General features: G+C 44.6%; 110 protein-coding genes and 3 pseudogenes (2 of these 113 cut by a window edge). 82 read left to right on the forward strand and 31 right to left on the reverse strand.

Annotated elements, in window-relative coordinates:
* Nucleotides 1-776 carry the 3' portion of a site-specific DNA-methyltransferase gene (locus ABH09_RS05275; RefSeq protein ID WP_253715487.1) on the forward strand. 973 nt of this gene lie to the left of the window's left edge, so only the last 776 of its 1,749 coding nucleotides appear in the window; the start codon falls outside the window, past its left edge; the stop codon is at nucleotides 774-776.
* A complete protein-coding gene (locus ABH09_RS05280; RefSeq protein WP_253715488.1) occupies nucleotides 776-3,568 on the forward strand; it encodes a DEAD/DEAH box helicase family protein in 2,793 nt (930 codons plus the stop codon). Before ABH09_RS05275 ends, ABH09_RS05280 begins: the two co-directional genes overlap by 1 nt.
* Nucleotides 3,569-3,578: 10 nt before the next feature.
* On the opposite strand, the gene ABH09_RS05285 is transcribed toward ABH09_RS05280, so the two are convergent.
* The 8 genes from ABH09_RS05285 to ABH09_RS05320 form a co-directional block, all read right to left on the reverse strand.
* Nucleotides 3,579-4,631, reverse strand: coding sequence for a KamA family radical SAM protein (locus ABH09_RS05285; RefSeq protein ID WP_253715490.1), 1,053 nt, complete (start codon nucleotides 4,629-4,631; stop codon nucleotides 3,579-3,581).
* 13 nt (nucleotides 4,632-4,644) lie between these two features.
* Nucleotides 4,645-5,880 carry a M20 family metallo-hydrolase gene (locus tag ABH09_RS05290; protein ID WP_253715491.1) on the reverse strand — a complete coding sequence of 412 codons (1,236 nt, stop codon included), beginning with the start codon at nucleotides 5,878-5,880 and terminating at the stop codon, nucleotides 4,645-4,647.
* Nucleotides 5,881-5,996: 116 nt separating this feature from the next.
* Complete coding sequence (locus tag ABH09_RS05295; protein WP_253715492.1) at nucleotides 5,997-7,811, reverse strand: DNA topoisomerase IV subunit B; 1,815 nt, start codon at nucleotides 7,809-7,811, stop codon at nucleotides 5,997-5,999.
* Nucleotides 7,812-7,996: 185 nt separating this feature from the next.
* Nucleotides 7,997-11,038, reverse strand: coding sequence for an insulinase family protein (locus ABH09_RS05300; RefSeq protein WP_253715493.1), 3,042 nt, complete (start codon nucleotides 11,036-11,038; stop codon nucleotides 7,997-7,999).
* Complete coding sequence (locus ABH09_RS05305) at nucleotides 11,026-12,087, reverse strand: flagellar motor switch protein FliG (RefSeq protein ID WP_253715494.1); 1,062 nt, start codon at nucleotides 12,085-12,087, stop codon at nucleotides 11,026-11,028. The genes ABH09_RS05300 and ABH09_RS05305 overlap by 13 nt, the downstream gene beginning before the upstream one ends.
* A gap of 168 nt (nucleotides 12,088-12,255) precedes the next feature.
* On the reverse strand, nucleotides 12,256-14,394 hold the full coding sequence (locus ABH09_RS05310) for a methyl-accepting chemotaxis protein (RefSeq protein ID WP_162663337.1): 2,139 nt from the start codon (nucleotides 14,392-14,394) through the stop codon (nucleotides 12,256-12,258).
* Nucleotides 14,395-14,436: 42 nt separating this feature from the next.
* Nucleotides 14,437-14,586, reverse strand: coding sequence for a hypothetical protein (locus ABH09_RS05315; protein WP_162663338.1), 150 nt, complete (start codon nucleotides 14,584-14,586; stop codon nucleotides 14,437-14,439).
* A gap of 316 nt (nucleotides 14,587-14,902) precedes the next feature.
* Nucleotides 14,903-15,256 (reverse strand): ISAs1 family transposase, encoded by a 354-nt coding sequence (locus ABH09_RS05320; protein WP_162663339.1) that lies wholly within the window; start codon nucleotides 15,254-15,256, stop codon nucleotides 14,903-14,905.
* Nucleotides 15,257-15,444: 188 nt separating this feature from the next.
* Here ABH09_RS05320 and ABH09_RS05325 point away from each other — a divergent pair, with 188 nt between their 5' ends.
* From ABH09_RS05325 to ABH09_RS05340, 4 genes are read left to right on the forward strand one after another with little or no spacing between them, the layout of a single operon-like run.
* Nucleotides 15,445-15,699, forward strand: coding sequence for a hypothetical protein (locus ABH09_RS05325; protein WP_253715495.1), 255 nt, complete (start codon nucleotides 15,445-15,447; stop codon nucleotides 15,697-15,699).
* A 24-nt stretch (nucleotides 15,700-15,723) separates the two neighbouring features.
* Nucleotides 15,724-16,695, forward strand: coding sequence for a TRAP transporter TatT component family protein (locus ABH09_RS05330; RefSeq protein ID WP_253715496.1), 972 nt, complete (start codon nucleotides 15,724-15,726; stop codon nucleotides 16,693-16,695).
* A gap of 46 nt (nucleotides 16,696-16,741) precedes the next feature.
* Complete coding sequence (gene dctP, locus ABH09_RS05335) at nucleotides 16,742-17,773, forward strand: TRAP transporter substrate-binding protein DctP (RefSeq protein ID WP_253715497.1); 1,032 nt, start codon at nucleotides 16,742-16,744, stop codon at nucleotides 17,771-17,773.
* Between the two features lie 15 nt (nucleotides 17,774-17,788).
* Nucleotides 17,789-19,615, forward strand: a complete 1,827-nt coding sequence (locus ABH09_RS05340; protein WP_253715498.1) for a TRAP transporter large permease subunit — start codon at nucleotides 17,789-17,791, stop codon at nucleotides 19,613-19,615.
* Nucleotides 19,616-19,636: 21 nt separating this feature from the next.
* Here the strand turns inward: ABH09_RS05340 and pcnB are convergent, their stop codons facing one another.
* Nucleotides 19,637-20,824, reverse strand: a complete 1,188-nt coding sequence (pcnB, locus tag ABH09_RS05345) for a polynucleotide adenylyltransferase PcnB (protein ID WP_253715499.1) — start codon at nucleotides 20,822-20,824, stop codon at nucleotides 19,637-19,639.
* Nucleotides 20,825-21,084: 260 nt separating this feature from the next.
* On the opposite strand from pcnB, the gene ABH09_RS05350 reads away from it, so the two are divergent.
* The 7 genes from ABH09_RS05350 (at nucleotide 21,085) to ABH09_RS05380 (ending at nucleotide 29,702) form a co-directional block, all read left to right on the forward strand.
* Complete coding sequence (locus ABH09_RS05350) at nucleotides 21,085-21,603, forward strand: bacteriohemerythrin (RefSeq protein ID WP_253715500.1); 519 nt, start codon at nucleotides 21,085-21,087, stop codon at nucleotides 21,601-21,603.
* A 130-nt stretch (nucleotides 21,604-21,733) separates the two neighbouring features.
* The gene (locus tag ABH09_RS05355) at nucleotides 21,734-23,791 is read left to right on the forward strand and encodes an alpha-amylase family glycosyl hydrolase (RefSeq protein WP_253715501.1); all 2,058 of its coding nucleotides are present in this window, start codon (nucleotides 21,734-21,736) and stop codon (nucleotides 23,789-23,791) included.
* A gap of 155 nt (nucleotides 23,792-23,946) precedes the next feature.
* Nucleotides 23,947-25,176: a sugar ABC transporter substrate-binding protein gene (locus ABH09_RS05360; protein WP_253715502.1), complete on the forward strand. Its 1,230-nt coding sequence runs from the start codon at nucleotides 23,947-23,949 to the stop codon at nucleotides 25,174-25,176.
* A gap of 125 nt (nucleotides 25,177-25,301) precedes the next feature.
* Nucleotides 25,302-27,209, forward strand: coding sequence for a glycoside hydrolase family 13 protein (locus ABH09_RS05365; protein WP_253715503.1), 1,908 nt, complete (start codon nucleotides 25,302-25,304; stop codon nucleotides 27,207-27,209).
* The gene (locus tag ABH09_RS05370; RefSeq protein WP_253715504.1) at nucleotides 27,187-27,381 is read left to right on the forward strand and encodes a hypothetical protein; all 195 of its coding nucleotides are present in this window, start codon (nucleotides 27,187-27,189) and stop codon (nucleotides 27,379-27,381) included. Before ABH09_RS05365 ends, ABH09_RS05370 begins: the two co-directional genes overlap by 23 nt.
* Before the next feature lie 54 nt (nucleotides 27,382-27,435).
* Complete coding sequence (locus ABH09_RS05375; protein WP_253715505.1) at nucleotides 27,436-28,818, forward strand: carbohydrate ABC transporter permease; 1,383 nt, start codon at nucleotides 27,436-27,438, stop codon at nucleotides 28,816-28,818.
* The gene (locus tag ABH09_RS05380) at nucleotides 28,818-29,702 is read left to right on the forward strand and encodes a sugar ABC transporter permease (protein ID WP_016524050.1); all 885 of its coding nucleotides are present in this window, start codon (nucleotides 28,818-28,820) and stop codon (nucleotides 29,700-29,702) included. The genes ABH09_RS05375 and ABH09_RS05380 overlap by 1 nt, the downstream gene beginning before the upstream one ends.
* Before the next feature lie 97 nt (nucleotides 29,703-29,799).
* Here ABH09_RS05380 and ABH09_RS05385 read toward each other — a convergent pair whose 3' ends face one another.
* A complete protein-coding gene (locus ABH09_RS05385) occupies nucleotides 29,800-31,134 on the reverse strand; it encodes an ATP-binding protein (RefSeq protein ID WP_253715506.1) in 1,335 nt (444 codons plus the stop codon).
* A gap of 827 nt (nucleotides 31,135-31,961) precedes the next feature.
* Between ABH09_RS05385 and ABH09_RS05390 the strand changes: the two genes are divergently transcribed.
* From ABH09_RS05390 to ABH09_RS05430, 9 genes and pseudogenes are all read left to right on the forward strand, one after another.
* A complete protein-coding gene (locus ABH09_RS05390; RefSeq protein WP_253715507.1) occupies nucleotides 31,962-33,764 on the forward strand; it encodes a leucine-rich repeat protein in 1,803 nt (600 codons plus the stop codon).
* 142 nt (nucleotides 33,765-33,906) lie between these two features.
* Nucleotides 33,907-34,509 carry a hypothetical protein gene (locus ABH09_RS05395; RefSeq protein ID WP_253715508.1) on the forward strand — a complete coding sequence of 201 codons (603 nt, stop codon included), beginning with the start codon at nucleotides 33,907-33,909 and terminating at the stop codon, nucleotides 34,507-34,509.
* A gap of 93 nt (nucleotides 34,510-34,602) precedes the next feature.
* On the forward strand, nucleotides 34,603-35,556 hold the full coding sequence (gene trxB / locus ABH09_RS05400) for a thioredoxin-disulfide reductase (protein WP_253674160.1): 954 nt from the start codon (nucleotides 34,603-34,605) through the stop codon (nucleotides 35,554-35,556).
* Between the two features lie 56 nt (nucleotides 35,557-35,612).
* Nucleotides 35,613-35,930: a thioredoxin TrxA gene (locus ABH09_RS05405; RefSeq protein ID WP_016524044.1), complete on the forward strand. Its 318-nt coding sequence runs from the start codon at nucleotides 35,613-35,615 to the stop codon at nucleotides 35,928-35,930.
* A gap of 113 nt (nucleotides 35,931-36,043) precedes the next feature.
* Nucleotides 36,044-36,517 (forward strand): glycine/sarcosine/betaine reductase complex selenoprotein A, encoded by a 474-nt coding sequence (gene grdA, locus ABH09_RS05410; protein ID WP_162663353.1) that lies wholly within the window; start codon nucleotides 36,044-36,046, stop codon nucleotides 36,515-36,517.
* Nucleotides 36,518-36,653: 136 nt separating this feature from the next.
* Nucleotides 36,654-39,077: a chemotaxis protein CheA gene (locus ABH09_RS05415; RefSeq protein WP_162663354.1), complete on the forward strand. Its 2,424-nt coding sequence runs from the start codon at nucleotides 36,654-36,656 to the stop codon at nucleotides 39,075-39,077.
* 17 nt (nucleotides 39,078-39,094) lie between these two features.
* Complete coding sequence (locus ABH09_RS05420; RefSeq protein WP_253715742.1) at nucleotides 39,095-40,432, forward strand: CheR family methyltransferase; 1,338 nt, start codon at nucleotides 39,095-39,097, stop codon at nucleotides 40,430-40,432.
* 169 nt (nucleotides 40,433-40,601) lie between these two features.
* Nucleotides 40,602-41,066 carry a chemotaxis protein CheX gene (locus ABH09_RS05425; RefSeq protein ID WP_162663355.1) on the forward strand — a complete coding sequence of 155 codons (465 nt, stop codon included), beginning with the start codon at nucleotides 40,602-40,604 and terminating at the stop codon, nucleotides 41,064-41,066.
* A gap of 12 nt (nucleotides 41,067-41,078) precedes the next feature.
* Nucleotides 41,079-41,517, forward strand: a pseudogene (locus ABH09_RS05430) (response regulator).
* Between the two features lie 97 nt (nucleotides 41,518-41,614).
* On the opposite strand, the gene ABH09_RS05435 reads toward ABH09_RS05430, so the two are convergent.
* Nucleotides 41,615-42,334 carry a helix-turn-helix domain-containing protein gene (locus tag ABH09_RS05435; RefSeq protein ID WP_230978090.1) on the reverse strand — a complete coding sequence of 240 codons (720 nt, stop codon included), beginning with the start codon at nucleotides 42,332-42,334 and terminating at the stop codon, nucleotides 41,615-41,617.
* 160 nt (nucleotides 42,335-42,494) lie between these two features.
* Between ABH09_RS05435 and ABH09_RS05440 the strand changes: the two genes are divergently transcribed.
* From ABH09_RS05440 to ABH09_RS05520, 17 genes and pseudogenes are all read left to right on the forward strand, one after another.
* Nucleotides 42,495-43,517, forward strand: coding sequence for a GerMN domain-containing protein (locus tag ABH09_RS05440; RefSeq protein WP_253715509.1), 1,023 nt, complete (start codon nucleotides 42,495-42,497; stop codon nucleotides 43,515-43,517).
* Between the two features lie 89 nt (nucleotides 43,518-43,606).
* On the forward strand, nucleotides 43,607-45,175 hold the full coding sequence (locus tag ABH09_RS05445; RefSeq protein ID WP_253715510.1) for a spiro-SPASM protein: 1,569 nt from the start codon (nucleotides 43,607-43,609) through the stop codon (nucleotides 45,173-45,175).
* Nucleotides 45,147-46,112 carry a glycosyltransferase family protein gene (locus tag ABH09_RS05450; RefSeq protein ID WP_253715511.1) on the forward strand — a complete coding sequence of 322 codons (966 nt, stop codon included), beginning with the start codon at nucleotides 45,147-45,149 and terminating at the stop codon, nucleotides 46,110-46,112. Before ABH09_RS05445 ends, ABH09_RS05450 begins: the two co-directional genes overlap by 29 nt.
* Nucleotides 46,109-48,844, forward strand: coding sequence for a cytidylyltransferase domain-containing protein (locus ABH09_RS05455; RefSeq protein ID WP_253715512.1), 2,736 nt, complete (start codon nucleotides 46,109-46,111; stop codon nucleotides 48,842-48,844). The genes ABH09_RS05450 and ABH09_RS05455 overlap by 4 nt, the downstream gene beginning before the upstream one ends.
* A complete protein-coding gene (locus ABH09_RS05460) occupies nucleotides 48,837-50,687 on the forward strand; it encodes an ATP-grasp domain-containing protein (RefSeq protein ID WP_253715514.1) in 1,851 nt (616 codons plus the stop codon). The genes ABH09_RS05455 and ABH09_RS05460 overlap by 8 nt, the downstream gene beginning before the upstream one ends.
* Entirely contained in the window at nucleotides 50,668-51,702 is a 1,035-nt protein-coding gene (locus tag ABH09_RS05465) for an N-acetylmuramoyl-L-alanine amidase (protein ID WP_253715515.1), read from the forward strand. The genes ABH09_RS05460 and ABH09_RS05465 overlap by 20 nt, the downstream gene beginning before the upstream one ends.
* A gap of 259 nt (nucleotides 51,703-51,961) precedes the next feature.
* The gene (locus ABH09_RS05470) at nucleotides 51,962-52,516 is read left to right on the forward strand and encodes a GerMN domain-containing protein (RefSeq protein WP_162663361.1); all 555 of its coding nucleotides are present in this window, start codon (nucleotides 51,962-51,964) and stop codon (nucleotides 52,514-52,516) included.
* A complete protein-coding gene (locus ABH09_RS05475; protein WP_162663362.1) occupies nucleotides 52,513-53,577 on the forward strand; it encodes a flagellar filament outer layer protein FlaA in 1,065 nt (354 codons plus the stop codon). Before ABH09_RS05470 ends, ABH09_RS05475 begins: the two co-directional genes overlap by 4 nt.
* 79 nt (nucleotides 53,578-53,656) lie before the next feature.
* Nucleotides 53,657-54,886, forward strand: coding sequence for a RelA/SpoT domain-containing protein (locus ABH09_RS05480; protein WP_162663363.1), 1,230 nt, complete (start codon nucleotides 53,657-53,659; stop codon nucleotides 54,884-54,886).
* A 48-nt stretch (nucleotides 54,887-54,934) separates the two neighbouring features.
* Nucleotides 54,935-55,207 (forward strand): 30S ribosomal protein S20, encoded by a 273-nt coding sequence (rpsT, locus tag ABH09_RS05485; protein ID WP_253715517.1) that lies wholly within the window; start codon nucleotides 54,935-54,937, stop codon nucleotides 55,205-55,207.
* Between the two features lie 278 nt (nucleotides 55,208-55,485).
* Nucleotides 55,486-55,824: an HU family DNA-binding protein gene (locus ABH09_RS05490; protein ID WP_162663366.1), complete on the forward strand. Its 339-nt coding sequence runs from the start codon at nucleotides 55,486-55,488 to the stop codon at nucleotides 55,822-55,824.
* On the forward strand, nucleotides 55,811-57,448 hold the full coding sequence (gene lnt, locus ABH09_RS05495) for an apolipoprotein N-acyltransferase (protein WP_253715518.1): 1,638 nt from the start codon (nucleotides 55,811-55,813) through the stop codon (nucleotides 57,446-57,448). The genes ABH09_RS05490 and lnt overlap by 14 nt, the downstream gene beginning before the upstream one ends.
* A complete protein-coding gene (locus ABH09_RS05500) occupies nucleotides 57,445-57,852 on the forward strand; it encodes a bactofilin family protein (protein ID WP_162663368.1) in 408 nt (135 codons plus the stop codon). Before lnt ends, ABH09_RS05500 begins: the two co-directional genes overlap by 4 nt.
* Entirely contained in the window at nucleotides 57,852-58,364 is a 513-nt protein-coding gene (locus ABH09_RS05505) for a CinA family protein (protein ID WP_253715519.1), read from the forward strand. The genes ABH09_RS05500 and ABH09_RS05505 overlap by 1 nt, the downstream gene beginning before the upstream one ends.
* A gap of 746 nt (nucleotides 58,365-59,110) precedes the next feature.
* Nucleotides 59,111-60,376: pseudogene (rho, locus tag ABH09_RS05510) on the forward strand (transcription termination factor Rho); the annotation flags it as partial.
* A 116-nt stretch (nucleotides 60,377-60,492) separates the two neighbouring features.
* Entirely contained in the window at nucleotides 60,493-60,696 is a 204-nt protein-coding gene (gene rpmE, locus ABH09_RS05515; protein WP_162663371.1) for a 50S ribosomal protein L31, read from the forward strand.
* A 73-nt stretch (nucleotides 60,697-60,769) separates the two neighbouring features.
* Nucleotides 60,770-61,420, forward strand: coding sequence for a PAQR family membrane homeostasis protein TrhA (locus ABH09_RS05520; protein WP_162664758.1), 651 nt, complete (start codon nucleotides 60,770-60,772; stop codon nucleotides 61,418-61,420).
* Between the two features lie 160 nt (nucleotides 61,421-61,580).
* Here the strand turns inward: ABH09_RS05520 and ABH09_RS05525 are convergent, their stop codons facing one another.
* The 5 genes from ABH09_RS05525 to ABH09_RS05545 all read right to left on the reverse strand — a co-directional run bounded on the left by ABH09_RS05525 (nucleotide 61,581) and on the right by ABH09_RS05545 (nucleotide 66,616).
* Nucleotides 61,581-62,747, reverse strand: coding sequence for an ABC transporter permease (locus ABH09_RS05525; protein ID WP_253715520.1), 1,167 nt, complete (start codon nucleotides 62,745-62,747; stop codon nucleotides 61,581-61,583).
* Nucleotides 62,734-63,789 (reverse strand): ABC transporter permease, encoded by a 1,056-nt coding sequence (locus ABH09_RS05530; RefSeq protein WP_253715521.1) that lies wholly within the window; start codon nucleotides 63,787-63,789, stop codon nucleotides 62,734-62,736. Before ABH09_RS05530 ends, ABH09_RS05525 begins: the two co-directional genes overlap by 14 nt.
* Nucleotides 63,789-64,739 carry an ABC transporter ATP-binding protein gene (locus tag ABH09_RS05535; RefSeq protein WP_253715522.1) on the reverse strand — a complete coding sequence of 317 codons (951 nt, stop codon included), beginning with the start codon at nucleotides 64,737-64,739 and terminating at the stop codon, nucleotides 63,789-63,791. The genes ABH09_RS05530 and ABH09_RS05535 overlap by 1 nt, the downstream gene beginning before the upstream one ends.
* 139 nt (nucleotides 64,740-64,878) lie before the next feature.
* Nucleotides 64,879-65,481 carry a response regulator gene (locus ABH09_RS05540; RefSeq protein ID WP_253715523.1) on the reverse strand — a complete coding sequence of 201 codons (603 nt, stop codon included), beginning with the start codon at nucleotides 65,479-65,481 and terminating at the stop codon, nucleotides 64,879-64,881.
* 22 nt (nucleotides 65,482-65,503) lie between these two features.
* Nucleotides 65,504-66,616: a sensor histidine kinase gene (locus ABH09_RS05545; protein ID WP_253715524.1), complete on the reverse strand. Its 1,113-nt coding sequence runs from the start codon at nucleotides 66,614-66,616 to the stop codon at nucleotides 65,504-65,506.
* A gap of 248 nt (nucleotides 66,617-66,864) precedes the next feature.
* On the opposite strand from ABH09_RS05545, the gene ABH09_RS05550 reads away from it, so the two are divergent.
* The 21 genes and pseudogenes from ABH09_RS05550 (at nucleotide 66,865) to ABH09_RS05645 (ending at nucleotide 83,351) form a co-directional block, all read left to right on the forward strand.
* Nucleotides 66,865-67,623, forward strand: coding sequence for a tetratricopeptide repeat protein (locus ABH09_RS05550; RefSeq protein WP_253715525.1), 759 nt, complete (start codon nucleotides 66,865-66,867; stop codon nucleotides 67,621-67,623).
* Nucleotides 67,601-68,479 carry a hypothetical protein gene (locus tag ABH09_RS05555; RefSeq protein ID WP_253715526.1) on the forward strand — a complete coding sequence of 293 codons (879 nt, stop codon included), beginning with the start codon at nucleotides 67,601-67,603 and terminating at the stop codon, nucleotides 68,477-68,479. The genes ABH09_RS05550 and ABH09_RS05555 overlap by 23 nt, the downstream gene beginning before the upstream one ends.
* 14 nt (nucleotides 68,480-68,493) lie before the next feature.
* Nucleotides 68,494-69,207 carry an ABC transporter ATP-binding protein gene (locus tag ABH09_RS05560; RefSeq protein WP_253715527.1) on the forward strand — a complete coding sequence of 238 codons (714 nt, stop codon included), beginning with the start codon at nucleotides 68,494-68,496 and terminating at the stop codon, nucleotides 69,205-69,207.
* A complete protein-coding gene (locus ABH09_RS05565) occupies nucleotides 69,207-70,424 on the forward strand; it encodes an ABC transporter permease (RefSeq protein ID WP_253715528.1) in 1,218 nt (405 codons plus the stop codon). Before ABH09_RS05560 ends, ABH09_RS05565 begins: the two co-directional genes overlap by 1 nt.
* 2 nt (nucleotides 70,425-70,426) lie before the next feature.
* Entirely contained in the window at nucleotides 70,427-71,296 is an 870-nt protein-coding gene (locus ABH09_RS05570; RefSeq protein WP_253715529.1) for a hypothetical protein, read from the forward strand.
* 395 nt (nucleotides 71,297-71,691) lie between these two features.
* Nucleotides 71,692-72,762 (forward strand): hypothetical protein, encoded by a 1,071-nt coding sequence (locus tag ABH09_RS05575; protein WP_253715531.1) that lies wholly within the window; start codon nucleotides 71,692-71,694, stop codon nucleotides 72,760-72,762.
* A 5-nt stretch (nucleotides 72,763-72,767) separates the two neighbouring features.
* The gene (locus tag ABH09_RS05580; RefSeq protein WP_253715532.1) at nucleotides 72,768-74,054 is read left to right on the forward strand and encodes a hypothetical protein; all 1,287 of its coding nucleotides are present in this window, start codon (nucleotides 72,768-72,770) and stop codon (nucleotides 74,052-74,054) included.
* A gap of 122 nt (nucleotides 74,055-74,176) precedes the next feature.
* A complete protein-coding gene (locus tag ABH09_RS05585) occupies nucleotides 74,177-74,770 on the forward strand; it encodes a TetR/AcrR family transcriptional regulator (protein WP_253715534.1) in 594 nt (197 codons plus the stop codon).
* A 129-nt stretch (nucleotides 74,771-74,899) separates the two neighbouring features.
* On the forward strand, nucleotides 74,900-75,493 hold the full coding sequence (locus ABH09_RS05590; RefSeq protein ID WP_253715536.1) for an MptD family putative ECF transporter S component: 594 nt from the start codon (nucleotides 74,900-74,902) through the stop codon (nucleotides 75,491-75,493).
* A 252-nt stretch (nucleotides 75,494-75,745) separates the two neighbouring features.
* Nucleotides 75,746-75,952, forward strand: a complete 207-nt coding sequence (locus ABH09_RS05595) for a type II toxin-antitoxin system HicA family toxin (RefSeq protein WP_162663385.1) — start codon at nucleotides 75,746-75,748, stop codon at nucleotides 75,950-75,952.
* A gap of 10 nt (nucleotides 75,953-75,962) precedes the next feature.
* On the forward strand, nucleotides 75,963-76,352 hold the full coding sequence (locus ABH09_RS05600) for a type II toxin-antitoxin system HicB family antitoxin (protein ID WP_253715537.1): 390 nt from the start codon (nucleotides 75,963-75,965) through the stop codon (nucleotides 76,350-76,352).
* 134 nt (nucleotides 76,353-76,486) lie between these two features.
* Nucleotides 76,487-77,182: an energy-coupling factor transporter transmembrane component T gene (locus ABH09_RS05605; RefSeq protein WP_253715539.1), complete on the forward strand. Its 696-nt coding sequence runs from the start codon at nucleotides 76,487-76,489 to the stop codon at nucleotides 77,180-77,182.
* Nucleotides 77,183-77,199: 17 nt separating this feature from the next.
* Nucleotides 77,200-78,717 carry an ABC transporter ATP-binding protein gene (locus tag ABH09_RS05610; RefSeq protein WP_253715541.1) on the forward strand — a complete coding sequence of 506 codons (1,518 nt, stop codon included), beginning with the start codon at nucleotides 77,200-77,202 and terminating at the stop codon, nucleotides 78,715-78,717.
* A gap of 123 nt (nucleotides 78,718-78,840) precedes the next feature.
* On the forward strand, nucleotides 78,841-79,224 hold the full coding sequence (locus ABH09_RS05615) for a VOC family protein (RefSeq protein ID WP_162663391.1): 384 nt from the start codon (nucleotides 78,841-78,843) through the stop codon (nucleotides 79,222-79,224).
* Nucleotides 79,225-79,246: 22 nt separating this feature from the next.
* On the forward strand, nucleotides 79,247-79,663 hold the full coding sequence (locus tag ABH09_RS05620; protein WP_162663392.1) for an EamA family transporter: 417 nt from the start codon (nucleotides 79,247-79,249) through the stop codon (nucleotides 79,661-79,663).
* A 167-nt stretch (nucleotides 79,664-79,830) separates the two neighbouring features.
* Nucleotides 79,831-80,394: a YbhB/YbcL family Raf kinase inhibitor-like protein gene (locus ABH09_RS05625; RefSeq protein ID WP_052185507.1), complete on the forward strand. Its 564-nt coding sequence runs from the start codon at nucleotides 79,831-79,833 to the stop codon at nucleotides 80,392-80,394.
* 71 nt (nucleotides 80,395-80,465) lie between these two features.
* Entirely contained in the window at nucleotides 80,466-81,074 is a 609-nt protein-coding gene (locus tag ABH09_RS05630) for a Type 1 glutamine amidotransferase-like domain-containing protein (protein ID WP_253715542.1), read from the forward strand.
* Nucleotides 81,075-81,098: 24 nt separating this feature from the next.
* Nucleotides 81,099-81,242: pseudogene (locus ABH09_RS13025) on the forward strand (radical SAM protein); the annotation flags it as partial.
* Between the two features lie 14 nt (nucleotides 81,243-81,256).
* Nucleotides 81,257-81,631, forward strand: a complete 375-nt coding sequence (locus ABH09_RS05635) for a hypothetical protein (RefSeq protein WP_039925749.1) — start codon at nucleotides 81,257-81,259, stop codon at nucleotides 81,629-81,631.
* A gap of 114 nt (nucleotides 81,632-81,745) precedes the next feature.
* Entirely contained in the window at nucleotides 81,746-82,681 is a 936-nt protein-coding gene (locus tag ABH09_RS05640; RefSeq protein WP_006188636.1) for an acyl-CoA thioester hydrolase/BAAT C-terminal domain-containing protein, read from the forward strand.
* Between the two features lie 349 nt (nucleotides 82,682-83,030).
* Nucleotides 83,031-83,351: a hypothetical protein gene (locus ABH09_RS05645; RefSeq protein WP_371922147.1), complete on the forward strand. Its 321-nt coding sequence runs from the start codon at nucleotides 83,031-83,033 to the stop codon at nucleotides 83,349-83,351.
* Between the two features lie 244 nt (nucleotides 83,352-83,595).
* Here ABH09_RS05645 and ABH09_RS05650 read toward each other — a convergent pair whose 3' ends face one another.
* Nucleotides 83,596-84,465, reverse strand: coding sequence for a LysR family transcriptional regulator (locus tag ABH09_RS05650; protein WP_253715543.1), 870 nt, complete (start codon nucleotides 84,463-84,465; stop codon nucleotides 83,596-83,598).
* Nucleotides 84,466-84,581: 116 nt separating this feature from the next.
* Here ABH09_RS05650 and ABH09_RS05655 point away from each other — a divergent pair, with 116 nt between their 5' ends.
* Nucleotides 84,582-84,974, forward strand: coding sequence for an NADPH-dependent FMN reductase family protein (locus ABH09_RS05655; protein WP_253715544.1), 393 nt, complete (start codon nucleotides 84,582-84,584; stop codon nucleotides 84,972-84,974).
* Nucleotides 84,975-84,980: 6 nt separating this feature from the next.
* Here the strand turns inward: ABH09_RS05655 and ABH09_RS05660 are convergent, their stop codons facing one another.
* The 3 genes from ABH09_RS05660 to ABH09_RS05670 all read right to left on the reverse strand — a co-directional run bounded on the left by ABH09_RS05660 (nucleotide 84,981) and on the right by ABH09_RS05670 (nucleotide 87,048).
* Nucleotides 84,981-85,259, reverse strand: a complete 279-nt coding sequence (locus ABH09_RS05660) for a winged helix-turn-helix transcriptional regulator (RefSeq protein WP_371922148.1) — start codon at nucleotides 85,257-85,259, stop codon at nucleotides 84,981-84,983.
* Nucleotides 85,260-85,303: 44 nt separating this feature from the next.
* The gene (locus tag ABH09_RS05665; RefSeq protein ID WP_253715545.1) at nucleotides 85,304-86,146 is read right to left on the reverse strand and encodes an SH3 domain-containing protein; all 843 of its coding nucleotides are present in this window, start codon (nucleotides 86,144-86,146) and stop codon (nucleotides 85,304-85,306) included.
* Between the two features lie 338 nt (nucleotides 86,147-86,484).
* Complete coding sequence (locus ABH09_RS05670) at nucleotides 86,485-87,048, reverse strand: TetR/AcrR family transcriptional regulator (protein WP_253715546.1); 564 nt, start codon at nucleotides 87,046-87,048, stop codon at nucleotides 86,485-86,487.
* A 160-nt stretch (nucleotides 87,049-87,208) separates the two neighbouring features.
* Here ABH09_RS05670 and ABH09_RS05675 point away from each other — a divergent pair, with 160 nt between their 5' ends.
* The 7 genes from ABH09_RS05675 to ABH09_RS05705 all read left to right on the forward strand — a co-directional run bounded on the left by ABH09_RS05675 (nucleotide 87,209) and on the right by ABH09_RS05705 (nucleotide 90,140).
* The gene (locus tag ABH09_RS05675) at nucleotides 87,209-87,799 is read left to right on the forward strand and encodes a flavodoxin (protein ID WP_253715547.1); all 591 of its coding nucleotides are present in this window, start codon (nucleotides 87,209-87,211) and stop codon (nucleotides 87,797-87,799) included.
* A gap of 52 nt (nucleotides 87,800-87,851) precedes the next feature.
* Nucleotides 87,852-87,992: a hypothetical protein gene (locus tag ABH09_RS05680; RefSeq protein WP_253715548.1), complete on the forward strand. Its 141-nt coding sequence runs from the start codon at nucleotides 87,852-87,854 to the stop codon at nucleotides 87,990-87,992.
* Nucleotides 87,993-88,304: 312 nt separating this feature from the next.
* Nucleotides 88,305-88,775, forward strand: a complete 471-nt coding sequence (locus ABH09_RS05685) for a zinc-binding dehydrogenase (protein WP_253715549.1) — start codon at nucleotides 88,305-88,307, stop codon at nucleotides 88,773-88,775.
* Nucleotides 88,706-88,891 (forward strand): zinc-binding dehydrogenase, encoded by a 186-nt coding sequence (locus ABH09_RS05690; protein WP_253715550.1) that lies wholly within the window; start codon nucleotides 88,706-88,708, stop codon nucleotides 88,889-88,891. The genes ABH09_RS05685 and ABH09_RS05690 overlap by 70 nt, the downstream gene beginning before the upstream one ends.
* A 389-nt stretch (nucleotides 88,892-89,280) precedes the next feature.
* Nucleotides 89,281-89,502: a hypothetical protein gene (locus ABH09_RS05695; protein ID WP_253715551.1), complete on the forward strand. Its 222-nt coding sequence runs from the start codon at nucleotides 89,281-89,283 to the stop codon at nucleotides 89,500-89,502.
* A complete protein-coding gene (locus ABH09_RS05700) occupies nucleotides 89,502-89,903 on the forward strand; it encodes a type II toxin-antitoxin system tRNA(fMet)-specific endonuclease VapC (RefSeq protein WP_371922126.1) in 402 nt (133 codons plus the stop codon). The genes ABH09_RS05695 and ABH09_RS05700 overlap by 1 nt, the downstream gene beginning before the upstream one ends.
* Before the next feature lie 24 nt (nucleotides 89,904-89,927).
* Nucleotides 89,928-90,140 (forward strand): MDR/zinc-dependent alcohol dehydrogenase-like family protein, encoded by a 213-nt coding sequence (locus tag ABH09_RS05705; RefSeq protein WP_253715554.1) that lies wholly within the window; start codon nucleotides 89,928-89,930, stop codon nucleotides 90,138-90,140.
* 36 nt (nucleotides 90,141-90,176) lie between these two features.
* Here ABH09_RS05705 and ABH09_RS05710 read toward each other — a convergent pair whose 3' ends face one another.
* The 3 genes from ABH09_RS05710 to ABH09_RS05720 all read right to left on the reverse strand — a co-directional run bounded on the left by ABH09_RS05710 (nucleotide 90,177) and on the right by ABH09_RS05720 (nucleotide 92,878).
* Complete coding sequence (locus ABH09_RS05710; protein ID WP_253715555.1) at nucleotides 90,177-91,250, reverse strand: NAD(P)H-dependent glycerol-3-phosphate dehydrogenase; 1,074 nt, start codon at nucleotides 91,248-91,250, stop codon at nucleotides 90,177-90,179.
* Nucleotides 91,251-91,304: 54 nt separating this feature from the next.
* Nucleotides 91,305-91,820: a nitroreductase family protein gene (locus ABH09_RS05715; protein WP_162663404.1), complete on the reverse strand. Its 516-nt coding sequence runs from the start codon at nucleotides 91,818-91,820 to the stop codon at nucleotides 91,305-91,307.
* An 80-nt stretch (nucleotides 91,821-91,900) separates the two neighbouring features.
* A complete protein-coding gene (locus ABH09_RS05720; RefSeq protein WP_253715557.1) occupies nucleotides 91,901-92,878 on the reverse strand; it encodes a phosphodiester glycosidase family protein in 978 nt (325 codons plus the stop codon).
* Between the two features lie 137 nt (nucleotides 92,879-93,015).
* Between ABH09_RS05720 and ABH09_RS05725 the strand changes: the two genes are divergently transcribed.
* From ABH09_RS05725 to ABH09_RS05765, 9 genes are all read left to right on the forward strand, one after another.
* Nucleotides 93,016-93,186, forward strand: a complete 171-nt coding sequence (locus tag ABH09_RS05725) for a hypothetical protein (RefSeq protein ID WP_006188141.1) — start codon at nucleotides 93,016-93,018, stop codon at nucleotides 93,184-93,186.
* Nucleotides 93,187-93,478: 292 nt separating this feature from the next.
* Nucleotides 93,479-94,081: a phosphoribosyltransferase gene (locus ABH09_RS05730; RefSeq protein WP_162663406.1), complete on the forward strand. Its 603-nt coding sequence runs from the start codon at nucleotides 93,479-93,481 to the stop codon at nucleotides 94,079-94,081.
* A gap of 94 nt (nucleotides 94,082-94,175) precedes the next feature.
* Nucleotides 94,176-94,979, forward strand: coding sequence for a hypothetical protein (locus ABH09_RS05735; RefSeq protein ID WP_230978098.1), 804 nt, complete (start codon nucleotides 94,176-94,178; stop codon nucleotides 94,977-94,979).
* 69 nt (nucleotides 94,980-95,048) lie between these two features.
* The gene (locus tag ABH09_RS05740; protein ID WP_253715558.1) at nucleotides 95,049-95,675 is read left to right on the forward strand and encodes a ribonuclease HII; all 627 of its coding nucleotides are present in this window, start codon (nucleotides 95,049-95,051) and stop codon (nucleotides 95,673-95,675) included.
* 874 nt (nucleotides 95,676-96,549) lie between these two features.
* A complete protein-coding gene (locus tag ABH09_RS05745; RefSeq protein WP_253715559.1) occupies nucleotides 96,550-97,464 on the forward strand; it encodes a hypothetical protein in 915 nt (304 codons plus the stop codon).
* Nucleotides 97,449-98,054 carry an RdgB/HAM1 family non-canonical purine NTP pyrophosphatase gene (rdgB, locus tag ABH09_RS05750; protein ID WP_162663410.1) on the forward strand — a complete coding sequence of 202 codons (606 nt, stop codon included), beginning with the start codon at nucleotides 97,449-97,451 and terminating at the stop codon, nucleotides 98,052-98,054. The genes ABH09_RS05745 and rdgB overlap by 16 nt, the downstream gene beginning before the upstream one ends.
* A gap of 387 nt (nucleotides 98,055-98,441) precedes the next feature.
* Nucleotides 98,442-99,149, forward strand: coding sequence for a GTP-binding protein (locus ABH09_RS05755; protein ID WP_162663411.1), 708 nt, complete (start codon nucleotides 98,442-98,444; stop codon nucleotides 99,147-99,149).
* 75 nt (nucleotides 99,150-99,224) lie between these two features.
* Nucleotides 99,225-100,274, forward strand: a complete 1,050-nt coding sequence (locus ABH09_RS05760; RefSeq protein ID WP_253715560.1) for an ATP-binding cassette domain-containing protein — start codon at nucleotides 99,225-99,227, stop codon at nucleotides 100,272-100,274.
* 352 nt (nucleotides 100,275-100,626) lie between these two features.
* Nucleotides 100,627-102,738, forward strand: a complete 2,112-nt coding sequence (locus ABH09_RS05765; RefSeq protein ID WP_253715561.1) for a methyl-accepting chemotaxis protein — start codon at nucleotides 100,627-100,629, stop codon at nucleotides 102,736-102,738.
* A 52-nt stretch (nucleotides 102,739-102,790) separates the two neighbouring features.
* Here the strand turns inward: ABH09_RS05765 and nagZ are convergent, their stop codons facing one another.
* Genes nagZ through ABH09_RS05795 form a run of 6 tightly spaced genes read right to left on the reverse strand, consistent with a single transcriptional unit; the run spans nucleotide 102,791 to nucleotide 109,666 of the window.
* Nucleotides 102,791-104,356, reverse strand: coding sequence for a beta-N-acetylhexosaminidase (nagZ, locus tag ABH09_RS05770; RefSeq protein WP_253715562.1), 1,566 nt, complete (start codon nucleotides 104,354-104,356; stop codon nucleotides 102,791-102,793).
* Nucleotides 104,357-104,368: 12 nt separating this feature from the next.
* Nucleotides 104,369-105,511 carry an exo-beta-N-acetylmuramidase NamZ family protein gene (locus tag ABH09_RS05775; RefSeq protein ID WP_253715563.1) on the reverse strand — a complete coding sequence of 381 codons (1,143 nt, stop codon included), beginning with the start codon at nucleotides 105,509-105,511 and terminating at the stop codon, nucleotides 104,369-104,371.
* Nucleotides 105,512-105,528: 17 nt separating this feature from the next.
* Nucleotides 105,529-105,942 (reverse strand): tetratricopeptide repeat protein, encoded by a 414-nt coding sequence (locus ABH09_RS05780; protein WP_253715564.1) that lies wholly within the window; start codon nucleotides 105,940-105,942, stop codon nucleotides 105,529-105,531.
* Nucleotides 105,943-105,955: 13 nt separating this feature from the next.
* Complete coding sequence (locus ABH09_RS05785; RefSeq protein WP_253715565.1) at nucleotides 105,956-107,269, reverse strand: OmpA family protein; 1,314 nt, start codon at nucleotides 107,267-107,269, stop codon at nucleotides 105,956-105,958.
* A 13-nt stretch (nucleotides 107,270-107,282) separates the two neighbouring features.
* Complete coding sequence (locus ABH09_RS05790; protein ID WP_162663417.1) at nucleotides 107,283-108,602, reverse strand: lytic transglycosylase domain-containing protein; 1,320 nt, start codon at nucleotides 108,600-108,602, stop codon at nucleotides 107,283-107,285.
* On the reverse strand, nucleotides 108,599-109,666 hold the full coding sequence (locus ABH09_RS05795; protein ID WP_162664767.1) for a tetratricopeptide repeat protein: 1,068 nt from the start codon (nucleotides 109,664-109,666) through the stop codon (nucleotides 108,599-108,601). Before ABH09_RS05795 ends, ABH09_RS05790 begins: the two co-directional genes overlap by 4 nt.
* 81 nt (nucleotides 109,667-109,747) lie before the next feature.
* Here ABH09_RS05795 and ABH09_RS05800 point away from each other — a divergent pair, with 81 nt between their 5' ends.
* From ABH09_RS05800 to ABH09_RS05810, 3 genes are read left to right on the forward strand one after another with little or no spacing between them, the layout of a single operon-like run.
* The gene (locus tag ABH09_RS05800; RefSeq protein ID WP_253715567.1) at nucleotides 109,748-110,674 is read left to right on the forward strand and encodes a transcriptional regulator; all 927 of its coding nucleotides are present in this window, start codon (nucleotides 109,748-109,750) and stop codon (nucleotides 110,672-110,674) included.
* 60 nt (nucleotides 110,675-110,734) lie between these two features.
* On the forward strand, nucleotides 110,735-111,322 hold the full coding sequence (locus tag ABH09_RS05805; RefSeq protein WP_253715569.1) for a chromate transporter: 588 nt from the start codon (nucleotides 110,735-110,737) through the stop codon (nucleotides 111,320-111,322).
* The gene (locus ABH09_RS05810; RefSeq protein ID WP_253715571.1) at nucleotides 111,319-111,882 is read left to right on the forward strand and encodes a chromate transporter; all 564 of its coding nucleotides are present in this window, start codon (nucleotides 111,319-111,321) and stop codon (nucleotides 111,880-111,882) included. Before ABH09_RS05805 ends, ABH09_RS05810 begins: the two co-directional genes overlap by 4 nt.
* A gap of 15 nt (nucleotides 111,883-111,897) precedes the next feature.
* Here the strand turns inward: ABH09_RS05810 and ABH09_RS05815 are convergent, their stop codons facing one another.
* The gene (locus tag ABH09_RS05815) at nucleotides 111,898-112,644 is read right to left on the reverse strand and encodes a copper homeostasis protein CutC (RefSeq protein WP_253715572.1); all 747 of its coding nucleotides are present in this window, start codon (nucleotides 112,642-112,644) and stop codon (nucleotides 111,898-111,900) included.
* A 242-nt stretch (nucleotides 112,645-112,886) separates the two neighbouring features.
* Between ABH09_RS05815 and ABH09_RS05820 the strand changes: the two genes are divergently transcribed.
* Nucleotides 112,887-113,648 carry a hypothetical protein gene (locus tag ABH09_RS05820; protein ID WP_253715574.1) on the forward strand — a complete coding sequence of 254 codons (762 nt, stop codon included), beginning with the start codon at nucleotides 112,887-112,889 and terminating at the stop codon, nucleotides 113,646-113,648.
* 2 nt (nucleotides 113,649-113,650) lie between these two features.
* A complete protein-coding gene (locus ABH09_RS05825; RefSeq protein ID WP_253715576.1) occupies nucleotides 113,651-115,057 on the forward strand; it encodes an MATE family efflux transporter in 1,407 nt (468 codons plus the stop codon).
* A 131-nt stretch (nucleotides 115,058-115,188) separates the two neighbouring features.
* Here the strand turns inward: ABH09_RS05825 and ABH09_RS05830 are convergent, their stop codons facing one another.
* Nucleotides 115,189-115,343, reverse strand: the 3' portion of a protein-coding gene (locus tag ABH09_RS05830; RefSeq protein WP_253715578.1) for a methyl-accepting chemotaxis protein. Its footprint extends 2,134 nt past the window's final position; the window shows 155 of its 2,289 coding nt (coding positions 2,135-2,289); the start codon falls outside the window, past its right edge; it ends in the stop codon at nucleotides 115,189-115,191.

A 115,343-nucleotide genomic window follows, 5' to 3' on the forward strand; every position in this document is an offset into this window, starting at 1 on the left:
CAAAAGAGAATCTGAAAAAATTAGATCAAGAAGATAAATTAGTCATACGAGGTGATAATATTTATCGGAAACTCTTTATAAATGAACATAAAGGACAAGTTCTCGAAAGTATTTGGACTGATGCATCCAATGCTGCAAATGCTGCTGATGAAATAAAAAGCTTATTCGGTTCAATCGTTTTTAGTACTCCAAAACCAGAACCTTTTATGCAGCGCATTATCAAACTGTCAACTTCTGAATCAGATATCGTTCTCGACTACCATCTCGGATCAGGTACAACCGCTGCCGTTGCGCATAAAATGAATCGACAGTATATCGGTGTAGAACAAATGGACTACATCAATACCGTTACGGTAGAGCGGCTTAAAAAAGTCATCGAGGGTGAACAGGGCGGAATCTCAAAACTTGAAAACTGGCACGGCGGCGGTTCTTTTGTTTATATGGAACTTGCTGAAAAGAACGAACAAGCAGTACGGCTTATTAGTGCTTGTAAAAATGGTGAAGAGCTTATTTCCATATTCGATAAACTGTGCAGCAAATATTTTTTACACTACAATGTCCGTATAAAGGAATTTTGTGAAGAAGTCAAAACCGATCGCTTTCAATCGCTCCCTTTGAAAGAACAAAAAGAAATGTTTTGCCGTATGCTCGATTTAAATCAGCTGTACATTAATGCGGATGACAGGGAGGACAATAACTCAGGGCTCAGCACGAACGACATTGCAATTACGGAAGATTTTTACCGGCTACGTGGCAATGATAAGGAAAATAGGTAATGCTTATCGATAAAATTCAAAATCAAAAAGAGATCCTTGACGAACGCGATTATGCAATTCCTTCATACATTACGGATAACTTAAAATATCCGCTTTATGACTGGCAGCGTGAAGCTGTGGAAAACTTTCTCGTCAACGAAAAACTTCGTTCAAAACTGCTTAAAAAAGGTGAAATACTTTCACCGAATCACCTTATGTTCAATATGGCTACGGGAAGCGGTAAAACGCTCGTTATGGCTGCATTGATTTTGTATTACTACAAGCAGGGATATCGGAATTTTATCTTTTTTGTTAATCAAAATGCTATTCTTGGAAAGACACAGGCAAATTTTATCGACACAAAGCATACTAAATACCTATTTAAAGAAAATGTCATCATTGACGGTAGAGGAGTTGCATTTCGAGAAGTCGATATGTTTTCCGATTTCTGCGATGACGTACAGATAAAATTTACGACAATTCAGAAACTGCATAATGATATTTATAAAGAAAGCGAAAACTCCGTATTACTTTCAGACTTGCAAAAACGTGATGTTATTTTATTCGGGGATGAAGCACATCACTTAAATGCAAGTACGGCAAAGAAAAAACAAGCCTCTCTTTCGGATGAAATTTCGTTTATCGGAGAATTAAAAGATTCTGCAAAAGAAGACGATATTGAACGTTCGTGGGAACATACAGTGTGTCATTGTATTTTAAACAAAGACGATGAAAACCAAAAGAAAAACCGCAATGCGCTTTTGGAATTTACCGCTACGATTCCCAATACATCGGAAGTGTTACAAAAGTATGAAGATAAAATAATTATCAAATTTGAACTGCAAGATTTTGTTGAAGCGGGTTGTACAAAACATATCCGTCTAGTTCGATCAAATCTTGCGCTAAAAGAAAGAATTTTACAGGCATTACTTTTAAATTGGTACCGCTATCGCATTGCGCTCAAAGCAAGAATTCCAAATTTTAAACCGGTTATTCTTTTTAGAAGCAAAACAATTGAAGATTCAAAAGCAGATTGCCGGATGTTTATTGCCTTATGCAAATCCGTACAAGCTTCTGACTTTGACTTTGTTCATAATCTTTCAAAAATAAATATGCCCGCTGATGACACAATTCCATCATTATACACCGTAAACGGCAATATCTTTGCACGAATTCTGTTATATCTCAAAGAGAGTAAATGTTCTTTTGAAAATGTCGTCGATTATATCCGTGAAAACTTTCAAGAGCGTACTATCATCATCACAAACAGTAAGACAAATAAAACAAAAAAAGAAAAAACGGATTCCGAAATAGACCGGCTTCTAAACAGTCTTGAAGATTACGGCAATCATATTAGGGCGATTTTCACCGTGCAACGCCTTACCGAAGGCTGGGATGTACTGAACTTATACGACATTGTCCGACTGTATACGGGACGCGATACGGATACTAAAACGCACAAGGCCGGTACAAGCACGACGAGCGAAGTGCAACTGATAGGACGCGGGGTGCGTTATTTTCCGTTTGTCTATAATGATATGCCGGTTAATCGCCGTAAATTCGATGATGATATCGGTAATGAGCTGCGTATTTTGGAAGAATTCTACTTTCATTCTGACGAAGATCATCGTTATATCAGTGAATTATCGAATGAACTCAAAAACAGAGGGTTGATGACGGAAAAGCGGACGCAAAAAATCTTTCCTGTAAAACCGGCGCAGCAAGAGATACTGAATGGAATGTATTTGTTTGTAAATAGTCGAATTAAAAATCCCGAACGCAGATTAAAACAACTGCCGCAAGATTTTCAAAATCTTGCGCCGTTCGGGTACAGAATTACTACAAGTCAGTATTCTGAAATACGGAATGTTGATTTTCAAAAAGAAGATACGTATATTGCGGCTGAAAGCGGTCAATTAAAAACAGAAGAATTAAAATTTTCCGATATTCCGACTCATATAAAATATAAAGCTATTCATCGCCTTAATGCAAATGCCGCTTCCTACTATAGTTTTGAGAATATATTATGCCGATTTAATGTTCGGAGTATGAAAGAATTTTTTGATTTCATAAAAGATATAAAAATCAGGCTCACGCATGATACAGACAAATATGAAAATCTTCCGAATAAAAAAGTGCTGGAAATGTGTGAAAATTTTTTTACTTACCTGCAAAAGGAATTGGAACAATTCGATAAGCCATATAAAGGAGCGGATTTTCGGTTGGTAAAATTTTCGGATATATTTTCGTTCGATCAACAAAAAGGCAAAATATGTTTTACTAAAGAAAGACTTATTTACATCGATGAACAGGCATCAGAAACACAGGAAAACAGGACTTTGGAAAAAGAACTGCAAGCCGCAAGCTGGTATGCGCTCGATGCATTTTGGGGTACAAGCGAAGAACGGAATTTAATTCAATTCATAAAAGACCGAAAATCAAATTTGCTTACCAATTACGATTCTTTTCAGTTGCTCCGAAATGAAGAAGTCTATAAGATTTTTGATTTTGATACCGGCCGCGGCTTTCAACCGGATTTTTTATTATTTCTGCACGGAAAAGCCGGCAACCCCAATGCATACTACCAAGTCTTTATTGAACCAAAAGGTAGCCATCTTGCAGGAGATGACAACGACGGTTGGAAACAAGATTTTTTGGAAGAAATCACTAAACGCTACGGAAGAGAGCATGCCGTTATAGAGCGGAACAGTTCTTATGTGTTAATAGGATTACCGTTTTTTAACACCGAAGATAAGGGGCTGAAATCAAAATTTACGGAAAATTTTGAAAAGACGATTCTCCCTCGCCATTAGTCAATAAAACTTACCTCGGATAAGTATAGCTCTTTCCGTCTATACCCCGTGCCGAAAAACGGCCGTCTTTTAATGGGGAGATAATATCCTCATAGAGCAGTAGGGCGGAAAGCGGGAATTTTCCGCCGCCGTTCGGTAAATCGACTGCAAATTGCGGTAACGATAAACCGGAAAGGCGTTTACGTAATGCTTTCCATATAAGCGCGGCTTTTTCAAGCGGTACACGAAAATGCGCCGTTCCCCGCGCCAAATCCGTTTGGAACAAATATCCGGGTTTTATCCCCATACATACCAGCGCGTGGAAAAGCTCCGCAAGAACGGCGGGATCATCATTAACGCCGCGCAGCAATACGGTTTGGGTTTGCACCGGAATCCCCGAATCGATACAGCGGATTAAGGCATGCCGCTGCGCCGTGCCGAGTTCCGCCGGATGGTTTATATGTGCAATCACCCAGAGCGGACGAACGGAACGGAGGAGTATCATAAGCTCTTCGGTAAAAAGCTCCGGTGCAAAGACCGGCGCACGGGTGCAGAGGCGGAGCAGCAAATCGGGACGGACGGAACGGAGGCATTCCAACAGATGCTTTATTTGCTCAAAACTACCGCTCATCGGGTCTCCCCCCGAAACCAGAATTTCCTGTACTTCGGGATGTGTTTTAAGATATGACGTTACCGCTCCGATTTGCTCATCGGAAATAAAGCCGCTTGAGCGGGCGGTAAATTCACGCCGGAAACAGTACCGGCAATACGAGATGCAGCGGCCGGTACTCAATAGCAGCACGCGGTTCGGATATTGGTGTACCAGATACGGGGTAACGCAATAGCGCGCCTCGCCGAGCGGGTCGCCCCGCTCTTCCTCCGACACGATCTGTTCGTCGTCGGAGAAAAGCACCTGCCGACGCAGCGCAGCAGCGGCGGCAGGTGCTGCGGAGATAATCAAGGCCTTAAACGCCGGCGAAACATATTCCGGCAAGCGGATAACCGTATCGGAAGCACGCTCATTTCGCCAATCATCATTCCAACGATTATCATCCCGGCAATCATCATCCGGTGCGGCGTTCATACCTCCGTCACACTTACAGCGCATCGACTCCGTACATCAATGCTGCCAGTACCTGCGTATCGTCGATTAAGTTTTTCATAATGCAGTATTCATTCGGTTGGTGCGCCATATCGTCGAGCGTACTCCATACGACGGCATTAAAGCCTGCCTGACGGAGCGGAGCTGCAACGGTTCCTCCGCCGATACCGATGGTTTGCGTTTTTTTGCCGTGTACTTTTTCGATAGCCTTTGACAGCATCGTAACAACCTCGGCATCAACAGGCGTTGCAGGTGATTCCGCCGAATCATCGATAATTAACTCTACTTGTACGCCGTATTTTGCTTCTATCGCACTTGCCTCGACTTTTATCTTCTCCATCACTTCCGCAACAGTGTAACACGGGAGTATACGGCAATCCATATAAAACACATCATCGCCCGGAATGGTGTTGATGTTCGGGATATTCGCTTCTTTTTTTGTCGGCTGCAAGGTCGAATACGGCGGCTCGAACAAATTATCCTGCTTTGAAAACACTTTTTCCAAAGCATTCAAGCGGAGCGCTAAATCCGCCGCCGCAATGTGCGCATTCTTTCCTAAATCGGGGCGAGAAGCATGCGTTTGCACTCCATGCACAACAACCTTTAACCACAACAGGTTCTTTTCCGCAACTTCAATTGTCTCGCCCGAAGGATCTCCTCCGTCAGGGACGACGATAATATCCTGCGGCTTAAACAGCTGATGATTATTCAAAAGATAGATAACGCCGTATCTCGACCCCACTTCTTCATCAGCAACAAACAACAATTTTACGGTGTGAGCAGGCTGAATCTTTAATGCAAGAAATGCGTAAGCGGCGAATACCGCTCCGGTCAGTCCTTGCTGGTTATCCTCTACACCGCGCCCGATAATTTTATCACCGTCCTGCTTCAGAACCCACGGATCGCTTTCCCATTTTGCGAGCTCTCCGGGAGGTACCACATCGGTATGCGCCATAATCCAAACCCGTTTTGAATCGTCTTTGCCCGGAATGGTAACCACAAGGTTCGGTCTGATACCGGAGGAGACCCGCGTATCGGGTGCATCGAACCGTTCAAATTGAGTAAAGCCGAGCTTTTTTAAATACGCTTCCAGCGCTTCGCATTTTTTCAACTCCCCGTCGCCATCCGACTCCGGAGCCATGGCTGGAATGGAGCACAAAAGCCGTTCAAGCTCAATCATCTTATCTTTTTGTTGAGCGATAAAATCTTTAACCGATAAAAAATTTGACATACAACCTCCACATACGTAATGAAATTAAACTCTTTTCAAAAGAGCAAAGCACTCTCAAAAGAGGCTTCTACTATACCATATTGATAGCTATTCTGCAAACAAGAAGATTGATCGTTCTACGCATCGACTTCCGCAAGAAGATTTTTCATAATAAAGGCTTTGCGTTCGGGGGTGTTCTTTCCCATATAAAATTCAAGCACGCCAGGGATCTTTTTCACGGTCTGAATACTGACCGGTAAAAGGCGGATATCCTTTCCGATAAACTGACCGAATTCGCTCGGGCTTATTTCTCCCAATCCCTTAAAACGGGTAACCTCCGCCGCTGTACCGAGCCGCTTCATTTCGACATCCCGCTCTTTTTCCGAATAGCAATAGCAAGTCTCTTTTTTGGTGCGCACCCTGAACAGCGGCGTTTCCAAAATAAAAATCCGCCCGCTCAACACCAGCTCTTCAAAGTAGGTGAGGAAAAAGGTGAGCAAAAGATTTCTGATATGAAAGCCGTCGTTATCGGCATCGGTTGCGATGATGATCTTATTATAGCGGAGGCTTTCAAGGCTGTTTTCGATACCGAGCGCCATCATCATATTGTAGAGCTCCGCATTTTTGTAGATGGCTGCGCGTTTTTTGCCGTGCATATTTTCGGGCTTACCGCGCAGCGAAAAAAGCGCTTGCGTAAGGACGTCGCGGCTCGAAACCATTGAACCCGAAGCCGAGTCGCCCTCAGTGATAAAAATCATCGACTCATTGCCGTACTGCTTATCCCCAAGATGAAACTTGCAGTCTTTAAGTTTCGGGATTTTCATCGCAATTTTTTTTGCGGCAGCCTTCGCTTCTTTTTTAACGCTGTTCAGCTCTGTCCGCAGCCGTTCGTTTGCAAGGATTTTTTCTTCCAGCTTCCGCGCAGCTTCGGCATTTTTTTGCAGCCATTCCACCACAGCGGCCTTTGTACCGTTGACAATCCACGGCCGCACCTCGGTATTGCCGAGCTTATTTTTCGTTTGACTTTCGAACACGGGCGCTTGCACCTTGACCGCCACCGCTGCGCAGGTGCCTTCGCGGACATCCTCGCTCTTGTAGTTTTTGCGGTAGTATTCGTTAATACCTTTCAGCAAGCCTTCTTTAAAGGCGGAAAGATGCGTGCCGCCATCCGAGGTATACTGTCCGTTGACAAACGAAAAATAGGTCTCGCCGTAGTTGTTGGTGTGGGTAAAGGCAAATTCGAGCTTTGCTTCCTTAAAATGAGCAATCGTATAGAGCGTTTCTTCGCCGATTTCCGCATTGAGCAGATCGAGTAAGCCGTTTTCCGATATGTATGAAGCGCCGTTAAAGGTGAGCGTAAGGCCGGCATTCAAATAGGCGTAGTTCCACATCCGTTTTTCGATAAAGTCGAGGTTGAATGTATAGTCGCCGAATATTTCCCTGTCGGGAATAAACTCCACGAGCGTGCCGTTCTTAATCCCTTTTTTGGCATCTCCTTGTTTTTCATGCTTTAGCACACCCCGCTCAAACACCGCTTCGGCGTATTTCCCGTCGCGGACGGAAACTACCCGGAAATATTCGGAGAGCGCGTTCACCGCCTTGGTGCCGACGCCGTTCAAGCCCACCGAAAACTGAAAGACTTCATCATTGTACTTCGCACCGGTGTTGATGACCGACACGCATTCCACGACCTTCCCAAGCGGAATACCGCGCCCATAATCCCGCACGGTAACTTTGTTGTCCTTCAGCAGCGCATCGATGCGGTCTCCATTTCCCATGATGAACTCATCGATGGAGTTATCGAGCACTTCTTTTAGCAGGATGTAAATACCGTCATCGGGGTTCGAGCCGTTTCCAAGCCGGCCGATATACATACCGGTGCGGAGCCTGATATGCTCCAATGAGCTCAGCGTCTTTATTTTCGATTCATCATACGTATTCTTTGCAGCCATGTTGTTTTAAATTCCTTCCATAAAAAGTCAAGAAGAAAGTTTCAACTTTCGATTGACTTTTTACGCATGTTCGCAACGAAGTGAGAACATGCAGATGATATACAAGTTTGCGATTAAGCAAACTTGAGTAAATAAAAGTCGTGCCATTTGTACGGCTTTTATTTAACACTCCATAAAAAGTTTTTTTAAATTGAAGACAGAACGGTGAGCGGCGGAAGTCCTAAGTTGTCTGCCGTTTGCCGGAGCGCAGCGTCGGAGCAGATTACCGCAGCGGTACCGCCGGATATACCTTCCGCCGTCGTTGCCGAAAGCGCGGCGCTTCCCGATACGCTTGCGGCGAGCCGGTTCATGCGTTCCCGTGTACAGGAAATAATACCTTCGATTGTTTGCATCCGCGCCTGATGAGTTATCCCGTTTAAGAGACGCGAGAACGCCGCTGCGCTTCTCTGCGCCGGGGTTCTCGGCTGGAGCGCGGTGCTGTACGTGCCGGTAATCAAGGCCTCCAGTTCGGAGTCGGTAAGCGGTGCCGCAATGCTCTTTTCGATGCAATCCCGTATACTGCGCAAGGATTTGAGCGGCGCAGGGTCGCGGTAGGTAGTCATCGTAAACAGCGCCGTCGCGGAATCGGGATATGCCGAAACGCCGTATGCACCGCCTTTCACGCGGATTGCCTCCCACAATGCCCCCGTCTCAAGCCACTGGGCATAGACGATAGCAGCGCCGTATTCCGTTTCATCGAACGTAATCGGCAGAAGCTGCGCAGCGAAGCCCACCTGCACGGCGCTGGGAAAGGCCGAAAGCGCCGCCGGTTTTTCAAAGGCTTCGGTTCTAAAGCCGCCGGTACTGCGGTGCGGAAAATCAAACCGCAGTAAATGGGAAGTGAGCGCCTTTTTGATAACGCTTATATCGGCGCTCGTACCGCACACCTTCACGATAAGGCCGGAGCGCATCAGTTTCCGGTGTATTTCTTCAAGTTTACGGGCAAGTTCACCGATTGCCGCCGGTTGTTGCTCCAGCGCTGCATACTGCCCGCGCAGAAAACGCAGTTGAGGAATCCCCATCCAGAGATTCTCCGCCCGTTTTGAACCCGAATATGCGGAAGCTGCGTACAGTGCAGTCAAGGTATGCCCCGAATACGACGGCAGCGGATCAAGATCATTTTTCAGCTGAATAAAAACATCCTTCAACCGCTTTTCGTCGGCAAAAGAAATATCGTTAAGATACGAAAAAATACGGTTTACCGCGGGTTCGATATATTCGGGCAGCATTTTAGAGCGGATAAAAATCCAGTCCCGATCCGCCACATCTTCCGTGCGGAGCGCATTATCGAAAAATACCGCGGCTTCGGATGTCCGATGCCTGCCTGCCGAAAAGGTAACCGCAGAAAAGCCTCCCGTCAGGTAAGCGAATTCCGCCGCAACGGTATCCCAGCTCTGCGTTTTTGTTCCCATCGAGGAAAGCGCGGACGTATAGAGCGTCAGGTATGTATAGTCCTCCGCCGAAAGCGAATCGACGGGAACTGCGATGTCCATATAGGTGATACCGTTTGTCGGCTGTTCATGTATGATAACGGGAACTTTGCCGAAATATTCGAGACGTTCAGGTATCGGCGGTTCAACCGGCGGCAGCTCCTCTTTTGAAATATGCGGAATAAGATTTTGCGCTTGAGCATCCGCCTCAGGATTAAGCCCGGTATCTGCGCTGACAAGGCTTTGCCCGCTAACGGTTACTGCTGTCTGTTCGGCGGAACCCAGATGGTGTTCTACGCTGCCGAGGCTTTGCGCCGCTTGGTACGCTTCTTGAGCAAGTCTCGCATCGATGTTCTCGCAAAAGTGAATATCCGGCCGTATGGAAACGGTTGTCCGATGGGGATTATCAAGCAGCAATGTACGGATGAGGTCTTGAGCGTAATGCGGGTTTTGGGAAAGCCGTTGTTTCAGCCGCTGAAAAGCAGGTATGGAACGGAGCGAAGCCTCCGGCGCAAAGCCGTGTATCCAGCCGCGGAGCGCCCGCCGCATCAAAACCAGCGAAAAGGGGCCGCCGGAACGGGTAATTTCTCTGTTATAAAAATCGAGGGAATTGAGCGCGGTTTCAATCAACTGAGGTTCAAAACCGTTCCGAACAATTTCTTCAAGACCGGAAAGGATAAAGGCTTCAAACCGTCCTTCCGCGCTTTTATCGATGTCTGCAAGGCCGAGCGTAAAGCAGATGTTTTTCAGGTCTGCCTGTCCGCCGTTGTACGGATACACATCTTCGGCGAAGGGGCAGTCGAGCAGTTTCTTTTGCAAGGGCGCTCCGTCGTGTCCCAGCAACAGCTCTTCCAAAAACATACAGTCCATCAACCGGTTGATGTCGGCGCTTTCGGGCAACAGCCAATTCATCGTTACCGTGAGCTTGTCGGGATTTTTTCCTTCTCCTGCGGGCGCCGTTGCCGAAAACACGCGGGGTGCAGGATAGGGCGTAATAGCCGGAATGAGCGGCGGCTTTTCCGCCGGTTCAAAAAACCGCAGGAAGCGTTCCTGCAAAAAGGCAAGCTGTTTTTCGGTTTCGATGTTACCGTATAAAAAGACCTTGCAGTTTACCGGATGATAGTATTTTTTATGGAAGGCGCAAAAGTCCTCATAGCTGAGCTTGACGATATCGGGCGGAAAGCCGCCTGAATCGTGCGCATACACCGTCCCCTGCAAGAGAGAATGCCGCAGCTCACGGTCTACACCGGAATCAAAATCCGCATACGCGCCCCGCATCTCATTTAACACCACGCCGGAAAAATACGGGTTTCCTTTTTCATCTCGTTCGAGCCGATGACCTTCCTGTTCAAAGGTTTCCCGTTTGAGCAGCGGAAAAAACACCGCATCGCCGTACACCGACATCAAATTAAAATAATCTTTTTCGAGGATGCTCGACGCGGGGTACACGGTCTTATCGGGGAATGTCATCGCATTCAAAAACGTTTTAACGCTCTGCTTGGAAAGGATTAAAAAAGGATCTTTCAGCGGATAATTTTTAGAACCGCAGAGCACCGAATGTTCCAGAATATGTGCAACGCCCGAACTGTTTTCAGGCGGGGTCATAAAAGCAAACGCAAATAAATTTTCGCTGTCATCGTTATGAATATGATAAACTTCAAGTCCGGTTTCGCAATGCTGCGCAAGAATACCCTCCGCCTGCATTTCGTCAAGCGCTGTTTTTGAAATAATTTTAAACCCGTGGATTAGGTTATCCATACGTCATCTCCATCCTTTCCGAATAAGAGCAGCTCGCCGTCTTCCCAGCTTTTCCGCAATTCCTGTAAAAAACGATTGGTAACTTCGCGGCATTCCCGCACGGAAACGGGGTTCGACGCCTGATCGTCAAGGATGAACTGCTGTCTGTTTTTAGAAATGTTATCGAGGATTTTTTTGACAAAGACTTCCGGTTTATAAGAAATCAATGCGGCAATAACCGAGGTTTCCATACCGGATAATTTTTTCTGTAAAAAGCGGTCGTCCGCAATGAGCACATCTTCAAAAGTAAAAAGCCGTTCGCGGATATTTTGTTCAAGTTCGGGATTGGCTTCTGCGATGTTCTGTAAAATAAACTGTTCCGTTTCCGAATCGCTGCGCCGTAAAATAGCGGCAAGTACCGCGCGTCCGTCAATCGCTTCGGTAGCCGAGCCTGTCCGTATGCGAGTAAACTTTTCGCGCATCGAAGTGCTTACCGTCTGCAAAATTTCAGGACTAATGGTTTTAAGCCGCGCGAGGCGGAGCACGATGTCTTTTTTTTCCGCATCGTTTAAGCCGGTAATATAGGCAGCTGCTATTTTCGGTTCCAACTGAGAAAGCACGAGCGCCTGCGTTGCAGGCATTTCATCCGCTAAGAGCCGCTTGAGTTTTTCTCCGTCGATACCGTCCAAAAAATCGAACGGCCGCTCGGCAGCAGGCGGTATTGCCCGCTCGATAATCTCCCGCGCTTTTTCCCCGCCGAAAGCCGCCGTCAGAATCCCTTGAGCGGTTTCTACGCCGCCGACGGAATTCTTCGCTTCGTTATAAAGCGCCGTAAATTCGCTTAAAATATAGGCGGCTTCGTCCTTATCGACATAGCGGATGGTCAGCATTTCCGCTACTACTTTTTCGATTTGCTCGCGGGTGAGCTTTTGCAGTACCTTTGCCGCTTGCGCCTCTCCGATTAAATATAAAAACTTTGCAACGCGGCGGTAAGGGCTTTCTTTTTGATCACCCTCACGCGATACCTTTATTAATCCGCGCCGCTGTATCTCACTTTCCAGATCACTCATACTATCTCCCAATATAATGGAAAACCAGTCGAGTATCAACACACTGCATTTTTGACATGCGATACAACTGCACCGCATGTTTTTTGAATACCTTCACAGAATAAATAAATGTGTATCGCCCTTTCCGAAAAGTGTTCATACATCCTAATAGCAAAGGAAAAGAGGTACCTACACTTTAAACTTACCGACTTCTATCGCAAGATTTTGAATACTCGCTTTATTTTTCTGGGTGATCTCATTGACTTCCTGTACGGCATTGTTAATCTGCACCGCACCTGCAGCCATTTCGTTCATGCTCTCGGTGATGATGCGTGTTAAATCATCGAGCTTGCGCATTTCTTCGGCAACTCCTTCACCTCCTTTCAGCATTTCTTCCGAGCCAGCCAGTACTTCAGTCGTTACCGTGTTGATGTTCTTGATGGCAATAAGAACATCATTACTGCCGTTTTCCTGCTCGTGCATTGCTTCGGTCAGGTGAGCACTCATCGACTTGACTTGCTCGGCCAAATTAAAGATGGTGTTGAACTTTTCTTCAACGGTTTTTGACGAGGAAGAAAGCATTTCGATTTCTCCTGATAAGGTCTTCAGTGTCGCCGTAATGGTTTTTCCCTGCGTTGCAGAATCTTCTGCAAGTTTGCGGATTTCATCGGCAACAACGGCAAACCCCTTACCGGCTTCCCCCGCATGAGCTGCCTCGATCGCGGCATTCATCGCCAAGAGGTTTGTTTGACTGGCAATGTGCTGGATAACGCTTGATGCTTCCATCAGCGAGCCCGACTCCTCGGCGATTTTCTGTGTGACGCTATTCGAGGTAATGAGTGTTGCCTTACCGTCGCCCGTTGCGGTGGTCAGCTCTTTGATGGCTGCATCGGTTTTGCTGAGTGTCTGTCCGATTGAGGCGATATTCGAAGCCATCTGTTCGATGGAGGCGGAAGACTTGGCGACGCTTGCGGTTTGTATTTCGATGCTGTTGTTCAACTGCTTAATCGTGCGGACAATTTCCTCGATGGTAGCGGCCGTTTCGGTAACGCTGGCCGCTTGTGTAAGCGCCTGCTGTTTGACACCATCAATGTTTACGCTGATTTGGTTTACGGCACTGGCCGTTTCGGTCATATTTGAAGCGAGCTCATTCCCGATATCTTCCATCGTATGTGAGTTCGTACCAACGTTTTGTATCGATGAGCCGATCTTCGAAATAGTTTGATTAAAGTATTTTGACATATCAGCGATCTCGTCGTTGCCACGTACGGGTAGACGCACTGTCAAATCACCCTCACCTTGCGCAATATTTTTAAGGGCGACAACGGCCGAATTCAGTGCTTTTGTAATATGAAATACAAACACCAAAGAGATAATTAAAAAGATTATTAATAGTGTGAAACCGATGACCAATATAGATTGTAATATCTGATAAAATTCAGAAAAAACCTCATTTTCCTGCATCAGCGCTATTAGCTTCCAATTTAAACCATCAATAGTGTACACTTCAGCCAGCCATTTTTTATTATCTATGTTTACAGTCATGCTTCCCGAATCAGCTGCTGCAAATTGTGCAAAAGCGGGAACGTTTGTATCTTCTATTTTTTTGAAATTAAAAGAATCGTCTTTCGGATCGGCCAATATTGTTCCATCTCCTTGTACCAGCATGATATAACCTGTTTTTCCTATTGCCAGTGCTTTTAACATTTCGGTCAGTGTTTGTAATGTCACTTCTATACTGACATTGCCGATATGTTCATTTTGAAAAGAAAAAACTCCCTGTGAAAGACAAATAACCGTATCGCCTGCTGTGGAACGATAAGCCTCCGTAATGATCGGGTTTTCGGGAGTTTTTGAGGCAGCTTCATACCAAGGCCGTTTTCTCGGATCATAACCGCCTGAAAGCGCTTTGTCACACGTTGATGTATAGCCGCCCCACTTAGTTCCCATAAACACACACATATAATACGGATAGCTTTTATGAATATTTTTGAATAAATTAAATACAGCTGTTTCCGTTGCGCTTTTTTCTATGGTATTGATATCGGATACTTCAGTCTTTGATATATATTCGTTAAAAGAAGTATCAGCATTCCGCACAGCTGAGTGACTGGATAGCATACGTAACATGTATTTTGTATTATCGAAAAATAAATTGATATCATATTCTATTAATTTGATATTTTGTTGCATGTTTTTATGAAATCGCTCCCGATCTGTTTTCCGAATTTGAAAACCGATAATGGTAATAATAAAAAAAATAAGCGTTATAATAAAAACAGCAAAAATCGAAATGAGTTTATAACGGATTGAAAATCGTTTTTTCATTTGTGTTACTCCTATAAGTTGCTTTTTATTCGTGCGAAAGCTTTAATACTTGCCGTTTCTCAGTGCACTCTGCATCGAAGGTATTTCGTTGAGGGTGTTTATCATGATGAGGATTTCCGGTAGCGGTATGGATGCTATCGTTTGGGGAAGTACAGCCTTATACATCCCTGCACTACGGTTTTGCTTTTGCATAGAACCACTGACCTCCTGTCAGAGAGGTAAAATCACTTCTGCGTATAATGACGGACGGGGATGTATGGTAGAAAAAAGAATTTAAGGAGGTATGCTTTTAACACTGTGACGAAGTAAACATCTGTGTATGTCTAAGAGTTGCGGGGTATCAATAAATCAGTATATGAACATAAACCGATATATAATAATCCTATTATTGGATATTTTTCCATACTCAGCCCTCTTTTACTCCATATTTAAAGTATTCTGCTATAGTAATGTAATAATTATAAACCGATAGAGAAAAGATTGTCAAGAAATTGGTATCAACAGGGCTTCAGCATGAAAAAAGGATCTGAGCTCTAAAATTATCGTCGTAGATGCAAGCGCGCTTGCCCATACTGAGCGTATCCATTTTAGAGAGCATCTTAATTCTGTTGTAAACAATTCTTCTGATAATAGCTAGGTTTTCTGCTGCATTCCGGTCAACAACAGTACAGGCATCATCAGAAAACAACACATCTAAACACCAATGTAAGTTATTTTCTATCGCCCAATGACTGCGTACTCCCTTTGCAAATTGTTTTACATCTGTAACACTCGTAATGAAATAGCGAATTTCACGGCATTCTTTCCCCTTCCTCGTTACAATGCTTTCAACCATGCCGAATGCAGCAAGGTGCTTCCACACATTACTACCATCAGTATTTCACTTATCGAATGCTTTACTTTCCAGTCTTGCCGACTGTCTTCTACTTGTTCAAATAATATCCCTTCCACCATAACATTACTTTACTATACTTTTCTTTCATGCTGAAGCCCTGTTGTATTGCTGCTATCATATTGCATTCAACGATAAAACATTCTATAATCAGCTTTATGTCTGAGACTGTTGACTGGGAAGAGAAAAGGTATCGGGATATTTTTGATGACGAAACACGCCTTCTTGTTAGGCGGAGAGCTGCCGATGCAAGCTGCAGTATCGAGGATATACAAGGGATTCTTGATTCGCTCTATGTCTTGGATGGTAATAATGCTACAGGACGGAGTTCCGTGCAGCAAATCGCGCTTTCCGCAACCATCGCCGCTTATGAAGCCTTTATTCATCAATGGCAAAAAGAATCAACCGTTTAATACGATAATATAGAGGTTCCTTTTATGACCGTAACTCTAAAAAAAATATATATTTGTGTAGCGGGATTATTCCTGCTCGTGAGTGGTTGCTCCATTAAACGTATGGCCTTTAACGGTATCGCGAATACGCTTGCCCCCTTTCCTGCGCCGAAAAGCGGTGCCTCAGGCGGAATTGACGCAGCGGCTGCGCTTACCGGTGAAGATGATGTAAAGCTGGTTTCGGAGGTATTTCCGACGGTATTAAAAACGTATGAGATACTGCATCTCAGTAATCCGCAACATCGCGGTTTGGCTGTTATGTCCGGTTCTCTCTATATTATGTATGCAAACGCTTTTGTTCAAACACCTGCCGACTATATTCCCGAAACTCAATTTCAAAAAAAGAATCTTGAGTATTTGCGGGCAAAAAAATTTTACCTTCGCGGCGCCGATTATGTGATGCAATCACTCGATGGCGCTTATAAGGGTTTTGCTGAAGCGATGGCGCATTATACAGACGATAAAGGTACCCATTTTCTTACCCGCTGCAGAGCCGCTGATGTTGAATCACTGTATTGGGCCGGCTGCGGTATACTTGGGGCATTCTCGCTTGATCCGATGGATACCAATGCGCTTGCTGCAGTTCCGGGTGCCGTAGCGATGCTCGAGCGGGCGGTAGAACTTTATCCTACATTTAACGATGGCGCTATTTGGGAAACGCTTACGGCTTTTTATGCTGCCGCACCTGAATCCTTGGGTGGCGGCGCGGATAAGGCGCAAGAGGCGTATCGTAAAACATTGGAGTTGAGCAGCGGGCAGCGACCGTCGGTGTATGTCCTGTATGCGCAGTCGTTTTGTGTTCCTGCACAGGACAGCGCCGGTTTTGATGAGGCTTTACGCAAAGCATTGGAAATTGATCCGAAAACGCAGCCGAGTAATAAACTCACCATTACCCTCAGCCAAACAAAAGCACGCTGGTTACAAAAAATGAAAGGTGATTATTTCCTAGGCGATTAGTTTATCTTTGCATCAGTTATATTCAGTTATATAAGGAGAAGATACTGTGAGAAAATTTTTGACGCTGTTTGTTGCCCTGTTTATTGCTTCAATGACTCTTGTCAACGCTGAAGAAATCGTACTAAAGATAGCAACCGTTGCTCCTTCCCGTTCTCCGTGGGATATTGAACTTAAAAAAGTTGCCGAAGAATGGAACCGCATTACCGACGGGCAGGTAACGGTAAAAATTTATAACATGACAACTCTCGGTGGAGAAAAGGCGGGCATCCAAAAGCTCAAAGCAGCGCGTCCCGGGCAGCAAGCTCCTTTGGATGGGGCAATCTTTACGATGATCGGTTTACATGAATTGGTGCCCGATGCGTATATCTATACGCTTGCACTTCCTTTTTTGCTTCAAAATCAGCAAGAGCTTGACAAAGCGCTCAGCGTATACGGCAATAAAATAGAATCGAGAATTAATGCTGCCGGTTATGAGTTGATTGCATGGTCGAATGTCGGGTGGCTTTCTTTTTATACAAAGGAGCCGTATAAAACTCTCGGAGAATTAAAAAAGATAAAATTGGCAGTCGCCGGTTTGGATAGTCCTATTTTGAGCGATAGTTTTAAACTGAGCGGTTTTAATGTCGTTGATGTTGCAAGTCAAAAATTCTCTCAAATGCTAAAGAGTAAAAACGGTATCAGCGGTTTCTTTGCAGTGCATCTTTTAACTTATGCAGGAGGGTATTACAAGGATATCAGCTACGCACTTGATACGAAATTATGTCCTATCATGGCGGGTTTTGTTATTTCCAAGGCTTCGTGGGATAAGATTCCTAAGAAGTACCATGCCGCTATGAAGGAGGCAATGGAAAAAGCTCGTAAACGGCTCAACGACGCGCTTGACGATTCTGATGCCGACTGTGTCCGTAAAATGGAAGCAAGCGGTGTTACGATGATTCATCTTTCTAAAGATGAGCTGAAAAAATGGGAAGCAGAATTCAGTATGAATATTAGCGATATCCATCGGGCTTTTCCGAATGCATTTGATATGGATATGTATCAAAATATCCAAAAACTCATTGCTCCGATGCGTAAATAGCTGTGCGATAACAATATGAGAAAGATTGTCAACGTATTTGTACTTTTTCTGGTCGGTATATTAATCACATTACCGATCGTATTTTTTCTCATTAACGATATCGGCGGTATTCCGGTGTTGGACGGGGAGCGGGTGATCATCCATGCCGTTTTTATTTTTGCGTGTTTTGCAGGTATGATTACCAGTGCAGATCACAAACAGTTGAATATCGAGGTCTTTAACCTTAAACTGTCCGCTCGACTGAAAAGCATTGTTAGCCAAATCAATAACGGTATAACGACAGCCGTCCTTACGGCAATCTTTTTTGCCTGTTTTCCGAATATCTTAGTCGTAATAGACCCTGCCGATCTTGTGTGGGGAATACCGGTACGGTTTATCTTCGCTGCGCTGCCGCTCATGTTTTTTGCGCAGCTCTTTTTGTGTTTCAAAAAGAGCGGAGCGCTTATATCCTCTTTGGTAGGGCTTATTTTCGGTTTATTCATCAGCTGCGGTTCGATTGCCGTTATTCTTTATGCGCTTTTAGGCAGGGATAGCCCGTTTCTTACCGTGAGCGCCTCCCTCTGGCAATCTTTCAGCACTCCGTTAATGATACCTCTTATGCTTGTGTTGATTGCTGCGGGGCTTTTCGGGTTACCGCTTTTTATCGTATTGCTCGGGATTACCTATACGGCATTCAGCCAAGGCGGCGGATATGTCGATGTGATTCCGCTGGAAATGTATCATATTTTAACGGATACCAGCATTGCAGCAATCCCTCTTTTTACCATTGCAGGGTGCCTGCTGGCGGAAGGGAGCGCCGGACGGCGGCTCATGGAACTGGTTCGCGGTAGCGTCGGCTGGATTAGGGGCGGCGTTATTATTTCCTCCGTTCTTGTGCTCACTTTTTTTACAACTTTTACCGGCGCTTCGGGCGTAACCATTTTAGCACTCGGCCCGCTTATCAGTGTTATTTTAACAGGGAATGGTTATTCGAAAGATGAATCCGAATCGCTTATTACCGCTTCCGGTTCTCTCGGTATACTCTTTCCTCCCAGTATGGCAATTATTATCTTCGGCGTAACCAACATCATGACCATTGATATCTTCGATGTATTTAAAGGGGCGATCTTCCCTGGGATATTGCTTACGCTGTCGATGATCGTTATCGGTGTAATACGAGACCATTCAAAAACACGGATACCGTTTTCTTTGACTGTATTAAAAAACGCTTTCTTCGGTAGTTTTTTCGAATTGTTATTGCCGGTGTTTATTATCATTCTTTATTTTTCCGGCCTTTTTTCGCTCCTGCAAACGGCTGCGTTTACCGTGCTTTATACCTGTGTATTGGAAGTTATTATCCGTAGGGATTTTTCATGGAAGACGGCTGCCGCTTATATATTGAAAAGTATTCCCATCGCAGGAGGTGTACTGATTATCATTGGCGCAGCAAAAGGGCTAGCTTATTATTTAATCGATGCAAACATACCATCGGTTTTGACGGATATTGTGCAGACGTATATCCACTCAAAATATGTGTTTTTGCTATTGCTGAATGTGTTGCTGATTTTTGTCGGCTGTATTATGGATTTATATTCCGCTATTTTGGTTGTGTCTCCGCTCATTATGCCGATCGCCGAATCCTTCGGAATCCACCCCATACATACCGGCGTTATTTTTTTGATGAATTTAGCGCTTGGGTTTTTAACGCCTCCGATCGGAATGGACTTGTTTATTGCAAGTTATACGTTTAATAAGCCTGTTATCAAAATAGTAAAGAATATTCTTCCCTTTCTCGGCGTTCAAAGTATTATTTTACTGCTGGTTACCTATATTCCGTGGCTGACTACCGCTTTGCTTCAATAAACTGTTTGTTTGGCAAGGCTGTTATCGAACAGGTTTAGTAGCCGGAACAGCGGGTTTGGAGCCGCGCTTTCCCACTGCTCGTGTTCCTTGTTTTGCAACGGTATTTTGCCGTGCAGATCCGCGCGGGCGGCGTTTGGACGGCTCTTTTGCTTTGGCGGTACCGGTAAGTCGTATATCCAAGCCGCCTTTTCGAAGGCAGTATTTTACCGCATATTCAAGCTCTGTCCGCTGCGGGTTCATCGGCAAGACAAAATGGCGACACTCGGCATATACCGCCTTATAAACAGCCCGCGGTTCTCCTTCCCAGTCGGTAATCAGCTGTAAAAAATCACGGATGAGGTAAACAAGCGCCTGTCCTTGCCTCTGAATCTTGTGCTCCGCAATTAACCCGTCCAGCTCTTGCATGCTTGCAAAATAATGTTCGGAAAAATGAGGCGAATCCTCGATAAATGAGAAAGCCAAAGGCTGTAAATAGAGGAAAAGGCGATAATGCAGAAGTGTTTTAAAAATGTCCGCTGCATGCCCGCTCATTAGTATTTTGCCTATCTCTTCGGTTAAGCGGGAAGGGGATACATATTCGAGGAGCGGCGCATCACGGTGAATTCGGCAGCGAAGAAGCAGCGGGATTGCGGCACCGGTGATAGTCGCGTATTTGACGGCGCGAATCATCCGCACCGGATCTTCTGCGAAAATGTGAGAAAGCTCGATAATCGGGCGCAGCCGCTTTTTTCGGATATCTTCCACGCCGCCGACATAATCGACAATGATATTTTTTATCGGATCGTAGTAGAGTGCATTTAATGTAAAGTCGCGGCGCCGCACATCTTCGTCGATAGTGCCGAAGCTGTTTCCGACCGACCCCTCCTCCAGTGATCGAAAGGTGGAAACTTCATATATTTTAGGACCGTAAAAAACATGCACCAATCGGAATCGCTTTCCGATGAGCCGGGAGTTTTTAAAAATTTTACGGATACGAGCGGGTTCTGCCGATGTTGCGATATCGAAGTCCTTCGGTGTTTTTCCGATCAGCAAATCGCGAACAGCGCCGCCGACAATGTAGGCCTCATAACCTGCATTATGTAATCCATTGATAATACGGATCGCTTCGCCGTCTACCTTACGGGGATCGATGGAATGTTCCGTTGCCGTATATATAAGCGCCTTTGACAGTTTTTTATTCGTATTATTTCGAGTATATCTTACTAACATTACAGCGAGATATTGTGCCGTGAATTTCCGATTCTGTCAATCTTGCATTGACGGGTCTGCATCAATGGGGATGACCTTAAAGTGCGAATTTCCATTTGACATTATAGCTATATCGTTTTATCCTAATAATGATTACTAATATATAAATTGGGGATACCTAAAAGCTAACCGAGTTTTTAGAGATACCCAATCGTCTAAGAATAACCGATTCTTGGAAACGATTCAGTATGAGTAATCGGCATAATAAGGATGAAAAAAGTATGATAACAGGAACAAAAGAGACGGAAGAATTGAATACCGCTTGGGTCCAATGGGATAAAAGACTGGAGCTTGGTATTCCTCGAATTGATTGTCAGCATCGTAAGTTGGTAGCAATGTGCAATGAGCTGCGCGAAGCGCTGATGAACCGCCAAAAACGGAGTAAGGACGAATGGTTGATAACCGTAGGCAATGTACTGCGGCAAGCGGTTAGCTATACCAAAACACACTTTACCGATGAAGAGAAATTGATGAAAGCATGCGGTTTTTCCGGCTACGAAGCTCATAAGCAGCGACACAAGGAGTTTGTCCAAACAATTACACAGGTATTGATGGGTTTTGACGAAATGACTTTGACGCTCGGTTTTGATTTTGCCGACTACCTTAGGGATTGGATACTTTCGCATATCGCCTGCGAAGATAAGCAGTACTGTCCGGTTATGCGCTCCTTTTATCGTGCATTGCAGGAATACAGCCAACGGAATCATACGATCGGTACAAATAGTGGAAACCAGCCTTAGATTAGACCCTTCGCACAAAAATATTTGGGAGTCTCTGAAAATCTAACCGAGTTTTTTGCAGATACCCATTTATATATTGGCGATTCAAGGGGGAATATGCTAATATAAAGTATCGATATATGGAAGGTTTATGAGATCACCCGTCAAAGCTCTTGAACAGACAATTCCGCCTCGCGATACCCAGCTCGGCGCCGTGTATGATGCCGCCGCTCAAAGCTGCCGTTTTTCTTTATGGGCGCCGACTTCCCGCGATGTGTCGGTGAACCTCTATCAAAACGCCGGTGATTCAACGCCTGCTTTTACGGTTCCGCTTCGGTATGACGATGCAACCGGCTTGTGGTGCGGCATCTTTGCGGAGCGGGATCCGGAACTGTTCTTTTACGATTACACGCTGACAAACGAAACGGGAATGCATACTGTGCTCGATCCGTACAGCCTCTCGATGGCGGCTTGTACCGGCAGCGGCGGTATCGGACGGGGTGCTATTATCAACCTGCAAAAAGAAACGCTCAAACCGGAGCGGGAATATCCGTATATCACCTTGCAAAAACGGGAGGATGCGATTATTTATGAAGTGTCCGTCCGCGATTTTACTGCAAGTCCCGACTCCGACGTTAAAAATATTCCCGGTACGTATAAAGCTTTTATCGAAAAAATCCCCTACTTACGCGAACTGGGCATTACGCATATTCAGCTGATGCCGGTGCTGAACTTTTACTATACGGACGAGACAAATCAGCGGTATGAAGATGCCGGTACCGTGCACAACAACAACTATAACTGGGGCTACGACCCGCACAACTATTTTACGCCCGAAGGCTGGTATGCAAGCGAGCCTGAAAATCCCGAAAGTCGTGTACGCGAATTGCGGGAGCTGATCAACGAGTGCCATCGGGCGGGACTCGGTGTAGTGCTCGACGTGGTGTATAATCATGTTGCGCGTACCGATCTTTTCGACGCGATTGTTCCGGGCTATTATTTTCGGACAAATTCCGACGGCAGCTATACCAACGGCTCGTGCTGCGGGAACGATATTGCTTCGGAGCGGCTGATGGCACGAAAGCTTATTGTCGATTCGGCTGTACACTGGGTGAAAAACTATAAGGTTGACGGTCTCCGGTTTGATCTGATGGGACTGCTCGATACCGAGACGGTGCTGGAGGCGTACAACCGCTGCAGGGAACTTAATCCATCGGTACTGTTCATCGGGGAAGGCTGGAAGCTGTATAACGGAGCAGAAGGTACCGTCGGTATGGATCAGCGGTACATGACCGAAACCGACAGCGTTGCCGTCTTTAACGACGAATTCCGCGATTTGGTAAAAGCAGGCGGTATGAACGAAGAGGGCAAGGGCTTTTTAACCGGCGGTAACGTCGATCTTCAGCAGCTCTTTTGCAACTGTATCGGTTTGCCTCAGTGCAATTATACCGCCGACAGCCCGGGTGATAACGTGCAGTACCTTGTTTGCCACGACGGGCTTACGCTGCACGACTGCATCGCCCATAATGCCGGGCTTGATGAACGTATTCCTGTACAACGGCAGGAGCTGATTGCCCGTATCAAACTCGGCAACGCGCTGGCGCTTACCTGTCAAGGGATCGCATTCTTACACGCCGGACAGGAGCGGGGTCGTACCAAGCCGAATGTGCACGGAGCGGCGGAAGAATGCATCGGCACTTTTGTGCGGAACAGCTATGACGCTTCGGACAGCGTTAACCGTATTGTATGGACGCTCGATGAGGATTACGCCGAGCTTCTCGCATACACGCGCGGGCTTATCGCGTTGCGGAAACGGTTTGGCGTGTTTAGAATAGGAAATGCCGGACGCATTGCACAAGCCGCCGCGTTTTTACCCGCAGAAGATGCAGCGGTTGCTGCATCGGGGGATTGCAGCGGTAACCGATGTGCCGTAAAGAGTGATTCTGGAGCATTGTCCGAAACGGAGAAGCAGTACGGGCAGGCATTCGGGTACACACTCGACTGGACGGACGGCACGTGGTTTTTGTTATTTAATGCCGCGGGAACGGAACACTGTTTTACACTTGGCGGCGCATTACAAAAGCCTGTGGTTTTTGTCGACGGAGCGGCGGCATCGCCGGACGGCATTGCACAGCTCTCCGGTATACGATTTGAGCAAAACCGGATCATACTAGATCCGTACACTGCGGCTATTGTTCGCAGTGAATAGACCTGTTCGATAACTTCGTTGTCGAACAGGTCGGCGAGTTCTAAATTGTACAAATAGCACGATTTAGAACATCGCATTTCAAGGTAACCTGTTCAGAAACGGAAGTTTCCGAATAGGTTTAGTAGATTTTTTTCATAACAGATTGGAGGTGTTATATGAAAAAAGCAATTATAGGGCTTTCTGCCTGTGTATCATTGGTGCTTCTTCTTGCTCTTACGAGCTGCGGCGGAGGTTCCGAGAAGAAGGACGATAAAGCCGGCGCTATGAAAGGCGAAACGGTTACCATCAAAATATGGGAATCCGAAGGCCCCGAAAAAGATTTTATGCTGTTTGCTGCGGAAGAATACAAGAAAACGCATCCGAACGTATCCTTTGTGTATGAACCGGTTCAGTCGACCGATGCGCGCACAAAGATTGAAATGGACGGCCCTGCAGGTGTAGGCGCGGATATCTTTGTTGCACCGCACGACCATATCGGCGCCCTTGTCGCAGGCGGTCATATTCTCCCCTTTGACGATGCGTCCGTCCTCGACAACTTTATCCCCGCTGCATTGACATCCGCCGCGTATGAGGGAAAAAACTACGGGTATCCGCTTGCAATTGAAACCTACGCATTGTTCTATAATAAAGACTTGCTGCCGGAAGCTCCCAAAACGTGGGAAGCGATGGAAGCATTTGCAAAGACGTGGAACGATAAAGCTCAAAATAAATATGCATTGGTCTGGGGTGTCGGAAACGCATACTTTAACTACATCTTTATGAGCGGCTTCGGCGCACCGCTTTTTGGCCCGAACGGCGATGACCCCAAACAGCACAACGTCAATAGCCCCAATGCTATTACCGGCTTAACCTATTTCCAGAGCCTGCGCAAGAAAATGCTCGATGTTCCGTCAGGCGATATTACCGATGATTTCTGCAATTCCTCGTTTACGGAAGGTAAAGCCGCGATGATTATTACCGGCCCGTGGAAGATCTCCGATTTTTCAAAAACAGGCCTTAACTACGGTATTGCACCCATTCCGGTATTCCCCGGCATGACCAATCCTCCGGCATCATTCTCCGGTCTCCGCTTGGCCTTTGTCAGCGCCTACAGTGATCATCCGGCGGAAGCGCAGGATTTTGCAAAATTCCTTACCTCAAAGCCGATGTTGGAAAAACGGTACGAAATGACCAAACAAATTCCGCCCCGCTCCGATATCACCATCACCGATCCGTTAAGTCAAGGTATTTTAGCACAGGCGCAATACGCAACACCGATGCCCACCATTCCCGAAATGGGCAAATACTGGTCTGCAATGAATGCGACCTTTGCGAATATCTGGGACGGCGGCAATGTTACGGAAAAACTGAATGCTGCTGCGGCTACAATGGAGTCGATACAATAGGATATTTCTAAAAACTCACGTTTTTAGAGGTTCCCAAACGGTATCTTTTAAAACCCGATTCACAGTCTGCAAAGCGGATTGCGAATCGGGTTTTTGGACAGTTCCCTTGGATATAGGTGCTTGGTATGCAGTTTTCGGCAATAGAACATCGCAGTACGGATAATTTTTGCTATCCGCTCAATGAAAATGAACTTATGATCAGCCTTAAAACCGGCAGCGACATACGGCGTGTATTTATTGTATACGGAGATCCGTTCGACGGTTCGGTAACACCGGACGGATGGGCATGGGAAGGCAAACGGCAGGAAATCACCCGCAAAAAAGATCTTCCGTATCATACATGGTGGCAGGTAACGGTTATGCTTCTTTATGGACGGTGTAAATACTGCTTTGAACTGCACGGTCAAGATGAAGGCGATGTCCGCTACTGTCTGGAAAACGGGTTTTACACGGCAGATGAGCTTGTTACGCTGCGCCGGATAACCGGTAATTTTCCCGGTTTTGAGTTCCCGTGGCTGGACGGCGCTGAATGCGTCCGTGTACCGGATTGGGTACCCCACACAGTGTGGTATCAAATTTTTCCCGATCGGTTTTGCAGGGATACCGCCTCGCAGAAACCGAATGCTCTGCCGTGGCCTGCTGCCGAGGATGCTGTTACCAACAATGAACACTATGGCGGTACGCTTCGGGGTATTACCGAAAAGCTCGGCTATCTTGCCGATTTGAATATTACCGGCTTATATCTTAATCCGGTTAATGTTTCGCCGAGTGTGCATAAGTATGATACATCCGATTATCTGAATATCGATCCTGCATTCGGCAGCGCAGATGATCTGCATACGCTGGTGAAAGAAGCCCATGCACGCGGTATAAAAGTGATGCTGGATGGCGTCTTTAACCACTGCGGCTGGGACTTTGCACTGTGGCAGGATGTTGTCCGCAACGGAAAAGCCTCGCCGTATTTCGATTGGTTTATCGTACAAGAATGGCCGTTTGAAACCGTTGCAGAACCGGAATGTGAAAACGCCGCGAGCCGAAGCCGACCGTCCGGTACAAACGGAAAGAGCGGACGATACAGCGTTTTTGCGTATGTCGATACGATGCCGAAGCTGAATACCAATAATCCTGCCGTCGTCGATTACCTACTGAACGTATGCGAAACATGGGTGCGCAGTTATGATATTGACGGGCTCCGGCTCGATGTTGCGAATGAGCTTTCGCACACATTTTGCAGGCAGCTTTATCGGCGGATGCGCAGTCTTAAAAAAGACTTTTACCTGCTTGGAGAAATATGGCGCAGTGCCTTGCCGTGGCTGCGCGGCGGCGAGTTGGATTCGGTAATGAATTATCCGCTCGCGCTGTGCTTCTGGAAATTCTTTTGCGATAAAACGCTGTCCGCCCTGACTTTTGAGCGGGAAATAAATGCCGTCTTTACCGCCTATCCCGAACCTGTTACCGTAGGCCTGTTTAATCTGCTGGATTCCCATGATACGCCGCGCCTGTTTACCCGCAATGACGGCGATGTGTCCGCCGTATGGCAGCAATACGCCCTGCTGTTGAGCCTGCCCGGTTCGCCGTGTATCTATTACGGCAGCGAGGTTCTGCTTGCAGGCGGAAATGATCCCGATTGCCGCCGTTGTATGCCGTGGCAGGCTATCGAAGCAGGTGAATACGCCGAACCGATGAGCATGATGCGGCAGTTGATTGCTTTGCGCCATACGCATCCGGCAATGACCGCTTCCGGTTACTCATATCTGCATGACGTACCGCTTGCCGAAAGCGAACCGAATAGAATTATTCATTTGCAAAAGTATACCGAAACGGTAGAACCTGCAGAAACTACGGAGACCGTTGAAACCGCGGGAGTTTCGAGCACGAGGAGCATAGACCTCATTCTCAATTGCGGTACGGCTCCGGTATCAATCGCACAGATAATAGATGAAAAGGCACGGGTATACCTCTCCCTGCGCTGCAGGGATAAAACGGTACAGCCCGGCGGCTTTATCTTTTTTGAACACCTCATCAACCGATGAACTTCCGTGTACATCGGTTGATGGCGAATTTTGGCAATGCCAAAATATCGCTTCTGTTATAACCACCGCCATCCGTGGCGGTAAAGTTTGCGGTGCAAACTCGATTATTTACGGGTGCGCCGTCCTGAACTTCGGAGCAAAGCTCCTCGTTGCGGGATATGCGCACGGCTAAAAACTTTTTCGGATGTTTAAACATCCTGCAAAAGTTTTTATAGGAGGAGTTTTAATGGCTACAACGACCTTACAAGGCGCTGCCGTTATCGACAAATCAATTATCAAAAAGACGTCAACCGCATCGACGTGCTTTATGGGGCTCGGTCAGATCCTCTATTTAAAGCAATATGTGCGCGGCGCCTTTTTCGCTTTGATGGAATTGGCGGTATTATTTTTGATCTTTTTTGATCAGACGGTTATGCAGTTCAATGGAAAAGGCCCCATCGTGCGGAGTCTGATCGGCCTTATCACACTCGGAGATGAAAAACCGAATGTCCCTATCAAGATGAAGGATCATTCCATCTTTATGATGATCGGCGGTCTTATCACTGTGCTGTTACTCGTCGTGTTTATCGGTGTATATGTTGCGAACGTGATCACTGCCAAAAAAACGGCGGCCTATATCGTGGAAAAGCAGTGCTATCCGTCCGCTGAGGAAGCCCGCAAGAAGTTTGTCGAATCGGCGTTTCCGTATCTCGGACTAAGCCCTGCGATTCTGTTGATCTTGTTTTTCACTGTTTTGCCGCTCATCTTTTCGGCGCTGGTTGCCTTTACGAATTACTCATCGCCCAAGCATATCCCGCCGAATAACCTGGTTGACTGGGTCGGTTTTGAAAACTTTATCACGATGTTCAATTCCAAGCTGGCGAACAGTTGGTTCTCCGCTTTCGGGCGCGTTGCGCTATGGACGGTTATCTGGGCATTCTTTGCAACCACGACCTGTTATTTTACCGGTATGATATTCGCGGTGATCCTTGTCGATAAGCGCATCAAGCTGCCGAAATTCTTCCGAACCGTGTTTATCCTGCCGTATGCCATTCCGGTTATGCTGAGCTTGTTCATTTGGGCGAACCTTTTGAACGGAACATTCGGCCCCATCAACCGGTCGCTGATGCAGTTCGGTCTTTTGAGTGAACCGATTAAGTGGCTTTCCGACCCGTTTATGGCAAAGATTACGATGCTATTGGTTAATATTTGGATCGGCTTTCCGTATAGTATGATATTGATTACCAGCAATATGACAGCCATCCCTGCGGATATTTATGAGGCGGCAACCATTGACGGCGCGAATAAGATGCAGCAATTCTTCCGCATCACCCTTCCGTTGGTACTGTTCCAAACAATGCCCATTCTCATTATGCAGTTTGCTGCCAATATCAACAACTTCGGTGCGGTATTCTTCCTTACTGCCGGTGGTCCGAATCTTGACGACAGTATTCAGACAAAGGCGGGTGCAACCGACCTGTTGATTTCGTGGATTTATAAACTCACGTATGATACGCCGACGTTGTACAACCTTGCCTCGGTACTTTCCATCCTCGTGTTTGTCGTGCTGGTACCGTTCGCAGTCTATAATTTTACGCATACCAAGGCGTTTAAAGAAGGAGAACTGTAATGAAAAAGCATTCTCTGAGTACCATACTGGTGCTGATTATCCTGTATACCGTCCTTATTTCGACGGTGCTCTTTGTCCTCTATCCCGTTGCCTTTACGGTCGGTGCAGCCTTTACCAAGACCAATTCGTTGGCGGCAACAAGTATTTCTCCTATCCCCAAGGAACCGTCGGTGTATCAGTTTAAACGGCTTTTAACACCTGCGGACAAAATCGTCGAAGGTACAACCGATGTGCGCGGCACCAACTACGTTAAATGGTACGGCAATACCCTCAAAATTGCGGTGTTCAATGTTCTTTTGACCTTGGCTGTCTGTGTAACCGCCGCCTATATCTTTTCCCGTTTTAGGTTCCCGCTGCGAAAGCCGCTGCTTGCTTCTATGATTGTGTTGCAGATGTTCCCAAGCTTTATCGGAATGGTTGCAACGTATGTACTGCTATGGAAGATAAACGGCTTAAATACCCATTGGGGGCTCCTTTTGGTATATGCGGCGGGCAGTGTGCCCTTTAACGTATGGCTGATGAAAGGCTATTTTGATACGGTGCCGAAAAGCGTTGAAGAAGCCGCCCATGTCGACGGCGCCGGTTCATTTACCACATACGTGAAAATCGTACTGCCGATGGTAAAGCCGATGATTATGTTCCTTGCGCTTACCAGCTTTACCGCACCGTGGATGGACTTTATCTTCCCGCGTCTTATTTTGCGCAGCGACGATAAAAAGACCTTGGCGCTTGGCCTTTTCGAGCTGATTAACGGCCGCGCAAACGACAACTTTACGATGTTTGCCGCAGGCGCGCTGCTCGTTGCAGTGCCCTTTACGCTGTTGTTTATGGCGGGGCAGAAATTCCTGTTAAAGTCCCTTGCCGCCGGAGCAGTAAAAGAGTAGAAAAGGGCAGGGCAAAGAATTGGCAATGGGTAATTGGTGATGCGTAATTATATTTCCAATTACCCAGTTTAAAACCAGGTAGGGGATATCCGGGGCGCTACTTGTAGAGAGGCGCTAGATAGTCTTTGATGCGAAATAACGTATACAGCGGGAGGCTCCACACACGGGTAGAGCCGATCTCATTACTACCCACATTTTTAAGAGACGTTTTAATCGCTGTCTTAGGTTCGTAGCGGGAACAAAACAGCCGGAGGCTTTTTGCTTTGGTATTATCCGCAGACTTTACTTCAATAGGGACGACGGCGCCTGCATAATCGGTTAAAAAATCAAGTTCCGCATCAGCCTTTGTCCGCCAAAAATAACTTTCTATGCCCAGACACTTTAGCTGAGTGAGGCAGTAGTTTTCGGTCAGTGCACCTTTAAAATGTATATACGCGGAATCTCCTTCAAGGATGGTTTTAAAATGGATGTTCGATTTTTTACGGAGTAATCCGACATCGGCCATATATACTTTAAAATAGGTGTTATCCGCCATTCCCGATAAGGGGAGTTCCGGCGTTGGCGTCATATTCAGTTTATAGGCAATACCTGCGTTTACCAACCATTCAAGCGCATCTTCAAGGTCTTTTGAGCGCGCGCTTTTTTTTACGCGGGAAAAAATAAACTTGTTGTTATCCCGCGCTATTTGCGAAGGAATCGCCTCCCAAATAAGCCGTATTTTTGTTGCTGTTTCTGCGGTCGTATGCTTGCCGAAATCTTCCGCATAGCCTTTTAAAATTTGTTCTTGTATTTCTTCTACTTGACGGTAATCATGCGTGTCAATCCATGTTTGCACGACTTCCGGCATTCCGCCGATGATGTAGTAATTCTTCAGATATTTTTCCATCGGAACCGTATAAAGTGCAGGCAGCTCACAGTCAAGCTCATATTTTCCGATACCGTCTATATATTTCGACCCGCCGTCTGCAATGACAAATTCTTCAAAACTCATCGGATACATTTCAAGCCGGTCGACCTTACCTACCGGAAACGATATCCCTTCTTTACGCAGCGCGACTCCCAGCAGCGAACCTGCTGCAATAATGTGCAACTCCGGCTTTTCCTCGTAAAAGTATTTAAGCGCCTGTATCGCTCGTGGACAATCTTGAATCTCATCAAAGATGATCAGCGTTTTTTCGGGGAGAATTTTATGTCCATATACGGCGGTTTCAAGTTCATCGATGATTCTTTCAACATTAAAATCGAACTCAAAGATTGACTGCAGCCCCATATTTCCGTCAAAATTAAAGTATGCCGTTTCTTCAAATGCTCTTTTACCGAATTCACGGATAAGGTACGTTTTGCCGCATTGCCGGACACCTGTCATCAGCAGGGGTTTGCGATTCTTCTTATTCTTCCAGTTGATTAGTTGATGTAATATCGTACGTTCCAAAATACCGCGCCTCTCCGTCAAAGATAGCGTTTTTCGACCGAATATTCAATAATTTACTGCATTTTTCGACCGAATAAATGTATTTTTATTGCATTATTAAACCGAATAAGTGCGATATATACGAAGCCGTTGCAGATGGTCTAGCTGAAGGTAAATCCCTTGCATTATCTCATTTTTAGCCCTATAATCATAACCATGCCGAGCCGACACACCGCATATCCGCAGTCAAAACCGCCTCCCATAAGCCTTTTGCAAATATGCAGCATATCTGCGTTGTCACTTCACAAAAAACAGTCCTCGACGTACAACAAGTACGCCTGCGGGTGTTTTTTGTACGCTCCTAGCATCTATACCGCCTATTTGCAAAAGGGGCAAAAGGGGCTTGACAGACCTGTGATTTCCGGCAAAATTTCACAGCTCACAGCTCACAGCTCACAGCTCACAGCTCACAGCTCACAGCTCACAGCTCACAGCTCACAGCTCACAGCTCACAGCTCACAGCTCACAGCTCACAGCTCACAGCTCATTTAGATAGCTTTTTATCTACTTTTCATAGACACTACTATCTTTTCCCACTTTACACGCAAAAACAAACCGCAAAGTACGTTATCTATTCCAAAGATTCCGCAATACATCTTGGCCCTACTCAATTATTAATTATGAATTATGAATTCATAATTAGTTTCAATTTCCACTCCGCCTTGTACTGCAATTCACGGCAGGCGGTCTGGTTCGATACCGGATAAAATCAATTCAGAATTATGAATGCATCATTCTGATTTTCTTTCTTCCTAATTATGAATTTTAGAAACTTAAAGGAGAAACGTATGAAAACCATACATAAAAAGAATACTACATTTTTGAATTTGGCAGCGGCAGCGCTGATGGTTGCTGCTTTGGTACTGGGCTGTAAGCCGAATGTAAGCAACGGAGGCGAAGTACAACCGCCGGTTACAGACGGCTGCACGATAACGATGAGTGCAGGTGCAAACGGCTCTATAACGGCAAATCCCGTTATTCCTGCCGGAGGCAAGGTAGCAAAAGACGCCGAAATTACCTTTACCGCGACTGCAAATCCCGGATATCGAGTTGATACGTGGACAATTACCGGCGGTACAATACAGGCCGGCGGACAGCAGGGAAATACAACCGCAAAGGTAAAGGTTACAGCAAACACAACGGTCAATGTAACGTTTAAGAGTACAGCAGTACAACCGCCGACACCGCCGGTTACAGACGGCTGCACGGTAACGATGAGTGCAGGTGCAAACGGCTCTATAACGGCAAATCCCGTTATTCCTGCCGGAGGCAAGGTAGCAAAAGACGCCGAAATTACCTTTACCGCGACTGCAAATCCCGGATATCGAGTTGATACATGGGCAATTACCGGCGGTGCAATACAGGCCGGCGGACAGCAGGGAGATGCAACCGCAAAGGTGAAGGTTACAGCAAACACAACGGTCAATGTAACGTTTAAGGCGATAAAATACCCTGTAACCATGACGCACGGAGAACACGGGGATATCACTGCGAATATGTCAATTCCTGCCAAAGGGATTGATTACGGCACCGAAATTACCTTTACCGCGACTGCAAATCCCGGATATCGAGTTGATACATGGACAATTACCGGCGGTACAATACAGGCCGGCGGACAGCAGGGAAATACAACCGCAAAGGTGAAGGTTATAGCAGACACAACGGTCAATGTAACGTTTAAGCCTATAGTATATACGCCGGTCGCATACGCTGACTTGCCTAACCATCTTACCACCGCACAGCCTGAATCAGGCGGCATCTATTACATCGAGATAACCGATCTTATGGCAATACACGTAAAAGGAGACTACAATAGTGCAAGCCCGCTCGGTCAAATACTGAGAAGCAACAAACGGAAAAAGGTAGCGCTCAAATTCGGCACAATGCCATACGTTACGGATATGAGAAGCTGCTTTAACGGTTGTACAAGTCTTGTTCAAGTATCCGATATTCCAAATAGTGTTACGGATATGTACAGCTGCTTTAGCGGTTGTACAAAGCTTGAGCGAGTGCCGAATATCCCTGATAGTGTTACGAATATGAGCTTCTGCTTTGACGGCTGTACAAAGCTTGAGTACGTACCGAATATCCCTGATGGTGTTACGGATATGGACTACTGCTTTAGCGGTTGTACAAAGCTTGAGCAAGTACCGAACATCCCTGATGGTGTTACGGATATGGAATGGTGCTTTAACGGCTGTACAAGCCTGACGTCCGTACCGAACATCCCTGATAGTGTTACGAATATGCACAGCTGCTTTAAAGGTTGTACAAAGCTTGAGCAAGTACCGAACATCCCTAATAGTGTTACGAATATGAGATACTGCTTTGGAGGCTGTACAAAGCTTGTACAAGTGACGAACATCCCTGATGGTGTTACAGATATGTTCTGCTGCTTTGAAGATTGTACAAGCCTGACATCCGTTACGCTCAAATGCGGGTACCTCGATGGTAAATTTGATTATGCGTTTGACGGCTGCCGCAGCTTAAGCGCAGGCAGTATTAAAGTTCCGGCGGATTCGTTGGATGACTATAAAGATAATGCAGGTAAGATGAAAGCAAAGGCGGAATGGTTTGCAAAGGATGAATAATCCGCTGTACATATAACTAAAAACATCGCAGGGAAACCGTAACAAATAGGGATACGCGGTTGCCCTGCGATCGTCTATAACCGCAACAACGGTACTGCTAATATGCCGTTGTAAGCGAGAACAATATTAAAGAGGTGTTTTTATGAGTAACAAAATGATTTGTTTGGAAGAAGAGGCAAATGTTGCAGTAAAGCATGTGTTCCGCGCAGAGCTTTTAAATGCAATCGCAAAGAACGACAAAGGGGCGTTTAAGAAGTGCGTAGAACAGATTGGAAAAGATTGGCACGTCAGCCGCACCGTCCAAACAAAAGATAAATACAAGTTCCGTGAAGATCTTTGGGAGAGCAGGAATGCAATACTAGCGCATGAATATACATGGAACACATACAATGATAAAAAACATTATAAAGCTTACAGTTATAGAAGCAAAATTTGCTTTTTACTCAATCCTGTGTACTATAAACTGATTTATGACGGACTGAATAAAAAGGCGCTGACCGAATTTTATGAATCAATAAATGACACGCGAAAAGTGGATAAAGAAACGTGGCAAGAAACGGTAGAGCATTACTATAGCACATTATCGTTTTCCCCCAAAGATGAAACGGACATAGACGGTATCTTTAGAAAAGATTTTAAGCTTTGGGCAAAAGATACCGTAAAGACATGGATTGTCAAAGAAAACGGGCATATCACGTATAAAAGAGGCCTCACACCTGAAAGCGCGCAAGAGCTATCGGTGTAAAACAATTACCTACTGCGTTTCCTGCGATTATCCTGATTGCACCTAGCCAAAAGATATTTTTTGTGATAAATTGCTGCAATCATGGGGGAACCAATGAGCGAAAAATATGATTTGATAATTGTCGGCGGCGGTCCTGCAGGGATGGCAGCCGGAATTTATGCTGCGCGTTCAAAATTAAAGACCGTTGTTTTGGAACAAAAACGGAATACGGGCGGCCAGTGTTATATTACCGAGGAAATTGAAAACTATCCCGGCTTTCCGGAGGCAACAGGGCCGTCTCTCAGTGAAGCTTTCCATAAGCATGCCGAGAAGTTCGGTGTTGTATTTGTAAATACGGGTGCTGAAAAGCTTGAAAAGAGCAATGACTCTCTCCATTATATCGTGCATGGAACCAATGGTACCGACTATGAAGGGCTTGCCGTTTTGATTGCAACCGGCGCCGGTGCTCGCACCCTTGGGTGTAAAGGTGAAAAGGAATTCAGTGGAAAGGGTGTTTCCTACTGCGCTACGTGCGACGGTGCATTCTTTGAAGAATGTGAAATTGCCGTTGTCGGCGGCGGAGATGCGGCTGTTGAAGAAGCAATGTATTTGACAAAGTTTGCCGATAAGGTAACCATTATCCATCGCCGTGATGAATTGCGGGCAGCTAAGTCTATTCAGGAAAAAGCATTTGCCAATCCTAAGATGGCTTTTAAGTGGAATGCTGTTGTAGATGAAGTATGCGGCGACGGACTTGTGTCTCACTTAAAACTTCGGGATACGAAAACCGGAGAAATTTCCGATTTTAAAACCGAAGGTTTATTCATATTTATCGGGCATGATCCCGAGACTGAACTGGTAAAGGATATGGTGAAACTTGATGAGGCGGGATATATTATTACCAACGGGCGAATGGAAACCAATGTGCCGGGTATTTATGCCGCCGGCGATGTTATCCGAAAGGAATCCCGTCAAGTAGTTACTGCAGCGGCTGACGGAGCATTGGCAGGCATTTGGGCAGGCAACTATATCGACGATATAAAAGCGCGTCAAAAGCTTTCAAAATAATGTAAGAACCCCGCTTGTCAACGTTAAACTGAGCGGCGGCGTATAGGAGGACTAAAATGGTTGAATTGACGAAAGATTCATTTGAGCAAGAAGTGCACGGATCAAAAGGTGTTACATTGGTTGATTTTTGGTCTCAGTCGTGTGTGCCGTGTAAGCAGTTGATGCCTGACGTTCATGCAATGGCAGAGCGCTATACCGGGAAGGTGAAATTCTGCTCATTCGATATCGGCCTCGGACGCAGAGTTGCAATGAAAGAGCAGGTGCTCGGTCTGCCTTCAATTCTTATCTATGTTGACGGCGAAAAGAAAGAACATCTGACCGGCGAAGGTCTAAACGCCAAACAGATTGAAGATACGCTTCAAAAGTATCTGTAAGAATTTAGACTTATTAATAATGAAATATCGGGGAAATATCTCCTGATATAGGGTGTTTCTAAAAATCAAAGCGGATTTTTAGAAATTTCTATAATTTCCTTGGAGGATATGCTATGGAATTAAAAGGCAAAAAGGTCATCATTATTGGTGATCGCGATGGCATTCCCGGGGAAGCCATAAAGCTTTGTGCTGAGTCGGCGGGCGCTGAAGTTGTTTATGCGGCAACCGAATGCTTCGTCTGAACAAGCGCAGGCGCAATGGACTTGGAAAACCAAAAGCGGGTTAAAGATTTAGCTGAAAAGTACGGTTGCGAGAACACGGTAGTGCTTCTCGGCGGTGCCGAAGCAGAATCGTCAGGCCTTGCCTGTGAAACCGTTACAAACGGTGATCCTACTTTTGCAGGTCCGTTGGCAGGAGTCTCGTTGGGACTTTTGTGTTATCATGTGGTTGAACCGGAAATTAAAAATCAAATAGATCCTAAGATCTATGAAGAACAAATCAGTATGATGGAAATGGTTCTTGATGTTCCCGCAATTATTGCAGAAGTCAAAGAATATCGCGAGAAATACTGTAAGTTTCTAAAGTAAAAAATAGTACAATAAAAGCATATCGATTACGATCCGGTAATCGATATGCTTTTGTAAACTTTCCTCAGTCTTAAATTAGAATAAAATTCGTATATGAGACCTTGACTAATCTTGAAAAGCAATTAGAATTATTGTTATGAGTGATTATCTGGATATCAATAATGAAGAGTTGTTGAAAGACTTTTTTAGTGAAGCAGAACAGCAAGTAGAGCAGTTGGAAAGTAACATCCTTGTTATTGAGCAGGATCCTACCAATAAAGAAGCTATTGATGAGATTTTCCGTGCGGCTCATACTTTGAAAGGCGGTTCTGCAACTGTTGAGATGAGTGAATTATCCGGTTTCACTCATGCCGTAGAAGACTTACTTGATGCTATTCGGTCAAATAAGGTTACTGTCACAGAGGATACTATTGACCTTTTACTGCATGCTTTGGATATAATCAAAGATATGCTTGCGGCAAGATCTAATGGTGAAGTATACAACCAGGATGTATCAGCCACGGTAGCAAAATTGCGGTCAAATATACCTGAGGGCAAAGAAAATAAAAAAAATGCTGCAAAAGCTTCGCAGTCGAAGGCAGCTTCCAAACCGGTTGTGCAACCTCAAGCAAAGACTACCCCAACAAATAATGGAAATACGGCAGATCCTGCCTCGTTGCTTTCTGAGTATGAAATACTGGAGTTACGCGAGGCTGTTCCAGCCGATAACAAGGTATATGCCATTCGCGTGCAATTTGATGAATCAAGTTTAATGAATACTGTCGGTGGTATTCAGGTGTTTGCTGCATTGAAGCAATCTGCATTGGTGCTTAAAACTATTCCTGATTTTGATGCCCTTTATGAAGATGAATTTCATCCCGAGGTTCTTTATTATGTTGCATCAGATGCAAGTGAAAGTGATTTGTTGTCGATCGCAAATATCCCCGATGTAACGCTTAACGCAGAAATCGATGAGTTAACCTTCAGTGCTGAGGGTAGCGCTTCTAAAACGAAAAGTGTAAACGCTGATGTTGCCTCCGATCCGTCGGCTGCGGAAACTCGGTCTGTTGCCGCTGATGCGAAACCGAAGGATGAAACGCCTGAGCCTGCAGCTGCTACTGTTGCAACGGGAGAAGCGGAGCATCCGAAAAAATCTCCGGCTACAGCTGCAAATGCTGCACATTCATCGGGATCGGTATTGCGCGTTGATGCGAAACGAATCGACTATTTACTTAATTTGGTCAGCGAGACGGTTATTACGAAAGCCTCACTTAATCAAAGTGCGATGGAGTTTAATGAACTTTATGCGCTCTTCCAAAATGCAAACGGTGAATATAAAGACCGGATTCGTAAGCTCTTGGACAAGTTTCCGTCTTACCTCGAAAAAATACAGCAGGGGGTAGATTTAAATACAATTAAAAAAGAACTGGCTGCAGATTATGCCGGTATGTTTGAGCTTTTTAGCCAGTTCGAAACCTCTATGAAGTATTCAGTTACGAAATTTCGTTCTTCCGCACAGAATTTAGGCCGTATTTCCGGTGAACTGCAGGAAGGCGTTATGAAAATCCGTATGGTTCCTATTAGTCAGATTTTCAGCCGTTTCCCTCGTGTAGTTCGGGATCTTTCAAAAACATTAAATAAGAGTATTCAATTGGTAATTGAAGGTGAAGACACTGAATTGGATAAGTCGGTTGTCGAAGACCTTCTCGATCCGATTATGCACTGCGTGCGTAATTCTATGGATCATGGTATTGAAACTCCTGAAGAACGGAAAGCATTGGGTAAATCCGAGCAGGGGACGCTTTTACTTAGAGCGAGCAATGAAGGTAACATGATCGTTATTGAAGTTGTCGATGACGGTAAGGGTATCGATGTTGACGCTGTAAAAGCAAAGGCTGTTGAACGAGGTCTTTTGCATCCCGGTAAGAACCTCACCGATGTTGAAGCATATCAGTTGATCTTTGCACCGGGCTTTTCGACCTCAAAGACAATTTCAAGCGTTTCAGGGCGTGGCGTCGGACTGGATGTTGTTAAAACGCATATCGAAAAACTCAACGGAACTGTTACCGTCGTTTCGGAAAGAAATAGAGGAACTCGCTTTACAATAAAGCTCCCGCTGACACTCGCTATTATCCAAGGTTTGTTGATACGGGTCGGCGAAGAAGTTTATTCCATCCCGATTACTTCCGTTATTGAGAGCCATCGAGTGCGCAGTGAAGAAATTAACCGTATCGACAGCTATGAAGTATTTAATGTTCGCAATGAGGTTATTAGTTTGTTGCGGTTGAATAGGTTGTTCGGCGTTCCTTCTGCAGAAAAAGGCGATGACGGTCACCACTATATCGTTATTGTCGGAACCGCCGAAAAGAAAGTCGGATTGATGGTCGATAGTCTCATTGGTGAAGAAGATGTCGTTATTAAGCCTTTGAAAGATCAGTTTACCAATTCTCCGGGAATTGCCGGTGCATCAATCTTGGGGGATGGGTCAGTTTCGTTGATTATCGATGTCGGGCAATTGCTTGATTTGGGCTTAAAACAAGAAATGCATGCTCGTGAACGTCGCGAGGCTTCTATCTGGTAAAAGGGGATTAAATGACTATGGAAAAAACCGAGTTGAATACAAGTATAAATGAGGAACTGCAAGACGAGTATGTAAGTGAACCTCTTTCAATTATCGATTTTAAGATGATAACTTTTTCCCTTGCAGAGAAAGATTATGCGATCGATATTATGAAAGTAAAAGAGATTGCAAAGGCAAATAATTTCACATATGTACCGAATACTGCGCCTTTTGTACTTGGAGTATATAACCTTCGCGGTGATATTATTCCAATTATTGACTTACGTATTTTTTTCAATATTCCGATTAAGCAGCGCGCAAAAGATACTATTGAGAGTATGGTTATCATTAACGTTGATGATCAAACTTTTGGTATCGTCGTTGATCGAATCGATAAAGTAGTCGGCGTTTCAAAAAATACTATTCAACCGCCGCATCCTATTTTTGGTGATATAAATATTAAATATATTTATGGTGTTGTAGAAAATTCCGGACAATTGTATATTTTATTGGATGTCGATCGTATTTTCGCTTCCCGTACCGTAACGGAAACAAAAGCAGCAGTTGTCGAAAGTGAGGCTCTGCCAGCCGATGATTCTTCAAAGATCGGTGTAGCAGATGTTGCTCAGTCAAATGATGCGCTTGATATCCGCTTTATTGGTGATACGCTTGCTGCTCTCGGTCAATTTTATCCTTCTCCCGTCAATAGTGCATGGCTGGAAAAGCGATATTACGAATGGCGGGATATGCGCGTTGCCTCGAGCATCCAAATACAATCTGAAGATCAAGCTCGGGAGTTTTTGAGTAACTTCCTTTCGCCTAATACGCGGCGCTTTTGGTCTGATGCGTATATGAATTCGGTATTGGCTGCCTTGCCCGATAATGATGCTAAAATTATTACCGTTTGGAACGTCGGTTGCGATTCGGGATACGAGACATACAGTCTTGCCGTCCTGTTAAAGCAGAAATATCCGCGTGCTACCATTAGAATTTATGCAAATGATGCCGATCTTTTGGCTATTTCCAATGCGCCGATGTTGACTGTTCCTGAAGAGCAGGTGATTAATAGATTTAAGCCGTATTTGGTTAAAGGAGTGAATGATTCATATAGCTTCAACCAAGAAATAAAAGATATGATTTTGTTTGAATACCATGATTGTTTGCATCAAAATACGGTGCCGGATGTCGACCTTATCCTCGCTCGAGACGTGTTATCGTTTATTAAAGCGGAAAAACAAAGCATCTTATTGGAAGAATTCAGGGATAAGCTGAAAACAACCGGCGTTGTTATTTTAGGTGCAAATGAAATGATGCCAAAACAGAGCGGATGGATGCGGCAAGTGATGGGGGATATAACTACTTTCTCGCGAGAGTAGGTTGTAGCGGATAATCGAAAATCAATATAGATTTTCGATTATTGATAAACAGAGGGCTGGCAATCGTTGAATAAACGGTCGCCATGCGCAGTTTGTATCAAACTGAAAACGGACCTCGTACCGTAACGGATGTTATTGTTCGTTTAATTTTTTTCGAAAGGAGATTTTGATGCGTGTAGAGTATATCAATCCGTTTAGTGAAGCTGCCTATAACATCTTAGTGCAAGTACTTGGCGGTGAAATTAAACGCGGTGACTTGTATTTGAAATCTACTTGTATGCCTGTGATGGGCGTTGCGGCAATTGTAGGTTTGGCCGGTGATGTTGAAGGGCGGGTTATTTTTGATATGACCCCGGAAACAGCATTAAAGATCGCATCGGCGATGAATCAAGAAGAGTTCACCGAATTTGATGAACTGGGGCGTGCGACGATCACGGAACTTGCGAATCTCATTACCGCACAAGCAGTGACAAAACTGCATGATCTCGGGTTTAAATTCGATTTAACCCCGCCTGCTCTTTTCACCGGTGATAATATGTCAATATCGAGCAGTGATATTGAAGCACTGATTGTACCGATGGAAACGGCGCAAGGTAAAGTTGAAATAAACGTTGCTATTCGCGACAGAGCTTAAGAGGAGTAGGCTATGATTTCTAAACAAGATTTTCCGTCTATTAACGAACGTGCCCCGGGCGGTGTAAGAGCTGATGGTTCAGCTTATAAAGTTCTGGTGGTGGATGATTCTATTTTCGTTTCCAAACAGATCGGCCAGATTTTAACCAGTGAAGGTTACGAAGTTATTGCAACTGCTGTCGATGGTTTTGAAGGTGTCGAAAAATATAAAGAGTTGTGTCCGAATGTTGACCTTGTCACAATGGATATTACGATGCCCAAAATGGACGGTATTACAGCTCTTGAACAGATAATGGCTTTTGATAAGAATGCAAAGGTTGTTATGATTAGCGCACTCGGAAAAGAAGAGTTGGTAAAGAAATCTCTGCTGCTTGGAGCAAAAAAACTACATTGTTAAACCGCTCGATCGCAAAAAGGTTCTTGAGCGCATCGCTGCCGTTTTATCGAAATAATGAAAGTTTTTGATCTTACCGTGGATTGAACTCTTTCTACGGTAAGATATTGTTTTTGCAGTTTTCTGTGGTATAAAGTGGTTGCTTACAATGGTTATCATTTATGGATACAAAGCAGTTGATAAGTGTGATCTTTATAGGAAATAATGTATTCATCTCCGAGTAGGCGATTGAGCTTATTTCTAAGTCGATAGATATGCGTTTGTGCATAGTTCTGACTATTCTTAACTGTTTTTGCATTTAATAATTCAATAATCTCTTCTACGTTTATTCCATCTTTCTTTTCTAATAACCTTGTAATTAGTTGCCTTTGTTTTTTCGTAAAATGTTCCATGACTTGATTGACGCTGCTCGCATTGGCAGAATAAGCATTGATAGCTTGATGTTCTGTTTGCGATGCAGATTTCTCTTTTTGCTTTTTATACTTTCGAAGCCTCTTTTTTACTTTTTTAATCAATTCCTTATCTTTTTCGGTTGTAAATGGAAAATAATAATATGATGATAGGTAATGGACGGAAAAATCGAACGTTGTTTCCGTTTCGGTATAATCGATAACGGTAAAAGTTAAGCCTAATTGTTCAAGTAGGGCTTCGATATCAATATTATAATGCTGTATTCTGCTGTGTTCGATAAGTAAAATTTTAAGCGATGGCTTTTCAAATTTTGAAAGAAAATCCTTTAAGCAATAGGCTGCCGTAACTTGTATATTGGCATCTTCGAGATACCGGTGGAGACTTTTATTTCTTTGTATATCTTGATCATATAAAAGCACTCTCATATTTTTATTTTCGGCTAAGTATTGATATGGCTCAATCATTTATCGGAGAATTGTCGAAGCTTTTTTGCTGTGCAAAAATATGTCTAAAATTTCGCGTATTTTTCTAGTAGACGGGTAAACGCATCAGGCGAAGCAAATAAATATCACAGAATAAGAGAGGTCTTGCATACTGCCTGTAAAGTATCGTATGATATATCTCATGGCAAAACGTAAAAGAAGAAAAATATCGCTCGGTTGTCTTTTTTGGATTGTATTTATTTTATTGATTGCCGTGCTTTTTTTCTTGAATAAAGACACGATTTCTTTTGTTTTAGAAAAAACAAATGCGAAAAGTATATTCTTAAAAGATAAAACCGAAAAAACGCAAGACGCTTCACAGGCGATCCCTGGGCTTCAATCTAAAGAAGAGGGTGGCGATAACGCTCCTGTAAAAGGAGACGGTAGTAAGGAACCCGAGCAAGAAGCAAAAAACGAAGCTCCCTCACAACAGCAAAGCGACGATAAACAGTCGGAGTCGGCTGCACCGCAAAGGAATGAAAGCTCACATGTCCGTAACAATGAGCAAATAAAAAAGCCTCAGCCTGAAAATAATAGCAGGGGCAATTCGCAACAAAACAGCGGACAAACAGCTGCGCCGGGTTCGGTAACACAAAAACCGGCTGATGAACATTCTTCGTCGCAGCGCAGCACTGCTACGACAGCACAACAATCAACACCCGCTTCTTCGCCGGCTCAAAAACCTACTGTAACCCCATCAAGCCCATCGGCAAAGCCGGAAACTGCTCAAAACCGGTCGGCGGCAGTAAGAAAGGCTGTCATATACTGGGTTCGGGTAGATGCGGACGGAAAGCTTGTTCCGAAAAGTGCGACTCGATTACTTCCTAAATCCGATGCACCGATGAGCGATGCGCTCGAAGCTCTTTTTGCCGCTCCTACTGTAGCTGAGTTAAAACAAGGAGTACGGACGCTTATTCCGCCCGATACCAAGCTCCGTTCCGCATGGGTAAAGGACGGCATCGCCTTTATCAATGTGAGCGAAGAATTCCAGTTTAATCAGTATGGTATCGACGGGGCGTTGGCGCAGCTTTTGCAGGTGGTATTCACCGCTACTGAATTTTCAACCGTAAAATCGGTACAGTTTCTGATTGAAGGACAAAAAAAAGAGTATCTTGGCGCAGAGGGCGTTTGGATCGGCTCGCCGCTTTCGCGTACCTCTTTCTAACTTGAATCCCCCGTGTGTCTTTTAAAAAACGGAGTTTTGGAGATGCCTTGCGGTTTACCGAAGGGGACTTTATGCCGATATTGGAGAGTATGAAATCTTTTGTTGTGCTGGCGGCAAACGGTATTTCCGATTATGCGATGAGGCCGCTTACTCAAGGCGGTTGTGCAGCTTTCGCGTCCGCGCTGGATCGTGCGAGCCGTTTCCCCGATTATGCGGGTACCATTATAACCGCAGCAGCGGAGCAATGCGCTGCAATTCAAAAATACTGTAATGAACTCAATATACCGCCGGTGCGGGTCGTTCCGGTTGCGGAATCTACCGCTGCCGCTTTTTTTAAGGCGCTTGCCCCTTTTGCAGCGGAAGCCGACCATATTTTTATTGCGTGGGCGGACGCTCCGTTTTTAGACAGCGCGGGGGCGGCGCAGCTCTATGCTCAGCATTGTACTTATAAGGCGGAATACAGCTTTGCGGATGGATATCCCGAAGGACTTCTTCCGCAAATTGTCGCGGCAAGTCTTGTGCCCATATTGGCAGCGTTGCCTTTTGCGGCAGAGGTGCCGCTTGGGCGTTCTTTTCTGTTTGATACCGTCAAAAAAGACATAAACTCCTACGACTTGGAGACAATGATTGCGCCTGGTGATGTGCGGCACCTGCGTCTTGCTTTTTACGCCGATACCAAGGCTTCATGGCTCTTATGTCGACATTTTACCGGTATCACAGCGGAAAATTATGCTGCGTACATTGCCGAGCGGCAAGAATTCCTGCGGCCGCTGCCTGCCTATTACGGTATGGAAATAGTCGCCTATCATCCTTTACATTCTATTTATCGTCCGAACCTGTTTCCTAAAAACTTTGATGATTCTTGCTGTATGGACTTTGAAGCCGCCGCTCGGCTCATCGATGAGATTGCCGCTTTTTCCGAAAGTGCAGTAATTTCTCTGTCGCTCTATGGGGAGCCGCTCCTGCATCCTCGCTTTGCAACACTTGTCGCGCTGATACTGAACCACCAAAACCTTTCGGTATTGATAGAAACGAGCGGCATTGCGGATAAGACAGCATATAATCTTGACTATTTTACTCAACTCGCTCAAGTGTGCAGGGATGTGCCGCCGAGGAGCGGCGGACACTTGCCGATTTACTGGATTGTCGATATCGATGCGGCAGGATCGAAAACATACGGCGCAGTTCATCAACTTCTCGATGAGGAGGCTGAACGCTCTTTAAAGCAGGCGGTAACATTTGCGGATCAGTTGGCAAACGTTTTTCCCAAAGCAGTGTGGGTACAGATGACGCGTATGAATGAAAATGAAGTGGAATTGGAGCCTTTTTACCGGTTGTGGGAAAAACGGGAAGCAAAGCCGCTTATTCAAAAATACGATCACCTCTGCGGAGCGCTCCCTGACCGCCGCCCTGCAGATATTGCTCCGTTACAACGGCATCCCTGTTGGCACCTCAAGCGGGATATGTCTATTTGTACGGACGGAACCGTTCCGCTCTGTAAAGAAGATGTTAACCGTTCGGTTGTACTCGGGAACGCTTTTATGATGCCGCTCGAAACGATTTGGGAAAACGGCCGGCGTTACTATTGCGAGCAGATACAATCATGCTATAAGGGGGTATGTGAACACTGTGACGAATACTATACCTACAACTTTTAATGAACGGAAAGTTTCACATACTATTATCGGCGGTATGCAGTATCGAGGACAAAATAAGCCGGAAGATTTCTGTGTTGTCGTCTTGAACCGGGGTAGAAAGTATTATCGTCCTTTCTTTTTTGAACAGCTGTTAGCGGAAGGCTTTACATCCGTTATTTCGATAGAATCAAGCCCCGACGCAGGCGATATGGAAAGTCTGACAACGAAATTTCCGCAAGTACGCTTTTTATTGCCTCAAGAAAAGCTCACCGTCGGGGAGATGATCAATCTCGGTTTTGCCGAAACGGTTGCGCCGTATATTATGGTGCTCTGGAACGATACGCGTATTCCGCCGGGGAGCTTTACCGATCGAGTATTGGAGAAGATTAAGGAAGCGCATTTACTGTGTGCAGCGCCCGTGCTGGCGAATGTGCGCGGAGAGGCGGTGCCTAATCAAATGGTTCCCAGCCTAAGCGGAAATCGATTTTCGACCGAACAGTTCTCGTGTATCAAAAATAAGACGGCAACGATCTATCCCTATGATTTTATGGGAATATATAGTAGAAATAAGTGTATGCAGCTCGGCGGTTTCGATTATACTATTCAGAATCCTTATTGGCAAAACCTTGATTTCGGTTTTCGCGCCCACCTCTGGGGTGAAGCAATCCGTATCTTTACTTCTTTCAGGATTCATTATGAGGGAGAAACGCCGCCTGAAAATATCTCTACCGATGCTTCATATCGGCAGTTTTATCTCAAAAATCTTGCGCCGGAGCTGACGGGCGGATCTGCTGTGATTCCCTTCAAATTATTTTGGAGATATTTGCGTAACTCCGGTTTAAATCCGCTGCATGCATGGCAGCATTTTTCTGAAGCGCGGCGATGGGTTGAACTGAATAAGGATCGGTTTACCACCACCGCTCGTGCGCTAATAGAGCATTGGGAGCCTTTTATATGAGCGTTTATTCAGGCGTTGCCGTTGTTGTGCAGGCTCGCCTCAATTCTTCACGACTGCCGCGTAAGGCACTTTTGAACCTTTGCGGTAAGCCGCTTCTTGCCTATACACTTGCAGCAATGCGGGAGATTCCTGCGGAACGGTACATTCTCGCCTGCGATCATGCGTCGAAAGCCGAGTTTGCACCGATTGCTGAGCAATACCATTATACCCTGATCAGCGGTTCGGAGACCGATGTGCTTGGCCGTTTTTGTTCGGTTGTTAAGCAGTTTGAATCCTCGCTTCGCCCCATTACGACGATTATCCGTGCGACGGCCGATAATCCCTTTTTATTCACCGAAGCGGCAGAGGCCTCCGTTAAGCGGTTTGTCGAGTTGGGAGAACCGGATTACTTTACCTACACCGGTCTCCCGCACGGCAGCGGTGTCGAAATTTTAAAGGCAAAGAGTCTTCTTACTGCGGCGCAACTTACGAATGACTCGTATGACCATGAACATGTCGGTCCCGCGCTGTACCGGTATACCGATACTTTTATCTGTGTAAAGGAAACCGCTCCGCTGCAGTGGTATGCGCCGCACCTGCGGACAACGGTCGATACACAGGAGGATTTTAACCGTGCGGAATTGATGATGCAGTATCTGCAACGGGAAAAGACTGCAATGCCTCCGTCTTCGTCCGCGGTAATGAAGGCCTGCCGGTATGCCGGTAGAATTGCCGTTTTTGTTCCGTCGGTACGGGAAGGGCAGGGGACGGGACATCTCCGCCGCGCCTGTAGCTTGATACAAGAGCTGTCCCCTCAGCTGCGCTGTGTGCTGTATCTTCGATCTTCATCTACGTCTTCATTTGTACAGGATATCATTAAGAAGGCGGGGAGTATTGAAACCGTCAATGAAATTCCGGAGCAAGCATGTGTGTTTATCCTCGATAACTTTAGGACACAGGCCGAAGAGGTGCGGCAGCTTAAAAAAATTGCGCCGGTTGTCGCCTTGGATGAAGGCGGGGAGGGGAGGGCATACGCCGACTATCTGATCGATATTCTTCCTACATTGCCGTATCCCATTGAGTTATCTGACGTATCGGCATCGAAACTTTCGGCGGCTTCATCAAAGGTTTCAAGTTCCTCGCACTCCGCGTCGAACCGTACCGTCGATCGCCCCGAACATACTATAGATCATTCTTCACGTACTCCGGATCACTCCGAATTGGGCGAAGCGCTTCGCTCGAATATTACCGAAGTGCGTTTTATTGCGCTGCCTCAAAAGCGGAAGCGGGACGGCGCTTTAAAAAAATATGAAAAGAACGGAAAATACTTTTTTCCGATTGAGAATGCAAAACTTTTGGTTGCCTGCGGCGGAGAAGATGCTGCTCAAATGGGACTTCCGGTTGCCCGTACGTTTGCCGAGCTCGGCGCTGAGGTTTCTGTCGTTGAGCCTAATGAAAAAAACTATTCCCAGCAGAAGGTGAATCTCTATGTGTATCCTTATTTGGAAAATCTGCGGGATAGGCTCTGCGAATGGGATATCATTGTAACGCACTACGGCTTTACCGCCTTTGAAGCGCTCGCTGCGGGATGTGCCGTTATCCTTGTCTCTCCGACCGAATATCATTATCAACTCGGCATTAATGCGGGCTTTTCAACGATGCCTGCCGGTATTCCATCCGCTCAGGGTTTTAAAGCGTTATTCAAGGCCGGTATCGATATTCCGTCCATCGTTACGCCGCAATCAAAAGAAAAAAGCCTTGCCGATTTTATCTTAAAGCTTTCTACGGCAACCGCTCACCGCTGTCCGCTCTGCGACGAGCAGGCTTTGCTTCCTCCCGAAGGGAGAGCTGAAAATAAAACCGTTTCGCGCTGTCCTGTCTGCGGAATGTACTATCCGTCATTTATCGCTGCAGAAAAAAAAGACTACAGCGAACAGTATTTTTTTGAAGAATATCAGGCTCAGTACGGTAAGACCTATCTTGAAGATTTTGAATCGATTAAACGGCAAGGTTTACGGCGGATGTCAATCATCAATGCGATCTATGCGAAGGTCTTTAATGGAGGCAAGGAAGAGTCGCTTTTTGAAGGACTGCACCATGGGACAAAGCGGATTCTCGATGTGGGCTGCGCTTACGGCCCCTTCCTTGCGGCTGCGAAGGAGTCCGGTTGGAATCCCGTCGGTACCGATATTTCGGCGGAGGCTGTGCACTATGTTTGTAAGACGCTCCAGCTTCCCGCTTGTCAGGCTCCGTTTCCCGTACTTCCGGCACGGTTTCCCTTTACGGTTGAAAAAACATTTACCGAACAGCATAATCAGTCTCTCAGTATTCCGCTGGAATCAGGCGGCTTTTCTGCGGTAACGATGTGGTTTGTTATTGAGCATTTTCAAGATTTGAATTCGGTGCTGCAGAAGGTCTCTGATCTTTTGATTGGAGGTGGAATTTTTGCTTTTTCCACGCCTGCGCTGTCGGGCGTTACCGGCCGGTGGAATCGTCGACTCTTTTTTGCGCAAAGCCCAACCGATCACTATACCATCTGGGATAGATGGCAGGTGAAAAAACAGCTGGAACAATATGGATTTACCGTAAAAAAGATCGTATCTATCGGGCATCATCCGGAGCGGTTCCCCCATGCTGCCAAGATAAGGAAAGGTGGCTTCCGCTGGAATATATTGATGTTGGTCAGCAAGCTCTTTAAGTTGGGGGACAGTATGGAGATCTATGCGGTAAAGCAAGGAGCGTTTGATGACTAAAAAACGGGTGTTTATGCTCGGTGCGGGCTTTATGCAAGGTATTGCGATACGCGCTGCCCGCGCGCTCGGCTGCACCGTGGTTGCAGCCGATGGAAATCCGTCCGCGGTGTGCGCTGCGGAAGCCGACGAGTTCGTATGCATCGATTTAAAAGATACCGCGCGCCTTATCGACTATGCGCGGTATTTGCAGCAAAACGGCGGACTTGATGCGGTGTTTACCGCCGCGACGGATTTCTCCGCCGCAGTTGCCGCTATTGCGGCTGCCTGCGGTTTGCGCGGGCACACGCTTGAAGCGGCGCTCAATGCGACGGATAAGGTACGGATGCGGGAATGCTTTCGCAAAGCCGGTGTACCGTCTCCCGCTTTTATTGAGCTGACCGCCGCCGACCTTGCAGCTCCGGCTGACCGTTTAGAAGCAAGGGGTAATGTCCGGTATAGTGATCTAGGGGCAGCTACAGCCGATACACTTGAACGACGGCTTGGCGAACTTGCAGGGCGTTTTCCGCTGGTGGTAAAGCCCGTCGACAACATGGGCGCCCGCGGATGCTCGCTGGTTAAAAATCTTTCGGAATTACGGAAAGCGGCTGCTACGGCATTGCAGTATTCGCGGAGCGGGCGCGCCATCGTCGAAGAATACATAGAAGGAAGTGAGTTTTCGATTGAAGGGCTGATCTTCGGCGGGCGGCTGTATATCACCGCGCTTGCCGATCGGCATATCTTTTTCCCCCCGTATTTTATCGAGATGGGGCATACCATCCCGTCGGAATGCACGCAAGACATTGCCGATGAGGTTATATCAGTGTTTGAGCGCGGTGTTCATGCGCTCGGCTTAACCGACGGGGCGGTGAAGGGCGATATTTTGGTGCGGAACGGCAAGGCCTTTGTCGGAGAGATCGCCGCCCGCCTTTCCGGCGGTTACATGTCCGGCTGGACGGTGCCGTACAGCTGCGGTTTGGATATTACGGCGGCAGCTTTGACCCTTGCACTCGGCGGCTCGCCCCGGCTTCACACCTGCGGAAAGGATTTTTTCGTAGTGCCGCTCAAGCAAAACTGTCCGTTTGTGTCTGCGGAGCGGGCATGGATTTCCATTCCCGGGCAGGTGGCATCCGTCAGCGGCTTGGAAGCCGCACGCGCAGCGCCCTTTGTCAAAGATGTGTTTCCCCGTGCCGGTGCAGGCGATACAGTGGTGTTTCCACAAAACAATGTCGAAAAATGCGGCAATGTACTAAGCGCTGCGCCGAGCCGCCGAGAAGCGGTGCAGGCAAGCGAGGCTGCCTGCCGGAAAATCGTACTGCGGCTTAGACCTCATGTTGCGGAAACCGATGCTTTCTTGGCGGAGCTGCACTCCCCGGCGGAACAGCAGATCTTTCCACCGAATTTTTTGCAATTTACGGAACCGCTCGCCGGCGCCGAGACCGCTGCAAAGGTCGCTGTCGAGGTTCTTGCCACGGCTCCTGCGGCAGATAGTAAGGGGCAACGCAGCGGAGGTTCCTCAGCAGCCTCAAGCGCTTTTTTTGATCGGTTACTCGCGGATGCCGTTTACGAAGAAAAAGAAGGCTTTGTACTGCCTTGCTTTTTAGCGGCAGCACTTGGTACCGCCTGCGATCTGCAGGGCAGGTCGCTGAGGGAATTGCTGCATCAAGCGCTTGAGGAGGAGCCGGGATTGGCTTCCATACTGGGCATTTCCGGTTCGCCGGAAAGGAGTGCAGTGAGTGCTTTATCTTCGAGGAAAAGCCGTGGCTCATCTTCACTAGACATACAACGGAAGAATGGCTATTGGAAAGCTCTTATCCGGGGCGGACTACAAGGTTTACTCTATCGGTATGACTGCGAAAAGGTATAATGCCAAGTTTTTCATCGCTGTTGTTTTCCTTTTGCTCGTGAGCGTCGTTCCTGCGTTCTCTGCGGAAAAAAACGTCTCTGCGCTTGAGACGGCGGATAGGCTTGGCGCCGACCTCACATGGGATCCACTTTCGCAGGAGATAACGTTTACAGTCGGGAACCATACGGCACAGTGCCGGATCGGTACGCCGCTTGTGTTTTTTGACTATCGTGAAACGATAATCGCTCAAGCTCCTCTGATGGGAACAAATGCTCAGCCGCAGCTTCCTGCAGCTCTCTTTACGCAGCTAGAGACTTTTTTTAAACAGTTCGACATCGGCTCATTTTTCCGTGTCGGTGCGATCCTCATTGATCCCGGACACGGAGGAAAAGATCCCGGCACGACCGGCTCTTATGTCGAAAACGGTAAAACTATCCCCGTTTATGAGAAAAACATTGCATTAAGCGTTTCACTTTCCCTCTATGATATGTTGCGCAAGACTTATCCCGATAAAAAAATTCTTCTAACTCGTTCGGATGACACGTATCCCAGTTTAGAGGAACGGGTTGAGATGGCAAATAAAGTATTACTTAAGAAAAATGAAGCCATCCTCTATATTTCAATCCACGCAAATGCTTCTCCGTTTAATAAGAAACCTTACGGTTTTGAGATCTGGTATTTGCCTACCGACTATCGACGCAATTTAATCGATAAAAATACAGCATCAAGAGAGATTGCACATATTTTAAATATAATGCTTGAAGAAGAATTCTCTACCGAGAGTATTTTAATCGCAAAAAATATTTCAGACGGATTGGAAGCGCAGATCGGTAAAGAGAGTAAAAACCGCGGTTTAAAAGAAAAGGAATGGTTTGTGGTACGGAATGCAAAGATGCCGAGCGTGCTCATCGAGCTGGGCTTTGTAACAAACCCCGAAGAAGCGAAACGGTTGAATACTCCTTCCTACTTGCAAAAATGCGCACAGGGAATATATAATGGCCTCACTGCATTTATCTCTCGCTTCGAGGGTCAATAGGTAAAATTGGGTAACCGCACGAGAAATATTTGAGCGCGGTTACCTTCCTTTTGCACGAAATTTTTTTCGAAAATTTCGTGCGGTTTATTGTTAAAATAAGGGTAATCGCATCAGACAAAATAGATAAGAATCGCAAAAAAATGAGGTTGGGCAACCATTTGAACCGCGAAGAGGTTCAACTCTGGTTGAACGGCCTCATTTTTCTGCGGGGATTCTCAAAAAATATCTGATGCGATTGCCCTGATAGGTAAGGTATGAGATGAGTTTTTTTACAAAGCAGAGGCTGATATGCTGGTCGTTGCTCAGTGTAATCGCCGGAATATTGTTTTTATCGTATATGGCGAGCCCTAAACTTGAGCGTGCTCTTCTGTATTTTCCCCAAAGTGATGGTGGTATCGGTATTGAAGAAAGGTATTTGCCGCAGCATCCCGAATCGGAGTTTGCCGTGTTGTTGGTGAATGAACTGCTGCTTGGTCCTGCCGATCACCGCTTTTTACGCTTTTCCGATCCCGAATTACTCCCGCGTAGTTGTTTTGTGCGTGATAATGCATTATATATCGATTTCCCTGCCCAAGTTCTAACGCCGAGCGTTAAAACTCCCGACTTTTATACCGTTTATAGTTTGTTACGAAAAAATATCGCGGTAAACTGTAAAAGTATCAATACCGTTTATTTTTATATTGATGGTATGCCTGCCTATGTAAAAAATTATCGTATTTCAACCGATAATAAAAGAGTTGACAAGAATAAGTATCTTTCGTATACTTATTCTCAACAGGGCATTCTTAACAATGGAAAAGGAGCTTTTGAATGAAAAGAACAAGCATACTTGTAGCAATTGCACTTCTCTTTATCGGTGCATTTGCGGTTGCTGAAGAAGCAATTTTGGTTGACTTTGCGTTATTGAACGCAGATATCCTTGCGGATAAGAATGGTGCTATGACTCAGAACCGCAAAACGGTTATGGACTATGCTACCGTCGCAGGTTCTACCTACACCGATGAGCAGAAGGCTCTGATGAGAACATCTTTGGCTATCGGTCAGTGGGAAGTGGTTTTGAACTCATCTTCTCGCAATCCGACTGCGGTTGCAGTTTCTCATGCTACCGAAGCAAAAGTCAGTGATGAAGCAAAAAACTTTGCAGGTCAAACCTTAATGGGTGTCCGCATTGAGTTTCCTCTGTGGGCACATAATGCAAGTGCGACGATTGAACCGACTTTTGATATACCCGTCTATGAACCGCTTTCACAGGTTGATGAACAAGGAAATATTCAAGAGCCGACTGACGAAGAAAAAGCTTCTGGGAAGGGACGCTTTGAAGACGGATACGGCGTTGTTCGTAATACCGGTGTCATTAAGTCTATTGCGGTTAATACCTATGGTATGAACTTTCCTCACGGGCTGTATGTACTCATTCGCAATGAAAAGAATGAAGTAAAACGCTATTTCATGGGATATCTGCTGTTTGACGGCTGGAAAGAGCTTGTGTGGAATAACCCTGCTTATTTGACCGATGTACGCAGTCGCGAAACCCGCATCTATCCTGCTTATCCTACCTCACTTCCGTATAGCAGCTTTGCAGGCTTCTTGGTTACTCGTGACGCCGCGCATGAAGGTGGGACGTTTGTAGGTTACTTCAAAGATGTTAAGCTTATCTATGATAAAGCTGTATTGAATACTGTACGCGATTTTGCTGATGAAAATATCTGGGGCATCCAGACAAAGATGAACAACGAACGCATGCAGCTTGAGATGTCTCGTTTTGGCCAAACACAGGTTCTTCGCTTCTTGGAGCAGGAGAAGATGGCAACCGAAGCAGGGTTCACACCTTCTGAAGGTTCTGCTGCTGCGACGGCTGGAAATACGAATCAATAGCTGATTTAAGTTAATGATAAAATAGGCGGTGTTTATCTATAAGTAAGTACCGCCTATTTTTTTTGTTCTGAATTTGGTTATGGCATTTAATACTGTGTGGATACCCGATAAAAACCAATTAAAAAGCCAATATAACGAATTCCATGCACATTTTACCGTATTATTAAAACGTCTTGAAGATCATTTGCGAGCAACCGTTAAAGTATCTGCACTGCTCACTTATAAAACACGTGTAAAGAGTTTTGACAGTTATTACAAAAAATTATTAAAATTCCCCCCTACCGATCCAGCAATTCGATTTCCTCTTGTAACCGATTTAATTGGTATCCGAATTGTATGTCCTTTTTTACAGAATCTCAGTGAAGTTGAAAATATCCTTATAAAAAATTTTACTGTCAGAGAGGTGGAACGAAAAGGAGCGGATCGTACTTTTTGTGAATTCGGCTATGAGTCTACTCATATTTTAGCGGACATCCCTGAAAGCTTTAAGGTGGGATTACTGCTGCCGGAAAATTTAATCTTTGAAGTCCAAATTAGAACAATTTTACAAGATGCATGGGCTGAAGTTGAGCATGAGCTGATTTATAAATTTGAATTTTCTCCTTTTGATTTTCCTCTTAAGCGAAAGTTTGCCTCAATTAATGCAAGTCTTAGTCTCGCAGATATACTCTTTCAAGAAATTAGAGATGCACAGACCAGTTTGAATATGGAACTTGATAGGCGGCGTGAACAGTTTTATTTGCGTGCCGACGAATTTACAGATGGTTTACTCGGTGATCATTCGGGAGCTGAAGAAAAATCCGGTATGAATTCATCGAATACTTCCTCTTTGGAAACAATTGATACTATGATTTTTTATGCTATCAAGGCTCATAACAATGGAGATTTTCAAACGGCAGAAACACTGTATACTAAAATATTAAATCAAAAACCGAATGCGCTGGTAGCTTCGATTGTCTATAAGCATCGCGGTATGGCTTTTTTTGCACAAGGTGCCTACGAAGATGCATATAAAGATTTTTCTGCCAGTCTGAATGAAAATCCTAAAAATTTCCGCTCTTACTACTATGCCGGAATCGTATTGATGATGATGAATAAAAATTCCGAGGCCATCACAATGTTTAACAAGTCTCTTGAAATAAACGGATATCAGGCGCATGTATATTTTAGGCGTGCTTTGGCTTATTTTCAAGAGGATCAGCTTATCTTGGCTTTACATGACCTTGACAATGCCGCTGCACTCGGGCTCTCTGCGGAAGAAGAAAAGAAATTACGGGCAGCTATTGCAAAAAAGATCGATATGGTTTAATATTACAACCCTGTATTGATTGCTAACAATTTTATTGGAGGTTTATAAATGGCAAATAATGCATCCGCTATAAAACGTCATAAACAGAGTGAAGTACGCCGTATCCATAATAAATCGGTGAAGTCGGCGGTACGAACATGCGCTAAAAAATATACACTTGCTGTTATTGAAAAAAATGCTGAATCCGCTGTGACGTTATTAAAGGAGCTTGCGCATCAGCTTGATAGCGCCGCTCGGAAAGGAATTATTACAAAAAATGCTGCTGCGCGAAAAAAGTCTCGTATGCAAAAGTTGTATAATGTAACTTTTTCACAAAAATAGCGTATTTACCTTTACATTTTAATTATCCCTTATCTTTTCTCCGATTTTATGAATCAAATAGTGGAGGGCCGTAGCTTTTGTGTTTTTATATCGGCTAGAAAATCGCTAATGTATGATTTTTTAATTTTAAGGGATAATATGATAAAAATGGAATCTCCTTACGCTTTTGCCTTTTTAGCGCAACAGCCGACTGACTTTCTTGTGATATTATTGAATGTTCGTGTCGCTGCATTAAGGGCACTTATAGATAGTTTCGTATTCCGTCTGGAAGGTTAAAGATGAGTAAACATAAGCAAATAATTAAACAAACAAAAACAAGTATTGTTGATGCAATTTATAAAAAAACAGATCACATGCTGAAGGACATTCACTCCGTAAGCGATTTGTTTTTTTCAGAAATGTTTCAAGCGCTGCGACGCGGTGAAACAATAGAAATTCGTGGCTTCGGTACGTTTTCAGTGCAATTTCGTAAGGGGCGAAAAGGTATGCGAAATCCTAAAACAGGTGAATTGGTGAATACGGAGGATCATTCAGTTGTCGTATTTCGTCCGGGAAAAATATTGAGTGCAGCTGTACGACCTATTGTGGAGAAGGACTCTCCGGATGCAGAGAAGTAGGAAGCTTGCTTATTGGGGTGTTAACGTCGCTCTGCTCATAAGCTCTTCTGCTCTTTTTGCTTTTTCGCAGCCCGGGTTTTTAGTTTCGACCGGGTTGCCGTTTCTCGCATATTTTATTTTTGTTCCTCTTTTTATTTTAGTTCGTAGAATTTCATTCCTTTCTTCTTTTTTATGGGGTGGAATTTACGGGGTGTTTAATTATTGTATTTTTAGTTATTGGCTGTGGGGGTTCCACCCGCTTGCAATGTATATTGTTGCACTGGAATACTTTTTTTACTATATGCTAACGATTCCACTGCTTAAATTAGCTGATATCTATTTTCCTCGATACGGTTTTATCGTTCAATGGTTAATCTGGATCGGATACGAGTATATTAAAACGCTTGGCTTCCTTGGTTTCTCTTATGGTTTGATAGGGTATTCGCAGTGGCAATTTATCCCACTTATTCAGATTGCCTCAATTTTTGGCGTATGGGGAGTTTCTGCACTGGTATGCTTCCCTTCTGCATGGATAGCTGCCGGAATAAAAACTCATTGTAAGGAGCCTGTTCGGAATTGGCTGCATGGGCTTCGCGCATTTGCTTATAAAGAACGCATCCCCGCTTTGATGTGGGGTCTTTGTTTTGTTGCAGCATTGATTTTCGGTTTGTCCATTCAACGCGATTATAAAGACTTGCCGACTGCTCGTATTGCGCTTATTCAGCCGAACTCCGATCCATGGGTAGGAGGAGTTGAGTCATATAAAAGAGATTTTAAAACGCTTAAGAAACTTTCTGATCAGGCTATTGCCGGCGATCCGAACCTTGCACTGGTCGTATGGCCGGAAACCGCTTTTATACCCCGTATCGATTGGCACTATCGGTACCGTGAAGATCGAAATACTTTTGAGTTGGTGCATGAGCTTTTAACCTATTTAGACGAACAGTCGGTGCCGTTTTTAATCGGAAATGATGATGCGGTAAAAGCGGTAACCGATACGGGCATAGAAGAGCGGCTCGACTATAATGCTGCTTTGCTATTTTGTCCTAAGGAGAATGTATTGCCCCCAAACCCCGAACGATATCGGAAGATGCATTTAGTGCCTTTTACCGAGCATTTTCCATATAAAAAAGCTTTTCCGGCTATCTATGACGCATTAGTTGCGAATGATACTCATTTTTGGGAGAAAGGACTCGAAGCGACGGTTTTTTCGGTGAATGGATTGGAGTTTTCCGTTCCGATTTGCTTTGAAGATACGTTCGGGTACATCACACGGCGTTTTGCACGTCATGGGGCGAAGTTATTTGTCAATATGTCGAATGACGCATGGGCAAAAAGCGTTGCCTGCCAATATCAGCATTTAAGTATGAGCGTGTTTCGAGCTGTAGAAACGCGCTTGCCGATGGTGCGGGCAACTGCATCGGGGCAAACGGCGGCAATTAGTCCGCATGGGCATATTACTGCGATGCTAAAGCCGTTCATCGAAGGGTATCTGTGCGTTGATATTCCGGTGTTTACAGCAAGGTCGAATACATGGTATGTGCTGTGGGGTGATATTTTTGGACTTATAGCAGCAATAACGGCTGGGTGCCTCTTGATTATCGGTTCAGTACGGACTATACTTAATTCTAGGAAAACTGCATGAAAAAAATCGATAAAGAAAAAAAACTAACCGTTTTAGGAAAAGAGACGGTTTTTGACGGTTTTTTGAAATTTAGTGAAGACTTGCATATCCAAGGTACTTTTTCGGGCGCTATAGATGCGCAAGGGTTCTTGTTGATAGAAAAAGGTGCGGTTTGTAAAACTCAGTATATCAGAGCTGCTTCAATTGTTATTGAAGGTACTGTGTACGGCTCTTTAACGGCTGCCGATAAGATAGAGATGAAGGTCGGCAGTGTTGTGCATGGAGATGTTCATGCTGCCCGCATTAAGATTGCAGATGGCGTTTCGTTTGAAGGTGCCGTACATATGATTCGGGACAATGCCGGAGTTGACGGAAATCTTTTTTCCATGCATCCCGAACAGCTCAAGCAAAAGCTGCGTAGCTAATGTTTCCGCAAATTCATTATATATTTGACGAACTAAAACGTAGAAATCTTTTCCTTGTAACGGCGGAATCGCTGACCGGCGGTTTGATTGCAAAATATATTACGGATGTACCGGGAGCTTCCGCTGTTTTCTGGGGTGGTTGGGTTACATACTCGGCAGAGGCAAAGCGCCGGCTATTGAATGTCTCTACTGAAATCTTGGAACGGTTTGGCGTGGTAAGTGTAGAAACAGCGACTGCAATGGCGAAAGGCGCATTAGCGATTGCATCCGATTCCTTGAACAAGTGCGGTTATGCAATTGCAGTAACCGGATTAGCGGGACCTTCCGGAGGTACTCCGCAACTGCCAGTCGGCACGGTATGTATCGCCTGTGCGGCTAATGAACATACCGCTTGTGTGTATTCTGAAAAGTATCTGTTTAGCGGTACGCGCGATGCTATCCGTGAACAGACCTATACTGCTGCAATGCAAATGTTATTACAGCGACTGAAAGAAGATTGCCAAAACCGATAAAGTTAAGGCGATACTCTTGACAAGATAAAAAGCAACAAGATACAATAAGAAAGTTGCCGAGCAATCTAACGATGATGCTCGGCAGTGACTTTGGCATTTCAAATTTCACAGTAGGCCTGTATGATCTAAAAAAGCCTTATTGCGAAATAAACGGAAACACTTGGATGCCTACGGGCAGCAGCTATTCCAAACAGAAAAAAATCCCTGTAATACAATCGTATCGTAAGCGCTGTATGCAACGATAGGTTGTTGATAAAGGCTTTTTGTTTGGATATTGTGGTTTCTAAAACAACTTATCAAAGCTAATCTTTCTTAGGAAATACTCCGTATCTTTTTGATATTTTAAAAAGCAAAACTTACTATGGAGAAATTTTATGACAATCTTAAAAGTACGCCGTTCGCCTTTTACTGCTGACGGAGCCGCTCCGGATTTCCAAGAACAACCTGAGTTGAATCTGGAACAACAAGAGGCCGCGGGTACTGCGTCCCTTGAATCTGATGGGTTTGCACACCGAACAGACAGTAATGCAGAGTATTCTTCTGCGCCCGATGAACCGCCTGAAAAAAAATTAGTAGTACGGCCACGTATGCACAGAAAATCATCCTTCGACGGAACTGCGCCTGAGGTAGAGAAGAAACCGCGCCGCCAATCTTCTATGCGAAGAACCTATAATCGAACGCAGGATTCCACCGCTGTCGGTGCAGATGGAAATATCGGTTCCGAAGACAATGAGAATAAACTAAAATTGGTTATTAACGATTTGACACGTATGGGGATGCATGCCCTGCGTGATTTGGCAGCGCAATATGGTATACCACACGAAGATATGGTTGCGATGAAAAAGCAAGAAATTATCTTTTTTATTCTGAAAAATCATACCGAAAACGGCGGAATTATTTTTGCCTCAGGCGCTTTGGAAATTCTACCCGATGGTTACGGTTTTTTGCGTTCGCCGCAGAATAGCTATCTGTCCGGTTCCGATGATATTTATATTTCGCCGAGTCAGATACGGTTGTTCAATCTTAAAACGGGCGATACCGTATACGGGCAAATCCGTTCACCTAAAGAGGGAGAGCGTTTTTTTGCTCTGCTGCGGGTTGAGTCGGTAAACTTTGAGGATGTTTCTATTGCTCAAAGCCGTATTCCCTTCGATAACCTTACCCCGCTGTATCCCCGCCAAAAACTCAATCTGGAAACAACCAGCGAACTTTATTCAACTCGTATTATGGATTTGTTTTGTCCGATCGGGAAAGGGCAACGTTCTTTGATTGTTGCGCCTCCACGTACCGGTAAGACAATATTGATGCAGCAAATCGCGAATGCTATAACGCAGAATCATCCTGAGGTATATCTTATCGTTTTGTTGATTGATGAACGGCCGGAAGAAGTTACCGATATGGAGCGAACGGTGCACGGCGAGGTTATCTCCTCTACTTTCGATGAACAGGCAACGAGGCATGTACAGGTTGCGGAAATGGTATTGGAAAAGGCAAAGCGGTTAGTCGAACACAAAAAAGATGTGGTGATCCTACTTGATTCCATCACACGTCTTGCCCGTGCGTATAACCAAACGGTACCGACTTCCGGTAAGGTGTTATCCGGCGGTGTCGACTCGAATGCATTGCATAAGCCCAAGCGCTTTTTCGGTGCTGCCCGTAATATCGAAGAAGGCGGAAGTTTGACCATTATCGCGACGGCTTTGATAGAAACCGGCAGCCGTATGGATGAGGTCATCTTTGAAGAATTCAAGGGAACGGGTAATATGGAAATCAACTTAGATCGTCGATTATCAGATCGCCGTATATTCCCTGCGATTAATATTAAGAAGTCGGGCACCCGTAAAGAAGAACTTTTGATTAACGAGGCTGATTTGCAACGGATTTGGCTGTTGCGGAAGGTTATCAATCCGATGGATGACATCGAAATTATGGACTTACTTCTTGACAAAATGAAGAAAAGTAAGAATAATGAAGTGTTCTTGAAATTGATGAATTCCGGAACCATGCAATAATACGGCCGCGGCTGATTGATGCTGAAATGGTATAGTAAACCTCTAAAAACTAGCTAAAGTTTTTAGAAATACCTATAGTAATGCTCTTTTCGGGGCAGTGTATAAGAGGTGTTATAATGAAAAAAGATATTCATCCTAATTATGTGGAAACAACGATTACGTGTGCATGTGGAAATGTTATTCGGACACGTTCTACAGAAAAAGATATTAAAGTTGAAATTTGTTCTGCTTGTCATCCTTTCTTTACCGGTAAACAGAAACTGGTAGATACAGCCGGACGTATTGATCGCTTTAAGAAACGCTACAATATTAAAGACTAAGAGTCCGTTATTCCGCAGAATCAAAACACTAAAACGGATTGGTTTTAGTGTTTTGTTTTTTATGGGGGCGATGATGGCGCACGTGATTACAAAACGATATACAACCGGCGAAGAAATTGTCAATGCAATAACACATGGCATTGGAACGTTGCTTTCGATTGCCGGTTTGGTGCTTCTTATTATCCGGGCAGTTCATTATGCGCCTGATGAATACCGGGCGCGATGTATTGTCGGATTTACAATATTCGGATCTTCGTTAATTATTTTATATTTGTTTTCAACACTCTATCATGCCTTACCACTCGGTACAAAAAAAGTATTCGGTATATTCGATCATTGTTCAATTTATATTCTGATCGCCGGAACCTATACCGCTTATTGCCTTACTGCGCTGAGAGGAGCGGTCGGTTGGTCTATCTTCGGTGTTATCTGGGGGTTAGCCGTAGTCGGTATTGTGCTCTATGCGATATTTGGAAGCAGGGTACGTGTGTTATCGGTTGTTACCTATATCCCGATGGGATGGCTTATTATATTTGCTGCAAAGCCGCTGAAAGAACAACTCCCTCTACTTAGCTTTCGCTTCTTAATTTTAGGTGGTGTACTCTATACCGCCGGCTGCGTTTTTTATGCTATGAAAAAAATAAAATGGATGCATGGCGTGTGGCACCTCTTTGTGCTCGCCGGAAGCATCATGCATTTCTTTTCTATTTATTACAGCATATAAGGGGACTGGCACTTTCCGTTAGCTTTCTATGTTTTACTAATACAATACTTCCATCCTTCTCAAGATACTCATAGATTTTTTTCACTACCATATCCTGTATCTGCTGTAATCATTTTAGAAGTACGCTATCCGGACGACATTCAATGACATTTTGTTATGCTTACTTCTGTGCAAACTCGATTTTATTTCGCGTTCTGTTCAGCTTACTGAAATAGACGCCGAGCGTAAAGTACAGCAATAGGAACAAAAGCTGCATACCGATATTATTCCAATCGGGGCGCAGCATCCGTTCGGTAAAAGTATTTGCACGCACGTAATAGTATGTCGGAAAGACTTGAGCGAGCGTAGTAATGCTTTTCGGCAGCAGTTCCTGATCCAAAAAAATCCCCGAAATAAAGGCAAGCGACAGGGGAAGCACCGTACCGACAATCCCCATTACCGCCCCTTTTTTTAACGCGGCGTTCAGCATAAAAACCGCACTTAAAACCACCGCTGCGTAGACGGCAGCGTTCAGCGTATAGCTTGCAAGCGGCAAGGTACGGATAGTCTGCCGGTACATTAGCGCGGCAAAGGCAATTAACACCGCAAGAAAGAGGGCTACGGCGGTCAGCTGCGCAGCAAAATTTTCAAAAGCAAGCCGCATATTCGACACCGGTGAAACGGCCGTGCGGATTCTCAGTCGCTCGTTATTTAATTCAAACAGCGCCCAGCCGATGGAATTGATAATCAGCGAGAATATCGCCCATCCCAGAAAATTGAAAAAATATTTAAGCCCTGCGGCAGTCGATGTGTCTTCCTCTCGGTTCACATTGATAACCTCGGTTCGTACCGCAAGCGCGTTTCGTACTTTTTCAAAGTCGAAAGCCCCCGTTGCTTCCTTTGTTGAAAGTGCAAAGCGTAAAAAGGTTTGTATCTGTGAATCGATATAGAACGCTGCCGCTTGTCTGCCGTCTTTAATGCTGATGATTCCTTTTTGTCCTGATTCTGTTTTCTGTTCAAATCCTTCGGAAATAATCAATCCTGCATCAACTGTACCGACGGAAATATTTTTTCTGAGCTTTTTCAAAAGCGCTTCATCGCTTAAACCGAAACCGTCTAAAAGCGTAACCCTGTGTTTTGTTTGCAAGTAAGCGGTCAGCTGCTCCGAAAGCGGTGAATGATCTTTATCTGCAATGCAAACGGTAAGCGGCGTTTCGGAAAAACCGTGCGCATTCCTGCTTTCCGGCTGCAGCATTAGAAAACACAGCGATAAAAAGATAGCGAGAAAGATAGCGGTGCCGATTTTCCGCTGCCACACCATCAGCAAAAAATGCTTATAGACTGTCATACTGTACCTCCCGCGCATTAAAAAACGCAATACTTAAAAACAGCGCGATGAATCCTGAGTACACAATAAAAAATAACGACGCTGAATCGTATTCGTGCAGGATATTGATGTTGTATAATGTATCTGTAAAAAGCGCGATGGGGTTTATTTTACTCAGAATCGGAACCGAAGCATCCAACGCGGTTTTGACACTGACACTCATCATACCGGATAAAAAGGAGAGAAACAGCGAACTGAACACGCCTATCATCACTTTTGTGTTTTCCGTCAGTTTGGGAATTGAGCCGATACAGAGGCCGAAGGCGGTTCCGAACAGATTTGCATAGATCAACAGCGGAACCGTTACCGCAAAATCCGTGATGAGGTTAAGTTTTAACACAAGCATCACATAGCCGATGTATAAAAGATTCGATGCAAGATTAAAGCAGACAAAGAAAAGAACGCCGGAAAGATATAGTCTGAACCGCTTGATAGGCGCTGCGGACATTCTTACCGCTAATTTTGAAATATTTGCCTGCATGCGTTCGGGGATGGATATTGCACCGAACATACTGTAAATGGAGACCATCGCCAAAAGCGAGTAGAATAAAATCATCATCGAATTGTTTTGTTCATCCTTACTGTCGATGAACCGTTTCCGGTAAACAGAAGGCGTTATTGGGATACCGAGCGCATCGGTTTGCTTTATCTGCTCTACTATATTTTTAACGATTGTCTGTGCGGTACCGTCTTTGTATATTCTGATCGATAAATCGTCTGCGATAAACACTTGAATACTGCCTTCGCGCAAAGCGGCATCGGCAGCATCCTGTTCCATCGAGATAACATGCACTATCGGAATAAAATTAAGGATGACTCGATGGGGATTTGTTTTGGTAACGCCGGTGTTTATAGCGGTACTTAATCCCCGTGTACTGATGGCGGAGAAGATCACAAAAAATAGCGACGATAACAGGATCGGATATGCTACTGTCCAAAACATTCCTTGCACCGTCGAGATCATCGAAATTGCCGTGTACTTTAATTCGCGTAAAAAATTCATCAGTCCCGCAGCTCCTTTCCCGTAAGCTCTAAGAAAATGTCGCTGAGACTGGGACGTTCGGAATACAATTTGCGATATGCGAGCTGCCGTTTATTGATAAAGAGAATCAGCTCGTTTAAGTTGTTGATGGAGTTTTCAAAGGTGATCAGCCATTCCGAGCCGTTTTGTACAACGCCGGTTACGTGCGGAATGGTTTTCAATGCTTCTATTATACTGTCAGCGGTATCGTGCAGACCGACAAACTCAACGACAACTTTTTCGCTGGTGCGGATAAGGTCTTTCAACTCGTCAAAGGTACCGTTTGCAATATCCCGTCCGTTATCCATAATCACCATGCGGTCGCAGAGCTGTTCCGCTTCTTCAAGGTAGTGCGTGGTGTACACAATGGTGCTGCCGTTTTGCGCCAGCTTTCTGATACCGGAAAGAATAAAGTTTCTGCTTTGTGCATCGACGGCAACGGTCGGTTCGTCCAAAAAAATGAGTTCCGGCTTATGCGCAATGCCGCAGGCAATATTGAGCCTCCGTAATAATCCGCCGGACAGCTTTTTCGCTTTATACGATTCGTAGTTGTTAAGGCCGACAAAGTCGATTGCTTCCTCTACCAGTTTTTTTCGTTCGGCTCCGTTATCGATGTACAGTCCACAAAAGTAGTCGATGTTTTGTTTAACGGTAAAATCGTAATAGACGGATACTTCCTGCGGCACAAGGCCGATTTTCCGTTTTATTGCAAAAGCGTCGGGACGCATCGGCTCATCAAAAATCCTGATCTCGCCTTTATCGTACTTTAACAGCGAAAGGATGCAGTTGATTGCCGTTGTCTTGCCGCAGCCGTTCGGTCCCAACAGCCCCAGCACTTCTCCTTTTGCAACGTCCAAATTAAAATGATCCAATGCGATTTTTTCTTTATACCGCTTAACCAGATTTTTTACCGACAATACCGGTGTGTTCATACATTCTCCTCGTCGATTCGGCTGTTCCATCAGCCGTTTCCCTTTCCGTCAATTCAGGTATGCGTATTGTACGCTTTTGTCCAATCTAAAAAAAGTGTGCAATATCATATCGACGTATGACATTTGTCATTGGTCTTCTCTATTTCGTATAATAATATACAAGGAGCTGTGTGCGGTCGCGCAGATTCAGTTTTTCCAATATCGAAGAAATATAGTTACGAACAGTACCTTCGCTTAAAGAAAGGCGCTGCGCAATTTCCTTATTATTCAGTCCGTCCGCTAATAAATCCATCACATCGTTTTCGCGGGAGTTCAATTCTTTAAATGATTTCCGTTCCTGTTTTGCAACGGGAAGGTTTGTAATAATTTCGGAATCGAAGACAACGCTTCCCGCTGCAACGGCGTGCAGTGCAGGCGCCAGCAGGCGGATATTCTGTTTTAAAATATAGCCTTTGCACCCGAAATTAACAGCCCGCATAATGTATTCTTCGTCATTAAAAGTTGTCAGTAATAATATTTTTGCGTCTTTGTTTTGCGCAAGGATTTTTTCCGCAGCCTCGATACCGCTCATTTTTTGCATACGGATATCCATAAGCAAAATATCAGGCTTATATCGTTCAAATAGCTCTTCGGCTTCCGTTCCGTCAGAACCGCAGGCAACAACTGTAAAATTATTCGCCGTCAAAATTGTTTTAAGCGATTGTATTACCAGTGGATCATCATCTATTATTACGATATTCATTGTATGCCTCCGTAAAATGGTATCATTTCTTTGGAAATGTTATATGCACCTTAAAACCGTCTTGGGAATAAAAATGAATGGTGCCGTTATGTCTTGCGGCAATTTCGCTTAAAACGGTAAGCCCGATTCCCTTAACGCACGGTTCGGTAACGGAACAGCCTGTTCCGTTATCCTGTACCGATACCGAATAAAATGCAGGATGCTCCAAAATACTGATTACCATTGCCGAAGCCCCGCTGTGTTTTAAGGTGTTTGAAAGACATTCTTTTATTACCGAAAGAATATCGTATTTTAACGTATACGGCATCGTTTCCGTTTTACAAGTTAGACGGATATGCAAGGTCTGCGTAGACGAAGCAATCAACTTTTCGATGCCGGTTTGCAAATCGAACGAATCGTTATGCAGATTATGAAGACAATTACGTATTTCGGTCAATCCCGCTTCCAGCGAATGTTGTAACATATTGAGATTTGTTTTTACCTCATCCTGCACGGTAATATACTGTAATGCATTAACCTGCACTATGGCGGCACTAATGGTATGACCGATCGAGTTATGCAGTTCTCCCGAAATACGATTCCGTTCAGCTAAGATCGCTGCTTCTAAATTTTTCAGCGCTTCATTTTGCAAATGCCGTTTTTGAACCTCGTTTTGAAGAGTGCGTTCGGTAAGCGAATCCTGCAAGGCTGTAAATTGTTTGGAAATACTATCGTATCGTTTTTTTTCGATTGCATAAAAAAAGATGATGGCGGTAAAAACAAAGAATGGAATGTTTAAGCAGGTAAGAGTGCAGCTCAAAATAATTACTTTAACTGCGATTTCTTTCGCATTGAAAAAAAACGACGGTGTTTGCCGTTTGGGATGTTCTTTTTTTCCGCTGCCAAAATCTGACATATCAAAATCCGAAACTAAAAGCACCGGTGAGAAAAACAGGATGACCTTACCTAAGGCAAACACTGCGAGTATAAAAAGGCCAAAGCATGCTATTCTCAGTTTTTTGTTTTCCGTCATTTCCAGCCAAAGAGAAAGTGAAAAGCAGAGTATAAAATAATGCACTGTCGAAACGCCGCTGGTCTGCATCAAAAAAAGAGCACACAAAAGATTGATCAAAAATAAACGTACTAGGACAATCATATCGATAAAACCGTCTGCTGTCTTCGCGAAGCTTCTATGGTATTCACATGTACGATAGACTTTTTACGGCCTGATGTCTAGCTTAATAAACGAAAAAAGATGACAAATGTCACGGTACCCAATGACGTTTCTCACTGACTTTTTTAAGCTAAACTTCTATAATGTTGCATAAAGGTACATAAACCGGATTTTCCGAAATCCGTTTTTCCAACGGAAACTGCTGAAATTTCTACAATGAGGATGATACTATGAAGATACGGACAGTTACGGCGGTGTTTACAGCGTTGCTATGTATGTGTGTAATGCCGTTGTGCGCTCAAGAAGCGTATAATGATTTTTTAAAGTTTAAAATCGATCTCTATAATGCGGAAAGCAAAGAAGCTATTCAAACTCACATTGAAGCATATCGAAAGAAAATCGAAGCGTCAAACCTGACCGAAGAAGAAAAATTGATGCTTTTTACATTGCTGGCAGTCGAGCAAACCGATATGGCGGGCAAAGCAAACGCAAAGCAAAATTACCGACTTTTAACCGAACAAGATGATCGGTGCAAAGCGTTTATGGAAGGTAAAAAAGACAGCGAGGTAAATGTGTGGCTGCTTGTCGGCTGGGCGGATATTAAATCTCGATTGGCAGGGTTTTCATCAGGGCAGACGATGTACGATGAGGCGCTCCGTTCCCGTCATCTCTATGAAGAGGCGCTTAAACAAAATAAGAAATTTTCGCAGGGGCATCTTTCATACGGGCTTTGGCTGTTTTTTGCCCCTCCTATTGCAGGTGGAGGAACCGATGCTGCGCTGAAAGCATTTTCAAAAGCGGTTTCGTGCTCAGAAACACCGGAGGAAAAATACCTCGCACTGCTGTACCGTTCACAAGCATATATCGCACTTGAAAACCCAAAAAAAGCTGCTGCCGATTTACGCGCTGCACATGACCTTTTCCCTAAAGAAACCTTTACGCAACTGGTAAGCGAAGGAAATAAAAATGGCAAACTATTTTTTGAATAAACGCGCGATGCTGTTCGTATGGTGCATGGCGCTGTCTGTATATGCATACATGGAAAGTCCCGCTGCTCAAAATGCGCCGCTACCTCAGGAGCAAACACAAACGGAAATGACCGTTGCCGTCAGCCAAGCGCAGGCACCTATTCAGGGCATATTGTCTATTGCTGACTGTAAAGCTCTTGAAGAACAGTATTACCGGATGCAGTCATTCGATCCGCAGCTGTTGCTGGACAGTTTTGACCGGATCCGGGAAGCGCTTAACACTTCTTTTGAAGATGCGGGGCTGCTTGATCTGTATTTTGAACACGCAAAGTTGATTTCCATGCTGTATGTCTACGAGGGAAACCGGCAGTGCGGAAAATACGATACGCTCATACAGGGTGAAGCGCAGGACTTTTTACGGCAAGCAGAAAAATTGACCCGAAAACATGCGGGATTCACAAGGGAACAGATGTCCGCCCTCTTTATGCGGTATGCAAATTATCTGTATACAAAAATAGGCGTGCCGAAAAATACTTTTGCAATCGCCTCGGCAGTACCGGTGCTATACCGCAAGGCACTCATGCTCAATCCCGGTAACACTGAAGCGGCGGTAAAACTGGCATGCTGGCATATCTTCCCCGCTGACGTAACAACGGGGAATTACAATAGCTACATCGAATCGCAGGAGGAGTATATAGAGGAGTTATCTGCAGCAGACCGGTTTAATGCGTATCTTTTATATTCAATTTACTCTATGAAAAAATATGAAAGTACCAAAGGACGCGCCTATTTACAAAAAGCTGCCTCATTGTTTCCCAATCATGTGTTGCTCTTGCGCGTCTATGAAAATTACCGAAAGGGAATATTCAGTTTATAAAAAGGAAACGGTATATGACGGATAGAGAGAACAAAGAAATACACGGTTTAGCTGTCAAAAATCTGTATAAAAGTTATACGATAGAAAAGAACAACTATGAGGTTAATAAAGATATCAACCTATCCGTTCCGCCTGCATCGCTCGTATGGATTTACGGAAATTCGGGCGCGGGCAAATCTACATTTTTAAATGTGATTACCGGCATCGACACACCCGATGCGGGAAGTGTCAGTTGGGATGACTCCGAAATCAATACCATGAATGTGAACAAGCGCGCTCAATTTCGGCTGGAACACTTCGGGCTGATTTTTCAGTTTTTTGAATTGATTAAGGCTCAGACTATTTACGAAAATGCCGCTCTTCCATTGAAGATAACACGGAAATCAAAAAAAGAAATTGATGCGGTACTGTTTCCGCTGTTCGAATATTTTGATGTGCGGTCTCTCATTCGTAAAAAACCGGATCAACTTTCAGGTGGAGAAAAACAGCGGGTGTCTATTGTCCGTGCACTTTCTACCAATCCGCGCTATATTATCGCAGATGAAATTACCTCCTCGCTTGATACAAAACGTTCCCATCAGGTGTACGGGTATCTACGCAGTTATATAAAAGAGAAGAACGGTATCGGTATCTTTGTTTCGCACGACCCGATCATCAGCGAATATGCAGATACCGTGTACACTATGCAGGCAGGCTGCTTAATGGAACAGAGGCAAGGAGACCGTTGATGTTTTTATTGAAGAGCGTATGGGACAATATTCTGTTTCATGCAAAACGCAGTTTTCTTTCGGTGTTACTGATTACAATAGCGTCAAGCGCAATGCTGCTGTATCGCGGTTTTGTGGAATATTCCGAACAGGGATTAGCACTCAGCTTTATTTCAAATTCGGGGCATATTCAGGTAAGCATGAAAAGCGCAGCTGAGCCGCAGCATACCGACAATACCGGCACGGCACTGTTAAGTGCACGGGATATGGAGATGCTGCGGAGCATCTATGCGGATATGCCTGCGGTGAAATCTTCCGATGCGGTATTAAACTTTCAGGGGATTATCGGTACCGATACAGATACGGCTGTGTTTTGGGGCGCGGGGTACGATTCACCGCAGCGTTTGGGCGCAACGGAAGGGACACCGGTATTTGCAGGAGACCAAAGCCTTGTGCTGGGTAAGGCGCTTTTTGAAACACTCAAACTGAGTACGGCGCAAGAACCCTTTGTCAACCTTATGTCTTCGATCGGAGACAGCGGTTTGTTGACAGGATCCTTTGAAGTAAGCGGATGGCTCGATACAGGTACTCCGCAAAACGATGCCGGTTTGGTGATTGCTTCCCGCAGTGCGCTGCTCGATTTTTTTGAGCTGAAAGATTCCGCTTCGTATATGCGTGTGTACCTCCACAAAGATACCGATATGCCCGCTGCACAGGCTGCCTTCGATTCGTATTTCGCCGAACATCAGCTGCCGTATCAGACGCAGAATTGGAAGGAGCGCAATCCTTCGTGGGAACAAATCAGCGGTTTATTCCGCAATCAATCTTCTTTTATCAGCATCATTTTGTATATCTTGATTTTTACGGCATTGACGCAAAGCCTTTCCGCAAGTTTTATGGAACGGCTCGGAGAGTTCGGCACGATGGAAGCAATCGGGCTGAAACGCTCCTCCGTTATGCAGATGCTGGCGCTTGAGGTATGCCTCATCAGCCTTGCCGGTATTATCGGCGGCATCGTGCTCGCGCAGCTGGGAAACAGTCTGACGGAAATAGGTAATATTACCATGACCCCGCCCGGATATACACGGGCATACCGCCTTAATTTTTACATCACCCTCCCGGCGATTTTGACAACCCAGTTTTTTATTTTTTTAACCGGCATTATTTCCGTGCTGCATCCGATGTACACTATTTGCAAACATAGCACGGTGCAGCTTATTCATTATAATGGAAGTTAGGTATGAACACACACATAAAGATAGTATTGTTCTGCGTGGCGATATTTTCCGGCATAGCGGGATTATGCAGCGCGGTGTTATATGCTGATGAAGTGCAGAACCGGACGGACTATGAACGCTTTCTTTCAGTGAATAAAGCGTATGGTTCAGACCGGACGGTGTTGGTACAACAGCGTATTATAAAGCAGAAAAAGAACGCTCAATCTAATAGCGTTGCGAGTAAATCGGAGACGGCGTATTGTTTGTTCCATAAAAATGGGCAGTGCGTACGGATGAAAACGAAAAGCGGTATACAGTATTTTTTCAGCTCCGATCAGGGGTATTGGCTTTTAACGAAAAAGCTGAAAAGCCCGTTAAAAATTTCAGGTTCGTATAAGGTTGAGGAGTTTGAAATTCAGGATATTCTGAAAATCGATTTTAGAAACGAATATCGGATCGCGGATTCAACGGACGGCATTTTAACGCTTGAGCGGACATCGTCAAAGGCCGCGTATAAATTCGTACTGTTTGAAAAAACGGATGATGAGGTATTCGAGCTGACCTTTACCGATACGAAAAAAAATCCGGTGAGGACATTACGATACAGCCGCGGTATAGTCGATGGGTACGAATGTTTTAAGCAAATCGATATATATAATCTGCTTTTTGATAAAGACATGGTAAACACATGGATAACGGAAGGGATAACTCCGACTGATGTTCCCGCAAGTCTTTTTCAGTATTCAAATATGAAAATGCTCAGTCAAAAAATGGAACGTTTATTTTCAGCCGCTGAAATAGCGCGGCTGAAAAACACGTCGAGTTTGCTAACCGCAAACGTCGCTTATTCTATGTACGCTATCACGTACCAATTCAGCATTCTCCAAAGTTGACACTTTGTTCGACTGCTGAATTTTAAGGAACGTTTATTTTCATCCACTGAAATAGCGCGGCTGAAAAACACGTCGAGTTTGCTAACCGCAAACTCGATGATGAACGTATGCGCATTCTGCGCATCAATGCAACAGTTTCCAAAATTGATATTTTGTTCAACTGTTGCATTTATAGGAAGGTATAACTTCGGCAACCAAATGAGGTTGCCTTGTTAACCGATGAGTTTGCCTTGCGGCAAACGTCACGTATTGTATGCCGTTTCTCACTAACGTTACGAAACGGCGTGATGCGCCAGCCTCCAAAATTGACACTTTGTTCGACTGGGGCATTTTAAGGAAGGGCTTATTCAATAGGCCATCTTTTAAAAATTTAAGGTTAGAGGTTCACAAGAGTAATGCGAAAAGCGATAGCCTATTTATTTTTTTTATGCATTGCATTTTCCGTGTGCGCACTTTCCGGCATTGATTCGGTACAGGTAGGTGCAGGATTTGAAGTGCAGCATGAATCAATATTTTTACAGAAGAATACAAATGAATATGCGCCTGATACTATTCCGAATATGGCTGGTACTGTGTTTTGCAATATTGAACTTTCTGCAGGTAATCAAAATTTTCTTGTACAGCCGGGGATTCTTGTAAAAGAGCAAAAGTTCAGACCGTTTTTTAGAAAGCTGCGTTATTCACTTTTTACCGACCGATTTTCGCTTTCCATCGGAAAGGATTCATTTTCTTTTGGGGAAGGTATAATGAAAAATTATTTTTTTGTGCATCTTCCTCAATCAGACAGGTTTGGAAAAAAGATCTATCCGTTGGTGTGGCATACCGTGTTTGAAGTACCGGTCAAGCAATTCCTGTTGACCTCCGGTATTTTTGCCGATGCCGATTCAACGGCGTTCCGGAAAGTACCCAAGTGGTACAGCCTTTGGACAAAAGCTGTGTACTCCAATCCGGTCGTATCGGTGGGGCTTGAAGCAGATGCACTGTTGCAACCGGAATTACCGGAGACAGCTGCCTCCGCCGGACAAAAAAAAGCCTATACCTGTACCGCAGCAGCGGAGATTTCAGCGCTGCTGCCATATCAGTTTAAGCTCTATGCCAATGCGCAACTGCCGGTAGACTTGCTGCATAAAAATATCACCGATTGGGGAACGCTTGCCGGTATTTCAAAAGATTTTCTATTGAACTCGATTACGTTGAGTTCAATTGCAGAGGTATCGTATTCGACGGAAGGATTTGCGTATTCGGTCTTTCAAAGTATGGGGCTAGCCGACTATGCACAAATTTCCGCCGGAGTGCAGGGACTGGAAGCAAAAAAGCTCGTTGGAATTATGCAGGCGGAGTTTTTCATATCTGATTTTTCGATTAAAATCGGATATATTTCAAAAGATATGCTGAAAAAGCAAACGACGGATATGAGCTATCTTGGTATACTTTCGATTGCCGTCAGTTTTAATGGAGATGTATAAAAGTTATGGATGAATTTTTACTTTTTAAAAAGATCACTACGAAAAAGATGATACGGAACATAAGCCGTGAGATGCGGCGGTATTGTGTGCTTTGTCTGCTGTTGTACGCAGGGATAACGGGATACGCACAGTCCACGCAGAATACTGCTGCGGCATCGGCTTCTGTTGTATCCGAAACCGATAATGCGGTAGCGGATCATACCGTAGCGGCATCCGGCATCGCAACGGGAGAGACACCGGACGGTAATACCGGAGCCGGCGAGCACTCCACGGATACTGCCGACAATCCCGGCGACACAGCTTCCGGCACTTCGGCGAATGCCCCGCTGGATTTTCACATTAAGGTGTCGGCATTTAAAATAATTTCGCAGTATTACGGCTTACCGCTATCAGTGCGATTCGGATGGTTTTATCGGAAAGAAGACTTCAGTGTCTTTCCCAATGCAGGGTTTTCGTTCTCGGTTGCCGATACACCGGTGCTGGATACCTCGGTCGGATTAGCGCTCCAGAAAAAGTCTTTCTTTTGGAGCGGCTACGCCGTATATGACATTGTTCCCTTCGCCATGCATAAAAAAGCTGCTGATCAAGCGGTCTACGGGATAACTTCCTTCGGTTTTAGTTTTCCCAGAATAAAGGTAACCATGCCGCTTGTTGCCGGACGGCTGCGGAAAAATGAGATCATCGGAGATGAGTGGAGTACCGTAACCGCACCGACGGTGGTTACTCAGGTTTCTGCAGGATTGCAGCTGGATTTTTTCCTTACCGATCTCGGTTTTTTTAAGAGCACCGGTACCGCTGCGTTTTATTATCATTGGATACCGAAGGCTGCATTTCATTATTATACTGTTTCGGCGGCAATACCCGCTTCTTTTCACCTCTATTATGTTGATATTGCGTTCATGTATTCGCTCTTTCATACCTCAACCGTGCAGTACGGCAAGGCTGCTCCGTTCAGCCGCTATGCGATCGGACAAACTCAAAGCGGCATGACCGGGCGCAGTACCTTTAAAACGCAGGCATTATTTAAAGATATGCATCTGTTCAGCGCTGAGTTCCGTTGGTACCCTGCGCGGATTACCGCCCAAACAAACGGCTTTTTTCTTTCGCTCTTTGCCGATGTCGGCTTCGGTATTACCAAACGGCGCAAAGGTTCTCTCTTCTATGAAGCAGGCGGCGGACTCGGCTACAACCTTTACGACAGTGTTCCTTTAACTTTTCAGGTAGGTTTCAATCAAAAGATGCAACCCGTATTTTACTTCAGTGTAGTTTCCCGGCTTTCACACAGGCTGTAATGGCGCGTAGTATTTATTATCTCGATATAGATGCCTGCAAAAGTAAGCCGCTTGACACATTTCTCCCCTTGAAATATACTCCTCCTATCGAGGGTTTCCTCGGTAAAGAGAAGTTCATTACTATGCAAAGAACACGATTACTTCCCGAAGAAAGAAAAAAGGAAATTAGAAAAGCAGCCGCACGGAAATTCCTCGAAAAAGGATTCTCAGCAACCACAATGGAGGATGTGATAGCTGAAAGCGGTTTATCCGTCGGCGGGGTGTACTACTATTACAAAAATACCGGCGACATTCTCTACGACATAATGGAAGAGGCTAATAAGAGCCGTATCGAAAAGACCTTGCACCGGCATCAACAGGGGAATTACAGCACTCCTGAAGATATGGCGGCGCAGTTTATTACTGAAAAAATCATCGATGAAAATCCGTATAAGCCGCTTTACGCCATGTTTTTATTGGAAAAGAGCCGCGATCCGAAATTACAGCACCTGTTTGAAAAACTAAGTACCGACGGTTTCCAGGAAATGCTTGACGCTTTCGGACAAGCGCAGAATGCTTGCGGCATCGAACAACTCGATTCATTTTTATTTACTTTTATGAATGCACTTACGATCGGTTTTGAATATCTTGGCGAAAAAGAACTTTTTAAAATGAAAAAACAGGCGATCACCGAAATGGTCAAAGCCTATCTTGTGTATAAAAATAATGAAGAATGATTAATGGGTATCCTCTAAACACTAACCTTGAATTTTTAGAGATGTTTAATGAGGAATTATACATTGGAGTAATCACACATTACGCATTACAAATTATAAATTATAAATTATAGTATTGGAGGTCTAAATATGAATACTCAAAAAGGGTTATCGGTAAAAGACTTGGTAACAACCGGTATTTTTACCGCATTGATGATTGTGTTTACAATGCTCGGCGGCATGTTTTTTGCACCTAATCCGGTATTGACGTTTTATATGCCGATGGGCTGCGCATTATTGTGCGGTCCGGTATATTTGTTTTTAGTCGCAAAGGTTCACAAACGCTGGAGCATTACCATCCTCGGCATCATTTTAGGCTTTTTCTTTTTTGTTACCGGAATGCATTGGTCGATGGCACTCGGCAATATCGGAATGGGCATTATCGCCGACATCGTTGCAGGGATCGGCACCTATACCAATAAAAAACTCAATGCACTTTCGTATATGCTGTTTATGCTTTCAAACACCTTCACCTATCTCATCTTTTTTATCGACCGGGATAGATGGATACACGCTATGCTGAAAAAAGGCACCGACGCTTCCTACATTGAAACCATGAACACCTCGGCAGCATCATGGATGCCTGTCGTGATTGTCGGCGGAACATTGCTCGTTGCAGCATTCAGTGCATGGGTAGGCAGCAAGATGCTGAAAAAACAATTTGAAAAAGCAGGGGTTGTGTAATAATTAGTAATTTGTAATGGATAATGGATTAATGTACCGGTTGATTACACATTACCAATTAACAAAGTGATGAGTAAGTAACTTCTAAAGATATAGACATGCGCACTTAAAATACGTATCATATAATTATGACTGCAAAAGAAGTCTTAAAATTATTAAAACAAAATGCTTCCTTAAAATTGAATAACTGAACAAAGTATCAACTTTTGAAGTTGTTCAATTCGTGCGCGGAAAGCGCACATATAATCTGCGATGTTTGCAGGTAGCAAACTCGCAGTGTTTTTCAGTCGCGCTATTTCAGCGACTGAAAATAAACCTTGGTATGTTTATGAAACAAAAGGGTCTCATTGTCAACTAAAACATTCGGAAATGTCAGGTAAAATAACAATCCCGATGCACAGCGGTGATTTAAAACCCGGCACTTTGAATAGCATCTTAAAACAGGCAGGATTAAAATAGGAGGCTGTGTATGCATAAAATGACTTATTTAGCAGTGTTTGAACCGGCAGATAACGGCGCTTATAGTGTTTATTTTCCGAATGTTGCAGGCTGTATAAGCTATGGAAAAAACTTTCAGGAAGCACAGGCAATGGCACAGGAAGCTCTTGAATTGCATATATACGGTATGGAAAAAGACGGAGATAAATTACCGATTGAAAATTTTTCCAATATACAAACCAATATAGGTGACATAGTATATGCAATTACTATTTATCCTGATTTTGTAAAAAAAGAAATGGATAACAGAAGAGTGAGAACAAATTGTACTATCCCATATAATTTAAAACGAAAAGCAGAAGCGCAAGGGATAAACTTTTCTCAAGTATTAGAAGCGGCTTTAGAAGAATTATGCAGTTGATAACTGCGTATTTGTTATTCCTTGTAATGCAGACTGTGAAATAATTTAGTAATGCATAATTTGTAATGAGAGGTATTCATCTAATTATGATTATGCATTGGATTACCCATTATCAATTGCTAAAGAGCTATTTTATGGAACAACGAGTAAAACTCATTCTTGACCCGCGGACAAAGCTTTTTATACTACTCTTGTGCGTTATTGCGGCCTCTCTTGCACCGTCTCTTTTATACGGAGCAGGGCTTGTCGTCCTTATTGGAATGATGGGAATCTTGTGCGGGTATTGGCGTAGTGCACTAACGGGGATCGCCGGTTATGCGCTCCTGTATGCGCTTACACTGTGGGCAGCCGGTCTGACGGGCACACTGAAGACAACACTGCTGGCTGCGTTTGGGCTGTTTCACAAGGTATATCCCTGCGGTATGATGGGCGGCTTGTTTATCACTTCAACAAAGGTGAACGAATTTTTATCTGCGATGCATCGGCTCCGTGTTCCGAAAAAGATTGTTATTCCGCTTGCAGTAATGATCCGTTATTTCCCCACAATCGGTGAAGATTGGCGGTACATTAAAGATGCAATGCGGATGCGTGATGTGTCGCCGACGCTTGCAGGATTTGTGAAACAGCCGACCATGACCGTTGAGTGTATTTACGTGCCGTTGCTGTCAGCGGCATCAAAAACAGCTGACGAGCTTTCTATTGCTGCCCTTACCCGCGGTATCGAAAATCCCCATCCGCGAACGTGTCTTGTGCAGACTCAATTTAGGTTTGCAGATGCCATAACCGCTGCGGTCTTTTTACTGTATACAGCGTTGGCATTGCTATTTTAAAAAGGTCTTATACTGTCATGATAACGATACGAGATGTTTCTTTTACCTATTCCGGTAATGAAACGGATGGCATACATCATATCAACTTGGAGATACAAAAAGGTGAATGCGTTCTGCTCTGCGGACGTTCCGGTTGCGGCAAAACAACGGTTACGCGATTGATCAACGGATTAATTCCTTCCTTTTATATGGGCACGCTCACCGGTTCCGTACTCATTGACAATCAGACCCTTGGCGAATTACCGCTGTATAAAATTGCCAAGCGGGTCGGTTCGGTGTTTCAAAATCCGCGGACACAATTTTTTAATGTTGATACCGACAGCGAAATTGCATTCGGTATTGAAAATGAAGGATATCCGCAGGAGCAACTGGTACAGCGGGTACGGCAAACAGCCGAAGAGCTGCATATCGAAACTTTGAGCGGAAGAAATATCTTTGAGCTTTCCGGAGGTGAAAAACAAAAAATCGCCTTTGCCTCGGTGTATGCAATGAATCCCGACATATATGTACTTGATGAACCTTCGTCAAATTTGGATTCGGAATCGATTACTGCGCTGCAAAGCTACATACGGAATATAAAAGCACAAGGGAAGACAGTCATCGTTGCGGAGCATCGGCTGTATTATTTAGCTGATCTTGCAGATAAAATCGTATATATGGAAAACGGCTGTATTGCCCGCATATTCACACCGGTGGAGTTTAAGTCGCTTTCTGCTGAAACACGTCACCGAATGGGGCTGCGGGCAATTCATTTACAGGAAGAAATCCCTTTCTCTCTACATAATGAGGCAATGGATATTCGCTCAGAAACTCCCTGCCGTATGAACGGAGCAGCGTCGGTTCAGATCACACAAGATACGGCTCAGTCTCCCCAACTGCCGATTCAGCCAGCGCTGGCAGTGCCGCTTACGTTAGCGCTGCAGAATGTTTCACTGTACCGTAAGAAAAAACTAATCCTCCATAATCTTTCTTTATCTGCCCATGCAGGAGAGATTATTGCAATTACCGGCGCAAATGGTACGGGAAAGACAACCTTTGTCCGTGCATTGTGCGGTCTGCACAAGGAAACATCCGGCAGTTTTCTATGGAACGGAAAACCGCTTAAACCGAAAGAACGGTTACAGCGTGCATATATGGTGATGCAGGATGTGAACTACCAGCTTTTTGCCGAAAGCGTGGAGGCAGAATGTTCATTCGGTTTGAAAACAGCATCGGAGACTGCGGTAGAAGCAGCGCTTAACGCTTTGCAGTTAACGGAAATTCGTACACGGCACCCCGGCTCTCTTTCAGGCGGACAAAAACAGCGGGTTGCTATTGCGGCAGGACAGGTAAGCGCTAAGCCGCTGCTTGTGTTTGATGAACCCACAAGCGGACTTGACTACGATAGCATGGCGCGGGTTTCCGCTGTTATCCGCAGCCTTGCAGCGGGGCGCATCATCTTTGTCGTTACTCACGACTATGAGTTTATACATAAAGCCTGCACACGGATTTTGCATTTAGGAAACAATACGCTCCTGTCCGATCCGCAGCTCTAGAAATGTAGATTTATCCAATAGACTATGAGGGGCGGAGATGGTAATACTTGCAGTTTCGCGGCAGTGCTCTGCACCGGTGGTGTGGATTGCAAGATATAGAAAAAGAATGTAATGGAGGCAGAAATGAAAATTGAACATATTGCTATGTATGTCAATGATTTGGAAAAAGCAAAAGACTTTTTTGTTGACTATTTTGGCGGACATCCCAATGCCGGATACCATAATAAAACGACCGATTTCCGCTCATATTTTATCACCTTTGATGAAGGTGCACGGCTGGAAATTATGAAAAAGCCGCATGTAGCTGATTGTGAGAAAACACTTGCGCGTACAGGCTATATCCATATTGCGTTTTCCGTCGGAAGCAAAGATGCGGTTGATGCCTTAACTGAAAGGCTTAAAAAGGCAGGCTTTGAAGTTGTAAGCGGGCCGCGGACAACCGGAGACGGATATTATGAAAGTTGTATTGTCGCCATTGAAGATAATCAAATTGAAATTACGGTATAAAGGGAAAGCGTAAGGCGGTAACATGATGTGGGCGGTTTTTGCATTTCTATCCGCTGTTTTTGCGGCACTCACTTCTATTCTGGCAAAAGTCGGGATTGAAGGAGTAAACTCAAATCTGGCAACAGCGGTAAGAACGGTTGTGGTATTAGCTATGGCGTGGGGCATGGTTTTTATTACCGATACGCAGGATGGAATTATGGACATCAGCAAGAAGAGCTGGATATTTCTGATTCTTTCAGGCTTGGCAACAGGGGCTTCATGGCTGTGTTATTACAAGGCATTACAAATCGGCGAAGCATCCAAAGTTGTGCCTATCGATAAGTTAAGCGTAGTGATTACATTGATTTTAGCAGTGATTTTTCTGCATGAAAATATGAATGCAAAATCGATACTTGGTTCGCTGCTGATTACGGCAGGCACCCTTTGTATGGTGCTGTAAAGATGGTACACTGTCTGCATATCAAGATTACGGGAACATAATCCATGCGTATTTTATCATCAATCCTCAATCATCAATGTGTGAGACGATTAAAACAGCCTGATGTGTGTCTCCGAAGCAACCATCAGGCATATTGACTTAAAATGGCTTTGTTATAAAATATCGGTATGAAACATATCTATACGAAAATGCTGCCATTTATGGCGGCGCTGATTGTTATTTCCTGCGGAAGCTGCTCAAGTAAAGACGAAATCAAGCCGCTTACCGAAGGAGGTTCTATGAAGTTGACAAGCACGGCTTTTGCCGACGGCGAAAAAATGCCCCAAGAATTTGCAAAACTCGGAGCGAATCACATTCCTCCGCTCGAAATCGACGGTGTACCGGAGGGTACAAAGAGCCTTGCGATTATCGTGCATGATCCGGATGCGCCGCTCCCGGGCGGATTTTATCATTGGACGCTGTGGAACATTCCGCCGCAAACAACGTCGATCGGAGAAGGTAATGTGCCATCGGATGCCGTCGAAGGCGAAACGAGCTGGGGTACGAGCGGCTACAACGGGCCTCAACCGCCGTTCGGTACGCACCGCTATATTTTTTATCTCTATGCGCTCGATATGAATCTGAGTCTTCCGGCGGGCAGCAGCGTAAAAGAGCTTAAAGCCGCGATTAAGGGACACGCAATCGAAGCTGCTTCACTTACGGGTATGTTTGGTGCTAAGGATAACCCCTGACCAAAGCAGTGAAAAATTATCCGTATACTATACAGCTCTAAACCCATCATTCACCGAGGAGGTGTAGGGAAATGAATTTATTTTTGTGCTCACACTTTTCAAAAGTAGGCGCTCTTCTTAAAGATCTCATTGCGGGGAAAAAAGTTGCTTTCATTCCCACTGCATCGATACATGAAGGGTACACAGGTTATGTAGGGTCAGCTCGTACATTATTCAAAAAATTAGGAGCCGAGCTGACTGAAATTGAGATTTCAACTGCAAACGTTTCCGATATTACACAGGTGTTTGATGCAGCGGATATTATTTATTTTACCGGCGGTAATTCATTTTTCCTTATTGATCAATTGAGGAAAACCGGTACGGATACGTTGCTAAAGCAACAGCTGGAAAAAGGGAAATTATTTATTGGAGAATCAGCAGGCGCTATTGTATGTGCTCCGGAGCTTTCTTATATTGAAAAAATGGATCCTATTCCGGAAGATTATTCTCAGAGTGATTATGCCGGATTAGGACTCATCAATTTTTATGTGCTGCCGCACTATCTTACCGCACCATTCAAAAAAGTTACCGCAGATATTATGCAATCCTTCTCAAATATCGAACTATGCGCTATCAATAATGCACAAGCTCTTAGTATCAAAGACGGAGTACGGGAGTTGGTAAGTGTAGAAAAAGAGTAAAATACAAAGATGGAATTTGATGCGATGAACGCTGCCCCTGTTATCAAACACATTGCGGTGCGCAGCGTAATATCAAAATCGAATTTACCCGTAGCGGATTATTCTGTTAATCCATACACCGGATGTATACATGCGTGTAAATATTGTTATGCGTCTTTTATGCGAAGGGAGAATATTAATTTATGTTTTCAATATTAGGTGCAGTATTATTTGGAATTATAGCAATTATGACAGTTCTTGTTGCTTGCGGTTTGCCTTTGGGCGAATTTACAATGGGTGGACAACATAAAATCTTACCTAATAAATTGAGAGTTGCGGCAGTCATTTCAGTGGCTATCCAAATTTTTGCAATGATAATTATTTTGCAAGCCGGAGGTTTTATTTCCTTGTGGTTGTCTTTTAAGGTTACTAAATATATTTGTTTCTTCTTTGCCGCTTACCTATCTTTGAATACTATTATGAATATGATTTCAAAAAGTAGAAAAGAAAAATATGTTATGACTCCGCTTTCACTTATTGTCGGAATATGTTTTTGGATAACGGCATTTCAGATGTAGTATGTAAAATGAGGATAATCTACAGTGCGTCAAATTGGGAAAATATGAGAAAAGTGATATAGTAGGATGGACGAGAAATTGACAAATTTGAATTTGAAGAGGAGAAACTTTCCCATGAAGAAAGAAATCAAAACAATAGAGAAAGATGGATATAACGGCGTATACTGGCCGAATCCGAACGGCAGTAAATATTGCATGATTGCCATGCTTGGTGATGATACAAAAGACATGATGGCAAAGGGTGGCGTCAAATGGCTTCAAAAGAAAGGTCTGAATGTCCTCACAATGTCACCGGCCCCAAAAGATTACGGTCACCATAACTATCCACTCGAACGTTTTGAGAAGGCACTTGCATTTCTGAAGACGATGGGTAATGAAAAAATCGGTATTATGGGTGCCTCGACAACTGGTATGCTTGCGCTTGTCGCAGCGTCATGCTTTTCGGAAATAACGCTTACGATAGCCATTTCTCCTTCTGATTTTGTGATGGAAGGTTTTTATCAGGATGGGAAAGACGGGGCTCACGAACGTCCGGGAGACGGAGAGTCATCTGTTTCGTATCACGGTAAGCCGCTTCCTTATCTGCCCTATGCGTATCGCCATCCGGAATACTGGCAGAAAATATCTGAGGAATCCAAACGGCGCGGCGCGATGGTTGCCAGTCGCGATTTGTTCGATGAATCGGAGAAAAGGCATCCCGTGCAGGAAGCCGAGAAAATAAAGGTGGAGAATATAAAGGGCCGCATTCTGCTGATTGGTGCGGAGGATGATGTACTTTGGGATACCTGTAAATACATTCGTAGAATGGAAAACAGGCTGAAAGAAAGGGACGCGGATAACAGTGTAGTTCTCATGACCTATGAACATGGAACGCATTTTATATTTCCGCAGACCATGTTAACAGGCATTCTTCCCGTGGGTTCCGGGCTGTTTATCAGCATGGCTTTTAAGGAGGCAAAGCAGTATCCGAAAGAGTGTAAGCAGACGAGGATTGATGTTGATGAGCGCTTATCGGAGGAACTAAAGCAGTGGATAAATTCAGCTTCATAAATCCCGGTTTGTCGAAGTAAAAAATCAAATAGGATATTACCAAGAGGAAGCAAAAGCAAATTGCCGATACTTCCTTTTTTGTTGTCAAAAATTCAAAAAATGGAAAGGAGGCATGATAAAAACTAAACGAACAAGCGGTAATGTGATACGCTGAAGTGATTCAGCGGAACCCGGGCATTAGTTCGCCATTTTTAGTAAGGGCATGACCCTTGTAAAGGAGTTGTTACGATTAGAAAATACGAGTGAAAAGTGATACCCTAGTTTGACGGGACTGGGGAGCCGGTGGAAGGCAGTGTTTTTCTTCGAACAAAAAGTTCGGTAAGGAGTTTGTGTCAAAGCCGGCCACCGTATAACAAAATGCGGCTTGCCTTTGGGCGAATTTACAATGGGCGGACAACATAAAATCTTACCTAAGAAATTGAGAGTTGCGGCAGTCATTTCGGTGGCTATCCAAATTTTTGCAATGATAATTATTTTGCAAGCCGGAGGTTTTATCTCCTTGTGGTTTTCTTTTAAGGTTACTAAATATATTTGTTTCTTCTTTGCCGCTTACCTATCTTTGAATACTATTATGAACATGATTTCAAAAAGTAGGAAAGAAAAATATGTTATGACTCCGCTTTCACTTATTGCCGGAATATGTTTTTGGATAACGGTATTTCAGATATAGTGTGTAAGATAAGGATAATCTACTGCCCTGCGTGATTGCGCCTTTATTCTTCTGGGAACCTCTAAAAACTGCAAGCCTATCGGCTTGTCCTGTAAGGAAATTCATTAACTTGTCCGCTTTGCGAACTGTGGATCAGTTTTGAGAGGTTTTCCTTAGATTTAATTTGCGATGTTTTATTTAAGTCGTTGTGAAATAAAGACTTAAATAAAACTCGTCGGGCATCTCTAAAAATCTAACCGAGTTTTTAGAGATGCCCTTCTATCGCCTTAAACAGCGCTCTATACTCCCTTGCGTTTTCCGCTAAACAGACACACCAAAATTGCACATTCACTTCCGGATCGGATAAAGGAATAGCGACTTTACCGTGCGGAATGGCATTATTGGTATTCGTAATATTCGTTATGAATGAAGGTAATTCGCTGGCATGTACAATTTCACGCAAAGTCGAAAGCTCGCTTTGTTCTAAAAACACTGCGTCAGGAATTTTTTGTTTGCATACCGAATACCAAAAACCGATGGTATTGTGGATCAACAGTTTTTCTCCGGCAAGGTCTTGCAGTTGCAGCGTTTTTTGTTTTGCAAGCCGATGTGAGACCGGCAAAAGTACGGAAAGCTCTTCTCGAATAAAGGCTTTACAAATATAGCGTGGCGTTCCGTCAGGCTTTTTTTCTTCAAGCGGGTGGAGCAGTATAATCAGATTGTATGTTCCGTCATCAAGTCCGCGGATAAGTGATGCCTCTGTTTCCTGTAAATCGCTCTGTATTGTTTTACCGGTAAAAACTTTTGATGCGATCGGTGCCAATTTCCACATCGGAGCCGGAGCAATCGAGCCGAAAGAAAAACTGCGCAGTCTACGGTCTGCTTCCCGAACAGCACGAATCATATCATCATGTGCAGAAACTACAACGTGTGCGTGTTGTGCTGCAAGGACACCTACCTCGGTAAGCGCAATATGATTTTTAGTACGACTAAAAAGCGGTACCCCAAGCTCGGCTTCCAAATTCTGCATAGAGCGGCTTAAAGCAGGCTGAGACGTGTGCACCATCTCTGCCGCTTTAGAAAGCGTTCCGTATTCTGCAAATGCCACAAGCTGCCGCAACTGATAAAGTTCCATAGGTATAGTATATCTCACTATGCACTTCCGATATAGTGCCTTGCAAAACTTTTATTGTACATAGTTTACTCTCTTTGCTATATTGAAAACAGCCAAATACACTAAGGAGGAAAACGATGGAAAGAAGTGTTTTATTTTTATTCGGTCTGTTGACCATGGTGCCCTTTGCTGGGCAGAACAGCACGTCAGCGGCATTTGCACAAGCGGCTCTCTCCGGAGAAAAAAAGGATGCAAAGATTTTAGTTGCGTATTTTTCCCGTGCAGATGAGAACTACGGCGTCGGATTTATCGAAAAAGGCAATACGCAGATTATCGCCGAATATATTGCAGATTATTTGAAGGCAGATAGCTTTCATATCAGGACTGTTACCCCCTATCCTAAAAATTACCGGGAATGTACCAATGTCGCTTTAGAAGAACAAAAGAAGAAAGCTCGTCCCGTGCTTGCAGAACAAATCGGTCATTTAACAGACTGTAACAGTCTCTTTTGCATAGGAGAAAGAATGTGATAAAGCTTAACTGCTTTTTCCTTTTTGCATTTTATGTAATTCGGCGATATAACTCAACCCGAAAATCTCAATCTCGTCTAATACTTTTTGAAATTTAGTTCCCCATTTACTTAAAGAGTATTCAATATGAGGCGGGACTTCGGCAAAGACTTTTCGGTCGATCAGTTTATCTTTTTCAAGCTGACGCAGCTGTCTCGTTAAAACAGTTCGAGTTGTTGCAGGCATTAATCTTTGAAGTTCATTAAACCTTTTTGTGCCCTTACTCAGATGATATAAAATTATAATCGCTCATAAGATTTGAAAAACCGAATTTTTTTGATCTATAATTTCTAATCTTCAATTTTTATAAAATCTTTCCCGTCCCACCGGTAAGATATGCGCTTGATTCTGGGAGCCGATTCCTTGCCGTTTTCCCATCTTATATAAGTATTGATATGTTCTATCCTGTCTCCGTTAAATTCAAATTTTTCGACTGTTTCATGGTGTGTTTCAGACCAACTGTTGGAAAGCGTCGCAAAATATTTTAATGCTCCGTTTGCAAAATAAAAATACCGTGCTTTAGACCAGCCGTCGCCTCCAACGCTTGAATCGCCGAAGCCGCTTATTGCAACAAGAAACGATACATTCGGCACCAAATCTTCGCATTTGACTATCGAATAAGACGTATCTTCCGCAATGGGTTTTTTATAAAATTTTTCTAAATCAATATGCTCAATATGTGATTTTTTTATCAGCACATGATTTTTATTTACATTATAAAAACTTGGATGGACATCGGAAACCGCCCCTCCTTTACGTTCGGTAATGCAAAGACATGCAAAAATCTCATCTTCCCCGTCGTTATCGAGATCCCCTACAGCCTCTTTGCAGGAAATATATCGACCGCAGATATAACCCGTCCCTTGGGCGCAGGAGATTTTGTACCACGGTGCATAATAGCTTTCCTCTAAAAGCCATTCCCAATCTTTACTCCATTCGATAATACGAACCGCATCGCCTGCATTCAGCTGAAACAGTTTTTCGCCGGAAAGGCTCGGCGTCGAGCGGACATTCACTTTGTTATCTATGACATAATGATCCCAGCTATTGGCGTAATCTACGGCGATGTACTTTTGTGCATACAAGCCGAGTGAACTCATAATAAACAGCAAACAACAAATCGGTTTATTCATTTTTATAGTCTCCTAAATATATTCTGCGTTATCCCTTTTTAAGGTCAAGAGAGTATCGGGAATGCGGCAGATACACCTATACTAACAAAAATTTCGTTAAACTGCTATAACGGCAACGGAAATGTCTTCAATGAATTCCGCCATGATGTACGATGACTTGCCTGCGCCGAAGGTGAAAGTGAAAAAAAAAAGCAATCAATAAGTCCATATCGACAAGGTATTTACCTTTCTTTTCCTGTTTGCTTTGATATTTTCAAGTACTTCAATGATCACCTGATTAAGTTCAATAACCGGGAATCTGTATATGATTAACCGCGATCATACTTGACTGCTGCCGGTTAATGCAAAAAGCCCTGCATGCCGAAATCCATGAGCGTCGCCGAAATTTCGATTATCCTTTCGAGCGGAATTTTTCGTCCGTCCCGAACCCATTGCCGATACAGATAGAGCGGCGTATTGAAAAAAGCGCGGACGATATTTTCTTCATATTCGTTTTTGCAGGGCAAGACGGAAGATTGTTTGTAGGTTTTTGCCAAAACTCTATTTTGCATGCGTTCGCGAATATAATCGAAGCGGCTGTCACAGGTAATCTTTTTGAAAAACTCGTCCTGCGCTTCCATATATTCGAAAAAGCTTCGCACTAATACAGCCCCGTCGTTTTTATAATCGTAGCCGGCGATAAGAGCGCTGTAGCGGTCGGAATGTTCGGTTTGAATTTCGTGCAGTACATCGTCGAGAGAATCGTAGTGCAGATAAAACGTATTGCGGTTTATGCCGGCACGTTCAGCGATCTCTTTTACCGTGATTTTTTCATACGGGAGCTCGCATACCATATCTTTAAATACCGCGCGAATCGCATCTTTTGTACGTTCGACGCGGCGATCGCTCTTTTGTTCGCTCATGACTCCTCTGAGTTTTTAGGCATTTTTTGCGGATATGCCGCTTATCGAACAGTATACCGGAAAATGCACATCGGAAAAAGTCGTCCGCATGCTATATTTATATTGTAATACGAAAGGCAAAACTTTCTGCAAATATTTTATTCAGGAGGAAATGATGAAAATGAAAACGTTTTTTGCGGCGGCGTTTGCCGCACTTATGACTGTCGGCGCGGCAAGCACACAGACAAAATCGAAATCGCTCGTCTTATATTTTTCTCTTGTGGGCGAACAGTACGCGGTCGGGAACATCAAAGAAGGAAATACCGCCATCATCGCGAAGATGATTGCCGAGCAAACGGGTGCGGATATTTTCGAACTTGAAACCGCTGCGGCGTATCCGATTAACGACCATAAAGCCCTGCTTGATACGGCAAAGGCCGAATTGAACCGCAAAGCACGTCCCGCGCTCAAAGCCGACGTACCGAACTTCGACAGTTACGACACTATTTATATCGGTTATCCCATTTGGTGGGGTGATCTTCCGATGTGTATTTATACGTTTATGGAATCCCATCAATGGAACGGTAAAACCGTCATTCCGTTTTGTACCCACGAAGGCAGCTCCCTTGCCGGAACCGAAAGCAGCATCCGTTCTACGTGTAAGGGAGCAACGCTGCTGAAAGGGCTTGCCGTTCGAGGAAGTACAGCGCAAAACAATCGCACCGCCGCAAGAAAATCCGTACAGGATTGGCTTAAACAAATCGGAAAATAATAAGTTTCGGTGAGCTTGTTTTGAATAGTAAACATTTTTTTTGGAGGAAACGATGGCAAAGATATTAATCGCATATTTTTCCCATACGGGAGAAAATTACTTTGGCGGACAATCAGTAAAGGAAATACGGCAGTTGCTGCAGAGTTTGCTCAAAAAGCAGTCGGCGGCGATTTGTTTGAAATCCGTACCGTAAAAGACTATCCGGTAAACTACAAGCAGTGTACGGATATCGCCGCGGAGGAGGGAAGAACGAATGCCCGCCACGAACTGCGCGGTACGCTTCCCGATATGAGTGGCTACAATACGATCATTACGAAATATGCAGTTCTGTATAAGGATATACATTTTCAGAAGCGGCATGGATGCCATCGCAACCAAATATACATCCATGTACATTTGGTTGCTTCGAGTTTTTCCTTGAGAAAAACTCGATACTGCATGGAACCACTGACATCCTGTCAGTACAGCGCTATTTTTTGTTCCACAAAAAACTCGCAAGGCAAAAATGTACAAGGATGTACATTTTTGGCGTTGGGGTATGGGACGCAGCTTCAATGGCAGCTATGCCGAATACGCCCTGCTTCCTACTCATCACGTTTTTGCAATACAGTCCGATATGACATGGGCTGACATTGCCGCCGTTCCCGAAACCTATTTTACTGCATGGGGTTCTCTGTTCCAATGCCTGCGTTTACAAAAAGACGACACCCTTCTAGTCCGGGGCGGCACCTGCGTTCTCGGTTATGCTGCTATGCAGATTGCAAAAGCGATCGGCTGCCGCGTTGCTGCCACAACACATCGTGAAAGCAAACTGAACCTACTGAAAGAGGCTGGCGCCGATGAATGCATCTTAGATACCGGCAATTTATCTGAAGCATATAATGCCCGCTTTACCAAAGCGACGGTGTGTATCTTACCGGCTTTCACAGCAATTTTCCTACGCAAACCGACATCGATTCAATTTTCATCTCTTTAACCGAGCATACCTTACAGCCGCTTATCGGTGCACACTTTGCGTTCCGCGATATTGCCCAAGCCTGTGCAGCATGCGACGGCGGTAAAGTAAACGGGAAAATCGTTGTGGAGCTGTAAGGCGCGTACCGTCCGTTCCGCATTATGCAGACAATCGTTAACTGCGGTATTCTTGTGTGTGCAGCATTTTTGACGATAAGCGGCATTATGCTTTCGCAGCATGTTTTTGTCTTCTTTCTCGATATGGAAAAAGGTTATGTTATATTCTTTACCGATTATAGTGCAATTCTCGTCCTGTTTGCAGCTTGCGCACATTACGGTGCAAAATTAACGAGGAGAAAAAATGAATAGCCGTGATGTGCAGTATGGGGAGGGAGAATCAACAGTTACCTGTAGTTTTCGTGATAATGTAAAAAGGCTTGCTAATCCCACTGTTTTATAATATACTTGCAAATATACTTGATTTTTATAATAAACTGTTTTACACTTGGATAAAAAGAGGTACGAATATGCCGCAGTTATCATTATATGTTACGCAAGAGCAGCTTCTCAAAATTGAAAACGAAGCTCATGCGGAAAATATGTCGCTTTCAAAGTGGGTCGTGAGCAAAATCATGGAAAGAATAGAGCCTCATTATCCGGAGGGCTGGGCTGATCTATTCGGCTCTGTTGCTGACCCGGCATTTACGAGACCTGATCAGCCGAAACTTGAAACGCGAGTGGCTTTTTAATGTATTTTATAGACTCAAATACGTGCATTTACTTTATGAATGGAAAGTTTTCATCTGTCCGCGAAAAATTCTTATCAGTTTCGCCAAAAGAGATAAAAATTTCTTCAGTAGTAAAAGGCGAACTTTTGCTTGGCGCTTTTAAAAGCCAGACAAGAGAAAAGACTACAGAGAAAGTGGAAAAATTTTTGAAGCCGTTTGAAATTGTGAATTTTACAGGTAAAATGGCTTACTCCTATGCAGAAATCCGAAAAGATTTGGAGCTTGCAGGTACACCGATAGGCGCAAATGATTTACTGATTGCTGCTACCGTTCTTCATGAAAAAGGGACTCTTATTACTCATAATGCGAACGAATTTTCAAGAGTAAACGGCTTGAAAATTGAAGATTGGGTAGTAGATTGAACATATTAGATCTTTACCTCATCCTTGAACGATTCTCCGACACGCTCCAAAACGGAAGTTTCCGGCTTTCACAGTAATTTTTCTACGCAAGCCGACATCGATTCAATTTTCAGCTTTTTAACCGAGCATACCTTACAGCCGCTTATCGGTGCACACTTTGCGTTCCGCGATATTGCCCAAGCCTGTGCAGCATGCGACGGCGGTAAAGTAAACAGGAAAATCGTTGTGGAGCTGTAAGGCGCGGAGTAGATGCGCCGTATATTTTCAAAAGGGCTAGTTTTTTGTTCCGCTCAGCATATCCTCGATAAATTCTGCAGGGCATAATTCTTTGTTCAGAATTTTGTAGAGTCCGGTGCAGAGCGGCAGCTTTAAGTCGTATTTTACGGCAATCTTACTGAGGTACGCGCACGCGACGATGCCTTCCGGTAAATAGCCGATAGTACCGATTTGCGCAATAAGGTCATCGATGCCGCTAAAACCGTCTAAGACGGCTGCGGTGATAATTTCGCGGCCGAATTTACGGTTTCTACCGTATTTGCTGCGGCACGTCACATCAAGGTCTCCGATACCCGAAATCGATGTAAATGTTTCAGGATGCGTTGCTCCCATTGCTCTCCCGATAATTTGAATTTCGTTCAAACCGGCTGCTAATAAAAGCGATTCGGTATTGTCGCCGAAAAAGTCTGAGTGTTCGGTTAGCGCATCAAGCATGCCGAATGCAATGGCGATCACGTTCTTCGTCGCTGCGCATACCTGTACACCTACGATATCAAGACTTGAGTATACCAGTAGACTACGCGATTTAAGAATTTCGCGGCAACGGATGGAGCTTAAGGGATTTTTTGAAGCTGCAATAAGACCGGTGAGCTTTCCGGCGGCAACTTCTTCTCCGTGACTTGGACCTGCGACATAGACGAGGTGATCTCGATAAAAATCGGGTAATTTTTTTTCAAGAGATTCGATGATTAAATGCGGTTCTCTGTGCTCATCGGGGATAAATCCTTTGGTAAGTACAGCGATGAGTGGATATGTCTCTGTACCGGTATCGGTATTAAAAGGAGGAATCGTTAAGAGTCGGTTTACGATATCCATTAAATAGAGGGAGGGACTTGCTAAAAAGAGTACAGCCGCATCCTTGCATACTTCTTGCATATCGGTAGAAGCGGAGATCGTTGGCGGTAAGATATAGTTCGGTAAATATTTTTTATTGATATGCTCGGTATTGATGCTTGAGCATGCATCCTCACTCCGATTCCAGAGCATGACACGATGCCCGTTTCGACCGAGTGTACAAGCTATTGCCGTTCCCCATGAACCTGCGCCGAGAATAGCGATTTTTTCATTCATAACAATCTTCTCTCTTATGAGAACCTCTAAAAATCTCAGCTTTTTAGAGGTTTTTTAGTATATAAATTCTACCGGTTCCGTTCTTTCTTTCGGCGCCGGTTTTTCTGCTGGGTATCCCAATGCAACAAAGCCGCATATTATATGATTGTGCGGAATATGAAAGGAGTCGAGTATCTTCCTGATTTCCGGTTCATTACATTTATCACGCAATTGGTTAATCCAGACGGCACCCAACCCAAGGGATTCCGCAGCTAAATAAGTATTTTCGATTGCGCAAGACGAATCGCATTGGCCGTATATGTCGTCCTCTGCAAAACTAATCAAGAGAATAGCATCGCAGTCGTATATACGGTAATCGCTGCGGTTATGTACTTTTGCAAGGGCTTGTGCGAGTTCTTGAATTTTTTCCCGATTGTGTACAATCGTAAATTTTCGCGCCTGTCTATTTTTACCCGTTGGAGCAGCTTTTGCGCAGTCGGCAATGAGTTTTAGTTTTTCATCTTCAATTCTTTGATCGGTAAATTTACGCACGCTTATCCGTGTTAAAATTGCGTTGATCACTTCGTTCATATTGGGAGCCTCCGTATTTCTTCATTTTACATCGTTTATAGTATAAAGGCAAAGGGTTCTTTAAAAGGCAACGGTATCTATTATTCTGCTGGGGTATTCAAGAGAGCGCCTGATGTGTTGCCTTTTATAACAATACCGACATTGCTTGCAACACGGATATGGATATTCCAGCTGCGAATGGGAGCGACAATATGCTGTGTCCTGTTTTCCTGTAGAACCAACGAGCTTGAACTGCCGCCGTCAAGTTGGAGCGCATCATCGGCGCCGAGTTCCCGCATCAGCCTTGCAGTTTCTTCAAAAGAAAGACCTTGGCTTTTCCGTTTGTTTTCTCCTTCTACCACTACGACGAAGAGCGTCCGTCCGTTATCGGCAAGTCCGACGGCAGTTCGTGAATCGCGGCGGTGAAGTTTTTGCGGCAATACGGTACCGTTTCGAAGAATTGTCCAAAATCCGCCCACCGCATGGCGGACATCCGCCGATAGAAGACTCTCTGTTTGAGCGTCGATAATGCGGGCAGTTTTATCCGTATAAAAAAGCAGTGCACCGTAGCGTTCATGCGGCATACTCATTCGCCGGAAATCCGTAATATGAATACCGACAATAGTGCGGTACACGCTGAAAAGCAGCGAGCGTGTTTTGAATGGAGCGGCATTAAAAGCGACAATTGTATTGTGCCTCAGCGCAAAATCCAGTGTCGTTTCGCCGCGGATATGCCCTCGGCTGTTTGTAAAGAGAGCCGGTTCCGAAGTTATAACGGAGACGGCCGGATTGAGTAAATCTATTTTTACGATATGGACGATAAGCGGAAGCTGCAGATCATGTATATCGGCAGCTTCAATGCCCGGTGATAGAGAACGCCAGCGTATCTCTTCCCGGGTGACAGGCTGATACGGCGTATCCGTATAGGTGGTAGGAACGGTTGTACATCCCGAAAAGCACCAAAGACAACACACTAATATCAGCAATGGGAATAGCGGAAGCATGCCTCCGGTGCGGTTTTGTTTATACTGCATTCGTGCTTGTACGGATTGGAGGGGCGCCGGATACTTTTGTAACATAGAGCAAGTGTATCACAAGAGAGGATAAATTACAAACCTTAGGTTCCGTTTCATGATGCATACGGGTTCAGGGCTTGACAGTCCATCATAAATTTTCTATATTCAAGGACGAAATTTTTCATGAGGAGGCTTGAGGTATGGCTGGTGCTAGTAAAAACTCCCGTACTGCTGTCGCTACGCAGAAGTTTAGCTGCCCGTGTGGTGGTGAAGTTGTGCTAAAAACAATGGTTGAGAACGGAAAAATAAAAAATATCGCTGAATGTGCAAAATGTCATCGTATTGAACGCCGACCTAAAGATTTTAAATAATCTTATAAGATACACCGAAGTAAAAGGCTGCCATCGGGGTTACCGAAAGGTGGCTTTTTTTATATAGTTTACTGCTCAATGATTTGGTGAATAATTTATCGTACGTATTTAAATCATGATAGTTTAAACTTCTATTGAATAAGCGATTTGAAATCGTTATACTAGGAAAATGAAAGCCGTATTTCCTATCAAAGACATATTTTCCTCAACATAAACAACCGTATCCGCGCGGCTGAGGTCAACGTATTTATGTGAGAAATAACGGTAACAATTGCAAGATAAGGAAGAGATTATGAGCAAAGAATTTTTACCATACGACACGGTTCGTAACAACGGGTTCCGTTTGGCGCGTCAAATTTGGGAGGATGGTTTTATTCCTGATGTGATATATGTTTCGCTGCGAGGCGGTTCATCCTTGGGGAATGCTATTCATGAATGGTTTAAGATAGTAAATAAAGATGTGAAGCCTATTTTGTATGCCGCTGTTGTTGCTCATTCTTATTCCGATGCCAATCAACAGTCAAAGATGATGATTGACGGATGGACGTATTCACCCGAACATCTGCGGAGCGGCGATAAGATATTGTTGGTTGATGATATTTTCGATAGCGGCGCTACGATCAATTATCTTGTATCGGCTTTCTTGGAAAAAGGTATTCCGCGACGTGATATAAAGATAGCCGTTCATGATTATAAGGTTTTCCATAATAGAAAGAGTAGCGAACCTATTCAGCCGGATTACTGGTGCAGAAAGCATGATATCTATGCTGATAAAGACAGTCGTTGGATTCACTATATGAGCCATGAGTTGACCGGTTTAACTCCTGAAGAACTTGAAAAGCACTACTATGCACAATATCCCGAATTGCGCGAAATTTTTAAGGGTGTTTTATAAGAAACCGATGCATAGAAATCGTAAGCCGTTATTGTTTTTTTTTGTTTATTTTCTCTTTTCTCTTTCCCTTTTTGCTGCAGAGAATGGTTTAGCCTTGTATGTAGATGTTGCTGCAAGAACATCCGTCGAAAAAGGTACGGTCGATAGTCCGTTTGTTTCTCTTGAGCAGGCTGTTGCAGCAGTCCATAACCGAATAAACCGGCGAGGAGCTCCGGTAAAAAACGGTAAAGCTAAGCCTGTTTCTGTTTTTCTTCGTTCGGATGTGTATGTCGAGGAAGCTGTATTTCTTACTGTTCCGATTAAGATAATCGGTGAGAATAATCCGGTAATTACATTTGGAGAAAATGCCGGTTTTGTCGTTGAACGTACTTCATTGGAGATAACGGGATGCTCGGTAAAACGATCGGAACGGTTTACGGAACCACGTACCGTGCCTGTTTTATACGGCTCGAAGGCTTCCATTGCGCTGAATAAAGTTGCAATTACCGTAAATGAAGGGGGCGATGCAGTGATTCTGCGAAATAGCCGCATGACCTGTACCGACACATCTCTTACTTCCGAGCAACATGCGCAGGCAGTGCTGATACGTGCTGAAAAAAGTTCGCTTTCTGCCATTCGAAGTACTTTCTCGGCATCGGGTTTAGTGGCTTTGTGCTTTGATTTTGTGAAAACACAGGGTACGTTGACCGACATAGGTTGTAATCTTGCCGTGCAGTATACCGGAAGATTGGCTGAGCTTACCGATTCATCCGTGCAAATGCGGAAAGTACGCTGTTCGTATACGTCTCCTTTATTCGACATGATGGATGCGGCCGTCATTGCCGACAATGCTTCTAAAGCTGAATTGCCGGAATCTGTTGAATTAACCGGATTTGCGGAAGTGCTTGTCCGCAGATAACGTGTTGTACCGATAAATAGAGCATCACGGAAAGTACGGTGGGAATAAACAGAATAGGAATGATACTCGATGTTGTTTTGCGGTATTGATGAAGCGGGTAGGGGGGCGTTGGCAGGCCCCGTATACGCTGCAGCTGTTATTTTACCCGATTCCTTTGACGTTTCTGTACTGGATGATTCAAAAAAACTATCTCCTAAACGCCGTGAAATCGCGCGGGCAGCTATTCTGAGCGGTGCGTTGTATTGGCAGATTGCATCGGTTCCTTCCGAACAAATAGATAAAATCAACATTTTACAAGCGACACTTACCGCAATGAAGGAAGCGTTTGAGGCTCTATTTGCACAGTATGGGCGAAATACTTCAAATACACTTGCCGATAGCGAAAAGGATTTAACGGTTATTGTTGACGGTAATCAACTGCCTGATATCGGCGGCAATTTCACGCTTATTGCGGAACCCAAGGCTGATGGGCGGTATCCGTGTGTGATGGCTGCTTCTATTTTGGCTAAAACCGAGCGGGATCACCGTATGATGGAATATCATAAACAATATCCGCTCTACCGATATGATTTGCATAAAGGCTATGGGACAAAATTGCACCGATCTCTTATCGGGCTCTATGGCGCTTCGCCCATCCAGCGGCAGAGCTTTAAGTTCAAAAACGTTCAGACTAATCCTACAGATAAGTATTCATGAGGCGATAACTTCGCATTTTAAAGTATGATTAAGCTTTCTGCAACTTACATCTAAGTGAACCCTCTAAAAACTGCTTCGTCATCTATGTTAGCGGATACGATAATTCTTATGGAACAAACCGATAGGCGTGCTGTTTTTGGAGGTTTCCTTATTTCTTTTGCTCGGCGGTTGCGCCATCCTTTTTAGCTTCTGTCGGGGGCCTTTGCAAATTTTTTTGGAGCCTGCTTTGCAAGGAAGGAAGTTTCGGCTTTTGATATCGCACAATATAGAATACAAGGTTCAAGTATAATATAAGCAGTATGGTCACGATAATCACTTCGGGAGAAATAACCACATTCTTTATCAGGATAAAAAGTTGTGAGAAGCTCATATTAAAGGCATCGGCAATAGCGCAGATAACTTAAGATATTGATATTTCTATTTCTGCCTCTCAAATTCTGATATTCTACATATCATATTCTGACAGACGGTGCACTCATGATTGTATCCATATTTCGATGAGACCGTGTAAGGACGGTGGGAGAACAACGAAACAAAGGTTCCCTTTCATATATATCATTTAATATGAAGGTTTGTAAGTTGTTATTATATAATGACTTGTTTAAAGAAATTTATTATTGAATTTTGCTGATTATTATCTCCCGGAAGCTATTCGGTTGTAGAAAAATCCTGTATATCTTTTTTTGGCATGTATCTTGCTATGACAAAACTACACATGGGAACCTCTAAAAACTCGGTTTTTAGAGGCCAAAATACCTTGATGCAGAGCGTCAGGGTATATGCTATAGGGAGATTTTGATACCTTTATTACGCTAAAGATGTGTAGGGATATTAAACTCTCCGTACGAAGAAACTTACGCTCACGGAGGAACGTATGCAAGCGGATATTGTTGAAACGATATTGACGGACTTTCTACGGACAGATAAACAAAAAAAAGCCATAGATACGCTGTTTCAATATTTATATTTTAATCTCGGTGAATTTGGGGTTTACTGTGGAAGCGAGGACATGCGCAGTGACTTTTTACTTTGGCTCTATCCAAAACTAGACACCATCATAGGCGATTATAATCCTGATAGATCAATATTTTCTACATACTTGCGGATGTCCCTTACATATAGCTGGAAACTTTTTTTGAGGCGGAATCGAGAACAGGCAACGTATGCTGACGTTGCTCAAGATGATCAGCAGCAGATTGTTAAAATGAAACAAGACGAGCAGGACGGGTTACAAAGCTATGAATTGTATGCAGCAAGTCCACCACCTTCATATACAGTATTACCTGAAAAAGCACAATCCATTCAGAAAACAATTAGATGGGAAATAAAAAGAAAAAACATCTATACGCGTTATTTCCTCGAACTGTTGTGTAAGTCTTGTTTTTATATCAATGAACATTTACTGCAAACGGTTGCAGGGCATTTAGGAATATCGGTACGGAAGGTAAGACTGCTGATTGAGGAAGCAAAGGAGCTGACTGATAAACGGAATGGTGTTTACAACGAGTGGGTGGCTAAGCGGGACTTTTACTATGTACGGTATAAGAGCGCAACGCTTCAGCTTCGTAAAGTGGATGAGGCACATGCTTCCGTCATCAAGCGCTTGAAAAATCGTCAGGCCTACAGTTATGCGCGTTGGCAGGGATATTTGAAGCGGATACAAGAATATACGCGGGGGCCGAGCAATCGAGTATTGGCACAGCAACTGGGCGTTTCTCGTGCAACGGTTAATAGCGATCTTGTCGAGCTTAAAAAAGCGTGTTATGGTAAACCATGCACATATACTTAGCAAGCGGCAATCGGCATAAGCAAGAAGAATTTGCCGCTATTTTAAAAGATTATCACATCAGCCTTCCCGCCGATGCCGGTATCGTCTTTGACCCTGAAGAAACGGGGACAACTTTTTTGGAAAATGCATTATTAAAAGCCCGTGTCTTGTACGAAAGCGTTAAATGCCCGGTGATTGCCGATGATTCGGGGCTATGCATCGATGCGCTTGGCGGTAAGCCCGGCATCTATTCAGCCCGCTACGGCATGAAAGACGGTGTGCAGCTAAAAGCGGAGGAGCGGAATCAACTTGTGCTGCAGCAAATGGAAGGTGTAGAAAACCGCAGTTGCCGGTTTGTCTGCTGCATTGCGGTAATGCTGGATGCTCACCGTTTTTTTACGGTACAAGAAACATGCGAGGGAGTGATTGCCAAATCGGAAAGCGGCCATCATGGCTTCGGCTATGATCCTATTGTGTATCTTCCAAAGATTGGAAAAACAGTTGCAGAATTGACGGCACAAGAAAAAAACGAACTGTCCCATCGCGGAAAAGCCGGTCGGCTTGTCGCTCAACTATTGGCTATGTTTCCGTCCACTGCGTCGGGATGTTGATTTTTGGCAATAGCCATTCCGTTAGCCTTTTGAAAATAGGTAGAGCAGATGCTAGGAGCGTACAAAAAACACCCGCAGGCACGGTAAACAATATACGTCCTTGTACATTGTTTACCTACACGTTTGCAATGCAAACGTGCTACTGCATAGAACCACCGCCGTCCGTGGCGGTTCTGATACGTCGAGGACTGTTTGCAGTAGCGGCATGGACGCCGCTTGTATTAACCAGTAGTGAGTTTCGTCTGTATGCGAAACTCACAGTCAAAACTATACAAGGATGTATAGTTTTGGCGATGCGACAACGCAGATGCTTGCATATTTTTAAAAGGTGGTTCGGTAACGGATGTTACCGAATATTCCAACTCGGTATGATATAATTGCAACACTATGAATCTTTTGATCGTTTCCGGCCCGCCGTCTTCGGGCAAAACAAGCGTTATTTTAAAGACAATTGAGGCACTACGCACGCAAGGACTTCGTGCCGGAGTGGTGAAATTTGACTGCCTCTACACCGACGACGATGTGTTGTACGAAAAGGCCGGTATTCCCGTTCAAAAAGGTATTTCCGGCTCGCTCTGCCCCGATCACTTCTTTGTTTCCAATATCGAAGAGGTGGTACAATGGGGTGTCAAAGAACAATTCGACCTTCTGATAACGGAATCCGCAGGCCTGTGCAACCGCTGTTCTCCGTACATTAAGAATATCCTCGGTATCTGCGTTATCGATAATTTGTCGGGTATCAATACGCCGAAAAAAATCGGTCCGCTCTTAAAAGCGGCGGATATTGTCGTCATCACAAAGGGCGATATCGTGTCGCAAGCCGAACGCGAAGTGTTTTGCGCCCGTGTCAACACCGTTAATCCGCGGGCGGTTATTATGCAGGTAAACGGTCTGACGGGGCAGGGGGCCTTTGAACTGAGCACGTTGCTGTTCAGTCCCGATAAAGATATTTCGACGGTACAGGGAATGGAGCTCCGCTTCCCGATGCCCGCGGCGCTGTGTTCCTATTGCTTGGGTGAAACGCGGGTCGGCGAAAATTTCCAGATGGGCAACATCCGTAAGATGAAGATTGCCGAGTCTCAAACAAATCGTTAAAGGGAACCTCTAAAAAGCCAACCGAGTTTTTAGAGATGCCCAAAATATCTTGCACAAATTTTATGGGGGAACACTATGACCGCAGATACCGATTTTGAAATACACGGCACCGCCGAGAAGCGAACAGAACTTTCAAAAAAAACAATAGAAACACTCCTTGCGGAATATCCTTTTATTGAAGATTTTTTTGCAGAAAACCGATTGACGGAGCTGCACATTCTGGACAATGCGCAGCGCACTTTTGACTCTTTTCTACAAAGCCTTTCCGAAGAGCAGTGTGAAGATTATGCACTTGATAAAGAAGCTTTATCCCACGCGTTCTTTGAATACATCATTCAAATGGAACAGTTTTTAAATGGGGATGATGTTCGAAGTGTGCAGAGTCTTACGATACTGCCCGGCACGAATAAATCCGGCGAGCCGGAAAACTTTGAAGACCTTGTATTGTATCCGTCCCAGATTATTTCGATTGTCGGACCGACCGGTTCCGGTAAGTCGCGGCTGCTTGCCGATATCGAATGGACGGCGCAAAAAGACACGCCTACCGGTCGCGCAATACTTATCAACGGCGAAGTACCCGATAAAGCAATCCGGTTTTCGATTAACAACAAATTGGTTGCGCAGCTTTCTCAGAACATGAATTTTGTAATGGATCTTTCCGTGCGGGAGTTTATCGAACTCCATGCGGAAAGCCGTTTGGTTAAAAATACGGAAGGCGCTGTCCAGCGGATTATCGAAGCGGCAAATAAACTGGCAGGGGAGCAATTCCGGCTGGATACACCGATTACCGCGCTGAGCGGCGGGCAGTCCCGGGCGTTAATGATTGCCGATACCGCCATTTTAAGTTCATCTCCAATCGTTCTGATAGACGAAATTGAAAACGCGGGCATCGACCGGAAAAAGGCTTTGCAGCTTTTGGTATCGAACGATAAAATCGTATTGATGGCTACTCACGATCCGGCGCTTGCGCTCTATGCCGATAAACGTATTGTCATTAAAAACGGCGGTATCCATGCGGTCATCGAAACTTCCGATCACGAGAAAGAACTATTACATGAGCTTGAAGCGATGGATGCAAAGATCCAAACGATGCGGGCTAAGCTGCGTGCGGGTGAGCGGTTGTAGGTAAATTCTAAAAAAATTAGCTTTGTAGATATCCTATGCGGCGGCTTCTCAAGAGCTGCATTTACAAAGGGATGGACTAATCCGACTAGAATCTATATAATTTACACTGCCTATGTAAAATCAGTTATAGAAATAAGTTCCTCTGTAAGGTAAAGAAAACAATAACCTTGCTTTGCTATTTCAGAATTGTCGAATTATGCCGTTCCGGTTTCAGTCGTTGAAACCGATAGAAACCGGCAGCACGGCTCTGTTAGGAGTCGTTATGGGCATCTCTTAAAAGTGAAGTTTTTGAGATGCTTGACAGATATCGGCTCCTGAAGTAGCCGAGCTCAATGTAATAGGAGATGGACGTATGGGGAATAAGCTAAAGAAAAAGCGTTTTTCGTTAAGAAAAAGATTGATGCTGATTTTTGGGCTGTTAATTTTAGGAGGTTCCAGTGTTGAGGTCTTCCTTGCAATTCTCATTGCGCGTAAGGCTGTAACGGAAAAAATTGAAACCCATTTAATAGATAAGGCCGCTGATGTCGCAGAAATTATCGACGGCAGAATACAAGCGACTCTTCAATTTGTTGAGGGAGTTGCCCGTATGCCATCTCTTAGAGATACTTCTTTTTCATATTACCAAAAAGCACAGAGCCTTGTGTATGAAGCGGAGCATAACACAAGGGTTGACTATTTTAGCGTGACTGATTTACAGGGAAATCTTTATAGAGCAAATGATAGGAGACCAATTTATGTCGGCGACGAAGATTGGTTTCTAGCTGCTTCATCGGGAAAAAGTTTTGTCGCGGAACCGCGTATATCCCGCGTCTCAGATATAATGCAGATTGTCTATGCCGTTCCTATTATCGGCGATAACAATGAAGTTGTTGGTGTATTAAGTGCGGCAGTAGGAGCCAATCTTTTATCAGAAATCATTAAAGATATTGTTTTGGGAAAAAGCGGTTATTGCTATATACTCGGTTTAACGGGAAATACCATTGCGGATAAAGACATACGTTTTGTCGAAGATCAATATAATGCCTATGAGGAAGCAAAAACAGATCCGACCCAAGCGCCGCTTGCATCATTTGAACAACAAGCGCTACAGGCGCAAGACCCGGGTATCGGGTATTATGACAGCGATGGTACTTCTGTAATTTCTTCCTATGCTAAGAGTAAGCTGTCCGGCTGGACAGTCATTATGACTGCTCCGTATAGTCAACTTATGAGTTCGGTAAATGACATGAGTTTAGTGATGGATCTTATCTGGTTAGTTATTTTTATTTCCGCACTGGGGGTCGTTTACTTTGTTGCACGTAGTATCGTAAAACCAATCCAAAAACTTGTTGCGGCGCTGAAGGATATTGCGCAGGGTGAAGGCGATTTGACGGTTCGTATGGTTGTAAGCGGTAATGACGAAGTAACGGATTTATCTGAATATTTTAATGAAACAATAGAGAAAATCAGCGTTACAATAAAATCTATCGGCACTAATAGTAATATTATGGAAGAGATCGGTACTGAACTTGCTTCGAATATGTCGGAGACCGCAAGTTCGATTAACGAGATCAGTGCAAACATAGACGGTATTCAACAACAGGTTCTGACTCAAGCTGCGAGTGTTACCGAAACTGCCGCTACGGTAGAAGAGATTATCCGTACCATTAAGCAGTTGAGCAGCAGCATCGAAACGCAGTCTGCAAGCGTTGCGCAGTCTTCATCGTCAGTTGAGCAAATGGTTGCGAATATTACCTCGATCAGTCAGACACTCAATAAGTCAGATACAATCGTGAAAGATCTTGTATCTGCAACGGGAGATGGAAAGGCAACGTTGGTTACATCCAATACAGTAACACAGAAGATAGCGGAAGAATCCGGATCACTTATGGAAGCGTCAAGTGTTATTCAGCACATCGCATCACAAACGAATTTACTTGCAATGAATGCTGCTATTGAAGCCGCCCATGCGGGGGAAGCAGGAAAAGGTTTTGCCGTTGTCGCCGATGAAATCCGCAAATTAGCGGAGGATTCTGCCGTACAGGGGAAAAACATTACGACAACACTTAAAATACTCAGCAGCGAAATAGAAACACTTTCAGTATCTTCTAAAACAGTAGAAGGAAAATTCAATGCTATTTTTACCCTTGCCGCCCAAGTAAAAGAGATGAGCGACCGGCTTACTGAAGCGATGCGCGAGCAGGCAAATGGCAGCAATGAAGTACTGGATGCTATTAAAAACATCAATACGGTAACGACCGAAGTCCAGTTCGGGGCAGAAGAGATGTTGAAAGGCGGAGAAGGTGTTGCGGAAGAAATGCGTAAATTGGATAATCTGACACGTGTTATAACTGACGGTATGAATGAAATGGCCTCAGGCGCAGCACAAATTAATAATGCCGTGCAGGAAGTAAACGAGATTACACAGAAGAATACGCAAAGCATTAAGGTATTGGCGAGTGAGGTCGGAAAGTTCAAAGTCTAGCTTTTCATTTAGTTTACGAATTATGACTTTATGGTATAAGAAGTTTAGTATCTTATTCAAGCACAATTTTCGGAATAGCGACACTGAAATGTCCTTCCGGTTTTGCATTCGTTTTGAGCATCTCGGTGATACAGGATAGCGCTGCGTTGCTGTATTCATAGGCGGCAAGGCCGCAGACGTTATCGGGCAGGCAACCGAGGTCGTAGGGATTGCGTAGGGCAACGGCAATCATCGATTTGTGCAGGCGGGCAAGGGCTTGGATCAATTTGAGCTGTCCCTGTTTGACGTGTCCGTTGTAGCTTGCTGCGGCGATACCGGTAGCCGATTTCGCCTGTGCGACTATGCGTGTTATTTCCGTATCGTCGGGGTCGATCGACGTATCGATACCGACGCCGCCGAATGCGGTTTGCATGGAGCGCGCAAAGCTGATTGAATTATCGACATCGTTTGACACATTGGTAACAATGAACGGCTGCGGGCCGGCAAAAAACGGTTTACTGCCGAGGTTGGGAAATCCACTTTCGGGAAGATGATAGCCCGTCAGCGTTTTGCGTCGGAGACTTGCAATGGTTTTTCGATATTCTTCCATCGTTTTTTCCGGCAGCGGCTGTGCGGGTTTGAATTGCTTTTTTAAACCGATAATCTTTTCGGCTGCCTGTTCGATGGTTGCTGCAGAAATCTGTTTGTCCGCACAGGCGCGCGTTACCGTTTCGATAGCGGCGCAGGCGGTCGGTATGGTGTGGGAGATAAAAATCAGTTCGATACCCGCATTGATTGCCGCCGCAGCGCTTTCCGCGGTGCCGAAGTACGTTTGCATCGCCTTCATCTCCATACAGTCACTGATAACCAACCCGTTAAATCCGAGCTTTTCTTTTAATAAATCTGTTACAATTTTTTTCGAGATGGTTGCAGGGAATTGCTCATCGATGGCGGGAAAGAGAATATGCGAGATGGTAACCGCGGGAAGCAGCCCTGATTTGATGACGTGTGCAAAGGGTGCGATTTCCATCTGTTCCAGTTCCGCTTTCGATTTATGGACAGTCGGTAACGTGAGGTGTGAATCGACTGATGTATCGCCATGCCCGGGAAAATGCTTTGCAGCGCTGAGTACTCCTCCTGCGGTAAGACCCCGTACCATCTGCAGCCCATAGCGGCCGACAAGGGTAGGATCATCTCCGTAGCTGCGTACTCCGATAACCGGATTACGCGGATTGGAATTAACATCCAGCACCGGCGCCAAGTCGAAGTTTACGCCGTGGGCATGGAGAATTTCTCCCGTGATTTTACCGGCGGTGTAGGCGTTCAGTTCATCGCCGGTCGCCGCCAGCGCCATTGCGCCCGGTACGTTATAGTAGTCTTCGGCAAGCCGTGAAACAGCGCCTCCTTCTTGGTCAATCGTGATGAAGGCAGGGTGTCCGGTTTCAGTGGTAATCAAAGTTTGTATATCTGTGCAGAGCGTCTTGAGCTGTGCGAGGCTTGTAATATTATGCTTAAAGAGGATGACATTACCAACCTTGTATTTTTTTACCAATGCGATAAAGTCTTCCGGCATCTCCGTTCCCGGAAAACCGCAGGCAAACATCTGTCCGATATATTCGGTCAACATTGTGCTGTTCATAGCTGTTCCCTCCTACGAGTAGATAAAAAACGGCCTGATATGCCGGTGAAAAGCTCCCGCTTCTTTTTCAAATATGCTGCACACTTCGGCTGCGGAAGAGGCTGTCCGCAATAGGCTGTCTCCACCGAGCCGGTCTATCGACACTGAAACGTTCCCCTCCACAGGGGGCAAAAACCTGAAATCATCGGGGTAGGTGGTCTTAACGGCAAACAGGAGTGTTATGCCCGTTTTAACCGGCTCGAAGGCTTTGCGGTCGGTAATAAGGAGCTGTACGCCGTAGCATGGCAAACCTGCATACTTTGATGCGAAAGGGGTAAAACGGGCAGGTAAAAAATGCACACCGCGCAGCCCTGCGGTATTCATCGTATCGGCAAGTTTTTCCGCTTCTATGTACGGAGCGCCGATAAGGGCAAACGGATTCGCCGTACCTCTGCCTTCGGATACATTGGTTCCTTCAAATAGCGCGGTACCCGGATAGGCAAGCGTATTGTCAAAGTGCGGCAGGTTGGGGGAGGGGGGAATCCACACGCGGCCGGTTTCGGTAAAAAGCATATCGCGGTGCCAGTGTTCCATCGGTACAATGTGCAGCGGGCAGCACAGCTGTTCTTCCGTATGTACCATTCGTGCAAGTTCGGCGGCGGTTAAACCGTAGCGGATGCAAAGCGGGTACATGCCGATAAAACTTTCAAAACTTTTTTTAACGATGTTACCTTCTACTTTAACGCCGCCGAGTGGGTTAGGTCGATCGAGAACGATAACGGCTTTGCCGTGCATCGAAGCAGCTCGCATAGCAAGTATCAATGTAGAAATGTAGGTATAAAATCGGGCGCCGACATCCTGAATGTCGTACACTAAGGTATCGATATCGGTCAGCGTGTCAGGTTTGAAATCTTGCCCGTCTTGCCGGTAGAGACTGTAGAGCGGCATACCGGCAATCGATTTGTTTTCACTATCCCACACTGTGCCGGCGTTCTCACAGCCATAAAGCCCGTGTTCCGGCGCGAAGAGGGCGCGTACTGTGTACCGTTCGGCAAGTATTTTCCATGAAGGGGTAAAATCTTTAGAAAGACCGGACAGCGAAGTGATAACACCGAGCTTTTTCCCTTTAAAGAGGAAATCGAAGTTATGTATCCGGTCTATTCCATTTAGAACCATAGTAAAACTGGTATAACTTACTGTTTTGCCTTAGTGCCGAGCTTTTCTGCAGCACGGGCATAGTCGATTTTTGCCAGCTTATAGTAGTCGGGCGGTAAATGTATCGCCATCGGTCCTTCATATTGTGCGATAATCTTTTCGAGCATAGCGTGAGCATCTTTCCACTGATGTCGTTTGATGTGCAAGTGTGCGATTTCGTATTGAGCGGCTATGCACGCGCTGTCATCATCGGCAAAGCGTTTTAGGATAGTCTCATAATAGACACGTGCAGCGCGATAGTTACCGGAATCGAAGGCTTCTTGCGCTTTTTGTGTTAAATCTGCTGCTGTTGCTTCTTCCGGTATTTCTGATTCCTTAGGAACAGTCATACACGCAAAAAGACTGAATACCATAATCATGCATCCAAGAGATGCAATACTTTTTATTTTCATATATCAACTCCTGTTAGTCGCGCAGAATAGTAATTTCGACGCGGCGGTTTTTTGCTCTGTTTTCAGCGGTGTCGTTTGGTGCAATGGGACGTGTTGCTCCGTATCCGGCGGTTTGCATTCTATTTGCCTCAATGCCGCGTTTTGCAAGCTCTTCAGCAATTTTATCAGCTCGTTGCAAAGATAGGATGCGTTGCCCTTCAGGGCGATTAAGGTCAGCAGTATGCCCTTCAATTAAGAAGTGTGTGTTTGGTCCGACTTTTTTCAACGCTTCTGCAATTATATTAAGGCGATCTGTTTCGTCCGGAAGAATTTCTGCCGAATCTGCTACGAATAGTATCTCATCGTGCATAGTAATTTTGATAACATTTTCAGGTGCTTTGACGCTGATACTTTCCGGTTCGCGGTCTAAGAAGAATTTTTCTATATCATGATACATAAAATAGAACTGTTCATCCACAAGCGGATATGTCGGAGAGACCTGCAAGGTATCTTTATCGCATACAATAACGATCTTCCCTTGGCGGAGCAGTTCGATATTTTCTTTTTTTGCAAGGATCCGTTCTGCATCTTCATTGCTGATAATCGGATCGGTACGGTTATCGCCGAATACACCGCGTGCAATAATCCTTAATGGCTCCGTACCTATTCTATCTCGATATTCGCTTTCATCAAGCGTCCCTGTATACAAAACAATGCTGTGCTTTTTTGCCTGATCGGGGTCTACGATGTTTTTCTCATAAATCAGGTTCATGTTTTTATTCCATATTTTGGGGAATAAACAAGGATTGAGTTGTTCGCTGGAATACTCACCGTGTACGGGCAGTTGTCCACGAGCGTCGATTAAAATACCGGTATATACCTTACTCGCCGTACCGAAGGGAAAAAATGAAGGGGTATACGGCGCATTGTGTTTTACAAAAAGATTGGCAAGTTCCTGCAAAGGATTTTGATGATAGATAATAGCCGTCTGTAATTCTTGCGAGAGAATAGGTGCCGTACTTTTTCCGTTATTAATGACGGTATTGATGTCGGTGAAGGAAATTTTTTCTTCCGCCAGATAGTTACCGATCCTGTGGGAAGAATCCACCAATATGGAAAGGTAAGCATTCTTTAAGAGCGAAGAACGGTTTTGTTGGATAAGCCGTATTGCCGCATTTCTATCGGTCGGCAGGTACAGTCCGCTTTTATTTAAATCTATTGTAATCTTTGAATCTACTTGAGCGGTTTCCCAGTTTTGTACTGTTTGGGATTCCATCCCTGATGGATAGCCGTAGCAGAATGCCAAAGCACATAGAACGAAAACGGTAAGGGAGACTGAATGTTTCATAGATATGTCCTCGTCATAGTATCGGCACTTTTAGGGTATTCCCTAACTTGAGGACACTATTTACCGACAGATTATTTTTCTGGGCTAGAAGTTCGACTGAAACCGAATATTTCAGCGCGAGTGACCACAGTGTGTCGCCCTGTCGGATGGTGTGCGTACCGTCGAAATTTCCCGCCTGTACGATGTTCTTGCCCGAATATGTTCCAACCGACTTTAATGCGGGAATAAGGATAGTCTTTCCTATTTTCAGTGTTTCGGGTTTAAGGCCTGTGTTGTAGTTTAAAATACTTTGGATGCTCACCCCGTAGTGGTTTGCGAGGGCATAGAGCGTGTCGCCTGATTTAATGCGGTATTGATAGTATTTTATCAGCAGTTTATCGGATTGATTGAGTACTGTTTGTGCAGCCTCCGTGTATGCCGACGGAAGACGGAGCTGATATTTGATACTCGGCGGGGTGATAAAGTAACGGAGTGAAGGATTAAGTTTCCTAATAGTTTCGGAGTCAAGGCCGAGTTCCTCTGCGAGTAACCGCACATCGATTGCCCGTTTGATTTCTATCGTGGAAGTAGGCGGGTGGTCTTCGGTATTTCCCCAATCGATGTTCAGTTCTTCACTGCGAGAAAGTATTTCTGCAATGGCGAGAAATTTCGGTACATAATAGAGCGTTTCTTTTTTTAAATAACCGTGCTCTGCAAGGTACCAGTAGTCCGCCTTACCCGCCTTTTTGATAGCTGTGCGTATCGTTCCCGCTCCGCTGTTATAGGCGGCAAGTGCAAGTGGCCAGTCGTTGAATTGGCTGTAGTTCCACTTGAGCTTTTTTACCGCAGCGATGCTCGCTTTCCACGGATCGCGCCGTTCATCAACCCAATCGTCAATATGAATGTTGTATCCGCCGATACTGTTCTTCATAAACTGCCAAATCCCGACGGCACCCGATTTCGACGTAGCTGTTTCAAAAAAACCCGATTCTATGACGGGGAGAAACAGTAGTTCGGCAGGCATATTTTCGGTTTCTAACAGCTCGATAATGAAATCCCGGTACGGAGCGGAACGCTTCATTATTTTTGAAAGGTAGTTATAGCCATCGGTACTCATATACTGCTTACGAAATTTTTCGATTAATGGATGATCGTGAGGAATGAGGGTACTGTGTAAAAATGTGTTGCTTTGAAAGTTTTTGAGAAGTTGTTTATTTACATATAACTCTGTGTCCGAAACAGGCGGTTTTGATTGGATATTTGCATAGATAGGGTGAATATACAGCGCCCCTGCTATGATGCCGACGCAGAAGTACTTTATCTGTGGTTTTTTATCGGTAAAATGTATGCTCAAACTTTTTCTCCATAATAAATACCTGCCCATTCCCAGCGGCCATGAATTGTCGGATCGGCAGGGAAATTGATTTTCCTAAAGTAGAGATACCATGTACGGACGTATTGGTTCCAACCGGAAGTCCTTAAATAAGCTTCGTAAGGCGTGGAGGACGGATCCAACTCGGAGGCAATACTGATAGCGCTGCCGTACATAAAGTCCTTTAGATTCGTATCAGGCTGCTGCTGCGTATCGGATAACTCCTGTTTCCACGACATTGCGAAGAAGTTCACCTTTGAGCGACACCGTTCCAATGTCGCATAATCTCGTGAGCGGATCGCGGTCTTGATGGTCTTTACGAGATCGTCAAGTGTATTGAACGTCCAGCTTTTTGTCGACGTACTGTAATCGACAATTTTACGCGCATAGCCGTAGCTGTCGGGAATTCCCGGAATAATAACATCAAACCGGTGCAGATTTAAAAATTGCGTATAAGCTTGGATTGCAAGCCGCCATTCCCCTTGTTTTTCATAAGCCTGCGCGAGCATAAAATATGCTTGTGCAGGATCAAACTCATTATAAAAATCGGTTAAAAGCCGCGAATAATAAACAATCGATTTTCTGGCAGTACCGACGAGCTCGATTAGATTTTTCAAACAAAGTAGGTGGATTGATTGTCCGTTTACAACCATATCGGAATAATTTTGAACGATGTATTCAAAATAATATGCAGCAATGGTATCTTCTTGGAATTCTCGATATGCTGCCGCGAGCCGTAAAAGAAAGTAGGCATTATACGGATTGTCCGGTTCTTCGTCAATAACGGATTGCAGGAATACTGTCAGTGATTTTATTTTATGTTCAGTTTGCAAATGAGAGGCAATCTTATCGATGAGGGCGAACCGTATTTGAGGCTTCTGTTCTTTTTCCAATAATTCTACCAAGGTTTTCTGTTCTTTGCGATGTTCACGTAAACCGGTATACAGATAATCGAATCGGTTGTGAGAACAAGAACACAATAGAGCACAGATGTACAATATAAAACAACCGAACAGAGACTTTTTAAACCGTACCACGGGAGGCATACTATCACAGTCAGTGTATATTGACAAGACTCCGCTTGCCTTGACAGTCCGTTTTTTATTTACTACCATTATATCACTACTATGCAATCGGATGCTTTCAGATTTCAGGCACAAGAAGATTTTTCCAGAGCACGCAATAAAGCATGGATCAATGAGATGCAGAATATTATGCATCCCGATAAAAAACGGCTCCTTTCCTTAAACGACGTAAAAAAAATTTTAAAACCTAAGAATGAGGTATACATCGGGCTCAAAACTGTTCCGATTAAAAAAATAGTCGGCAGCGAGGGACGTTATAACGATTTTGACAATCATTTTTTACCCCGTTCAAACGAATTGAAGCAGCGGTGGGTGAATATCGATCAGGCTCATTTATCCGACATTGTTTTGCCGCCCATTCAGCTGTACGAACTTGGCGGGTTGTACTTTGTGCGCGACGGGAATCACCGTGTGTCGGTGGCGAAGACGCAGGGCGTTGAGTTTATCGATGCCGAAGTGATCTCGCTGCAAAGCGAGGTGCAGCTGCCGCCGGATGTCAGGCTGGACACGCTGCTCGATGCGGTTATCCGTTACGAGAAACGGGTGTTTTACAACGAAACACATTTCGGCGATCTAACCGATTATTGGGATTTGGACTTTACCGCAACCGGCCGCTACGATGTTATCTATAATCATATCCTTGTACATAAGTATTATATGAACGAGCAGCAGCATACCGAAATCGACTTTAACGATGCGCTGGTTGCTTGGTATAAAACGGTGTATCTTCCGGTTATCGCTGTGATAGACAAATATAAGCTTCTTTCCGATTTTAAAGACCGGACGAAGAGCGATATTTATGTCTGGATTGTCAAGCATTGGGATAGTCTCAAGCAAAAAAACGGTAACGATTTCAGTCTTGATGAAGCTGCGCTGGATTTTGTTGCATTAGAGAAAACGGCCAAGTTTCAAGAGCCTTCGGTGTTTTCAAAGTTTAAAGCAAAAGTTTTGAAGCTTTTAAAAAAATAGCAACGGTGGGGTAATCGCCGCGTTAGTTGCGGTTTTCTGTAAAGGCAGGGGGGCAGATTGATGATAAAAGACGGATTGATGCGGTATGTGCAGTTGTTCACGGCTTTTTTTAAGATAGGGCTTTTTACCTTCGGAGGCGGCATGAGTATGCTGCCGATGTTGCAAAGAGAATTGGTAGAATCGAAGCAGTGGCTGACTGAGGAAGAAATTCTGAATTACTTTGCGATAGGGCAGTGTACGCCGGGAATCATTGCGGTGAATGTTGCGACGTTCTGCGGGTATAAACGTGCCGGTCTTTCGGGGGCGATTGTGAGTACAATAGGGATTGTGTGTCCTTCGTGGATTGTTATTACGCTGATAGCCGGTTCCATCTCCCGCTTTTCCGATATTGTATGGATACAGCGTGCAATGAAAGGTGTCTATGTCGCTGTTGCTGCCTTGCTTGCCCGTGCGGTTTTTACTTTCGGCAAAAAGATTATTACGGACTTTGTTACCGCGGGGATTGCCGTCGGTGCCTTTCTCGCGATGTCCGTGTGGAATATTTCCGGTATCTTGATAGTGCTTGCCGCGGGTATTATCGGGTTTTGTGCACAGATTATCCGAAACGGCAAAAGAGCTTCCGGTCGCCGTAAGGAGGATAAAGAATGAGTTTGCTCGGTTTATTTTTCCTTTTTATGTATATCGGCCTTTCTACTATCGGCGGCGGACTGGTTGCCGTCAGTTTGATGCAGCAGGAGTTGGTAGCCCGCTCAATTATCAGTTCGGAACAGTTTATTGCAATGATAGCCGTTTCGGAATCGACGCCGGGTCCGATCGGTATCAACATGGCGACCTATATCGGGTACGAGCTGTATGGTATTTGGGGCGGCCTTGTGTTGACAACAGGGATTGTGCTGCCGTCGCTGATTGTTATTGTGTTAATTGCCCGCTTTGCCCAATCGTTTCAAAATGCGGCGCCGGTTAAGAACACCATGTATGGGCTGCGGGCGGGAGCTGCGGGGATGATTGCCGCTGCGGCATGGAATGTACTTGCCGTTGCAGTATTTACATTGCCTGCCTTTCACGCTTTGCGACAATGGACGGAATTGGTTGACTGGAAAGCTGCAGCCGTCTTTTGCCTTTTCTTACTTGTGCAAATACTGTTTAAGCGGCTGCATCCTATCTTTTTAATTCTTGCCGGCGCTGCGGTCGGCCTTGTGTTGTTTTAAAAAACGTATCGGCGCTTATTTTACGGTGCCGATAATTTCGGACATTGCGCCGAGGTCGGCTGTTTCAAATCGGTCTTCGGGCGGGTAAAGGGCGCCGCCGTAGTAGATGGCGGGGTTCTTTGCCGTCGAAGGTTCGGCTACGGCTTTTAACGCTGCAAAGTGGATCTGATTGACGCCGGTACCTTTTACGAGTTTCGCCGCATTTTTCTTTGTAATGCCTCCGCCGGGTAGAATTTCTATGCGGCCTTTTGCGTGCTTAACCATCGCGGCGATCAGCTCCATGCCTTCGTAGGCGGTCGGTTCCTGTCCGCTGGTGAGTACACGGGTAAAGCCGAGATCAATCAAAATATCGAGCGTTTTAAGGGGATCGGGTACGACATCGATGGCGCGGTGGAATACCTTTTCTTTATCGCCTGCAATTTTGATGAGCGCTTCGCACCGCTTTTCGTCTATCGTTCCATTCTTTTTTAAAAAGCCGAATACGATACCGTCCGCTCCGTTGTCAATAAACAGTTTTGCATCTTCTTTCATTGTCTTAAATTCGGATGCGGTGTACAAAAAACCTGCAGCGCGGGGGCGAACCATCGTCATCACTTTGAGGTTGGTCTCTTTTTTAACGAGGAGAAGGGTGCCGAGCGAGGGGGTTAGCCCTCCCAAAAACAATGAAGAATTCAATTCAATTCTTGCGGCGCCGGCTTTTTCGGCTGCAATTGCATCATCGAGCGAGCCTGCGCAAATTTCAATGGTAATAGTGCTTTTCATTCCATAATTATAGGATACCCCTTATGAAAGGTCAACGATGTATTTCGCACAGTAAAGCAGGAAATCGCTTAAAATATTTATAATACGGAATCCCTGTGTATTTCTCCGGTCTTTCCTAAAAAATATATTTTTTCGTTGTAAAAACATCGGATATTGATTATGATAGCAAAACCGTTAAGTGGGAACTTCTAAAAACTTCAGGTTTTAGAGGTGCCCAAGAATACAATAGAAGGAAAACCGGTATGAAACAATTCATAAGCCTTATCCGATCGATCGTATCCGATATGAGACTTCTGGGAAAGCCGTTTATCAACTATACTCTTGCCTATATAGGTTTGGCAGTTGTTTCAAATGCGCTGTCTCTGTTTAACAGTTCAAATCAGGCTGTAAACTCTCTTATAACTCTTTTCATTCTTGCCGTAGCTGTTTTGCAAACAGCCGCTATTGTCTATTTTCAACGCGCATATATAAAACAACAGATAGGGAATGTCGTTTTTAATTCGATTTTCGCCGTAATTTTACACCTCTATGTTATTTATTTTATTCAGTTGATTATTATTGCAGTACCGGTTATCCTCGTTATGCTGATATTCTATTCGCCGCAGTCGTACGGATCTGCATTCTTCTCCGTTATGGATTGGATAGGTAAAGGGTTGGTTTTTATTCTTCTTTTATACTGGTTCAGCCGATTGGTGTTTGTACCGACCATCTTGGTGTATAAAAAAGAAAGTATGAAGATGAAGCATATTATCGCCGAAAGTAAAGCTATTTTCAAAAAAAATTTTTTTGTTGTCCTGCCGTTTTTCTTTATACTGTATGCAACGGCTTTTTATGCCGGTTTTACTCTTATGGACAATCCGCAGTCTTCGCCGTCATTAGTGCGTGTTATCGTTTTAACCTTCAATGCGTATATTTCTTCAATTTTGTATTGTAAACTGGTCATTAACTATCAGCTGCAAATGGCAAGCAGGTATTTGCCCCAGACAACCGGTACGCAGGAGTAAACATGGAAACGGAAAAACAACGGGCACAGATTTTAAACGATAATCTCTGGAAGATTTTAATAGATTTTTCATGGCCGGCGGTTATTGCCATGTTCCTGCTTGGAGCGAACAATGTGCTTGACGGAATATTTGTCGGGCGCTTTGCTGAAGAAGGCTCGCTTGCAGGTATTTCCATTGCGCTGCCACCGGTAATTGCGCTTACCGGCTTCGGGCTCCTGATCGGAACGGGAGCGGGTTCCCTATTAAGTATTGCGATCGGCGCGGAAGATACCGATATTCGGCGGCGGTTATTAGGGAATGCGAATGCGCTGGTGCTTATCGCTTCGGCAGCGGTAATGCTGTTGGGATTTCGTTTTTCTCAGCCGCTGCTTTTTGCGATGGGCGGCAGGGGAAATGAACTTGTGCTCGGTGATGTGTATTACCGAACCCTTTTATGGGGTGCACTTCCTTGGATATATGCTGTTGCGCTCAATACGCTGATTCGCGCTGAAGGCAAAATGAAAACCGCTGCCGTCATTATGGCGATAGGTTTGGCGGTAAATGGACTTTCAAACTATGTGTTGATGGTTTTGCTTAAGCAGGGCATTAAGGGGGCTGCAATCGGTACGAACATCGGTATGATCGTGCAGGCGTTGATCTGTATGCTGTATGTTATTCATTCCCCATTGGTGCAGCGAGATGCGGATTCCGCGGGCGACAGGATATCTGTTTCTTTGTTGCAGCGAGCATGCGCAATCAGGTTGGACAAAGATATTGTCAGTACGATTATTCGAATGGGGTTATCTTCTTTTATTATGCAAATTATGATGGTGCTGCAAAGTATGTTGGTATTGAACGTTATTGCCCGCTATGGCTCTGCTCACGATATTGGTTTTTACGGTGTAGTTACCCGCCTGTTCAGTTTTGTCATACAACCTCTTGCAGGACTCATGATTGCGATGCCTCCTATCATCGGTATTAATTTCGGAGCAGGACGATCTGAGCGGGTTATTGCAGTATTTAAATGTTTTTTAATGGCTGCTTTTATTCTCGTACTTCCCTTTTGGATTTTTGCACTTACCATGCCCGAAGTAGCTGCCGGTGTTATGATGAACCGTGCCCTGATTACTACAGAGAATAGCATACAAATTAGGATCTTTATGGCACTGCTGCCTGTGATGCCGCTTACTTTTTTAACACTGAGTTTTTTCCCCGCAATCAACAAAGGCCTTAGTAGCTCTGTAATTGCTCTTATGCAGCAGGTCGTACTGTATGTTCCCGTTATGCTGCTTTTGCCTCGTTTCACCGGCGTCCGCGGTGTGTACTATGGTACGTTGTTTATCGAACTGGTAACGGCAATTCCGATCCTCATTTTAATTAAACGTGAATTCCGACTGTTAAGAACGGGTGCAACTCGCTGGGTAAAATGATGAAGTCCGGTACGGCTTTTGGGAGAAAGGGTATTAAAGCCGACTGCAACCACCTTATAGAACACACAGTGCGAAACGTTGAGCACTGTGCCCCGACGCTTGCGTCGGGGTTGTTGATTCGTTTCAGCTATTTATTCATTGGTTTTTATATTTTGCAGATGATCAGTGTGTGTAATCAGTGCATTGAGCGTACCGATTGATTCGCTCGTTTCGGCTTCTACTCCGCGTGTTGTCTCAACTGCATCATTTAAACTTTTGATATTTGTGAACATAGCCGCTATTTCCG

It is taken from the genome of Treponema sp. OMZ 803 (assembly GCF_024181165.1).
GTDB lineage: Bacteria > Spirochaetota > Spirochaetia > Treponematales > Treponemataceae > Treponema.

Excerpts from the sequence above, each read along its gene's own strand:
- ABH09_RS05825 (WP_253715576.1), top strand. The coding sequence starts at position 113,651 with ATGGAAACGGAAAAACAACGGGCACAGATTTTAAACGATAATCTCTGG.
- ABH09_RS05715 (WP_162663404.1), bottom strand. The coding sequence starts at position 91,820 with ATGAACGAAGTGATCAACGCAATTTTAACACGGATAAGCGTGCGTAAA.
- ABH09_RS05700 (WP_371922126.1), top strand. The coding sequence starts at position 89,502 with ATGTATTTTATAGACTCAAATACGTGCATTTACTTTATGAATGGAAAG.
- ABH09_RS05425 (WP_162663355.1), top strand. The coding sequence starts at position 40,602 with ATGCGTGTAGAGTATATCAATCCGTTTAGTGAAGCTGCCTATAACATC.
- ABH09_RS05685 (WP_253715549.1), top strand. The coding sequence starts at position 88,305 with ATGTACAAGGATGTACATTTTTGGCGTTGGGGTATGGGACGCAGCTTC.
- ABH09_RS05505 (WP_253715519.1), top strand. The coding sequence starts at position 57,852 with ATGTTTCCGCAAATTCATTATATATTTGACGAACTAAAACGTAGAAAT.
- ABH09_RS05480 (WP_162663363.1), top strand. The coding sequence starts at position 53,657 with ATGGCATTTAATACTGTGTGGATACCCGATAAAAACCAATTAAAAAGC.
- ABH09_RS05455 (WP_253715512.1), top strand. The coding sequence starts at position 46,109 with ATGAGCGTTTATTCAGGCGTTGCCGTTGTTGTGCAGGCTCGCCTCAAT.
- ABH09_RS05590 (WP_253715536.1), top strand. The coding sequence starts at position 74,900 with ATGAATACTCAAAAAGGGTTATCGGTAAAAGACTTGGTAACAACCGGT.
- ABH09_RS05525 (WP_253715520.1), bottom strand. The coding sequence starts at position 62,747 with ATGACAGTCTATAAGCATTTTTTGCTGATGGTGTGGCAGCGGAAAATC.
- ABH09_RS05555 (WP_253715526.1), top strand. The coding sequence starts at position 67,601 with ATGGCAAACTATTTTTTGAATAAACGCGCGATGCTGTTCGTATGGTGC.
- ABH09_RS05550 (WP_253715525.1), top strand. The coding sequence starts at position 66,865 with ATGAAGATACGGACAGTTACGGCGGTGTTTACAGCGTTGCTATGTATG.
- ABH09_RS05595 (WP_162663385.1), top strand. The coding sequence starts at position 75,746 with ATGTTTGCAGGTAGCAAACTCGCAGTGTTTTTCAGTCGCGCTATTTCA.
- ABH09_RS05615 (WP_162663391.1), top strand. The coding sequence starts at position 78,841 with ATGAAAATTGAACATATTGCTATGTATGTCAATGATTTGGAAAAAGCA.
- ABH09_RS05605 (WP_253715539.1), top strand. The coding sequence starts at position 76,487 with ATGGAACAACGAGTAAAACTCATTCTTGACCCGCGGACAAAGCTTTTT.
- ABH09_RS05670 (WP_253715546.1), bottom strand. The coding sequence starts at position 87,048 with ATGAGCGAACAAAAGAGCGATCGCCGCGTCGAACGTACAAAAGATGCG.
- ABH09_RS05765 (WP_253715561.1), top strand. The coding sequence starts at position 100,627 with ATGGGGAATAAGCTAAAGAAAAAGCGTTTTTCGTTAAGAAAAAGATTG.
- ABH09_RS05795 (WP_162664767.1), bottom strand. The coding sequence starts at position 109,666 with ATGCCTCCCGTGGTACGGTTTAAAAAGTCTCTGTTCGGTTGTTTTATA.
- ABH09_RS05280 (WP_253715488.1), top strand. The coding sequence starts at position 776 with ATGCTTATCGATAAAATTCAAAATCAAAAAGAGATCCTTGACGAACGC.
- ABH09_RS05545 (WP_253715524.1), bottom strand. The coding sequence starts at position 66,616 with ATGATTGTCCTAGTACGTTTATTTTTGATCAATCTTTTGTGTGCTCTT.
- pcnB (WP_253715499.1), bottom strand. The coding sequence starts at position 20,824 with ATGTTAGTAAGATATACTCGAAATAATACGAATAAAAAACTGTCAAAG.
- ABH09_RS05290 (WP_253715491.1), bottom strand. The coding sequence starts at position 5,880 with ATGTCAAATTTTTTATCGGTTAAAGATTTTATCGCTCAACAAAAAGAT.
- ABH09_RS05530 (WP_253715521.1), bottom strand. The coding sequence starts at position 63,789 with ATGAATTTTTTACGCGAATTAAAGTACACGGCAATTTCGATGATCTCG.
- ABH09_RS05805 (WP_253715569.1), top strand. The coding sequence starts at position 110,735 with ATGATAAAAGACGGATTGATGCGGTATGTGCAGTTGTTCACGGCTTTT.
- nagZ (WP_253715562.1), bottom strand. The coding sequence starts at position 104,356 with ATGAACAGCACAATGTTGACCGAATATATCGGACAGATGTTTGCCTGC.
- ABH09_RS05535 (WP_253715522.1), bottom strand. The coding sequence starts at position 64,739 with ATGAACACACCGGTATTGTCGGTAAAAAATCTGGTTAAGCGGTATAAA.
- ABH09_RS05500 (WP_162663368.1), top strand. The coding sequence starts at position 57,445 with ATGAAAAAAATCGATAAAGAAAAAAAACTAACCGTTTTAGGAAAAGAG.
- ABH09_RS05445 (WP_253715510.1), top strand. The coding sequence starts at position 43,607 with ATGAAATCTTTTGTTGTGCTGGCGGCAAACGGTATTTCCGATTATGCG.
- ABH09_RS05755 (WP_162663411.1), top strand. The coding sequence starts at position 98,442 with ATGAATCTTTTGATCGTTTCCGGCCCGCCGTCTTCGGGCAAAACAAGC.
- ABH09_RS05775 (WP_253715563.1), bottom strand. The coding sequence starts at position 105,511 with ATGGTTCTAAATGGAATAGACCGGATACATAACTTCGATTTCCTCTTT.
- ABH09_RS05315 (WP_162663338.1), bottom strand. The coding sequence starts at position 14,586 with ATGCAAAAGCAAAACCGTAGTGCAGGGATGTATAAGGCTGTACTTCCC.
- ABH09_RS05340 (WP_253715498.1), top strand. The coding sequence starts at position 17,789 with ATGAGAAAGATTGTCAACGTATTTGTACTTTTTCTGGTCGGTATATTA.
- ABH09_RS05580 (WP_253715532.1), top strand. The coding sequence starts at position 72,768 with ATGGATGAATTTTTACTTTTTAAAAAGATCACTACGAAAAAGATGATA.
- ABH09_RS05325 (WP_253715495.1), top strand. The coding sequence starts at position 15,445 with ATGTCTGAGACTGTTGACTGGGAAGAGAAAAGGTATCGGGATATTTTT.
- ABH09_RS05300 (WP_253715493.1), bottom strand. The coding sequence starts at position 11,038 with ATGGATAACCTAATCCACGGGTTTAAAATTATTTCAAAAACAGCGCTT.
- ABH09_RS05570 (WP_253715529.1), top strand. The coding sequence starts at position 70,427 with ATGAACACACACATAAAGATAGTATTGTTCTGCGTGGCGATATTTTCC.
- ABH09_RS05520 (WP_162664758.1), top strand. The coding sequence starts at position 60,770 with ATGGCGCACGTGATTACAAAACGATATACAACCGGCGAAGAAATTGTC.
- ABH09_RS05640 (WP_006188636.1), top strand. The coding sequence starts at position 81,746 with ATGAAGAAAGAAATCAAAACAATAGAGAAAGATGGATATAACGGCGTA.
- ABH09_RS05390 (WP_253715507.1), top strand. The coding sequence starts at position 31,962 with ATGAAAACCATACATAAAAAGAATACTACATTTTTGAATTTGGCAGCG.
- ABH09_RS05745 (WP_253715559.1), top strand. The coding sequence starts at position 96,550 with ATGCAAGCGGATATTGTTGAAACGATATTGACGGACTTTCTACGGACA.
- ABH09_RS05650 (WP_253715543.1), bottom strand. The coding sequence starts at position 84,465 with ATGGAACTTTATCAGTTGCGGCAGCTTGTGGCATTTGCAGAATACGGA.
- ABH09_RS05395 (WP_253715508.1), top strand. The coding sequence starts at position 33,907 with ATGAGTAACAAAATGATTTGTTTGGAAGAAGAGGCAAATGTTGCAGTA.
- ABH09_RS05620 (WP_162663392.1), top strand. The coding sequence starts at position 79,247 with ATGATGTGGGCGGTTTTTGCATTTCTATCCGCTGTTTTTGCGGCACTC.
- ABH09_RS05305 (WP_253715494.1), bottom strand. The coding sequence starts at position 12,087 with ATGAGTGATCTGGAAAGTGAGATACAGCGGCGCGGATTAATAAAGGTA.
- ABH09_RS05490 (WP_162663366.1), top strand. The coding sequence starts at position 55,486 with ATGAGTAAACATAAGCAAATAATTAAACAAACAAAAACAAGTATTGTT.
- ABH09_RS05585 (WP_253715534.1), top strand. The coding sequence starts at position 74,177 with ATGCAAAGAACACGATTACTTCCCGAAGAAAGAAAAAAGGAAATTAGA.
- ABH09_RS05310 (WP_162663337.1), bottom strand. The coding sequence starts at position 14,394 with ATGAAAAAACGATTTTCAATCCGTTATAAACTCATTTCGATTTTTGCT.
- ABH09_RS05365 (WP_253715503.1), top strand. The coding sequence starts at position 25,302 with ATGCAGTTTTCGGCAATAGAACATCGCAGTACGGATAATTTTTGCTAT.
- ABH09_RS05725 (WP_006188141.1), top strand. The coding sequence starts at position 93,016 with ATGGCTGGTGCTAGTAAAAACTCCCGTACTGCTGTCGCTACGCAGAAG.
- ABH09_RS05330 (WP_253715496.1), top strand. The coding sequence starts at position 15,724 with ATGACCGTAACTCTAAAAAAAATATATATTTGTGTAGCGGGATTATTC.
- ABH09_RS05800 (WP_253715567.1), top strand. The coding sequence starts at position 109,748 with ATGCAATCGGATGCTTTCAGATTTCAGGCACAAGAAGATTTTTCCAGA.
- ABH09_RS05820 (WP_253715574.1), top strand. The coding sequence starts at position 112,887 with ATGAAACAATTCATAAGCCTTATCCGATCGATCGTATCCGATATGAGA.
- ABH09_RS05380 (WP_016524050.1), top strand. The coding sequence starts at position 28,818 with ATGAAAAAGCATTCTCTGAGTACCATACTGGTGCTGATTATCCTGTAT.
- ABH09_RS05375 (WP_253715505.1), top strand. The coding sequence starts at position 27,436 with ATGGCTACAACGACCTTACAAGGCGCTGCCGTTATCGACAAATCAATT.
- ABH09_RS05815 (WP_253715572.1), bottom strand. The coding sequence starts at position 112,644 with ATGAAAAGCACTATTACCATTGAAATTTGCGCAGGCTCGCTCGATGAT.
- ABH09_RS05540 (WP_253715523.1), bottom strand. The coding sequence starts at position 65,481 with ATGAATATCGTAATAATAGATGATGATCCACTGGTAATACAATCGCTT.
- ABH09_RS05710 (WP_253715555.1), bottom strand. The coding sequence starts at position 91,250 with ATGAATGAAAAAATCGCTATTCTCGGCGCAGGTTCATGGGGAACGGCA.
- trxB (WP_253674160.1), top strand. The coding sequence starts at position 34,603 with ATGAGCGAAAAATATGATTTGATAATTGTCGGCGGCGGTCCTGCAGGG.
- ABH09_RS05350 (WP_253715500.1), top strand. The coding sequence starts at position 21,085 with ATGATAACAGGAACAAAAGAGACGGAAGAATTGAATACCGCTTGGGTC.
- ABH09_RS05810 (WP_253715571.1), top strand. The coding sequence starts at position 111,319 with ATGAGTTTGCTCGGTTTATTTTTCCTTTTTATGTATATCGGCCTTTCT.
- ABH09_RS05675 (WP_253715547.1), top strand. The coding sequence starts at position 87,209 with ATGAAAACGTTTTTTGCGGCGGCGTTTGCCGCACTTATGACTGTCGGC.
- ABH09_RS05610 (WP_253715541.1), top strand. The coding sequence starts at position 77,200 with ATGATAACGATACGAGATGTTTCTTTTACCTATTCCGGTAATGAAACG.
- rpmE (WP_162663371.1), top strand. The coding sequence starts at position 60,493 with ATGAAAAAAGATATTCATCCTAATTATGTGGAAACAACGATTACGTGT.
- ABH09_RS05355 (WP_253715501.1), top strand. The coding sequence starts at position 21,734 with ATGAGATCACCCGTCAAAGCTCTTGAACAGACAATTCCGCCTCGCGAT.
- ABH09_RS05435 (WP_230978090.1), bottom strand. The coding sequence starts at position 42,334 with ATGATTGAGCCATATCAATACTTAGCCGAAAATAAAAATATGAGAGTG.
- ABH09_RS05475 (WP_162663362.1), top strand. The coding sequence starts at position 52,513 with ATGAAAAGAACAAGCATACTTGTAGCAATTGCACTTCTCTTTATCGGT.
- ABH09_RS05740 (WP_253715558.1), top strand. The coding sequence starts at position 95,049 with ATGTTGTTTTGCGGTATTGATGAAGCGGGTAGGGGGGCGTTGGCAGGC.
- ABH09_RS05655 (WP_253715544.1), top strand. The coding sequence starts at position 84,582 with ATGGAAAGAAGTGTTTTATTTTTATTCGGTCTGTTGACCATGGTGCCC.
- rdgB (WP_162663410.1), top strand. The coding sequence starts at position 97,449 with ATGCACATATACTTAGCAAGCGGCAATCGGCATAAGCAAGAAGAATTT.
- ABH09_RS05780 (WP_253715564.1), bottom strand. The coding sequence starts at position 105,942 with ATGAAAATAAAAAGTATTGCATCTCTTGGATGCATGATTATGGTATTC.
- ABH09_RS05760 (WP_253715560.1), top strand. The coding sequence starts at position 99,225 with ATGACCGCAGATACCGATTTTGAAATACACGGCACCGCCGAGAAGCGA.
- ABH09_RS05470 (WP_162663361.1), top strand. The coding sequence starts at position 51,962 with ATGAGTTTTTTTACAAAGCAGAGGCTGATATGCTGGTCGTTGCTCAGT.
- lnt (WP_253715518.1), top strand. The coding sequence starts at position 55,811 with ATGCAGAGAAGTAGGAAGCTTGCTTATTGGGGTGTTAACGTCGCTCTG.
- ABH09_RS05560 (WP_253715527.1), top strand. The coding sequence starts at position 68,494 with ATGACGGATAGAGAGAACAAAGAAATACACGGTTTAGCTGTCAAAAAT.
- ABH09_RS05680 (WP_253715548.1), top strand. The coding sequence starts at position 87,852 with ATGGCAAAGATATTAATCGCATATTTTTCCCATACGGGAGAAAATTAC.
- ABH09_RS05460 (WP_253715514.1), top strand. The coding sequence starts at position 48,837 with ATGACTAAAAAACGGGTGTTTATGCTCGGTGCGGGCTTTATGCAAGGT.
- ABH09_RS05720 (WP_253715557.1), bottom strand. The coding sequence starts at position 92,878 with ATGTTACAAAAGTATCCGGCGCCCCTCCAATCCGTACAAGCACGAATG.
- rpsT (WP_253715517.1), top strand. The coding sequence starts at position 54,935 with ATGGCAAATAATGCATCCGCTATAAAACGTCATAAACAGAGTGAAGTA.
- ABH09_RS05420 (WP_253715742.1), top strand. The coding sequence starts at position 39,095 with ATGGAAAAAACCGAGTTGAATACAAGTATAAATGAGGAACTGCAAGAC.
- ABH09_RS05785 (WP_253715565.1), bottom strand. The coding sequence starts at position 107,269 with ATGAAACATTCAGTCTCCCTTACCGTTTTCGTTCTATGTGCTTTGGCA.
- ABH09_RS05575 (WP_253715531.1), top strand. The coding sequence starts at position 71,692 with ATGCGAAAAGCGATAGCCTATTTATTTTTTTTATGCATTGCATTTTCC.
- ABH09_RS05630 (WP_253715542.1), top strand. The coding sequence starts at position 80,466 with ATGAATTTATTTTTGTGCTCACACTTTTCAAAAGTAGGCGCTCTTCTT.
- ABH09_RS05730 (WP_162663406.1), top strand. The coding sequence starts at position 93,479 with ATGAGCAAAGAATTTTTACCATACGACACGGTTCGTAACAACGGGTTC.
- ABH09_RS05465 (WP_253715515.1), top strand. The coding sequence starts at position 50,668 with ATGACTGCGAAAAGGTATAATGCCAAGTTTTTCATCGCTGTTGTTTTC.
- ABH09_RS05600 (WP_253715537.1), top strand. The coding sequence starts at position 75,963 with ATGCATAAAATGACTTATTTAGCAGTGTTTGAACCGGCAGATAACGGC.
- ABH09_RS05285 (WP_253715490.1), bottom strand. The coding sequence starts at position 4,631 with ATGAACGCCGCACCGGATGATGATTGCCGGGATGATAATCGTTGGAAT.
- ABH09_RS05625 (WP_052185507.1), top strand. The coding sequence starts at position 79,831 with ATGAAACATATCTATACGAAAATGCTGCCATTTATGGCGGCGCTGATT.
- ABH09_RS05415 (WP_162663354.1), top strand. The coding sequence starts at position 36,654 with ATGAGTGATTATCTGGATATCAATAATGAAGAGTTGTTGAAAGACTTT.
- ABH09_RS05295 (WP_253715492.1), bottom strand. The coding sequence starts at position 7,811 with ATGGCTGCAAAGAATACGTATGATGAATCGAAAATAAAGACGCTGAGC.
- ABH09_RS05695 (WP_253715551.1), top strand. The coding sequence starts at position 89,281 with ATGCCGCAGTTATCATTATATGTTACGCAAGAGCAGCTTCTCAAAATT.
- ABH09_RS05405 (WP_016524044.1), top strand. The coding sequence starts at position 35,613 with ATGGTTGAATTGACGAAAGATTCATTTGAGCAAGAAGTGCACGGATCA.
- ABH09_RS05665 (WP_253715545.1), bottom strand. The coding sequence starts at position 86,146 with ATGAATAAACCGATTTGTTGTTTGCTGTTTATTATGAGTTCACTCGGC.
- ABH09_RS05440 (WP_253715509.1), top strand. The coding sequence starts at position 42,495 with ATGGCAAAACGTAAAAGAAGAAAAATATCGCTCGGTTGTCTTTTTTGG.
- ABH09_RS05635 (WP_039925749.1), top strand. The coding sequence starts at position 81,257 with ATGTTTTCAATATTAGGTGCAGTATTATTTGGAATTATAGCAATTATG.
- ABH09_RS05360 (WP_253715502.1), top strand. The coding sequence starts at position 23,947 with ATGAAAAAAGCAATTATAGGGCTTTCTGCCTGTGTATCATTGGTGCTT.
- ABH09_RS05565 (WP_253715528.1), top strand. The coding sequence starts at position 69,207 with ATGTTTTTATTGAAGAGCGTATGGGACAATATTCTGTTTCATGCAAAA.